We start from the raw sequence: 87,343 nt of genomic DNA on the forward strand, positions 1-87,343 counted from the left end.
TCGCGGGGGGCGCCGATCCTGGGCGATCCGGTCTATGGCTCGGGCGCGCCAGCGGCGTCCGTGCGCGCCGCCGTCGCCGAATCCGGCTTGGCCCGCCAGGCCCTGCATGCCGCCGTCCTGGGCTTCGTCCACCCCGTCACCGGCGAGGCGCTGCGGTTCGAAAGCCCCCTGCCGCCCGACCTCGCCCGGCTGGAAGCGTTGCTGGAGGCGCTGTGAGATTCGCCGTGGTGGCCGCGGCGGCGATCCTGCTGGCGGCATGCGGGCCGGGCCCCATGCCTGAGCCTGCCCAGCCACCCGCCGCCGGCCTCGTGGCGTTGCCGTGCGATGGCCGGGGTGCGCTCCGCCCGGTCCACCGAACCTACTGCGCCCGCCATCGGCACTATGTGACCGGAACGGTGGCGGCCGTGCTTCGCGAGGCGGCCGAACGCCTGAACCGCCGTCACCCGGACGCCGCGATCCTCTACATGGAGGCCTCGTGGCCGCGGGGTGAAAAGCCCATGCCGCCCCACGTGAGCCACGGTGACGGCCGCCAGATCGATCTCGCGCTCTTCTACGAAACCCTCGACGGGCGGCCTCTGGCCAGACCCCCCACGGCGTCCGGCTACGGGGCCTTCGAGCCGCCGCGGCGCGAGTCCGAGCGCGTCTGCGTCCCGGACGGGGGCCATCACGACCGGCCGGACCCGCCCGCGGACCGGACCTGGCGGCTGGACGACGAACGCACGGCGGAACTCATCCGGTCGCTTTCGGCCGATCCGCGCGTCCGGCGCATCTTCGTGGAGCCGCACCTGAAGCAGCGCCTGGGGTTCGCGGCCGATCCCAAGGTCCGCTTCGCCGGCTGTGCGGTCGCCCGGCATGACGACCATCTCCACATCGACTTCCACTGAACTCCACGCCGCCGGCTCACGGCGCCCGGCTATGGCCACCGTGGTGTCAGCATTGCAGCGCATCTATCGAACGTATGAGAAACGGCGCCTTGTTGTCGCCATGGGCCAGGCGTAAAGTCCCACCATAGCAGTCGGACTTTTCGGGCCGCCGTCCTCCCCGCGGCCTACCGCAACCGCAGCCGGATACCTATCTGAAGCCTGCGGGGGCTGGAGAGGCCGCTCTTGCGCCGGTTCCGCAACGATCCGGGCGCATCGGCGGGCCGGATCGTCCCGGAGAGTAGAACCAGGGTTTCGAGGGGATAGTCCATGGCCGCGAACGCGATCGCCGTGATGTCGCCGGAAGGCGGTCTGAGCCGGTATCTGTCTGAGATTCGTAAGTTTCCCATGCTGGCCAAGGACCAGGAGTTCATGCTGGCCAAGCGCTGGCAGGAGCATCAGGACCCCGAGGCCGCCCATCAGCTCGTCACCAGTCACCTGCGCCTCGTGGCGAAGATCGCCATGGGCTACCGCGGCTACGGGCTGCCGATCGGCGAGGTGATCTCCGAGGGCAACGTGGGCCTTATGCAGGCGGTGAAGAAGTTCGACCCCGACAAGGGTTTCCGCCTGGCGACCTACGCGATGTGGTGGATCCGCGCCTCGATCCAGGAATACATCCTGCGGTCCTGGTCGCTCGTGAAGATGGGCACCACGGCGGCGCAGAAGAAGCTGTTCTTCAACCTGAGGAAGGCCAAGAGCGAGATCGCCGCCCTCCAGGAAGGCGATCTGCGGCCCGACCAGGTCAGCCAGATCGCCACCAAGCTGGGCGTTCTGGACGAGGAGGTGGTCAGCATGAACCGCCGCCTCGCAGGCGGCGACGCCAGCCTGAATGCGCCTCTGCGCGTCGATGGCGAGGCCGAGTGGCAGGACTGGCTGGTGGACGACCAGACCCCCAGCCAGGAGAGCGTGGTCGCCGACAATCAGGAGATGAACCTGCGCATGAGCCTCCTCGAGGAGGCCATGACCGAGCTCACCGACCGCGAGCGTCACATCCTGACCGAGCGGCGCCTGAAGGACGAGCCGACCACCCTCGAGGAGCTCGCCGCCGAATACGGCGTCAGCCGCGAGCGCGTGCGCCAGATCGAGGTCCGAGCGTTCGAGAAGCTCCAGAAGTCGATGCGCGCCGCCGCGACGGAGCGGAACCTGGTCGAGGCCTGAGACTCCTACCTCCCCCGTCGCTGCCGCGACGGGGGAGGTAAGGCGGTCCCCCTTCCCATGGCATGGGAAGGGTCGCTACTCCGTCGCGAAGCGGGCCAGGTCGGCGGCGGTGTCGCGGCTGAGGTCGGGGCAGGCGATGGAGAAGATCTCGGTCCCGTGGATCGTGCCCATCGCCTGGCGGCACCGCGCCGCCACGCCCGCCCGCACCAGCAGCCGGTAGAAGTTCACGCCCTCGTCGCGCAGCGGGTCGCACTCGTTCACGTGGATCACGGTGGGCGGGAAGCCGGCCACATCGGCCTCCACCGCGAAGGCGGGCCACGCCAGCGGATTCCGGGCCTCCAGCTCGCCGATCCCGTACGCCATCGCCCCGCGGTTGTTGTGCAGGTTGAGGAGGATGCCGTTGTTCTCGACCGACGAAGGGCAGTCGGGCGCGGGCCAGGCGCCGGCGATGTAGGGGCACATCGCATAGAGGCCCTTCACCAGGCCGATGTCGCCCTCGCGATTGAGCTTCAGGGTGGTGGCGATGGCCAGGTTGCCGCCGCCGCTCTCGCCCGCCACGACGATGCGCGCCGGGTCGATGCGGAGGGCCGCCGCGTTGGCCGCCGTCCACTTCAGCCCCGAGACGCAGTCGTTCAGCCCGGCGGGGAAGGGGGCGACCTCGGGCGCGGACGACGGCCTCAACGCATTGCGGAAGTCCACCATCACCACCGCCACGCCCCGCGCCGCGATGATCCGGCCCCAGGCGGTGTAGAGGCCGTTGAAGCACGACATGGTCTGCATGCCGCCGCCGTGGATGTAGTAGACGCACGGCAGCACGGCCTCGCTGTCGGGCCGGATGACCTGCAGCCGGATCGCATTGCCGTCGGGCTGGGATGTGATCGTCTCGGTCCAGGTCCTGAGGCCGGCCGAGGGTGCAGTCTGCTCGTTGTCGCAGGCCTGGAACAGGGCCGCCAGCGCCTGCTCGGCCGCCAGCGCCTGGGGCGTGTTGGCCGCCGCGATGAGGGCCTCGCGACTCTCGATGTCGCCCAGGGGCGCGGCGTCGGGGAGGCCGAATATGGCCTTGATCCGCGGGTCGATCCGCGGGTCGGCGACAAGCTTCGAGGTCATGGCGGATCGTCCCTGTTGCAGCGCGTCTTCGCCTGCGATCCACGGCCGGCGCCGGAGCGGAAGTCAAGGCGGCCTCTTTGCTGTGAGGCGCGACCCTGGCGTCCCCCTTCCTTCGGGCGGGGCGTTCAACCGCGGAGATCGCAGAGATACGCGGAGGATGCCGAGGCCGCGCGAGCTCTCTGCGCATCCCTGCGATCTCCGCGGTTCATGAATGGCGGCGGCTCCGCCGCCTATCAGGCCATAGGCGATCACCCCGCCCGCAAAGGGGAGGGGCGCGTGGCTCGATCACTGTGAGAGACGCCCCAGGGCGCCTGCGTCAGAATCGGACGTACTCCCCGGCGCGGGCGTTTCGCTCATCCATGATGTTCCCTATATGTTCCGAATGCCCTACGATCCCGCCCGCGCACCCTGGCTGAAGCTCGAGGTCCTCGACCGGCATCGGGCCGGCGAGACGCTGAAGGCGATCTGCGCCGACGGCCACATGCCCTGCACGCGGCTGGTCGGGGTGTGGCAGAGGCAGGACCCGTGGTTCCGGGACGAGATGGCCAGCGCCAAGATCGTCTGCCGCCACCGCCGGCGATGGATGTTCGAGCCGGCGGTCGCGAAGGAATACGTCGACAGGCTGAGCGCGGGCGAGACCGTGGCGAGCCTGCGCCGCGACCCGCGCATGCCGAGCCGGGCAAGGCTGCGTGTCTGGCGGTCGGCCGACCCTGATTTCGCTGCGGCGGTCTGGCGGGTGGTGGAGGCCCGGGCGGGCGACCGCGACGTGCGGCTGCGGCATCGCCGCCGCGACTTCGACCGCCGCATCGCCGACCGCATCCTGGTGGGCCTGCATCGCGGCCAGCGGCTCGGTGACATCCTGGCCTCGGATGCGGAGGCGCCCTGCTATGCGATCCTGCGGCGCTGGCGCCGCCAGAATCCCGAGTTCGACCGCAGCGTGCGCGGCCTCGTCCGGGCCTGGAGCCGCCTGCGCCCGGCCGAGCGGGAGCGCAGGCGCATGCTGGCGGCCGCCGGGGAGGTCGGCCTCCGCATGGCCGCCCACGGGCTCTCGCTGGCGCAGGTCGCCGCCCAGCCGGATACGCCGGGCCGAAGCTCCCTCTACCGCTGGATCGACCGCCATCCCGAGTTCGCGGACGCCGTCTGGCGAGGATGCCTGGATCGCGACGACTGGCACATGGACCGGATGCTGGCCCTGGCCGAGACGGCGGTCCCGGGCGCCGTGACAGAGGTTCGCCGGCGCATGGCCCCGCACGAGGCCGCCGTCAACCGCGCCGTCAGGAACCGCCCCGGCAAGCGCGCGCTCGCCGCCGCCGACAGCCCCGCCGCCCGCGCCCTGAAGGCCCGCAGCGCTTAGCTTCCTCTCCCGCGCCGTGGGAGAGCTGTCTCTGGAACCGCGAACGGACGTGAAAGGCATGTGCGGCGCGCCAGCGCCCCGAAGACCACCGCCAAGACGCCAAGAGCGCTAAGGCGTCGGCGCCGACCCCGCGGGGCCTCTTGGCGGCCTTGGCGTCTTGGCGGTGGTCTTCCGCGCCTGCGGCGCGCCTCTTCGCGTTCGTTCGCGTCCGTTCGATGGGCGCGCACGGCGCCGTCTGCGCGCGCCCGGCGGTTGACAAACTTTGCCAACGGCCGATCGCTGCCTGATTGGGCTATACGGGAGCGCGGGGATATCGGCCCCCCGGTGAGGCTTCACCCTTACAGGGCGCATATAGGGCGCATCTGATCGTCTACGAGATCGATGAGGGCGATGTGGTCGTCCTCCGCGTTCGGCACGGCCGCGGGGATTGGCAGAGTTCTCCGAGAGGCTTGGGGTGACGTCGCCATTCCCAAGGCCATGCCTGACAAAACGTCATCTCTGCGCCGCCCCGACGCGGCGTCAGCCTCCGCCGTCGGTTGCGACGCACAACATCGCGTGCTAGTAGGCGCGCGGCTTTGGATCGGGGGTTCTTTCGAGCCCCGAGCCTGTGTGCTTTTTTCAAGCGCTTTCAAGCCTTTAGTCGCAGCGGGGCGCCTCGCTTGCGGCGTTACGCAACGCGACCCGGGCGGATTATAGTGGCGGACGACTCTTCTCTGTCGAATGTGGGCTCCAGATACGCGCAGGCCCTGTTCGATCTGGCGACCGAACAGAATCAGGTATCGGCCGTCGAGGGCGACCTGAAATCCCTGAAGGCCGCGATCGCGGATTCCAAGGATCTGCGGACGCTTCTGGCCTCGCCGGCCTTCGGTTCCGAGGACAAGGCCAAGGGCCTCGTCGGCATCGGCGCCAAGGCCAAGTTCAGCATGACGACGCTGAAGTTCCTGGGCCTCCTGGCCTCGAACGGCCGCGGCTCGGCCCTGCCGGCCGTGATCGCCGCCTACGAGAAGCTGTCGGCCGAGGCCCGCGGCGCCGTGTCGGCCGAGGTGACCACCGCCGTTCCGCTCTCGGCCGCCCAGGCCAAGGGCGTGGCCGCCGCCCTGCGCCAGGCGCTGGGCAAGGACCCCGAAATCTCGACCCGCGTCGATCCGGCCCTGTTGGGCGGGATCAAGGTGAAGGTCGGCTCCCGCCTCTTCGACGCTTCGCTGAAGTCGAAGCTCGACTCCCTGAAATTCGCCCTCAAGAGAGCGTAAGACCCATGGACATCCGCGCCGCCGAAATCTCGGCCATCCTCAAGTCCCAGATCGCCAACTTCGGCGAGGAAGCCGACGTCTCGGACGTGGGCTCGGTGCTGAGCGTGGGCGACGGCATCGCCCGCGTGTACGGCCTCGACAACGTCCAGGCCGGTGAAATGGTCGAGTTCCCGGCCGCCGGCGTGAAGGGCATGGCCCTGAACCTCGAACGCGACAACGTCGGCGTCGTGATCTTCGGCGAGGACCGCGCCATCAAGGAAGGCGACGAGGTCCGCCGCCTGAGCGAGATCGTGGACGTGCCGGTGGGCAAGGGCCTGCTGGGCCGCGTCGTCAATCCGCTGGGCGAGCCGATCGATGGCAAGGGCCCGATCCAGAACGTGGCCGAACGCCGCCGCGTGGACGTGAAGGCGCCGGGCATCATCCCGCGCAAGTCGGTGCATGAGCCGGTGCAGACGGGCCTCAAGGCCATCGACACCCTGATCCCGATCGGCCGCGGCCAGCGCGAACTGGTCATCGGCGACCGCCAGACCGGCAAGACCGCCGTGGCGATCGACACCATCCTGAACCAGAAGGCGATCAACGCCGGCGACGACGAGAGCGCCAAGCTCTACTGCATCTACGTCGCCATCGGCCAGAAGCGCTCGACCGTGGCCCAGATCGTCAAGACGCTCGAGGAGCGCGGCGCCCTGGACTACACCATCGTGGTCTCGGCCACGGCGTCGGAGCCGGCCCCGCTGCAGTTCCTGGCCCCCTTCGCTGGCTGCGCCATGGGCGAGTGGTTCCGCGACAACGGCATGCACGCCGTGATCATCTACGACGACCTCTCCAAGCAGGCCGTCGCCTACCGCCAGATGTCGCTGCTGCTGCGCCGCCCGCCGGGCCGCGAAGCCTATCCGGGCGACGTGTTCTACCTGCACTCCCGCCTGCTGGAGCGCGCGGCGAAGCTGAACGAGGACAACGGCGCGGGTTCGCTGACTGCGCTGCCGGTCATCGAGACCCAGGCCAACGACGTGTCGGCCTACATCCCGACCAACGTGATCTCGATCACCGACGGCCAGATCTTCCTCGAGACCGACCTGTTCTTCCAGGGCATCCGCCCCGCCGTGAACGTGGGTATTTCGGTGAGCCGCGTGGGCTCGTCGGCGCAGATCAAGGCGATGAAGGCCGCGTCCGGCCCGATCAAGGGCGAGCTGGCCCAGTATCGGGAAATGGCCGCCTTCGCGAAGTTCGGTTCGGACCTGGACGCCGCCACCCAGCGCATGCTGGCGCGCGGCGAGCGCCTGACCGAGCTGCTGAAGCAGCCCCAGTACGCGCCGCTGGCCGTCGAGGAGCAGGTGGCGGTGGTCTATGCCGGCACCCGCGGCTACCTCGACAAGGTCCCGACCGCCCAGGTCGGCCGCTTCGAGCGCGAGCTGCTGGCGCACCTGCACGCCAAGCACCAGGGCCTGCTGGACGAGATCCGCACCAAGAAGGACCTGGGGCCGGTTGAGGATCGCCTCAAGTCGGCCTTGGCCGCCTTCGCGGACACCTTCGCCTAGGGACGATCGGTGGCCGACTCCTCCAACCCCAAGGCGCTGGGAGCCTGGTCAGGCGACTTCGGCGATCGGTACACGGAGCGCAACGCCGCTTCGGCCGACGCCGTTCGCGGCCGTGCGCGCGTCTGGGGCGAGGTGTTCCGCTCGATCGTCGGCGACATGCCGACGAGCGCCATCGAGGTCGGCCCCAACGTGGGCCTGAACCTGCGGGGCATCCGCGCGCTCGCCGACATGGAGCTGTGGGGCATCGAGCCGAACCCGGCCGCCCGCGAGCGCCTGGTGGCCGACGGCGTCCTGCCGGCCGATCGCGTCATCGAGGGCTTCGGCCACGAGATCCCGCTGGCCGACGGCGCGGTCGAGATGGCCTTCACGGCCGGTGTCCTGATCCACGTCGATCCCAGCCTGCTGGAGAGGACGATGCGCGAGATTCATCGCGTCTCGTCCAAGTACGTGTTCTGCGCCGAGTATTTCTCGCCGAAGCCCGAGACGATCACCTATCGTGGCGAAACGGACCTTCTGTTCAAGAACGACTTCGGTTCGCTCTATCTCGACAATTTTCCCGACCTGAAGCTGGTCGATTACGGGTTCTTCTGGAGACGGACGACCGTAATGGACGACAGCACCTGGTGGTTATTTAGGAAGGCCTGAGAGGCGTATGGCCAGCGTCAAGGAGATGCGCAATCGGATCTCTGCGGTGAAATCCACCCAGAAGATCACGAAGGCGATGCAGATGGTGGCGGCGGCCAAGTTGCGCCGCGCGCAGAACGCCGCGCAGGATTCGCGCCCGTACGCCCAGCGCATGGCGTCGGTGATCGCCAACCTCGCCGCCGGCGTCAGCGGCGACGGCGCGCCCAAGCTTCTGGTCGGCACGGGATCCGACCAGCGGCAGCTGGTGATCATCGCCACATCGGACCGGGGTCTGGCGGGGGGCTTCAACACCTCGATCGTCCGGGCGGCGCGCCAGCACGTCGACGGTCTGCTGGCCGCCGGCAAGGACGTGAAGATCATCGCCGCCGGCCGCAAGGCCCGCGACCAGCTCCGCCGGCTGCACGCCCAGCGGCTGGTCGAGACCTATGAGGTGGGCGCGAACCCTTCGCTGACCGTCGCCGAAGAGATTTCGCAGAAGGTCCAGGCCCTGTTCGAGGCCGGCGAGATCGACGTGGTCACGCTGTTCTTCAGCGAGTTCAAGTCGGTGGTCACCCAGACGCCTACCGCGCGCCAGCTCATCCCGGCCGAAGTGGCCGTCGGGGCGCCGCCCATCGATCTGAAGGGCGCGGCCTACGAATACGAACCGGACGAGGCCGCGATCCTGTCGGACCTGCTGCCACGCAACATCACGACCCAGATCTTCTCCGCCATGCTGGAGAACCAGGCCGGCTTCTTCGCCGCCCAGATGACGGCGATGGACAACGCCACCCGCAACGCCGGCGACATGATCGCCAGCCTCACCCTGCAGATGAACCGTGCACGCCAGGCGCAGATCACCAAGGAGCTGATCGAGATCATCTCCGGCGCCGAAGCGATCTAGCCTTACGAGAGAGTTGGACATGGCCACCACCACCGCGAAGAAGCCCGCCGCCAAGGCCCCCGCGAAGGCTCCCGCCAAGCGCGCGCCCGCCAAGGCCGCCGCCGCGCCCAAGGCGACCGTCACCACCGGCGCCGCCACCGGCAAGCTGGTTCAGATCATCGGCGCCGTCGTCGACGTCGAGTTCGAAGGCCACCTGCCCGCGATCCTGAGCGCGCTGGAGACCACCAACACCGACCAGCGGACGGGCGAGACCTTCCGTCTCGTGCTGGAAGTGGCCCAGCACCTGGGCGAGAACACCGTCCGCGCCATCGCCATGGACACCACCGAGGGCCTGACCCGCGGCCAGCCGGTGGTCGACACCGGCAAGCCGATCACCGTGCCGGTCGGCCCGGCCTGCCTGGGTCGGATCATGAACGTTGTGGGCGACCCCATCGACGAAGCCGGCCCGATCGCGCTGACGCACACGAGCGCCATCCACCGCGAAGCGCCCAGCTTCGCCGAGCAGTCGACCTCGGCCGAAGTGCTCGTCACCGGCATCAAGGTCATCGACCTGCTCTGCCCCTACACCAAGGGCGGCAAGATCGGCCTGTTCGGCGGCGCCGGCGTGGGCAAGACGGTGACCATGCAGGAGCTGATCAACAACATCGCCAAGGCCTACGGCGGTTACTCCGTGCTGGCCGGCGTGGGTGAGCGGACCCGCGAAGGGAACGACCTCTACCACGAGATGATCGAGTCCAAGGTGAACGTGGACCCGAAGGAGAACAACGGCTCGACCGAAGGCTCGAAGTGCGCCCTGGTCTACGGCCAGATGAACGAACCCCCGGGCGCCCGCGCCCGCGTGGCCCTGACCGGCCTGGCCCAGGCGGAGTACTTCCGCGACCAGGAAGGCAAGGACGTGCTGCTGTTCATCGACAACATCTTCCGCTTCACCCAGGCGGGTTCGGAAGTGTCGGCGCTGCTCGGCCGCATCCCCTCGGCCGTGGGCTATCAGCCCACCCTGGCCACCGAGATGGGCAACCTGCAGGAACGCATCACCTCGACCTCGAAGGGCTCGATCACCTCGGTGCAGGCCATCTACGTGCCCGCCGACGACCTGACCGACCCGGCGCCGGCCACGTCGTTCGCCCACCTGGACGCGACCACCGTGCTGAGCCGCGACATCGCCGCCCAGGCCATCTTCCCGGCCGTGGACCCGCTGGACTCCACCTCGCGGATCATGGACCCGCTGGTGATCGGCGAGGAGCACTACAACGTCGCCCGCCGCGTGCAGGAGACCCTGCAGCAGTACAAGGCGCTGAAGGACATCATCGCCATCCTGGGCATGGACGAGCTGTCGGAAGAGGACAAGCTGATCGTGGCCCGCGCCCGGAAGATCCAGCGCTTCCTGTCGCAGCCCTTCCACGTGGCCGAACAGTTCACCAACACGCCCGGCGTGCTGGTGAGCCTCGAAGACACCATCCGCTCGTTCAAGGCGCTGGTGGACGGCGAGTACGATCACCTGCCCGAGCCGGCCTTCTACAACGTCGGCAACATCGAAGACGCGGTCCGCAAGGCCGAGCAGCTCGCCGCGGAAGCCTGAGGCGATGGCCGGGAAACTCAACTTCTCCCTCGTGTCGCCGGAACGCGAGCTCTTCAACGGGCTCGTGGACCAGGTGGACGCACCGGGCTCCGAGGGCGACTTCGGGGTCCTGGCGGGCCACGCGCCGTTCATGACGGCGCTGAAGGAGGGACCGGTCCGCGTCTACAACGGCGGTGCGGTGACCACCTACGACGTGCGCGGCGGCTTCGCCGACGTGACCCCGGAGGGCCTGACCATCCTCGCGGAGCATGCCGTGGAAGCCATCTGACGGGCCAACTAACAGGCACGTGAATTCACCGCCGTAATTTGGCCGCCCGGAGGCCTTGCCTCCGGCGCCTCGGTCAAGTTTCATGCCGGCCGAAAGTCGCCAGGGGATCGAAGTTGATGCGTCTTGCTCTCTCCAGTCTGATCGTCGCCGCGGGTCTTGCGACTGCGGCGCAGGCACAGGATCCCGTCGAGCAGCCCGCGCCGCCTCCGGCCGCCGAGCCGGCTCCCGCCGCCGCCCCGGAACCGGCGCCGCAACCCGCCCCGGAGCCGGCCCCGGCGCCGGAGCCGCCGCCGCCCCTGCCGACCAGCGGCTACGGCTTCGAGGCGATCCAGGTGGTGGAGAAGATCTGCCGGCCCGCCGTCCGCGGCCAGTCCCTGGAAGATCTGGCCAAGTCGCAGGGTTTCAAGCTGAACCGGCGCGAGCAGACCTGGGCCAAGCCGTTCGGCGGCGAGGGCCGGAACTATCAGGTGATCCTGTATCCTTCCGGCTCGAACAAGTCGGTGTGCATGGCCGACTTCCGCTTCCCGACCGGGAAGGAAGAGGAAATCGCCAAGGCGTTCAACGTCTGGGCCTTCGTCCAGGAACCGCCCCTGGACCCGACCGCCAACTACACCCAGCCCCAGGACCCCGACGGCCTGAAGCGCGTGCGTCGCTCCTGGGAGTACCTGACGGCCACTCAGTCTATCGGCCTGAATTTCTCGACGGTCCGCAACCCGGACGACTCCCAGGTCAACAAGAACTACGACCTGGCCACGGTCCAGTACCAGGAACGTTCGTTCTGACGTCCTGACCGACGCTGTGGTCGCCCTGACGAAAGCCGGGGCGACCTTCATCCGCGAGGCCACGTCCTCGCCGCGTACATCCGACGCGCTTCAAGTCCGGGACGGCCCGGCCCTTTCGAGAGGAGGGCCGGATGGCCTGGGTCATGCTTTTCATCGCCGGATTGCTGGAAGTGGTCTGGGCCTACTTCATGAAGCAGTCCGAGGGCTTCACGCGCCCCGGTGCGTCCGCGATCACGCTGGTGGCGATGATCGCCAGCTTCGGCCTGCTGGCGGCGGCGATGCGGAGCCTGCCGCTCGGGGTCGCCTACATGATCTGGACCGGGATCGGCGCCGTGGGCGCCTTCATCGTCGGCGTGATGGTGCTGGGCGAGCAGGCGGGTGCGATGCGGATGGCGGCGGCGGCCCTGATCGTGGGCGGCCTGGTCCTCATGAAGCTGTCGACGCCGAACTGACCCGCACCTGATCCAGCCAGTCCAGGGCGATGGCGGCCACGTCCTCCCAGCCCTCTTCGCCGATCAGCCAGTGACTCATGCCGGGCATGACGCGGAAGGTCGCGCCGATGCGCGTGGCGGTCTGGCGGACGGTGAGGGCGGGATGGACGACGTCCCGGTCCCCGGCGATCGCCAGCGATGGCATGGGCAGGGGGCCGACGCCGACGCTGGTGGTCATGAAGGGATCGAGCCACCAGTTCAGCACCTCGCGCACCGCGCGACCGCTTTCGGGGCGCAGGCGTGCGAGGATGGCGTCGCGCCGCGCCTTGGGCGTGCGGTCCAGGCTGTGGTGCCGCATCAGGTGGCGATCCGGCGAAACGCTCCCGGCCCAGAACGGATCGGCCAGATGCACGCCGAAGGCGGTGATCGCTTCCTCGAGGGTCGATCCCGTGATTCCCCAGGGCGGCGACGGGGCGAGCAGGACCAGGGCGCGGGCGGCCACGCGCCGCGCCGCGAGCTGGGTCACCAGTCCGCCCATCGAGTGACCCAGGAGCACCGGAGGCTCGGGGAGTTCCGCGACCAGGCGGGCGAGGTCGCGCGCATAGTCCGACATCGAGAGGCCCGCCACCGATCCGCCTTCGGCGTGACCCGGGAGGTCGGGACTCAGCACCGTCCAGCCGCGCGCCTCGAACGGCTCCCGGAAGGCGTCGAAGGCCCATCCGCCGCAGAAGGCGCCATGCGTCATGACGATGGTCGACATCGAAAGCTCCCGCGGCCCCTGGAGCTCCCCCTGGCCCCAGGGGTCATCTTACCGCGATCGGCTGCGCGTCGATGCAGGATTCAACCCTTGGGCGGTTTGGCCGCAAAGGCCGCGAACGCCTCGGCCACCGCGGCGTAGGCCTGACGTTTGAAGGGAACGATGAGGCCTGGCGCTTCGGCGAGATAGGCCCAGCGCCAGGCCTCGAACTCGGGCTCACCGTGCGCCTCGAGGTCGAAGTCGGCCTCGACGCCGTCGAACCGGAAGGCGAACCACACCTGCTTCTGGCCCCTGAACCCGCGCGCGGATTTCGAACTCGCGTAGTCCTGCGGGAAGTCATACAGGATCCACCCGTCGGTCCGGCCCAGATAGGTCGCTCGGTCGACCCCCGTCTCCTCGGCGAGTTCGCGTCGGGCGGCCGTTTCCAGGTCCTCGCCCGGATCGACTCCGCCTTGCGGGAACTGCCAGTTGTGAGGCGGCGGCGTCGCCTTCCGCCGGCCCAGCCAGACGCGGCCGTCGGGGTGGAACAGGACGATGCCGACATTCGGCCTGTAGCCGGGCGCATCCATCATCTGCGGGTCGTCAGCGCAGACGCGGGTGCGAGCTGGTAGCCGCGCTGCTCGACTTCGGCCGCCCAGGTCGCCACCTTCTCCAGGGTGACGGGATAGGCGAAACCGGCTCCCAGGGCCTGGCCGCGCTGCAGGGCGCCGGCTTCGAGCGCGAGGAGTTGCTGGTCGATGGCCGCCGGCGAGAGCTTGTCGTCGATCACCCGTTCGGCGCTGGCGCGCGGCATGCCGCCGCCGCGCCGGGCGGCCGATCCGTCGTCGATGAAGGCCAGCCCCCGGCCGCGCACCGAGTTGGCGAAGGCGTCGTAGGCCGGCTCGCTCGCCAGGAAGCGCGAGCCCAGGTAGTTGGTCAGGCCGAAGTAGCCGGTGGCGCGCGACAGGATCCACTCCAGGCGCTTGACGGTCTCGGGGGGCTGGGCGTCGGCCATCAGCGTATAGGGGCCGGGATCGTTGTCGGGATAGTCCACCGGCTCCATCGGCGTCTCGATCAGCACCTCGTGGCCACGGGCGCGGGCCATGTCGATCCAGCCCTGAAGGCCCTCGGCGTAGACCACGAACGAGAGCGTGATTTCGGGACGCAAGGTCTCGATGGCCTGGCGGGTGGCGCGCGCGTTCAGGCCCAGGCCGCCGATCACCAGCGACACCTTGGGCCGGCCATTGGGGGCGAACGGCCGCGCATAGGCCTGGGCGGGCGTGCGGCCGTCCTGGGCGATGATCGGGAGCCGCCCGGCGGGGCCGGGCGCGAAGAAGCCGGCGATCGGCGCGGCCGGAAGCGCCGTTCCGGCGTGCGACGGGGCGGCGGCCTCTCCCGTAGGCTCGCTCCAGCCGGCCGCGGAGTCGGGCGCCAGCGGGCGCTCGGACAGCCTCACCACGTCCTTGGCGATCAGGGGGACCGCCGGGGCGGTCTTCAGGGTTTCACGCCAGCCTGCGGGGGCGGCGCTCAGGGCGGGGGCCAGCGGAATGCGCACCGAGACGCCGTCGTCCCCCGGGGCCGCCAGCAGATGGACGACGGCCGCCAGGGCGCCCGCGAACACCACCGCCGCCGCGCCCAGGCCCGCGACGGGACTCTTCGCCAGGGCGGCGAGATCCGGCCGGGGGAGCTTGGGTGTCTTCAATCGTGGCAGGGCGATCGTGGCCAAGGGGGAAGTCTCCTCGCCGCCGAGCCTGGGCCAACAGGGTTAACGCGGGCTTTCGGACAGGCTGACGTGGCGCCCGGATGCCGGGTCCCCTCGCCAGGTGCGATCGCGCATCGCCAGGAGGCATGCCCTCCGCCGAGGCCGGCTGGCGTTTCCCCGACAGGCCGGCCGGGTTTGAGCCCGGCCATCGACATGCCCTGTTCGGCGAACGCGTTACACCAAGTCGGCGGATACTGGGGCCGCGATCGCCGGGCGCCTATTTCGGCGCGACGACCGGCGCAGGAGGCTTGGCTTCGGCGACGCGGGACTTGTTGACGATCTCGGCCATCCGCGCCGTGGGCTTGGGCAGCTTGGGCGTGGCCGCGACCGAACCGTGCTTCAGCACATCCATGGCCCGGGCGACCTGGAAGTCCTTCTTCTCGTCGAAGTCCTCGGGCGGCGCCTCGGCCGGCTCGTGCGCCCCACGGCGGACCTTGCCCTCGTCGGCGTTCAGCGCGTTGCGGAACGAGGCCTCGGAGAACTGGTAGGCGCGGTTGGCGATGAGCTGGGCCTCCTCGCGGGTCAGGGCCACTTCGAGGTCGGGCTCGATTCCGGTCTTCTGGATGGAGCGTCCCGACGGCGTGTAGTAGCGCGCCGTGGTCAGCTTCAGCGCCCCGTCGATGCCGCCGCGCAGCGGGATCACGGTCTGCACCGATCCCTTGCCGAAGCTGGTGGTGCCGACGACCTCGGCGCGTTTGCGGTCCTGCAACGCGCCGGCGACGATCTCGGAGGCGGAGGCCGAGCCCGAGTTGATCAGCACCACGATCGGCAGGCCGCCGGTGATATCGCCCGTGCGGGCGTTGTAGCGCTCGATGTCGCGCGGGTCGCGACCGCGCTGGCTGACGATCTCGCCGTTCTCCAGGAACAGGTCGGAGACGCCCACGGCCTGGTCCAGGAGGCCGCCGGGATTGTTCCGCAGGTCGAGGATCAGCCCCTTCATGTTGGGGTTCTGGGCCTTGAGCTCGGCGAAGGCCTTCTCGGTCTCGTCGGTGGTCTTCTCGTTGAAGCTGCCGACGCGCAGGACGCCGTAGTCGCCTTCCAGCCGGGCGGTGGCGGACTTGGGCTTGATGACCTCGCGGACCAGCTTCACGTCGAACGGGTCGGATTTCTCGCGCGCGATGGTCAGGGTGACGGGCTCGCCCGGGCGGCCGCGCATCTGCTTCACCGCCTCGGTGACGGTGAGGCCCAGCACGCTCTGGCCGTTGACGGACGTGATGTAGTCGCCGGCCTTGATCCCCGCGCGGAAGGCGGGCGTGCCGTCCATCGGCGAGATCACCTTGACCACGCCGTCCTCGCTGGTGACCTCGATGCCCAGGCCGCCGTATTCGCCGCGCGTCTGGTCGCGCATGTCGTCGAAGTCCTCGGGCTTGAGGTAGCCCGAGTGCGGGTCGAGCGAGGTCAGCATGCCGTCGATCGCCGACTGGATCAGCTTGGTGTCGTCCACCTCGGTCACGTACTGGTTCTCGACCGTGTTCAGCACGTCGCCGAACAGGCCCAGCATCCGGTAGGTCTTGGCGCGCGGCTGGGACGAGGCGATCGCCTGCTGGCTGACGTAGGCCATGGATCCGGCGCCGAGCACGAACGCCGACGCACCGATCAGAAGGTACTTCTTCATAGCCTGGCTCAAACTCCCTGACGCGGCCTGGGACCGCCCTTGGAGCAGACTGAGTGGACGGTTTTGAGGCCGTTTTCAGCCCACACGCTTACGCATCCATTTCATCGGATCGACAGGCGACCCCTGCTCGCGGACCTCGAGGTAGATCTCGGCGGCCGATTGTCGGCCATCCGGGGCCCAGCCGACAGGTTGACCTTCCGCGACGGATTGTCCGACCTGAACCGACGTTCGCTCGAGACCAGCAAGCACCAAATGGTATCCCCCGGCTAGTCTTAATATCAGGATGACGCCCCAGCCTTTTACCGGGCCGGCGTATTGGACGACGCCGGTGGCGGGGCTGACCGTCCGGGCGCCCGGTTCTGCGGCGAAGGTGAGGCCGTTGGCCCGCCCGCCCCCGGCGATCGGCTCGCCGAAGCGGCGCTGGACCGCCCCGTCCACGGGCGGCGCCAACCGGGCCGGGGGGACGAGGACGACCGTGTCGTTCGCCATCCTTCCGCGCAGGGCCAGCCCGGCGTCGTCGCGCGCCTCGGGCAGCGCTTCGGCGGCCAGGCTGTCGGCCTCGAACAGCGCGGCGCTCTGGACGGCGGCCAGACGGCGCTGGCGCATCACCTCCCCGGCGTCGCGGGCGTAGCCGCGGGCGCGGGCCTCCAGTTCGGGGGTGATGGCCTTCACGAGGATGGCGGCGCGCACGGCCGACTTGGCGTCGTCGGGCGAGACGACCAGGGCCGGCGGCGGGTCGCGCTTGAGCTGCTCCAGCACCGACAGCAGGCGCGAGAGCCGGTGCATGTTGACCCCCTGGTCGACCGACAGCGCCGTTTCCTCGGCGTGCAGCCGCTCGAGCCGCGGCGGGGTGGTGGCGTAGGCGCCCCCGCCCGCGAAGAACGCGCCTGCCAGGAGCGCGCCCCCCGCGACCACGCCCCCCGAGATCAGGCCACCCGCGATCAGGCCCAACGTCCCGCCGAAGATCAGAAAACGCCGCATCAATCCCGATGATACGGTGATCCGCCCAGAATGGAGACAGCGCGGTAGATCTGTTCCGCGAGCATCGCGCGGGCCAGCGCGTGCGGCCAGGTCTGGGGCCCGAAGGCCATGACCCCGCCCGCGCGCGCGACCAGGCCGGGGTCCAGCCCGTCGGCCCCGCCGATCAGGAACACCAGCCGCCGCACGCCGCGGTCGCGCAGGCCTTCGATCTCGGCGGCGAAGGCGCGGCTGGCGCGTGGCTTCCCGCGTTCGTCGCAGGCGATCACATGGCTGTCGACCAGGTGGGCCGAGAGCGCCTCGGCCTCGGCCGCCTTGCCGGGCTTCTTCGCCTCGACCTCCACCACCTCCACCGGTCCCAGGGCCAGCGCCCGGCCCGCGACCGTGGCCCGTTCGGCATAGAGCTTCACGAGTTCGGTCTCGGGCGAGCGGGCCAGGCGGCCGATGGCGACGATGGCGATCTTCACACCCCTCCTCTACGCCACCAGGAGCTGTTCGGCGATCTGCACCGCATTCAGCGCCGCGCCCTTCAGGAGCTGGTCGCCGGCCAGCAGCAGGGCCACCGAGCGCCCCGACGGGTCGCCCAGGTCGCGCCGGATGCGGCCGACCAGCACGTCGCCCTGGCCCTGCGCCTCGACGGGCATGGGGAAGTGGTTGGTCTCCCGGTTGTCGACGACGCGGACGCCCGGCGCCGCCTCCAGGCATTCGCGCACCGCGCCGGGCGGCACGGGGGCGTCCAGCTCGGCGGTGACGGCGAGGGTGTGGGCGCGCAGCACGGGCACGCGGACGCAGGTGACGCCGATCGGCAGGTTGCCGGTGCTCAGGATGCGGCGGGTCTCGGCGATGACCTTCAGCTCTTCGCCGTTGTAGCCGCTGGCGAGGTCGACGGTGTCGTTGTGGCTGAAGACGTTGAAGGCGTAGGGATGCGGCAGGACCTGGGGCTGGAAGGGCCGGCCTTCCAGATAGGCCCGGGTCGAGGCTACCAGCTCGTCCATGGCCGGCTGGCCGGCGCCCGAGGCGGCCTGGTAGGTCGCCACCTGTAGCCGGCGGAGGCCGAAGCGGCGCTGGAGCGGGGCGGCCGCCATGCAGAGGATGATCGCCGTGCAGTTGGGGTTGGCGATCACGCCGCGGTGCCCGGCCAGCGTCTCCAGGTTCACCTCGGGGACCACCAGCGGACAGTCCAGGTCCATGCGGAAGGCCGAGGAGTTGTCGACCACCACGGCGCCGGCGGCCTGGGCGACAGGCGCGTAGGTGCGCGAGGTCTCCGAGTCGGCGGCGAACAGGGCGAGCTGGACGCCGGCGAAGCTCTCGGGGCCGACTTCCTGGACGGTCAGGTCCTGGCCACGGTAGGTCAGCGTCCGTCCGGCCGAGCGCGCCGAGGCCAGCAGCCGCAGTCCCGAGGCCGGGAAGTCGCGGTCCTCGAGGCAGCGGATCAGTTCGGCGCCCACGGCGCCGGTCGCCCCGACCACGGCGACCGTGGGGTTTCGCAGGGATCGGTAGGAAGGTTGGGTCAACATCTGGGTCCTCTTTTCGATGAGGCCCGAAGTGCGGTTTGCCGGCTTGAAGAGCGCGCCCCGCACATCGGGCGGAGCGCTTTCGCGGAAGGTGCGGTTCTACCCGCGCGCAGCCGCAAACGCCCCGCCGGAGCGGGTCATTTTGCGGGTAATTTTTTGCGTGGCCGCGAACATCGGCCCGGCGTGTAGCGGCGGCGGGCGCGAAAGTAAAGCGCCGCGGGACCCGCAAGGGGCGCCGGCGTCCGGTCGGCCGCCGCCCGATCGGCTCAGTAGCCGGGCGGGGGACGGTAGCCGCCGAACTCGCGCTCCAGGTGGCCGGCGAAGGCGATGGCGGTGCGGTCTTCGAGGTAGGGGCCGACCACCTGGAGGGCGACGGGCAGCCCCTCGGGCGAGACGTCGACCGGAACCACGGTCGCCGGCAGGTTCGGAAGCAGGGCCAGGGCCGGCCAGGCGAGCTGGTCGAAATAGCCCGTGTCCCGGCCATCGATGCGCAGGACTCGCTTGCTGTTGTCGGGCTCGTCGACGTGCCGGAATGCGACCGTGCCGAACGCCGGCGTCAGCACGACGTCGAAGGCCTCGAACACGCCGTCCCACTGCCGGCGATAGGCGAGCTGGGCGTCCTGGAGGTTCATCCAGTCGTGGGCGTTCAGCGTGGTGCCGGCGGGCGAGCCGCGCGACATGGCCGCGTTGAGCAGGCCCGTGTAGACCCTGTGCTGTGCGGCGAGATCGGGCAGGCGGTCGCTGGATCGCGCCACCTGTGCGCCCTGGGCCTCCAGCCGCGCGGCGACGCGGTCGATCGCCTGGCGGATGGCGTCGTCGGTGGCGGCCGAGGGGTGGTGGTCGAGCACCAGCACGCGATGGTCGGCGAGCGCGGTGTGGCGGGGCGGGGGCAGGCGCAGCGACCAGCCCCGGGCCTCCTCGGGTTCCGGACCGGCCAGTACGCCCAGGCCCAGGTCGAGGTCGGCCGCCGTGCGGGCCATCGGGCCGACGACCGCCAGGGCGATCGGTCCGCCGTCCAGGCCGGGCGGAGAATGGCCGCGAAGGGGAACGATGCCGTACGACGGCTTGTGGCCGAACACCCCGCAGAAGGCGGCAGGCACGCGGATCGATCCGCCGATGTCCGAGCCCACCTCCAGGGGGGTCATCCGCGCCGCCAACGCCGCGGCGCTGCCGCCCGAGCTGCCGCCGGGCGTGCGGGAGAGGTCCCAGGGATTGCAGGTGCGGCCATACACAGGGTTGGTCGACTGCCAGTCGGCCAGGAACGGCGGCACGTTGGTCTTGCCCAGGATGATCGCCCCGGCCGCCTTGAGGCGCTGGACGGCGACGGCGTCCTTCGACGCCGTCCAGCCGTTGAAGGCGGGGCTGCCCCAGGTGGACGGCAGGCCGTCGACCTCGTGGCTCTCCTTGACCGTCATCGGCAGGCCCAGCAGGGGCCGGCGGTCGCCGCGCGCCAGGGCCTGGTCTGCGGCGCGGGCGGCTGTCCTCGCGCGCTCGAAGTCGCGGACGACGACGGCGTTCAGCGGGCCGTCGCGCGCCTCGATGCGGGCGATCGCCGCGTCGGCCAGCTCGGCGGCGCTGGCGCGTCCGGCGGCCAGGGCTGCGACGATCTCGCCGGCGCTCAGGTCCAGCAGGTCGCCGGTCAGGGTCTCGGACATCGGATTTCCTCCAGGGCGCGCCGGCGTGATCCCGGCCCGGCGCCTTGCGCGCCCTTGCCGCCCGCGGCGACGATGCGCCCCGCCGGCGGCGGAAGTCCAGCGGCCTTGCCGTGCGCCGGGCGCGGGGAGGGAGCCTGAAGGAACCTTGGCCCTGCCGCCGCGCTTGGACTAGCGTCCGGCCGCGCCGGAGCAGACGAGGGAGAGGCCCAGGACATGAAGATCGCCGTCGGAATGATCGCACTGGCGACGGTGGCCGTCGCCGGAACCGCCCATGCGCAGCGACCGCCGCAGGGCAGCTACCTCGACCAGTGCCGCAACGTCAGCGTCCAGGGGCAGTTCCTGCATGCCCAATGCCGCGACGCGCGCGGGCGCTGGGCCAATTCTTCGATCAACCTGGCGAGCTGCCGGAGCGACATCGGCGTGGGGCCGGACGGCGGGCTGGCATGCTTCGGGCCGGGCGCCGGCGTCGGACCTGGGCGCCCACCCGGCGGATACCCTCCGCCCGGCGTCAGGCCGCCGGGCCAGGACCGCTACGCCGTCACCATCTACGATCGCTTCGGCTTCCGCGGGCGGGCGATGCAGATTCACGGCGCGACGCCGAATCTGGACGGCACCCGCTTCAACGACCGCGTCGCCTCGATCCAGCTTCCGCGGCGCTCTGGCCCGTGGCTGGTCTGCGAGAACGCCAACTACCGCGGCCGGTGCGTGACCGTGCGCGACGACGTGCGCGACGTGAGCCGCATCGGGATGCTGAACCGCATCTCGTCGCTGCGGCCGCTGTAGGGATTCGACCACGAACCCACACGAAAAACACGAACGGGTTAGAGGTCGTCGGCGTCGATCTGAAAGGCCGCGAAGCGGCGATCCTCCGATTTCGAGGTCCACGGACGCACACGGATGATGGTCGCCGAGCCATCCGTGTGCATCCGTGGACAAAAGACGGAGCCTCCGCTCACGCGGAGTCTCGGAGACGGCCGGCCCGTTCGTGTTCTTCGTGTGGGTTCGTAGCTCGAAACAACGGTGTCGGGCTTCGTCCCGGCCGTCAGATCGCCGCGCGGTGACCGCCGGTCTCGACCGACCAGATCTTCTCGATGTTGTAGAAGCTGCGGACCTCGGGCCGGAACAGGTGGACGATCACGTCTCCGGCGTCGATCAGCACCCAGTCGGCGTTGGGCATCCCTTCGACCCGGCACTTGCCGTAGCCCGCTTCCTTGAGCGCGCGCAGCAGGTGGTCGGCCATGGCGCCGACGTGCCGCTGCGAGCGGCCGGACGCCACGATCAGCCCGTCGGCGACGGGGCTCTTGCCTTTGAGGTCGATGAAGACGACGTCCTGGGCCTTGTCGTCGTCCAGCCGGCCGAGGATCAGGTCCTCGATGCCGGTCAGGCGATCCGGCGACGTGATGCGACCGGGGTGGTCGAGCCCCGGACCTGGGGGGGAGGTCGCGGCGTCGGCCGGGGCCTCGTGCGCCGGCTTCGGCGCGGGGTTACGGTTCAGCGGGGTTGCTCCTCTGATGCCTCGCTACGTCCATCCTAGCACATGCCGGGGCGCGGGTCAGGCGCCCTTCCTTCGGACTCAAGAGGCCGTCCGCCGCATCCGTTCCCGCAGGAGCGTCGATGACTGGAAGTTCAGCGGACCGCGCAGGAATACCCAGCCCGGCGGGGGCCGGTTCAGCAGGGTGGACGCCTGGGCCGACGAGACACGGGCGCCGGCGAAGCGCCGCGCTGCGGGCGAGAACCGGCTCCGGAGCGAAATCCACGGCCGCGAGACCACCGCCACGGGGACCTCGCGCATGATCTGGGTCCAGCCACGCCAGCGGTGGAAGGACGCCAGGCTGTCGGCGCCCATGATCCAGACGAAGCGCACCCCCGGATAACGCGCCTTCAGCCAGCGGATCGTGTCGACGGTGTAGGCCGAGCCCAGCTTCGTCTCCAGATCGGAAACCCGCATCGCCGGACCGTGGGCCAGTCGCCGCGCGCCGGCCATGCGGGCGGCGAGGCTGGCGGTCTCGTGGCTCGACTTGAGCGGGTTCTGCGGCGAGACCAGCCAGATGACACGGTCCAGGCCCAGGCGCCGGCGGGCCGTCTCGGCGACGTGGGCGTGTCCTTCGTGCGCCGGATTGAACGAGCCGCCGAACAGGCCGACCCGCATGCCGGGCTCCAGGCTGAAGCCGGGGCGGAGCGCCTGCGGACGGCCTGCGAGGGGCGCGCGGCGCGCCGGTCCTGCGAACCACATCCCCGGAAGCTACCCGGCGCGGGGCGGTGTCGGCGCGCCGGCGCGGTCCAGATGGACGTCGGCCTGGGTGACGCGCGTGCGAACGGTGAAGACGCCGTCGCCGGCGAGCACGCCGCCGCGGGCGAACAGGCGGCCGTTCTCCCAGTTGGACAGGCCCAGTTCGGGCCGGTTCAGGGCGTACTGGCCATCGACCCAGCGGGTGAAGCCGTCGCCCACGAACGGCGCGTCGATGGTGGCGAAGAACCGCGCCTGGGCGGCCGCATCCTGCGAGATCAGCGCGGCGGCGAAGCGGGGGCTGAGCGCGTTGAACAGGGCGACGGCCTGGCCCACGTCGGCCACGACCTTCAGGCTGACTTCGGGAGTCTCTTCCCACTCCCATTCGTGGCCGAGTTCGGCGTCGGCGATGGGTTCGACCAGGGGTTCCTCCACAGGGCCTTCGGCGCGGACGACGGTGGTCCGCGCGGAGCGCCAGCTTTCGGGAAGGCGGGGGAGGTCGGCCTCGGCCACGTGCAGCTTGCAGCCTTTGCGGCGCGCACCGGCGCGCTCCAGCGCTTCGAGGAAAACGGGCAACAGGTCGTCGGCGCGGCTCTCCACGATGCAGCAGGTGTTGAGCGTGTTGCACACCTTGCGATCCAGCGAGTGGTACACGGCGGCGAAGAAGCGGTCGGCATCCGCCGCCTCGTCGGCCACGATCCAGGCGCCGCCCGTGCCGTGCAGGCTGACCGGCGTGCCGGCCTGCCGGGCGATGGCGCCCAGCTGGGCGACCGCCGGGCCCGACCCACGCGCCACCGCCAGCGCCAGCTTCGGGTCGGCGAACATGGCCCAGCCGGCGGCGTGGGCGGCGGAGTCCACCAGCACGGCGGCGCCTTCCGGCAGGCCCGCCTCGGCGAGGGCGGGGTCCAGCGCCTCGGCCACGATCGCCCGCGCCGTGCCCAGCGCGTCCGAGCCGATGCGGAAGACCACGGTGTTGCCCGCGCGGATCACGCCGGTGGCGTCGGCGAAGACGTTGGGCCGACCCTCGAACACGAAACCCACCACCCCCAGCGGCGCCATGAGCTGATCGACCGTCCAGCCTTCATGCGTCACGCGTTCCAGCCGGCGGCCGCGCGGGGGCTCGGCGTCGCGCCAGGCGCGCAGTCCGGCGGCCATGTCCCGGCGCATCGCGTCCGAGACGGCGAGCCGGGTGGTGGAACGGCCCCGGGCGCGGGCGCGCTCGACGTCGGCGGCGTTGGCCTGCGCGATCCGGCTCCAGGCGCCGTCGTCCTCCAGCCGGCGGGCGAAAGCCTCGAAGAAGGCGGTGATGGCCGCGTCGGTCACCTCGCCCATGCGGGTGAAGGCCGCGGCGGCGCGCGCGACCGCGCTCGAGGCGGCGTCATGCTCGGTGGCGGGGATATGCAGCAGGTCGCCGGTGTCCTGCACCACCACCAGGCGGTCGCCGGGCCGGAACGCGGCCGACAGCTCGGGCGTCACATAGGCCACACGGTCGCCGCCGAACGGAATCGCCTGGCCCGGCGCCAGCGCCTCCAGCCGCCCCGCGTCCCTCGTTCCGCCGCCGTCGTCCACCCTTCCGGACCCCATATGCTCAGGTTGAGCCTTACCTAGTCTCCCGAACGCGCCAGGGGAACGGTTTTCGGGCGGCCGGTCCAGGCGCGGACGAAAGACAAGTCTACCGCCGAAGATTTTCCGGCATAGTTTGGACGGCCGTCCGCCCCTCGACCGGGAGCCTGCGCGATGGCCGCTGAAGACGTCTCCGATCCCCTGCTCAGTGGCGCCTTCGCGCCGTTGCGCGCCGAATACGACCTGGCCGACGTCCCTGTGGAGGGCGACCTGCCGCCTGCCCTTTCGGGGACGCTCTACCGCATCGGCCCCAATCCGCGCTTCCCGCCGCTCGGCCCCTACAACCCGCTGCAGGGCGAGGGAATGATCCACGCCTTCCGGATCGGCGGCGGGCGCGTGGCCTATCGCAACCGTTGGGTCCGCACGCGGCGATGGCGGCTGGAGGATGCGGCCGGCCGCGCGCTGTTCGCCACCGGCGACCCGCGCCTCGGCGACGCCTCCGTCGCCGGCGTGGATGGGCAGGGGGCGGCCAACACCCAGATGGTCTTCCACGCCGGCCGCCTGCTGGCGCTGGAGGAGGGCCATCCGCCGTTCGAGGTGGCGCCCGGCACGCTGGACCCCATCGGACCCTACGACTTCGGCGGCGCTCTCGAGGGGCCGATGACCGCCCATCCCAAGCTCGACCCTCGAACCGGCGAGATGGTGTTCTTCGGCAACTTCCCCGACCGGCGTTTCGACGGCGCCCTGGCGCTGCACATGGCGGATGCGGCCGGCCGGCTGGTCCGAAGCGCCCGGATCGCAGGGCCCTATCCCGCGCTGGTCCACGACTTCGCGATCACCGCGCGGTGGGTCGTGTTCGTGGTCTGCCCGCTGACGCTCTCGCTGGAACGCCTGCGGGCCGGCCGGCCGCCCGTGGCGTGGGAGCCCGGTCGCGGAAGCTGGCTGGGCCTGATCCCCCGCGCAGGCGGCGAGGCGTCCTGGCGGCCGGCGCCGCCCGGCATGGCCTGGCACACCCTGAACGCCTTCGAGGCGGACGGGGCGATCCACCTGGACCTCTGCCTGCAGGCGGCGCCGGCGTTCCCCCTGGCGGATTCCGGGGCGGATTCGGGGGCGGGTTCGTGGGCGGATGGCGCGACGACGCCCGAGGCCGACCTTCGGCAGCGGCTGTACCGGTGGTCGTTCGCGCCCGAGGGTGGCGAGGTCGCGACGCGCCGGCTCTCCGACGAGGTCTGCGAGTATCCCCGCATCGACGAGCGGTTCCTGGGCTGGCCCTGCCGCTATGGTTTCCTGGGCGCCGGCGGTGGGCCGGGGACCGGCGACCTGCTGCATCGTGCGATCGGCGTCTTCGACCACGCCGAGGGACGAATGGCCCTATGGCGCGCCGGGCCGGGCCAGTCGGTCTCGGAGCCGGTGTTCGCGGCGCGGCCCGGATCCGACCGGGAAGGCGACGGCTGGCTGCTGTCGGTGGTCTACGAGGCCGCGGAGGACCGGAGCTGGCTGGGCGTCTTCGACGCGGGCGCGGCGGAGGCCGGCCCGATCGCCCGAGCCGACCTGCCCCACCGCGTGCCTGCGGGCTTCCACGGGATCTTCGTGGCGTCCCGGGTCGGCGGCAGGTGAAGCTGCGATTTCATTTTCCACGGGTTGTGGGTGACGGAGCCTCCGCGCGCGAGGGCTCGGGGTATGATCCCGCCCGTTCGTATTCTTCGTGTGGCTTCACGGTCCCGATCGCCCGCCCGCAGCGCGTCGACCGGGCCTAGGCGGGCGCGTGGGCCGAGAGCGCCAGGTCGTCGGCGTGGATCAGGGGGCCGGACGTGTAGCCCAGCTCGGCCTCGATGGCGTCCGACTTCAGGCCGCAGATGCGCGATGCGTGACCGGACTCGTAGCGCACCAGGCCGCGGGCGACCTCCGCGCCTTCGGGGTTCAGCACGCGCACGCAGTCGCCCTTGTCGAAGCGGCCGGCGACGGCGCGGACGCCCGCGGCCAGCAGGCTCTTGCCCCTGCGCACCGCCGCGGCGGCGCCCGCGTCCACCGTGAGCGCGCCCGCGGGCGAGAGCGAGCCGCCGATCCAGGCCTTGTAGGCGGCGCGCGGCGTGGTGGCGGGCTCGATCACCGTGGCCGGGGCGCCGGCCTCCACCGCCGCGAGGGGGCCCGCGCGCGTGCCCAGCGTGATGAGGGTGGCGCAGCCGGCCTGGCTGGCGATGCGCGCGGCTTCCAGCTTGGTGGCCATGCCGCCCGTGCCGACGCCGGCCTGGGCGTTGGCGCCGCCGGCCACGGCCTCGATCTCGGGCGTCAGGCGCGCGACGCGGGGGATGTGGACGGCGGCGGGATCGCGTCGCGGATCGGCGGTGTAGAGGCCGTCCACGTCCGACAGCAGCACCAGGGCCTCGGCGCCCACGAGCTGCGCCACGCGGGCCGAGAGGCGGTCGTTGTCGCCGACCCGGATCTCCTCGGTGACCACGGTGTCGTTCTCGTTGATGACGGGGATCACGCCCAGGCCCAGCAACGTCTCGACCGTGGCCCGCGCGTTCAGCCAGCGGCGGCGCACCTCGGTGTCGTCGCGGGTCAGCAGCACCTGGGCGCAGGTGAGGCCGAGCGGCCCCAGGGCCTCCTCCCAGGCGCGCATCAGGGCCGACTGGCCGGCGGCGGCGGCGGCCTGTTTCTCGGGCAGGCTCAGCGCCCGGCGGCCCAGGCCAAGGCGGCGGCGGCCCAGCGCCACGGCGCCGGACGAGACCACCAGCACCTGCTGGCCGCGGCTGCGCAGCCGGGCGACATCGGCGGCGAAGTCGGCCAGCCAGGCGGAATGGGCGGCGCCGTCGGGACCGACCAGCAGCGCCGAGCCCACTTTCACGACGACACGGCGGGCCGCGGAAAGCTCGCTCAAGGCCGCCATTCCTCGGCGCCGCTCTCTTCGGCGGCGGCCGCCTGCTTGCGTTCGCGGACCAGGGCGTAGGCCTCGCGCAGCAGCTCGGTGACGCCCTGGCCGGCGAAACCGGATACGCGGCGCACGGCGCCGCCCGAGGCCGCTTCCAGCGCGGCGGCCTTCCCGGCCACGGCCGCCTCGTCGAGGGCGTCGATCTTGTTGAGGGCGAGCAGCTCGGGCTTGTCCTCGAGGCCCTCGCCATAGGCCTCCAGTTCGTGGCGGACGGTGCGCCAGGCCTGGACGACGTCGTCCTGCGTGCCGTCGACCAGGTGGATCAGCACGGCGGTGCGTTCGATGTGGCCCAGGAAGCGCGTGCCGATGCCCGCGCCCTCGTGCGCGCCTTCGATCAGGCCGGGGATGTCGGCGAGGATGAAGCGTTCGCCGACCGACAGGTCGACCATGCCCAGGTTGGGCGCGAGGGTGGTGAAGGGGTAGTCGGCGATCTTGGGGCGGGCGGCGCTGGCGGCGGCGAGGAAGGTGCTCTTTCCCGCGTTGGGGAGGCCCACGAGGCCGACGTCGGCGATCAGTTTGAGCCGCAGCCAGATCGCCAGCTCGACCCCTTCGAGGCCGGGGTTGGCGTGGCGCGGCGCCTGGTTGACCGGACCCTTGAAGTGGGTGTTGCCGAAGCCGCCGTTGCCGCCCTTCGCCAGCAGCACGCGCTTGCCGGCGCGGTCCAGGTCGACGATGAGGTCCTTGTTCTCGTCGAGGACCTCGGTCCCGACGGGCGCCTTCAGGACGACGTCCTCGCCGGCGGCGCCGTGGCGGTTCCGGCCCATGCCGTGGACGCCCGTGCCGGCCTTGAAATGCTGCTGGTAGCGGTAGTCGATCAGGGTGTTCAGCCCCTCCACCGCCTCGATCCACACATCGCCGCCGCGGCCGCCGTCGCCGCCGTCGGGGCCGCCGTACTCGATGTACTTCTCGCGCCGGAACGAGACGGCCCCGCCGCCGCCGTTCCCCGAGCGGACGTACACCTTGACCTGATCGAGGAACTTCATCGGGACACCAGCCGGACGGTGAGGGCGGCGGCCAGCGACTTGACGGCGGCGCCGGGCAGCAGGGGCAGGATCGCGCTCTGGAAGGCGGGGCCGGGGCTCATGAAGCCGGCCAGGCCCGCCCAGCCCGCCACCAGCACGATCGCGTGGCCGCCGAGGAAGACCAGCGTCAGCGGCAGCCAGCCCGACACGCGCCGCGCCCCTTCGCCGCAGACCCAGGCCGCCGCGGCCATGCCGGCCAGGAAGCCCGCGGTGTGGCCCGTCACCGCCTTCCAGCCGCCCGCGCCGTTCGCCAGCACCGGCGCGCCGAGCGCGGCCGCGACCAGCCAGGCCAGCACGATGGCCAGCCCCAGCCGCCCGCCGAACAGGCCCGCCAGCACGCAGACGGCGAAGGTCTGGAGCGTGATGGGCACGGGGCCGATGGGGATCGAGACGAACGAGGCGCCCCACATGGCCACCACGCCGGCGACCACGATCGCCGCCTGGACGGGCGGGGCGTGGGCGGCGGCGGACTTGCGCGAGGCGGCGGCGGTCATGGGCGAGGCGATAGCACAGTTGGCGCGGGGCGCGTGTGGATTGGGGGGCACGACAGGCCTGAAAATGGGCCTGAAAATGGGGCCGAGACGGTTGCGCCGCCAGCGCGCGTCTGCAGCGGTCAGCCGAAGGGTCAATTTGGTCCCGCTCCTGAGGACACCTATTGGCGAGCCCTCGGAAGCCACTAGGGTCCGATCGATGGCAGCCAACAGACCCTATGCGCAACTCGGCATCGTCGACCTTGAAAGGCTCGTTCAGGAGAAGGCTGGCTATCGCCCGGTGATCGAAGGCGTTCTGGCGGAACTCAAGCATCGGAAAGTGGCGCGGGCACAGGCCCTCCAGCGCATCGTCGAACGACATCTCGCGGCGCTGCCACCGTCCGAAACCAAACCAGCGTCGCTGGGTGGCTTGCCGAGCGCTCGACCCACGCAGGTCCCGCCTCCGCACCGCCGCCCCGCGCCGCTTCCCGGGCGAGCCTCGGTCACCAATGCGCCGCAGGACATCCTCAGCGCCTGGACGGTGCTGGAGGTGCTGTCGCCGGCGACCTTCCGGAGGCCGGCCGATCTGGCCGGTGGCGACCTGCGGCGGGTGGCGCGGTTCGAGCGTGGTCTGCCCTGGGCGCAGGGGGACGCGAAGGGCCCGCCCGGCGCGCGACTCTATTTCCAGGTGGTGCTCGGCTCGATCGAAATGCGGCCGGCGATCGATCAACTGCTCGAGCGCTTCTCGGACGCTCGTCCCGAACGGCCGCAGGCGCGGGGCGAGACGCCGCTCGCGGTCATCATCGTCGACCGCGACGGCCGGCCGGTCCCCGAGGAGTGCGCGGTGGTGTCCAGCTTCGGCTGGGGACTTCCGCTGGCGCTCGCCGATGATCCCGCACTGCTCAGCCAATGGCAGGACGAAGAGAACCGTATCGAGGGGGCGCTCCACGACCGCCTCTGTCGCGAGGGCCGGGATGGCAGGGTCGTTCCGCTCGACGAGGCGGCGATCCTGTCGGCCTACGACTGGCTAGTCGCCGAGTTCGGCCTGGACCGCGCGATGCTGAAGCCGCCGTCCTTCGCCGTCCGCAGCACGGTCCCCTTCAAGTCGACCGCGCCGCCCGAACCGTTGCTGCTCAACAGCTTCTTCCTGAAGGACCTCGCGAAGGCGCGGAGGCTGTTCAAGGATCACGCGGCGCCGGACACCCTGCGGCGGTTCCTCGGCGACATGCCGCCAAGGTCGCGGCGGGACCTGCTGCACGACGAGGCGGCGGTCGAGGCCGTGGTCGCGCCGGCGCTGTTCCCGGCCGGTCGCTGGCCGGGTCCGGATCGCCACCCGCTCGTTCTCATGCAACAGGCGGCCGTCAATCTCGCGACCGCCCAGGCGCCGGGCGAGATCCTCGCCGTCAATGGACCGCCCGGCACCGGCAAGACGACCCTTCTGCGCGACGTCGTGGCGGCCCTGGTGACGGAGCGCGCCAGCGCGATGGCGGCGTTCGACGACCCGGAGACGGCCTTCTCGGTATCCGGCGAGAAGCTCAAGCCCGGCGGCGCGTGGGTGCACCTCTACCGGCTCGATCCACGCCTCAAGGGTTTCGAGATGCTCGTCGCATCTTCGAACAACAAGGCCGTCGAGAATGTCAGTGGCGAGCTGCCGGCGCTGAATGCGGTCGCCAAGGACGCAACGCGGCTGCGATATTTCAAGCCGCTGGCCGACGGGTTGCTGGATCAGGAGAACTGGGGGGCCATCGCCGGCGTGCTCGGCAACGCCAGCAACCGCGCCGCCTTCAAGGACCGGTTCTGGTGGACGCCCGACACCGGCCTCTTCAGCTATCTGAAGGCCGTCGATGGCCGCAAGCCTGAGATCGATCTGCCCGGCGGCGGCAAGCGCCCGCCGCGCATCGTCGCCGAACTCGACCCGCCGGTGGAGCGGCGCGAAGCGCTGGGACGCTGGCGAGCGGCGCGCGCGGCCTATCTGACGCTCGAAGACCAGGTCGCGGAGACCCGCGCGCGCGTCGAGCTGTTCCGCCTGCGTTGCCGGCATCTGCCGCCGCTGGCGCGCGCTTTCGAGAACGTTCGCGCGCATGGCGCCGAGCGGCCGGGGCTCATCCAGCGGATGTTCCATCTCAGCCGATACCGCAGCTGGAAAGCCAAGCATCAGCCGTTGTCGGCCGCGCTGGCCGCCGCCGGTCTCCAAGCGACGGAAGCCAAGCTGCTGCCCGCGTCCCTTGCTCGCTGGGTCGCCCGATCACCGTGGCTGGGGTTCGGAGCGGAAGGTCGCGGCGCCGCGGTCGAAGCCGCGCTTCAGTCGTTGCTCAGCGAACTCCAGCGTGACCGCGAACAACGAACCGGGACGGTCGTCGACGACGACTTCTTCGCCAGCGGTCGGGAACGCATTCAGCCCGCAGCCCCGTGGTTCGCACCGGAAGAACACCGGCAACGCGACGACCTGTTTCAGGCCGCGCTCGATCTGCACCGGGCGTTCATCGACGCCGCCGCCAAGCCGCTGCGGCAAAATCTCGGCGCAGCGCTGCAGGTTCTGGACGGCAAGGGGTTCAGCGAGCCGTCCAAGGATGCGCTGATCCCCGATCTCTGGTCGAGCCTGTTCCTCGTCGTGCCGGTGCTATCGACCACGTTCGCGTCGGTCGGGACCATGCTCGGCCGCTTGCCGCCGGCCTCACTCGGCTGGCTGCTGGTCGACGAGGCCGGACAGGCCGCCCCCCAGCAGGCGGTCGGCGCACTCCTGCGGGCGAGCCGCGCCATCGTGGTCGGCGATCCGATCCAGGTGCCGCCGGTGGTCTTGCTGCCGGACAGGCTGACGGCGGCGGTCTGCCGGACCTTCGGTGTCGAGGCCGACCGCTTCGCCGCCCCGGCGGCGTCGGTGCAGACCCTGGCCGACGACGCCACCGCGTGGTTCGCCGAATTCCCGGCGCGCCTCGGCAGCCGCACGGTCGGCGTGCCGCTCCTCGTCCACCGCCGCTGCTCCGAACCGATGTTCGGGATCGCCAATCGCGTGGCCTATGAAAACCTGATGGTGCAGGCCAAGGCGCCGCGAACCTCGGCGATCCGCGATCTCCTGGGGCCGTCCCGCTGGATCGACATCGCGGGGGCGGGCTCGGACAAATGGTGCGCTGCTGAAGGCCGCGAAGCGCTCGGCATGATCGAACAGATCGTCGCGGCGGGCCTGACGCCGGACCTCTATGTGGTGACCCCGTTCGTGCAGGTCGCCGATGGCCTGCGGACCATGATCCGCGAGAGCGCCACCCTCGCGGCCGCCATACCGGCGTTGGACCGCTGGGCCTATGAGCGGGTGGGTACGATCCACACCGTCCAGGGCCGCGAAGCCGAGGCCGTGATCTTCGTTCTCGGTGCGCCCAACGCCGACCAGACCGGCGCCCGGGGGTGGGCGGGCAAGGAACCCAACCTCCTGAACGTCGCGATGACGCGCGCCAAGGAGGTGGTCTATGTTGTGGGCAATCGCACCCTGTGGCGATCCGCAGGCGTCTTCGGCGATCTCGACAGTCTGCTGCCGCCGAGCCTGACGGGTCGGCGATGACACGCATGAACGCCCGGAGCCACGCTCCTCAGGCGCGCGTCAGCCCCTTCGTCCCATGGTCTCAACAGACTCAGCCATAGCTGAGCGCACACATCCGACCGAACATTACGCCAGCCAGACCATCATGCGGGTGGCGACCGGTTCGCCGCGGGCGGCGCTGGGGCGCCATTCGACGTCGCCGGTGTAGAGGAAGCCGGCCTTGACCAGGACCTGGCCCGAGGCGCGGTTGTCGGCGAAGTGGCCGGCCCACACCACGTTGCGGCGCCAGTCGGCCCGCGCCCAGCGCAGGGCTGCGGTCAGGGCTTCGGTGGCGTAGCCGCGGCCCCAGAAGGGGCGGCCCAGCCAGTAGCCGACCTCGGTCTTGCCGGGCGCCATCTCGTCGAAGGCCAGCACGCCGATGAGGCCGAACTGGCGGTGCTCGACGGCGAAGCTGGCCTCGACGCGCGGATCGGCGCGGCGGGCGCGGTCGATGAACCCCTCGGCGTCCGCCGGGGCGTACGGGTGAGGCATCTGCGAGGTCATGCCGACCACGCCCGGATCGTCGGCCAGTTCGGCCAGCACGGGCGCGTCGGCGCGGGCCAGGCCCCGCAGGATCAGGCGATCGGTCCCTATCGCGGGCCTCACGTCCAGAGCGCACATCTTCTTCTACCTCCCGGCCTCTCGCGATCGCGCGGGGCCCAAAACGACTGCGGGGAGCCCGGCTGACCGGACTCCCCGCGAAGGTCGTCTTGTCCGGTTCGCCTTGTTCGACAGGGCGGAACCGGTTGGGAGAGGGTTCCGCCTATTCGGCTGCGATCGCCTTCTCGTTGGCCGGCACCACGGTGGCGTAGGTGCGGTTCTTGGCTTTGGTGACGAATTTCACCGCGCCGGTGACGAGGGCGAAGAGGGTATGGTCCTTGCCCATACCCACGTTCTCGCCCGGCCAGAACTTGGTGCCGCGCTGGCGTACGATGATGCTGCCGGCGTTGATCGCCTCGCCGCCGAACTTCTTCACGCCGAGACGGCGGCCCGCGGAGTCGCGACCGTTGCGCGAGGAGCCGCCGGATTTCTTGTGAGCCATGGTGTGCTCCTGTCCTTACCTGTTCGCCGCCCGATTACTCGGCGGCGTCGTCCTTGGTGGCGGCCGCCTTCTTGGCGGCGGGCTTCTTGGCGGGCTTGGCCTCGGCGTCCGCCTTGGGGGCGGCTTCCGGAGCGTCGGCCTTGGCGGCGGCCTTCTTCGGCGCGGCCTTGGCCTTCGGCGCCGGCGCGGCTTCCGCCGCGGCCTCGGCCTTGGGGGCCTTCTTCGGCTTGTTCAGGGTGGCGAAGTCCAGGCCACGGGCGCGGGCGTCCAGCTCGGCCTTGGTGGTCAGGTCGACCTTGCCGTCCCACTTGGTCTCCTTGCCGTCGGCGGTGATGCCGATGACGCGCAGGACCGTCTCGTGCTGGCGATGGCCCCGGGTGCGGCGATAGCCCTGGCGGCGGATCTTCTTGAAGATCTTCACCTTGTCGCCCTTGCGGGTCTCGATCAGGGTCGCGGCCACGCTGGCGCCGGCCACCGTGGGGGCGCCGACCGTGACGGCCTCGCCGTCGCCCAGCATCAGGACTTCGCCGAACGCGACGTCCGCGCCGGGTTCGCCATCGAGCTTTTCGACCACCAGCAGGTCGCCGGGCTGGACCCGGTACTGCTTGCCGCCGGTCTTGATCACCGCGTACATCGTTCGCGCCTTTGTATTTCTTCTTGATTGAAAGCGTGTTCGCGCCCCCGAGGCGGGCCCGGGGACGAGGAGGCGCGGTTATACAGAGGGCCGGGGCAGAGTCAACGGCGGGGGTAGGGTGGCTGGGGTCGGGCCGGCTGACGTGAGGAGCCTAAGGGTAAGGTGCGGTCTACGGCGGGCAAGGGGGAGAAACCGATGACGGAACCGGTGGTCCCGGCGGTGGTCGATGTCCTGGCGGATGTCAGCGCCCGTGCCTTCGGCCGGGCGCTCGTCAGCAACCATCTGCGTTCCATGGTGGTGGAGACGATCCTGGCGTTGTCGCTCCCCGCTGGATGGGCCTGCTGCGGAGAGGACTGGGCTGGCTGGGACCTCGCGCACGAGGACGGAACCCGGCTGGAGGTGAAGCAGTCTGCGGCGCGGCAGACCTGGCCCGCCCCGAGGCGTCCCGCGCCGCCGACATTCGACATCCGTGAACGCACCGGTTGGTGGGAAGGGGCGACGTGGTTTCCGGGTGTCGGCCGGCACGCGCATATCTACGCTTTTGCGTATCACCCGGCGAAAGACGACACCGCAGATCACCGGGACCCCAGGCAATGGCGGTTCTTCGTCTTGCGCACGAGCGACCTGCCGACCGGGAAGAACCTGTCGCTGACGCGGCTCCAGGCGCTTGCGCCGCCGCTCGATCTCGCAGGGGCCGTGGCCGCCATCGAGGCGCTGAGGGTGGAGCGGCGATAGCGCGCGCGTCCAGGGCGCAAGTTGCGAAGGCGACGTGTCTGGATCGCTGACGCGAGGTCGGGCGGTGACGAGAGGGGATGGTCGATGTTCGGAGCGGACGACGCCTTGGCGCGGGCAGACTGGCCGTTTCTGAAGGACGGCCCGGTCACGCTGTTCTGGCGACCTGCGCTGTTCGACGCGGCCAAGGCCGATCTGCGGGCGTTGGGATACCTGCTCCCGGAGATAACCTGTCGGTCCGAAGAACAGTTCATCCTGGCGCTTTCGGAGGCGCTCGGGTGGAAGGCGCTTTTCGGATACGAGCCTTGGACGGGAAACCTCAATGCGCTGGACGATGCGTTCTGGAGCTGGGGGTTCGGAGAAGCCCGCGACGTGGCGCTTTGTCTTGGCGATTTTCACGTCCTGGCCCGCGAGGGGCGCGGCGAGTTCGCGGGCTGCTTGCTCGACATCATCGCCCGCGCGCACCGTAGATATCTGCTCCGGGGCCGGCGATTGCTTGCGCTCGTGCAGACCAACGACGCGACCTATTCCTGCGATGGGCTGGGTGCAACGGATGCACATTGGAACGATAGGGAGTGGCTGAACGTGCGGCGAGGTCCTCAGTAGGCGGCGGCTTTAGGAGTCGTCCTCGCGCGCTCTCCCTCGTCCCGCAGGATGATCGGCCATGAACGGCAGAAATGCGTCGGCCTCAGGATTTTGAACCGCGGAGGACGCAGAGATTCGAAGTCGGCGCGGCCTCTCTGCGATCTCCGCGCCCTCTGCGGTTTCTCTCTTCCCGCGCCGACTTCCGGCGACGAGGTCGAGAAGCTCGGCCGCGCCCTGTCGGGTGGCGGGAAGGCGCGCCTGGTCATGGCCGAAATGCTGTTCGACCCGCTGAACCTGTTGGTGCTCGGCGGGTAGGCCAACCACGTCGACATGGTGATCAGGGAGATGCTGGTCGCCGTCCTCGCGGACTCCGAGGGCGCGAGGCTGTTCGTCTCGCACGACCGCCACGTCCTTGGGGTGCTGTCGAACCGCGTGCTCGAGTTGATGCCGGCGGGGCGGTATGGCGGCGGCTGCACGGAGGAAGGCGCCCGTACAGGCCGGGAAGCGCTTGGCCTGCACCCGCGTGGGTCGCGGGGGGCCGTGCGCAGAGTCAGCTTCCAGGCCCGGCTTCGACGCCGGCCGCGCGCGCGGCGGAGGTCGCGGCCTTGCCGACGAACTTCATGACCTGGCCGCCGCCGGTCTCATAGAGATGCTGGCCCGCGGTGTCCGATATCCGGTCGAACAGGGCCGCGACGTTCTCGGGCGTGTTGTCGGCCGGGGCCAGGAAGACGCCCTCGGTCTCGTGCAGATAGGTGCGCGAGACGCCGCCGGCGGTGGCGTTGAGGATGGTGCGGCGCGGGGCCTCTTCCGAAACCAGGAACAGGGCGGTGGGCGTGACGGACTCCGGCGTCATCAGCTTGAGGATGTCAGGCGTGATGAGGGCCTCAGTCATGCGGGTTGCGGCGCCTGGGCCGAGCGTGTTGACGCGGATGCCGTTCTTCTCGCCCTCGATCTGCAGCACGTTCATGAGGCCGACCAGGGCGGTCTTGGCCGCGCCGTAGTTCGCCTGGCCGAAGTTGCCGTAGAGCCCGCTGGACGAGGTGGTCATCAGGATGCGGCCGTAGTTCGCGGCGCGCATGTGCGGCCAGACGGCGTGGGTGCAGGCGACCGAGCCCATCAGGTGGACTTCCACCACCTTGCGGAAGTCGGCGAGGCTCATCTTGGCGAAGCTGGCGTCGCGCAGGATGCCGGCGTTGTTGATCAGGATGTCGACCTGGCCCCAGGTCTCCATGGCCCGGGCGACCATGTCGGCGACCTGGTCCGGATTGGTGACGTCGGCGCCGTGGGCGATCGCCTGGCCGCCCGCCGCGCGGATTTCGGCGGCCACGCGCCCGGCCGGCTCGGACGAGGCGCCGGCGCCGCTCACGTCGCCGCCGAAGTCGTTGACGACCACCTTGGCGCCACGGGCGGCGAGCCCCAGCGCGTGGCTGCGGCCCAGGCCGGCGCCGGCGCCGGTGACGATGGCCACGCGGCCGTCGAAGCGGATGCTCATCTGATGGTTCCTGCCTGTCCTCGAGGTTCGGTTCGGCGGCCGAGCGCGGCCAGTTCATGGAGGTCGAGCGGCCGGCCCACGCTCTCGCGCCCGTCGGCGGCGACGCGCAGGGCGTCCGGCGCGCCGGGGCGGTGACGCGGCCAGGCGAGCGGGCCGTCGTCGGGCGCCTCGCCGCGCAGGAAGCCCAGCAGCCGTCGCCGAAGCGATGCGGCCACCGCCAGGTCCTGCGGCGTCGGTTCGGCGTTCAGCGTCGCATAGGTCGGGTCCCGCGTCCCCAGCGTGTCGAACATGGCCGCGCCATGCGGCGAGCCGCGCAGGTGCGGGCGGGCCGCAGCCAGGACGAAGCCGTAGTCCAGCACATAGGTCTCGATCCCCGCGCCCGCGGCGGCGTCGGCGACGTCCAGCGCCGGCTGGCGGAAGACGAGGTGGTCGTAGAGGGCGTGTCCGTCGCGCGCCGCCGGATCGTCCGCCGCCAGCGCCGCGCCGGGCGCAAGGGCGGCCGCCATAGCGTCGGCCGGCAGGCCCATGAGGTCGAGGATGATCGCCTCGAAGGTGGAGAAGGCGACGATCAGCCGCCGGGCATGCGCGCCGCCCGCCGCCAGCACCCGGGTCGGAAACCCGGGAATCCGTGCGCCGTCGACCACGGGCATCTCGCCCGCGCCGGCGGAGAAGGCGGAGGCGTGCACGGGCGGGTCACCGGCGCTGGCCGGGGGCAGGGGCGGGTGGTCGCCGGACGTGAAGAGCGTGTCTCCACCGCCCGAGATGCTGACCGCCTGGCTGAACAGCCCGGCGGCGGCCGGCGCGATGTTGAGGGCGTTGACGCTCACGCCGCCCGCCGACATCCCCAGCACCGTGACCCGATCCGGCGCGCCGCCGAACGCGGCGATGTTGTCGCGCACCCACCGGAGCGCGGCGATCTGGTCCAGCAGCCAGTTCGAGCCGCCGGCGAAGCCCAGGACGCCGAGGCGATAGTTGAAGGTGACCACCACGATCCCGGCCGAGGCGAGGGTCTCGCCGTCGAAGATGGGGTGCGCACCCGACATGAGCTGGAAGCCGCCGCCGTGGACCACCACCAGAACCGGCGCGCCGTCCGCGCCCGCGGGCGCCCAGACGTTGAGATAGAGGCAGTCCTCGTCCATCCGCGCCGCGCGCGACTGGCCCCAGCCCTCGAACGGCGGCTGCGGCGAATCCGGGCCGAAGGCCAGCGCCGGCCGCCGGCCGGTCCAGGGCGACGGCGGCTGGGGCGCCGCCCAGCGGCGCTCGCCCACGGGCGGTGCGGCGAAGGGGACGCCGAAGTAGCGATCCACGCCGTCGGCCCTGCGGCCGACGAGGAGGCCTTGCGCGACCCGGGTCTCGACCTCAGTCACCGCGGAACTCCGGCGTCCTGCGCCGCAGGAAGGCGTCGCGGCCTTCGGCGAAGTCGCGGGTGCGGCTGGTCACCAGATACTGGTCGCGGTCCATGTAGCTGGTGGCGGCCGACAGCGCGTGGGCGGTGGCGTTGACCTGCTCCTTGGTCATTCGCACGGGGAGCGGCGGCAGGCCCGCGATCCGGTCGGCCCAGGCGTGCGCGGTCGACAGCGCCTGGCCGTCGTCCACCACCTCGTCGGCGAGGCCCCAGTCGAGGCAGGTGGCGGCGTCGGTGCGGTCGCCGAAGATCACGAAGCGCTTGGCGCGGGCGGGGCCGACCAGGGCGGTGACGCGCGGCACCGTGCGCCAGCTCATGTTCACGCCCAGCGCCACCTCGGGCAGGCGCAGGAAGGCTCCGGCCCCCAGGATCCGGAAGTCGCAGGCCAGCGCCAGCGCGCAGGCGCCGCCGACGCAGTAGCCCTCCACGGCGACGATCGTGACGGCCTCGATCTCCTCCCAGGCGCGGCAGAGGTCGGGCCCGGCCATGACGACTTCGCGCGTCTCGAGCAGGGTCGGCGCCCTGATGCGGTTCTCGAAGTCCGCCACGTCGGCGCCGGCGGAGAAGATGTCGGGTCCGCCGGTCAGGACCACGGCGGCGATGCCGCTGCGCAGACGCAGCCCGCGGGCGACCTCGGTCAGCTCACGGATGGTGACGGCCTGCAGGGCGTTGCGGGCCGCGGGCCGGGCGAGGGCGACCTCGATCACGCGGCCCGCGCGGCGCACCGCGATGTGCTCGAACGTGTGGTCCTCGACGGGGATCAATGGAAGATCTCGACCAGTCCGGCGGCGCCCATCCCCGAGCCGACGCACATGGTGACGACGCCGTACTTCGCCTTGCGCCGGCGGCCTTCCAGCAGGACGTGGCCCACGCACCGCGCGCCGGTCATGCCATAGGGGTGGCCGACCGCGATGGCGCCGCCGTTGACGTTGTACTTCGCCGGGTCGATGCCCAGGCGGTCGCGGGAATAGAGGCACTGCGAGGCGAAGGCCTCGTTCAGCTCCCACAGGTCGATGTCGTCGACGGTCAGGCCGTGGCGCTCCAGCAGGCGCGGGACGGCGAAGACCGGGCCGATGCCCATCTCGTCGGGCTCGCACCCGGCGACCGCGAAGCCGCGGAAGGCGCCCAGCGGCGCGAGGCCCCGGCGTTCGGCCTCCTTCGCGTCCATGAGGATCAGCGCGGCGGCGCCGTCGGCCTGCTGCGAGGCGTTGCCGGCGGTGACGGTGCGGCCCTCGGCGAACCGCTGGCCGTTCTTCAGCACGGGCTTGAGCGACGCCAGGGCCTCGGCGGTGGTGTCGGGCCGGTTGCACTCGTCGGCGTCGAGGACGGCGTCCACGAGGCTGGTCGCGCCGGTGGCCTTGTCCACGACCGCGCGTCGGACGGCCAGGGGCACGATCTCGTCGGCGAAGCGGCCGGCGGCCTGGGCCGCGGCGGTCCGGCGCTGGGACTCGAGCGCGTAGGCGTCCTGATACTCGCGGCTGACGCCATAGCGGTCGGCGACCACCTCGGCGGTCTCGATCATCGACATCCAGAGTTCGGGCTTCACCTTGGCGAGGTCCGGCTCCTGCAGGTGGAAGGTGTTCATGTGGCCGCCCAACTGGACCAGCGAGATGCTCTCCACGCCGCCGGCGGCGACGATCGGCACATCCTCGGTGCGGATGCGGGCCGCGGCGGCGGCGACCGCCTGCAGGCCCGAGGAGCAGAAGCGGTTCATCGTGACGCCCGACGTCGTGACGGGGCAGCCGGCCTTCAGGGCCGCGGTGCGGGCGATGTCGTAGCCTGTAGCGCCTTCCGGGTGGCCCGAGCCCAGCACCACGTCCTCGACCTCGGCCGGGTCGATCCCGGCGCGCGCGATCGCGTGCTGCAGCGCGTGGCCGGCATAGGTGATCGGATGCGTGGCGTTGAGGCTGCCGCGCAGCGATTTGGCCAGCCCGGTCCGGGCTGTGGAGACGATGACGGCTTCGCGCATGCTCTGAGTTCCCTTGTTGGACTGAACAATAGTTCAGTGATGCGCTGGGGTGCAAGAGGGAGCCTGCGGCGCGATGCTCGGTTTTGCGCCCACGCTGAACAGATTTTCCAAACAGGCTCGAAAATCCTGGATTCGGACTGAACGCTTCGCCAAGGTTTGACGTGGTCGACGGGAGAGCGTGTGTGAGTCAGGCGCAGAAGGACAGTCCGGACGGGCGCGAACGGCTGGTGCGGACCGCATTCGTCCTGTTCGCCGAGAAGGGCTTCGACAGCGTGACGGTCCGCGACCTGGCGAGCGCATCGAACGTCAGCGTCGGGCTGATCAATCACCACTTCGGATCGAAGGACGGTCTGCGCGAGGCGGTGGACGAATTCTTCATCGCCCAGTTCGAGGATGCGATCACCGGGGCGGCGCCGCAGCAGACGCCATCGACTCCGGAAGACTACGCGACCGTGATCGACGCCTGGATCGCGCGCCACGAGGCCGACTGGCCGACCATCGTCGCCTACTTCCGGCGCGCGCTGCTCGAGGAAAGCGACTGGGGCTTCTCGCTGTTCCAGCGGTTCTACGGCTTCGTGCAGGCGACGGTGAACCGGATGGACGCCTCCGGCCAGCTCGGGCCCGACGTCGACCGGCTGTGGCTGCCGTTCCTGATGATGTACCTCGAACTCGGCACGATGGTGTTCGACCCCTACATCAAGCGCGTCCTGGGTCGCTCGGGCTACGATCGCGAGCTGTGGCAGCGCCGCCACCGCGCCTACATGGCCCTGATCCGCCGCGGCGCGTCGCCCAGCCGCGAGGGGCTCTAGCTGTCCGCCTCCGCCACGATCGGCCGCTCAAGAGAGATCCGCCGACGCGAGGGCGTCCGACCGTAGCGCCAGCTTGTCGACCTTGCCGTTGGGCAGGCGCGGCAGCTCGGCGGTCAGGGTGAAGCTCTTGGGGATCTTGTAGTTGGCGATCCGGCTGCGCAGGAACACCCGAAGTTCGCCGTCGGTCAGCGCCTCGCCCGGCGCCACCTCGACAAAGGCGTGGCCGACCTCCTGGTATGTCGGATGCGGGGTCGCCACCACGGCGGCCAGGGCCGCGGCCGGGTGCTCGCAGATCGCCTGCTCCACTTCGACCGGATAGACATTGTAGCCCCCGGACTTGAACATCTCCTTCAGGCGCCCGCCGAACACCACGTTGCCGTCCTCGCGCAGCACCCCGAGGTCGCCGGTGCGCAGGAAGCCGTCGGGCGTGAACGCCGCCGCCGTCGCCTCCGGATTGCGGAAGTAGCCGCTCATCACGTAGGGGCCGCGCACCTGGATCTCGCCCAACTCGCCGATCGCCGCGGGGACGTTGGTGGCGGGGTCGACGACGCGCAGTTCGGCGCCGGGCAGGACCTCGCCGATGGTCTCCGACATCACCTTCAGGCTCGCATCCGCACCGGTCCGGGTGATGATCCCGCAGGTCTCGGTCTGGCCGTAGACGTTGGCCAGGCGGAGCCCGGGACGGGCGAACTTCTCCAGCACCGGCTCGGGCGTCACCGCGCCACCGAACACGATCAGGCGGGTCGCGCCGAGGCGCTCGGCCATGCCCTGCGGCTGCTGCAGCATCATGGCGAATCCGGTGGGCGAGGAGACCAGGTAGGTGGGGCGTTCGCGCCGGCTGATCTCGCCGATGGCGGCTACGTCGACGCGCGGGTGGAAGATGATGTGTCCCGCCGCCGCCAGCACCGGCATGCAGAGGTTGTTGATGGCGCCTACGTGATTCACCGGCGCGGCGCAGACCGAGCTCGCGAGCCCCGCTTCACCCATCCACGCCAGATTGGCCCAGGCCGAGGCCGTGATCGTGGCCTGGGACAGCATGGCCCCCTTGGGCTTACCGGTGGTGCCCGAGGTGTAGACGATCAGCGCGACGTCCTCGGGAACGACCCGCGCCCGCGCCTGGGCGAGCGCGTCGTCGGAGACGGCGTCCCCGGCGCGAAGGAAGGTCTCCAGCGCGAGGGCGCCGGCCGAGGGTTCGCCGTGGCAGATCATCGGCAGGCCGGGCGCGATGGCCGCGAGCTCGGCGCAGTAGTCCCGGCCGTCGAAGGGCGACATCACCGCGACCAGGGCTGGATCGGCGTCGGCCAGCACGTGCTCGAAGTCGCGCGCCTGGTAGCGGGGATTGATCCCCAGCCAGGTGGCCCCGATCGAGGTCGCCGCGTGGAACGCCACCCAGAAGTCGATGGACGGCGCGGTGAGCATCGCCAGGCGGTCGCCGCGGCGCAGGCCCTGGGCCAGCAGCGCCTTCGCGTACCGATCCACCTCGGTCGCCAGCTCCGCATAGGTGAGCCGGCGGTCCTCTGAGGACGCCGCCGGCGCGCCGGCCTCTCGCGCCAGCGCGGCGCCCAGCAGATCGGCGATGAGCCGCGGCGCGTTCGAATCGACCATACGTTTGTTCATCCTAACCCTGGGCGACCGCTTGAGCATGCAGCGTTCGGCCGCCCTGATGCCACGATCACGATGCCGCTTGCCATGTGACTGTACAAGTGTTTAGTTTGCGACAACGCAGCGATGCGGCGCTCAAACTTGCGAAGCGCCCTCGTAAAAGGAAACGCAAGCGGCCTCCAAGGAGGCCCGAGGGGAAGTCTAATGATCATGAACGCACGTGCAATGCTGTTGGCCAGCTGCGCAGTCGCGGTGGCGTTTCCCGGCCTCGCTTTCGCGGCCGATGAAGACGGCACGGTCGCCGAACTGGTGGTCACCGCCCAGAAGCGGGCCGAGAGGCTGATCGAGGTGCCGCTCTCGGTGCAGTCGCTGAGCGGCGAGGCGGTAGAGCGCAGCGGCGCGGCCAAGGTCTCCGACCTCACCAAGCTGATCCCCGGCGCCAGCGTGGTGTCGAGCACGACCCCCGGCTTCGAGACCGTCCAGATCCGCGGCGTCAGCAGTGGCACGACCGGCGACGGCCTCGTCGGCTACTATATCGACGACACGCCGTTCGGCGTGCCCAACCTGCAGTTGACCCCGCCCGCGCGCCTGCTCGACCTGGAGCGCGTCGAGGTGATCCGCGGCCCGTCGGGCACCCTGTATGGCCAGGGGTCGATGGGCGGCACGATCAAGCTCATCACCGCCAGGCCCGACCCCACCGGCTTCTCGGGCAAGGCCCAGGCCGAGCTGTCCACGACCGAGGGCGGCGGCACGAACTACAACGTCGACGGCGTGGTCAACATTCCGCTCGTCCGGGACCAGCTCGCGGCGCGCCTGTCGGTCGGCTACGAGCGGCTCAGCGGCTACGCCGAGGCGCCTGAACTCGGCGAGAAGAACGTCAACGACTTCACCGGCAGGAACGCCCGCCTCACGCTGGGCTACACGCCCAATGACGATGTGGAGCTCACCGGCTTCGTCTGGCTGATCCGCAACAAGCAGGACTTCTCCAACAGCCTGACGCCGAAGAACGCCACGACGTCGGCGCTGGCCCCGACGCCGTTCAACCTGCCGGGCATCGTCGGCACGGGCGGCCGCCGCGGCTACACGGACGTCGACGCCAACATCTATTCGGCGACGCTGAACTGGTCGCTGGGGATCGGCGAGCTGACGGTCAACACCTCTTACGTCGACCACGAACTCGATTTCATCACCCCGCTGCTGACCATCCTGGTCAACGAGTCGAACTTCCAGACGAAGTCCTACACGAACGAGGTGCGGCTCTCGTCGAAGGCCGACAGCCCGGTGCGCTGGATCGTCGGCGGCTACACCCGCAACGCCAAGATCCGCTCCGACATCTTCTACTACTCGCAGGCCACGCCGACCGCGGCGAAGGTGGGCATCATCAACACCCTGGGCACCATCGACACCGACTCGTACTCGGTGTTCGGCGAGGTCTCGATGCCGCTGTTCGGCGGGCTGGTGGAGCCTCTGTTCGGCCTCTCCTACTTCAAGGACGACCGGCGTGTGGACGGCGTCGACCGGGCGAATGGCGCGCCGCGGATCGGCCAGCTCAAGTTCGACAGCTTCAACCCGCGCTTCAACCTGAAGATCAAGCCGGCTCCGAACGGCACCGTCTACTTCAACGCCGCCAAGGGCTTCCGCTCCGGCGCGCTCCAGACGCCGGCCCAGGCGACCGCCGCCAACACCACCCTCGGGCTGCCGGCCGGCACGATCCAGACCAGCGTGCAGCCCGACAAGCTGTGGACCTACGAGCTGGGCACCCGCTGGGAACTCGCGGACGGCCAGCTTCTGGCGGAGGCCTCGGTCTATCGCACAGACTGGGACGACGTGCTGGTCCAGTTCGCCACGGCGGCGGTCATCTCGCTGGCCAACGGCGGCGACGCGAAGATCAAGGGCGCCGACTTCGGCCTCGCCTATCGCCCGGCCGGCGTCCCCGGCCTCACGCTGGCGGCCACGGGCAACATCCAGGACGCGCGGTTCAAGAGCGTGGTCGGCAACCTCTCGGTCGGCACCGCCATCCGCAAGGGCGGCAAGGTGCCGAACGTGCCCGACATGAGCCTGACCGTCTCGGCCGACTACAAGCGCGAGATGGCGGCCCTGGGCGGCGTCACCGGCACCTTCTACCTGGGCTACTCGTTCCGCGACGACGTGATCGACGCCACGGTGAAGAACCTGAAGGCCGGCGAGCTCAACGACCTGACCGTCCGCCTCGGCGTCGAGAAGGACAACTGGCGGATCGAGGGCTTCATGCTGAACGGCCTCGACGACAAGGACCCGGTCGCCCTGGGTTCGACCGCCGTGCAGATCCTCTATCCCCGCCGCTATGGCGTGCAGGTGGGCCTGCGGTTCTAGGGCGTCTTCCTCCCCGTCCTAGTCTGACTGACGGCCGCGGCGAACTGGCGTCGCGGCCGTCGCATTCTTCAGCGGCGCGACGCTGTCGCGGCCCGCGATCGAGGTTGCACATGACCCACGGCGCCGGTCCCCTTTCCATCGCGGAGCAGTCCGCGCACTTCCTGACGCGCGAGCACGGCGGCCCGCCCGACGGCGCGGTCCCGGGCGAGGCTGCGTGGTACGGCCGCGACGTCGTGGCGGACGGCTCCTGGGCCGAGGCGCTGACGCCGGACGTGATCGCCGCCTTCGAGCAGGCGCTCGCCGCCGCGGCGTCGGCGGGGGACCCCGACCACCTGACGGCCGCCGACTTTCCGCTCGAAGCGATCGCGCCGACACTCGACCGGTGGCGCCGGACCTTGCTCACGGGCCGCGGCTTCCTCGTCCTGCGCGGCCTGCCTGTCGAGCGATGGTCGCCGGCCATGCAGCAGCTGTTCATGCGCGGCCTGGGACTGCAGTTCGGCCGTCTGGGCCTGCAGAACCCGCAGGGCGACATCATCGGCGAAGTCCGCGACACCGGAGCGGCCAAGCGCGATCCCTACGCGCGCATCTACGCGACGGCGGGCGAGTTCCGGTTCCACTGCGATGCGTCGGACGTGGTCGGCCTGCTCTGTATCCGGCCGGCGGCGCGAGGTGGGGAAAGCCGGATCGCCAGCTCGGTCACCGTCTACAACGAGCTTCTGAAGCGGCGGCCCGACCTCGCCGCACGCCTCTTCGAACCCCTGGCGCTGGACCTGCGCAACGAACAGCAGGCCGGCGCCGCGGCCTATGCGCCCCTCGTCCCGTGCGCCTACGACGGCGCCTTGCTGCGGACCGCCTACCTGTCGGACTATTTCCGCACCGCGGCGCGCCACGTGGCGCTGCCGCCGGCCGACGTCGAGCTCCTGGATCTCTACGACGAGATCGCGGCCGGGCCGGGGATCGGCCTGGCCTTCCACATGCGGCCGGGGGACGTGCAGGTGCTCTACAACCACACCACCCTGCATGCGCGCACCGCCTTCGAGGACGAGCCGGGCCGGGAGCGCCTCCTGCTGCGGTTCCTCGCCTCGGTCGGCGTCTAGCGCATGGCCGGCCAGCCCCTCGACGGCCTGCGCGTGCTGGAGCTCGCCGACGGTCCTTCAGGCGGGTTCTGCGGCCGGCAGTTCGCCGCCTGGGGCGCCGAGGTGGTCATGCTGGAGCCGCCGAACGGTGGCCCGCTGCGCAACGCGGGGCCTCGCTGGGCGACGGACGGCGCGAGCGGATCGGCCGCGTTCGACGTGCTGGCCTGCGGCAAGCGGAGCGTAGACCTCCGCCAGGCCAGCCAGCTCCTGCCCGGCGCCGACGTGCTGGTTTGTGACGGGCCGCCGGGCGCGCTGGCGCGCCGGCTGGGCGCCGACGTGGCCGGCCTGCGCCGCGCCTATCCAGGCCTGGTGGTGGCGACGGTCAGCGCCTTCGGCGATCCGGAAGGCGCGTCGGCGGCGATCGCCGAACTCGAAGCGATCTGCGGTTACCTCAGCCTCAACGGCCCGGCTGGCGAGCCGCCGTTGCCGGCGCCCGGGAACCTCATGGCGCACGCCATCGGGGCCAACGCGTTCCTGGGCGCCATGGGCGCCCTGATCGGCCGCGCGCGCAGCGGCGCCGGCGACCATGTCGCCGTGTCGGGCCTGGAGACCATCGCCAGCTTCGTCATGTGGCTGCGCGAGCAGCATCAGGATGCGCCCACGATCCGCAACGGCGGGACGCCCGAGGGCGCGCGCCTCATTCGCTGCCAGGACGGCCACGTGTCGGTGGCGCCGGCCGTCATCCCGCACCTGCCGGTCTACCGCGAAGTGCTGAGCGTGCCGGACACGGTGGACCTCGAGGCGCTTGCGGAAGGCGGCCGGCTCGAAGCGACCGACCGGGTGGCCGCCGCGCTCGCGCCGTACGCCGCCAGGCTCGGCGTCGAGGAAGTGTTCCTGGGATTGCAGGTGCGCGGCGTCGCCTGCGGCAAGGTGCAGTCGCTGGGCGAGGTGCTGGCCGACCGCCAGTTGGAGGACCGCGCGTTCTTCCAGACGCTGCGCCACGCCGCGGGGGCCATGCCCCTCCCGGGGCGACCGGCGCTGATGACCGGCGCACCGTCGCTGTCGCCGACACCCGCTCCGCCGCCGGCGTCGACGGACGCCTCGGGCCTCGGCTGGACGGCGCGCGCCGGCGCCGGGGCGTCGGACGGGAAGCCGCCGCTGGCCGGCGTTCGCGTTCTGGACCTGACCCAGGCGTGGATCGGGCCGATGGCCGCCATTGCTCTGGCCGACCTGGGCGCCGAAGTCATCAAGGTGGAGGGCGTGACCCGGCCCGACATCTGGCGGTTCCTGGGCCAGGCCGCGGCCGCGCCGGACGCCCCGACGGCGCCCGAGAACCGCAGCTGGTACTTCAACGGCGCCAACCGCAGCAAACGCGGGCTGGGGCTGGACCTGAGCCGGCCCGCCGGCGCCGAGGTCTTCCGCCGCATCGTCGCCGACGCCGACATCGTCCTCGAAAACTTCACGCCGCACGTCATGGCGCGGTTCGGACTGGACTACGAACGCCTGCGCGCGGCGCGCCCGGATGTGATCCTCACCTCCTTCAGCGGCTTCGGCGCCTTCGGCCCGCACGCCGGCTTCAAGGCCAACGGCGCGTCGATCGAGGCGCTGGCCGGATGGGACGCGATGAACCTCGACGCCGGTGGGCGGCCGGTCCTGATGGGCGGCTATCCGGCCGATCCGATCTGCGGGCTGCAGATGGCGGCCTGCACGCTGGTGGCGCTCTACCGGCGCCTGCGGACCGGCGTCGGCGCCCATGTCGACGGCTCGATGATGGAGGCGGCGGCCGGCTACATCGCCGATGCGCTGCTGGCCGAGGCCCTGGCCGGGGCCGGCGCGGACGTCGAGCGCCCGCCGACGCCGATCTCGCCGCCAGACGTGGCCACGACCTGGCAAGCGCTGGCCGATCCGCGCCTCGAGGACTGGTTCATGGCGCTGCCGACGCCGGGTCTGGGGATCTGTCGGCACGGCGGCCGGCTGTGGCGCTTCGCGGACGCCGTGCCGCCGGCGCCGACCCCGCCGCCGCGCCTTGGCCAGCACACCGCGTCTCTGCTGGCCGAATGGCTGGCGCCGGACGAGATCGAGGGCCTGGTCGCCGACGGTGTCGCCGGCGCGCTGGACTGACGCCGGCGCGTCAGTTGCCGGTGAACTTGGGCGGCCGCTTCGCGAAGAAGGCCGAGACCGCCTCCTTGTAGTCCTCGGTCAGGCTGGAGAGCAGCCACTGGTCGGCGTCCATGTGCATCACCGCCCGGTCGAGGGCGCCGGCCACGTGGTTGATGCTCTTCTTGATCATCTGCACCGAGTTCGGGGGCAGGGCGGCGTAGACCTCCGCCATCTCGCGGGCCGCGGCGTCGAGGTCGACCAGCGGAACGACCTGGTCGAGGAACCCCCAGCGCTCCAGCGTGGCGGCGTCGAACAGCTTGCCGGTCATGATCATCTGTTTCGCGCGCGCCGGGCCGACCAGGTGCACGCAGATCGGCACGGCGTGCCACATCAGGTTGATGCCCAGCTTCACCTCGCCGTAGCCGACGCGGGCGTTGTCGGCGCCGACGCGGAAGTCACAGGCCGAGGTGATGCAGCCGCCGGCGCCGGTGGCGATGCCCTGCACCGCGCAGATGGTCGGCTGCGGGATCTCCTGCATCGAGCGCATAAGCTGGGCGCCGAACTCGGCGCCGCGCCGACGCATGAGCATCGAGGCCTCCAGCCGCTGGCTGGGGGAGTTGGAAAGGTCGGCGCCCACCGAGAAGTCCTTTCCTTCCGCGCGCACGATGACCACGCGGGTCTGTTCGTCGTGCAGGAACTCGCGGCTGATCCGCTCCAGGTCCTGCATCATCTCCAGGGTGACGGCGTTGCGCCGCTCGGGACGGTTGATGGTGACGGTGGCCAGGTGGCCGTCGCGGTTCAGCTCGATGAAGGACACGCTCTACCTCTCCCCAATGTCGTTTCGACCCTAGACGCCGCGCCGGGACTGAGCAAATGTTTAGTGTCAGATGTTCAGGGGAAACGGCCATGCAGCGCCTCACCGACCTCGACCGCGCGGCGTATGCGCGCGACGGCTACCTCTGCCTGGAGAGCTGGCTGGCGGCCGACTGGGTCGACCGGTTGTCGGCCGTGGCCGACCGTTTCGTGGAGCGAAGCCGGAGCCTGACCGCGAGCACGCCGGACATCCTGCTCGGGCCGGGCCATACGCCGGACCGGCCGATGCTGCGCCGCATTCCGCAGACGGTGGCGTTCGATCCGCTCTTCGAGGACTTCGGCCTGCGCGGTCCTCTCGTCGACCTGGCCGAGGATCTCCTCGGGCCGGACGTGCGGTTCCATCACTCGAAGCTGAACTTCAAGTCGGCCGGCGGCGGCGAGGAGATCCGCTGGCACCAGGACATCCCGTTCTGGCCCCACTCGAACTACGCGCCGCTGACCATCGGGGTCTATCTCTGCGACGTGGACGCCGACATGGCGCCGATGGGCGTCTTCGCGGGTAGCCATCGCGGGCCGCTGCATACGCTGCGTGACGCTCAAGGTGTCTGGACCGGCGCGCTCTCGGACGACGAGGCGGCGCGGCTGGATGGCGCGCAACTGCGCTGGCTCAGCGGTCCGCGCGGCACGGTCACGGTGCACAACTGCCGCGTCGTCCACGGCTCGCGCGCCAACCTGTCGCCCCGCATGCGTCCGCTGCTGCTGCACACCTACGCGCCGTGCGACGCCATTCCGCTGACGCGGATCATGGACCCCGTGAAGTTCGGGAACGTGATCGTTCGAGGCGGCCCGCCCGCCTACGCGCGCTTCGACGCCGAGCCCTGTCCGATGCCGCCGGACTGGGGCGCGGGCGACTACAGCTCGATCTTCTCAGTCCAGCAGGAGAAGCTGGGTTAGGCCGCGTACTCATAAGTTCAGCCAGCGTCCGGCTTGGGCCGGGACGCTATGACTTCGACCCGTTGCAGACGTTCCATTCACATCCACAAAATTGGAACGTCATCCCCGGGCGCCGTCCCGGGGATCCATGGTTCCGCCGCTGCCACGCCCTGCGGCGGACCGCCCCCTGGCGGTCCGCACCCACCGCCTCGCCGCCGACAAATGGATCCCCGGGACGGGACCCGGGGATGACGAGCAATGTGAGAGAGGGGGAAGCGGATGTCCGCTAGCCACCGATCACCGACGTCCCAAGGCCCACTTGTACGAGCGCCGGCGCGCCGCGGGCTTATGAGTACACAACCTAGCTCGCGTAGCCTGGCGATTCCTCGTCCAGCTTCCGCAGCAGGGCAGGCCAGGTGAAGGCGCCAGCCGAGCCGTCGAAGAGCGAACGGGATTGGTTCGTCACCTTCTGCGGCACGCCCTGGTTGGGCTGCGCCAGCCGCGCGCCGGTCGACTGCGCGCGGACCTGCATCGTGCAGGCGCGCTCCAGGAAATAGATGGCCAGCCAGGCGCCGGCGCAGCTCGGACCGACGGCCAGGGTGCCGTGGTTGCGCAGCAGCATCAGGTTCCGGTCGCCTAGGTCCGCGACCAGCCGCTCGCGCTCGTCGAGGTCGAAGGCGATGCCCTCGTAGTCGTGGTAGGCGACTTCCCCCAGCACCATCATCGCGTGCTGCGACAGCGGCAGGAGCCCGTCGGCCTGGGCCGCCACCGCGACGCCGTCGTCGGTATGCAGGTGGATGACGCAGTGGGCGTTCTCGCGCGCCATGTGCAGGGCGGAGTGGATGACGAAGCCGGCCGGGTTGACCGGATGCGGGCTGGGCTCCACGGGCTGGCCCTCGAGGTCGACCTTCACGAGGTTGGACGCGGTGACTTCGCTGAACCGCAGGCCGAACGGGTTGATCAGGAAGTGGTGCTCCGGTCCCGGCACGCGCGCCGAGATGTGGGTGAAGATCAGGTCGTCCCAGCCCTCCAGGGCGACGAGGCGATAGACGGCGGCCAGGTCGCGCCGGACCTCCGCCTCGGTCTGGAGCGGCGGGTCGTAAGGCATCGGGCGGTCTCCGATCAGGCGACGCGGTCGCGCACCGCGCGGCGCGACGACAGCAGGAAATGCAGGCCCGCCCAGACGAGGGCGACCGTCGACAGCAGCAGCGCGTAGCGCAGGCTCTCGCGACCCAGCGTGGGGGCGAGCGCGTCGCTGGCCGCGCCCACCAGCCAGGGTCCCAGCCCCAGGCCGAGCAGCGACGACAGGAACAGCGTGAGCGAGATCGCGGTGGCCCGGCGATGCGGCTCGGCGAACGACTGGATGGCCGAGAGCGCCACGCCGCCGCCCGAGGCGGCCAGGAAGGTCGCGAACACCTTGATGCCGATGGCCAGCCAGGGCGACGGCGCCAGGAACACCGCCGCATAGAGCGGGGCCGAGCCGCCGTAGGCGATGGCCGGGAGCCACAACTCCCAGCGCGGATCGCGCGGGATCAGGCGCATGGCCAGCCAGCCGCCGAGCATCACGCCCATGATCCCGCCGACGCCGCTGGCCGTGCCCGACCACAGCCCGATCTGGGTCAGGCTCAGGCCGTGGATCCGCATGAAGAACGCCGGCAGCCACTGCGTGAGGCCGTAGGTTCCGAATGCGCCGACCGAGAGCGCCAGCACCAGGTGGCGCAGCGCCGGGCGGCGGAGCAGGGCGCCGATGGCGACGTGCGCCGGCTCGCCCGCCGTCTCGGCCACATGACCCCGCCGCGGCGGTTCCTTGAGCGTGAGGAAGATCAGCAGCGCCAGGGGCACGCCGGCCAGCCCCACGATCCAAAGCGCCGCGCGCCAGCCCAGTTCGTCCGCCAGGAAACCGGTGATCACCAGGCCGGCGCTGAGGCCGGCCAGACCTCCGGCCTGGAAGATCGAGATGCCGAACGCGCGCTGCTCCGGGGGTAGATAGTCCCCGATCAGCGAGTGCGCCGCCGGGACGCAGCCGGCCTCCCCGATCCCCACGCCGACCCGGGCCAGGAACAGGTGGCCGAAGCTGCGGGCCATGCCCGTGAGCGCCGTCATCACGCTCCACAGGGCCAGGCACGCCGCCAGCAGCCGCACCCGCGAGGCCCGGTCGGCGAGGCGCGCGAGCGGGATGCCGAGGGTGGCGTAGAAGGCGGCGAACGCCAGGCCGGACAGCAGGCCGAGCTGGCTGTCCGTCAGCCCGAGCTCCGCCTTGATGGGCTCCAGCAGGACCGCGAGCACCATGCGGTCCATGTAGTTGAAGAACGACACCGCGGTCAGGATGCCGATGGCGTACCAGGTCCCGAGGCTGACGCTCGCCGCGCCCGGCGCGCTGTCGGTGATGGTGGGCGCTGAATCCGCCATGTCGTCTCCCTTCGCCCGCGACTTGCCGCCGCTGAACGTATGGCCACCATATTTCGACGGGCTGGACTAATCAAATGTTCAGTGATTAGGTTCCGTTCGACGCGAGCAGAGGAGAGCGCCGTTGAACGTCGCCGAAGCGATCCCCGTCCGGCGCATGGACTTCGAGTTCCCGGACGACCTGGAGCTCGTGTTCATCGAGGGCGACCCGGCGATGTCGTACTTCTTCGTCGGGGCCTGGATGATGCTGCCCTACCTGGAGCCCTACCTGATCCGCACGATCCAGGCGGCGACGCCACAGATCCGCGATGAGCGGCTGCGCGAGGAGATGAAGCGGTTCTGCGCCCAGGAGGGCCAGCACTTCCGCCAGCACGCCCGGCTGAACGAGGTGGTCCGCCGCATCCATCCCTCGGGTCCGCGCCTGGCCGAGCTCGAAAAGGACGTCGCGGCCGAGTTCGAGAGCTGGTCGCGCGAGCGGCCGCTGAAGTTCAACCTGGCCTACGGCGAGGGCTTCGAGTCCATGACCTGCGCCGGGGCGCGCACCCAGATCGAGACCGGCATGTTCGACTGGATGGCCGAGCCGATCCGCAGCCTGATGTACTGGCACATCCTGGAGGAGATCGAGCACCGCACGGTCTGCTTCGACGTCTATGAAGCCGTGGTCGGGGACTACGTCTACCGCACCCGCATGAGCCTCTGGTTCCAGCGCCACTACTACGCCTGGTGTCGCCGGTTCGCGGCCGAGATGATCGCCGCCGATCCGGCCGCCATCGCCCGCTATGACACCCCCGAGTGGGCCGCCGTGCGCAAGGCCCGCATGCGCGCCTACAAGGCCGACTACCTGCCGCGCCTGCTCGGCACCTTCATGCCCTGGTACCACCCCGCCAAGGTCCGCCTGCCGCGCGGCTTCGAGGCCGCGCGCGCCGACTTCACGGCGCAGGCCGCCAGCGTCCAGTAGCCCTTCCGGAGACCCGAACCATGGACGACGCTTCCGCGCCGGACGCCCGCCTCGCCGCCTTCTTCGCCGACCGCATGGCCCGCCCCGTGGTGCCCGCCGACGGCCTCCTGCCCACCCTGCACCTGGGCGCCGACGACCTGCCCTGGATGGAGGCGGGCAACGCCTCGGCGCTGCAGCTGCTGCACGTGGACCTGACCCAGGGGCTCTGGATCTCCAAGACCCGCCTGCCGCCCGGCCACCAGGTTCCGACGCACTACCACACGGGCCTGGTCTTCGCGGTGACGCTGGAAGGCGCCTGGTACTACCGGGAGACGCCGGACGAGGTGAACCGGCCCGGGTCCTACCTCTTCGAGCCCGCCGGCTCGCGCCACACCCTCTGCACGCCCGCCGACATGGAGGGGCGCATGGTCGCGTGGTTCGCCATCTACGGCGCCAACATCAACCTCGACGACGACGGGGCGATCACCTCGGTCCTCGACGCCCGCGCAGTGCTGGAGATCTACCGCGGCTATTGCGCGGCCCTCGACCTCGACTGCTCGAAGCTGATCGTGGTGGGCGAATGACCATGCGCGCGGCCGTGATGCGGGGCGACCGCTTCGTCGTCGAAGACCGTCCGATCCCGAAGCCGGGGCCGGGCAACGTGCTGGCGAAGGTGCGGGCCTGCGGGATCTGCGGGTCCGACCTGCACTACTTCCATCACGCGCCGCAGATCATCGGCCGGGCGCGCGAGCTGGGCGCGGACACCAGCGACATGGAGCAGGCGCTGCGCGACGGGCCGGTGCTGGGCCATGAGTTCGTCTGCGAGATCGTCGAGTTCGGCCCGGGCACGCAAAGGGCGCTGCCGGCTGGCCAACGCGTGGCCTCGATGCCGTTCGTCATGCGCGACGGCGCGCCGGTGCTCGTGGGCTCGCGGCCGGAGACGCCGGGCGCCTACGCCGAGTACATGGAGCTGACCGAGGCCTTCCTGCTTCTCGTGCCGGATGAGGTGAGCGACGACGCGGCGGCGCTGACCGAGCCGTTCGGGATCGCCGTCCATGCGGTCAACAAGGCCGACCTGCGCGGCGACGAGGCGTGCGTGATCGTGGGCTGCGGCCCCATAGGGCTGGCGGTGACGGCGGTGCTGCGGGCCCGCGGTTTCGAGACGATCGTCGCCGGGGACCTGTCGCCCACGCGTCGCGAACTGGCGACCCGCCTCGGGGCCACCGCCGTGGTGGACGCCCGGACCGGCAGCCTCCTGACCCGCGCCGCCGCGGAGGCTCCCGGCCGGCCCGTGGTGATCTTTGAGAACACCGGCGCGCCCGGCATGCTGCACCGCCTGGTGCTGGAGGCGCCCAAGGACGCGCAGATCCTGGTGACGGGCATCGCGGCGGGCGACGAGAGCTTCGTGCCGATGCTGGCGATCACCAAGGAGTTGAAGCTCCAGTTCGTGATCTACTACACGGCCGAGGAGTTCGCCGAGGCGCTGGAGCTGATCCGGACCGACCGTGTGAACTGGCGTCCGCTGCTCACCGGCTCGGTCGGCCTGGAGGACGTCACCCAGGCCTTCGCCGACCTCAGCGATCCCGAGCGCCACGCCAAGATCCTGGTCCGGCCGTGGGCGACCTGATCCCGGGGGCGGCCCGCCGCGTCCTCACGGTGGGCGAGCTGTCGTTCACCGCCTGGGAGATGGGCGAGGGGCCGCCGGTCCTGCTCGTCCACGGCTTCCCCGACACGCCGGCGACCTGGCGCTGTCTGATGCCGGACCTCGCGGCGGCGGGCTTCCGCGCGGTCGCCGTCACCTGTCGCGGCTATGAGGCCAGCTCGATCCCGGCCGACGGCGACTTCGGCCTCGCCGCGCTCGTGGACGACGTGATCGGCTGGCTCGACGCCCTCGGCGCCGAGCGCGCCCACTTGATCGGCCACGACTGGGGCTCCAGCCTCGTCCAGCTCGCCGCGGCGAAGGCGCCCGACCGGATTGTGTCCCTGACGGTCCTGGCCGTCGCCCACCCCGCCGCCTTCGCCGCACTGCTGCCCTCCGATCTCGAGCAGGTGGAACGCTCCTGGTACATCTTCCTGCTCCAGCGCCCGGACCTCCCGGAACTGCTTATCGCCGAGCATGGGCTTCTGGAGCACTTCTGGCGCCGCTGGTCGCCGGGATGGGAACCGGACCCCCACGCGATCGCGTCGATGCAGCAGGCGTTCGCCGACCCGTCCGTGGCTCGCAGCACGCTCGCCTACTACCGCCGCGCCTTCGATGCGGACGGTCGGCGCTGGGCCGAAGCGGCCACTTTGCTGTCGGCGCCGATCCTGGCGCCGACGCTCGGCCTTGCCGGGGCCCGCGACGGCTGCGTGTCGGCCGAACTGTTCCGGCAGGCGCTGCCCCCCGAAATCTTCCGGGGCGGACGCGAGGTCGACGTCCTGCCTGGCGTCGGCCACTTCCTGCATCTCGAGGCGCCGGGGCGGGCGAACGCACGGATCGGCGCCTGGCTGCTCGCCAACGCCCATTGAGCCCCGTGAAGCGACCGCCATCGCCCGAGCGGCGTGTCGAAGAGGTTGGCCTCCCGTATCGCCGCTGCGCGCTCGCCGCGGGCCCTGCCAGCCACGTAGGCGCCGCCGTTGCCGCCTCCACGGCGTTCGGCGCCATGGGTCTTCTGGCGTTGGTGGCCTTCCTGCGGCGGCCGCTCGTGGGACGGTCCGGCCCGCTCAGTCCCCGGCGCTGACCAGCACGAACGGCGCCCACGAGCCGGGATGAGCCCAGATGGGAGACCAGCCCGGCAGGGGCCGGCCATCGCGCGATCGACCGGTCCGGACGGCGCGCATGGCGGCCTGCAGCGCCTGGGCCTTCGAGAGGCTCGGGTCGGCGCGCTGCAGGGCGATGGTCTGGACGGTCAGGGCCGCGGTGACGTCGTCGCCGACCTGCCAGTGGGAGACCATCAGCGCGCTCGCGCCGGCATAGAGGAACGCCTTGGCCAGTCCGGACAGGCTCTCGGCCCCCGGCGTCCCGTCGGCGGCTGCGGTGTTGCAGGCCGACAGGATGACCCAGTCCGCCGACAGCCGCAGGCGCGCCGCTTCCGACGCCGTGAGCAGGCCGTCGTCCTGGGCGGTCGGCACGGCGGGCGGCGTGAGGACGAGTCCGGGCTCCTCGAGGCCTTCCAGCGTGCGGGGCAGGAGGCCGTGGGTGGCGAAGATCACGACCTGGGCCTGCGCCAGATCGGGGGACGCCTTCACCGCCGCCTCGGTCGCCTGCGGCCCCATGTGGAGCGCCGAGGCGGGCGCGCCCAACGCCCGGGCCATGGCCTGCAGTTCGACGCGCGTGCCCGGCAGGGCGGCCAGCCCCTGGCGCAGGACGGTCGGATCGGCCAGGGCGGCGCCTTCCGCGCTGAGCCCGCGGAACGCCCGCAACGCGCCGCGCGTGGCGCCAGGCGCCTCGTAGCCGGACAGCACCGGGTCGCCGTAGGCCGCGAGCGGGTGGCGACCAGGGTCGGGCCTGGCGGCGCTCAATGCGCGCAGGCTGGAGACGGAGGGCAGGGTGACCAGGGCGTAGCGATCGGCGAGCCAGGGCGCGTCGGCCAGCGCACGCGCACCCCGGGCGCCCGATGGGGGCGGCGCGGTCTGGAGCACACCGAGCGGCAGTCCGCTCAGTGGACCCGTCGAGACCACGTAGAGCGTCCGGACGCCGGCCAGCGCGGCCTCCACCGGCCGCACAAGGTCGCGATAGAGGCCGTAGGCGGCGTGGTGGTCGAAGCCAGGCAGGTCGTCGTCGCCATCCTCCGCGGCGCGCGGCGGCGCCTGGCACGTATCCGGATCGGTCTGGCAGCGCAGCGTCGACACGGCGGCGGCCACGCTCCCGGCGCCGCCCGCCACGCGCCGCCAGGCGACCCTCGACCGGCTCACGGCGAAGACATGCAGGTCCGCGTTCGAGGGGACGACGAGCAGGAGACCTTCGCCGGGGCCGAGCCGCGCCTGCACGGCCTGGATGCCCAAGGCCTCGGGCGAGACCAGTTCGGCGTAGCGTGGAAAGCGCGCGCGGATCTCGGCCTGAAGCTCCAGCAGTTCCTGGGTGGACCGGGCCAGGGCCTGGCGCATCGCGGAGATGTTGGCGGCGTCGTCCTGGCCCAGGGCGGCGAGCAGCCGGGTGTCGTCGCCCCGTACGATGACCGAGAGGTTCTGTCGCCGCCGCACGACGTCGGCGAGCCCCGCCCTGCCGGCGGCCACCCGCGCCGCCGCCTGCGCCAGCGCTTCGCCCGCGGCGGACTGGTCCAGGTCCTGCGCGGCCAGGAAGGCCTTGCCGCGCACGGCGGCAAGGTTGCGCGGGGCGGCTTCCGCCAGGCCGGCGGCGGCCGCCAGGTAGATGCGGAAAGAGGCGCTGTCGCCGACGCGGACGGCGCCTTCGTCGCCCCGGTCGCTCGCCACGCCGCGCTCGCGAAGCCTCAGCCGCCGCGTCGAGGCGGCCGCGCGGGCGGCATAGGGTTCGGCCTGCGCGTAGCGGGCCTGGGCGTTGAGATTGAACGCCAGGTTGGCGTAGCCCACCGCCGTGTCCGGGTGCTCCGCGCCCAGGGCGCCCAGCCGGACGTCCAGCGCCTGCCGGTACAGCGCCTCGGCCTCTTGGAGCCGCCCCTGGCTTTCCAGAACCGCGGCCAGATTGTTGATGCTGGTGGCCGTGTGCGGGTGGCGCGCGCCCAGTTCTGCGGTCCGGATCTCGAGCGCCTGGCGATAGAGCGGCTCGGCCTCGGCATAGCGGCGTTGGGAGTCGAGGTTGTAGGCAAGGTTGTTCAGGCTGGTCGCCGTCAGCGGGTGCCGGTCGCCCAGAGCCTCGCGTCGGCCCGCCAGCGCCTGGCGATAGAGCGATTCGGCCTCGGCAATACGGCCCTGGTCGTCCAGATTCGCGGCCAGACTGTCTTCGCTGGCCGCCGTCAGCGGGTGCGGCTCGCCCAGCGCGGCCCTGCGGATCTGCAGCGCCTTTCGGAACAGCGGCTCGGCCTCGGTGTACCGTCCCTGCGCGTTGAGGACGGCCGCCAGATTGCCGTAGCTGCGCGCGGTTTCCGGATGGTCGTCGCCGAGGGCGGCCTGACGGATCGCGAGCGCCTTGTCGAGCAGCGGCTCGGCTTCGGCGAAGCGCCCCTGGTCCTGGAGGTTCACCGCGACGTTGTTGTAGCTGCTGGCGGTGGTCGGATGCGCTTCGCCCAGCGCCGCCCGCCGGATCTCCAACGCCTTGCGGTAGAACGGCTCGGCTTCCCCGTATCGCCCCTGGGCGTTCAGGTTGACCGCGAGGTTGTTGGCGCCGAAGGCCGTGGTGGGATGTTGCGCGCCGAGCGCGGCCTGAAACACCTCGAGCGCACCGCGCAGCAGGGGCTCGGCCTCGGCGTACCGGCCCTGGGCGTTGAGGTTGGCGGCGAGGTTGTTGCGGCTGGCGGCGGTGTCCGGGTGACGGTCCCCCAACACCGCCACGCGGATCTCGAGGGCCTCGGTGAGCAGCGGCTGGGCTTCGGCGAAGCGTCCCTGGTCGGCGAGATTGAAGGCCAGGTCGTTGAGGCCGGTCGCGACGCCCAGTTCGCGGGGCTCGGGCGCGGCGCGGCGAACCTTCAGGGCCTTGGCGAACAGCGGCTCGGCTTCGGCGTGGCGGCCCTGTGCATTGACGACCGAGGCCAGGTTGGCGAAGGCGGTGGCCGTCTCGGGCGCGTGCTCGCCCTGCGCCGCCAGGCGAACCTCCAGGGCCTTGCGATAGAGGGCCTCGGCCTCGGCGGCCTTGCCCTGGGCGCTCTGGTTGGCCGCCAGATTGTTGTAGTTGGTCGCGGTCGCGGCGTCGTGCTCGCCCAGCGTCGCCCGACTGATTTCCAGTGCGCGCCGGAGCAGGGGCTCGGCCTCGGCGTAGCGTCCCTGGCCGTCCAGCACGTAGGCGAGATTGCTGTAGCTCAGCGCCGTCGAGGCGTCGTGCTCGCCGAGCTTCGCCCGGCGGATCTCCAGCGCGCGGCGCAGCAGCCGTTCAGCCTCATCGTAGCGTCCGGCTTCCCCGACCACGTCGGCGATCAGGCTGAGCGACACGGCCACCCGGGGATCGCTCGCGCCATAGGCCCGCTCCTCGTAGGCCAGCGCCTGGCGCATGGCGCGCTCGGCGTCGTCCCACCGCCCGGCGGCGCGGGCTTCGAGGTAGACCTTCGACAGCGCCTCGACCTGCGCCGGGACGGGCGCCCAGGCGCCGATCAACAGACTGGCCGCGACGACCGCCAGCGCGCGATGCAGAGACGCCGCCCGACCTTGAAGGGAGATGCGCAAACTGTCGCATCCTTTCGGAAGGCCGTCTGGCCAGTCCAGATGACAAAGCCTCGCCAGCAGAAAGCATCCTCCGGACGGCGATGGAGCACGCGCACATCGAAGAGGGCGCCGTCAAGCCGTCCAGCGAACGCTGGATGTCCGATTCCGGACCGACGCCAACGTCCAGTGTCGGCGCAGACCCACGCTCTACATATCGCCTCTCGCCCGCGGGCCGCTATCCGCCGCCCCTTGCGCCCCCTTCCGCCGCGCCGGACGGCGTCCTCCCCTTGATCGGGGGAGGAGGGCCTGTGTCGGCGCGTCTGCGGGGATGCTGGCCCGCCGCCTAGCTCGCCAGGCGGACCGCCGCGGGCGAGGGAGCCTCGGGGGCGAGGCAGATGCGGTCGCGGCCGGCGTGCTTGGCGTCGTAGGTGGCCTGGTCGGCGCGGCGCAGCAGGTCGGAGAGGCTTTCGCCGGGGCGGAGCTGGGCGACGCCGGCGCTGACGGTCATGGCCGGCAGGCCCTCGCCCAGGCCGAGTGCGGTGCGGATGCGGACGGCCTCGGCGGCGAGCCAGGCGGTTCCGGCGGTGGCGCCCTCGATCAGCATGACGAACTCCTCGCCGCCCTGGCGGGCGGTGATGGCGGCGCCGGGGGCGGTGTCGCGCAGGACGGCGGCGAAGCCGGCGATCACCCCGTCGCCCGTGGCGTGGCCGAAGGTGTCGTTGACCCGCTTGAAGCGGTCGAGGTCGAACAGGGCCACCGCCATCGGCAGGCCGGTGCGCCGGGCGCGGGCCAGCGCGGCCTCGGCCCGGCGGTCGAAGCCGCGGCGGTTGGCGAGGCCCGACAGGGGATCGGTCTCGGAGGCGAGCTGGGACTCGGCGATCGCCTTCTGGGCCACGATCAGCAGCAGCAGGAGGCCGGCGGCCACCAGCAGGATGCCCGAGCTGGACTGGGAGATCATGGCGTAGGTGGTCTTGGTGTAGTCGGCGAACGTGCGGCCCGAGCCGAAGGTCATGGCGGCGAAGGGCTTCAGCAGGAAGTGGGCCGAGATCACGAAGAAGACGGCGGCGAGCGCCAGGTGCAGGGGTCCGCGCCGGTCGATGGAGAGGGTGGTGCGGGCGGCCAGGAGCGAGGCCAGGACATAGGCCGACTGATAGGCGAAGCCGTAGGAGGCCGTGTCGCGCTCGTGCTCCCAGATCCAGGCGCGGACGCCCAGGCCGTAGACCAGGATCGCGAGGATGGCGGCCCAGGGCGGGCGGCGGCGGTGGAAGATGGCGAGGCTGGCGGAAATGGACAGCGAGGCCAGCAGGAAGGCCGAGTAGCTGAGCACCTCGCCCAGCTCGGAGGCGCCGAGGACCGGGCCCAGGATGTCGCTGACCGGCGCCAGCATGCCGATCATGTAGCTGAGGGCGAACCACAGCGCCGCGCGCTGGGAGGCGTTGCCGGCGGCGATGATCGCGTAGCCGGCGGCGAAGAGGCTGCCCACCGCGATGTTGACCACCAGCACGACTTCGACGCCGGTCATGGATTTCCCCCTATGCGCGTGTCTATTGGTTTTCACACGCATGGCGACCATGGCGGGGAGGGCGTGAACGGGCCGTAAAAGGCCGGCCGGACCCGGCGCGTCGCGCAGGCGGGATGCGGGGGCGACGGCGGCGGGGTTGTAGGCGGGCGTCGGGCCAGGCTGGCGCCGGCCTGCGTCAGAAGCGGACGTGGACAGCCCCGCCGGCCCCCTGATCGGGGGAGGGCGCCGGCCCCGGGCGGTGATTTCTATGTCCCCGTCAGCATGGGGGCTCGATAGAATGGACATGAGGCGTGTGTGGGCGGCGGTCGCCGCGGCCCTGGCGTTGGCGGCGGCGCAGCCGGCGGCGGCGCAGGCGAATTTCCCGGTGAAGCTGTCGGGCTTCTCGGGCCAGAACCTTCGGGGCGGGCCGGTGGCCGTGCCCAGCTACCAGATCACGTTCTTCACCCAGCAGCAGGGGACGGCCTCGGGCGGCGTGCTGGCCAAGTCGCGCCTGACCACGACCCTGACGGGGATCAGCGCCGAGACGATGCGCGGCCTGGCCGACGAGGCCTATGCCGACCTCGTGACGCAACTCACCGCGGCGGGCGTGCCGGTCGTCCCGGAGGCCGAGACCCGGGCGGCCCTGGCGGCCTCGGGGGCGGACCTCACGCCCGGCAACGCCGAGGTCACCCGGATCGGCGCGGGAATCACCATCGGGGCGGGCGTGAAGAAGGCCTACGCGGCCTATGGCGCGGAACGGGCGCCGATGATCAAGGGGCTGCATGCGCCCGGGAACCCCACGGGCTTCGCGGGCATGGGCGCGCTGGCGGTGCAGGGCCGGCTGGGAACGATGGCCCGGTCGCAACAGTCGATCCTGGTGATGCCCTCGCTGGTGATCGATTTCGCCAGGACCGATGCGGCGGCGGGGCGCGACTTCATGGGCCGCGAGAGCGCGAGCGTGTCGAACAAGCTGCAGTTCGGGCTGATGGGTGTGAGCATGGCCGCCCTGTCGACCAGCATGAACAACGGCCGCGCCTCGACGCCGGGCATGATGCGGATGACCAAGGACCTGACCACGCCGGCGCCGTTCGGAACCCTGGCCACGGGTGAAGGGGCGGTGCGGGCGCTGTCGGTGACCAGCGTCACCAACCCCTACTACATCGAACAGGACACGGCCCGCGGCGACGCGGTGATCGCGGACCCGGCGGCCTGGACCGCGCTGGTCCGGGACGCCTACCGCGCCTTCAACGCTGCCGTCGTCCTCGAGATCCGGAAGGCGCAGGGCCGGTAGGGGGACCCGCGACACGGCCGGCGGGCGGCCCTGCCGGCTGAGCCGCGGCGACGATCCGCAGGACGATGAACTCGGCCGGCCGGACGACGGCGAGGCCCAGGCTGACGACCAGCCGCCCGTCGGCGACGTCAGCGGGGCTCATGGTGTCGGAGCCGCAGCGGACGAAGAAGGCCTTGTCCGGGGAGTCGCCGTGCAGGGCGCCGGCGCGCCAGAGCTCGACGAGGAAGTCCCGGGTCATCGCGGCGACGTTGGTCCACAGCGCGGGCGCGCTGGGCTCGATCGCCGTCCAGGCGAGGTTGCGGGCCAGCGACGCCTCCACATGGGCGACCAGGCGGCGGACGTTGACGTACCTGAACTCGGGGTCGGAACTCAGGGTGCGCGCGCCCCAGATGCGGATGCCGCGGCCGGACAGGCGCCGGATGCAGTTGACTCCCAGCGGGTTCAGCAGGTCCTGCCCGTCGGCGTTCACCTCGGCCTGGAGGCCCGTGACCCCCTTGGCCACGCGGTTGGCCGGCGCGATCCACAGCCCGCGCTCGACATCGGTGGCGGCGTAGGCGCCGCAGACGAATCCCGACGGCGGCAGGGCCAGGCGTCCGGACGGCGCGGCCTGTCCCTGGATCTCGCCCTGTCCCTGGGCTTCCCCGGGGGGCGCGGGGGCGGCGATCTCGACCCACGGATAGTAGAGCGCGGCGCGCCGGCTGTCGTAGGGCGCGCGGAAGGCGCGGACCTGGGCGATCGAGAGGCCGGGCGGCGGGTCGAGGACGGCGAAGCGGTGGCGGCCGGCCGCCTCGACGTGGGCGACCAGGGCGCTGGCGATCCGATGCGGCGTGTCGTCCGGCCCCGCCGCGGCGGCGGGCGCGGCGACCAGTTCGATGTCGGGCTCGGCGTCGAGGCGGGCCAGCGCCGCTTCGCAGGCCTGGGCGGACGTGTCGCCGGGTGCGACGGGCGCCACGTGCAGCACCCCGCCGCCGTTGTCGAAGAAGGCGCGGGCGGCGTGGGCGAGATAGTTGGTGACGGGCCCGTCCGGTCCGGCGAGGTCGGAGGCGTCGCCGTAGTGGCGCTCGAAGTCGGTGAACGACCGCAGCGCCGGCAGGGCCTGGGGATCGTCGGGCGCGGCGAGGGTTGGGCCGACGAAGGCGGTCACGCCGCTGGGCGCGGGCGTGACCGTCCGGGTCCGGAAGGAGGTTTCTTCGACGAAGACGCCGGGGGCGCGGTAGGTCGGCATGACCGGACGATGTTGGGCGGCGGGCGTCGGCGGGGCAAGCCCGACGACGCTCGACTCCCGACGCTTGACTCCCATCGCGTCGGCGGCGCGCCATTCCGGCCAGACAACGCGGAACGAGATGGGGCAGGAGGCGGCGATGACGTTGGGCGGCAAGCGGGTGCTGGTGATCGGCGGCGGATCGGGGATCGGCTACGCCGTGGCCGAGGCGGCCCTGAAGGACGGGGCGCAGGTGACCGTGGCGTCCAGCCATGCGGACAAGGTGCGCGGCGCCGCCGACCGGTTGGGCGGGGGTGCGCAGGCGGCCGTGCTGGACGTGACCGACGAGGCGGCGGTGGCGGCGTTCTTCGCGGGCCGGGCCGAGGCCTTCGACCACATCGCGTTCACGGCGGGCGACTGGGGCGGGCCGCGGCGCGGCCCCCTGGCGGATCTCGACCTCAACGCGGCGGCCGCCCTGTTCCGCGTGCGCTTCTGGGGGGCGCTGGCGGTGGCCAAGCACGCCGCGCCGAGCCTGGCGCCCGGCGGCTCGCTGACCCTGACCGACGGGATGATCGCGCAACGCCCGACCAAGGGCTCGGCGGTCTCGACGGCGATGGCCGGGGCGGTCGAGCATCTGACACGCGGCCTGGCGGTGGAGTTGGCGCCGGTGCGGGTGAACTGCGTCTGCCCCGGACTGATCCGGACGGGCGTCTGGGACCGGATTCCCGAGGGCGAGCGCGCGGCCGAGTTCGCGCGCCTGACCTCGCACCAGCTCCTGCCGCGGATCGGCGAGCCGACCGAAGCGGCCGAGGCCTATCTCTATCTGATGCGCGCCGGCTACACGACGGGGCAGGTGCTCTACGTCGAGGGCGGCAGCGCCCTCGGACGCTGAGGGCGCGAGCCTCTCGGGCGCCGCCGCGGGTCAGTCGCAGCACGCCTCGTCCATGTCGCGCTTGTGGTCGTCGCCTGCGATCTCCACGCCCGCGGCCTCGAAGACCTGCGGCGCCGGGACGTGCAGCGACGGCGGCTGGGCGGCGATGGTGATGATCTCGGCGCCGCGCTCCAGGCTTCGGTGAACGGGACAGCGTTCGGCGATCTCCAGGAGCCGGGCGCGCTGGCCGGCGTCGAGGGGTCCGATCAGGGTGATCTCGCGGGCGAAGCGGTCGCGGCCGTCCAGCCCGCTGCGCGCGTGCAGCACCCGAGCGGTGGCGTTCTCCAGCGGCCAGCCCTTGCGCTCGGCGTAGAGGCGCATGGTCATGACGGTGCAGGCGCCCAGGGCGGAGGCCAGGAGGTCATAGGGATTGGGCCCCGAGCCCAGGCCGCCGACCTCGACCGGCTCGTCGGCGACGAAGGTCGTCCCCGCGGCCCGGATCGCCACCTGGAAGCGACCTGCGCCGGTCTCCGAGACGACGACGGCCTCGGGATCGAGGTCGGTGGCGGACTCGGGGGAATGGGGCATGGATGGCCTCTCGCGCGAGGTGGGACGGCGCCGATCTGGTCCGATTTCGCCGACGATGGCCAGAGGCGGGTTTGCCGGCGGAGTGCTGACGGAAAAACAACCTGAAAGGGAGTGATGTGCGCATTAACCCCATGTGTTGAGTGTCGGTTAGGGGCGCGGCGTCGAGCGTGGGGCATGACCCGCGTTCCGCAGATCGAACGCCCGCTCGAGGGGCCCGCCGCCGCGGCGCGGCTGTCGCGCCTGAACCCCCGGCTTCGCCTCGCCGGCGGCTGGGAGCGCCGCAACCGGCTGGCGCGGGCGGGCAGGGCGTTGCTGACGGCCTATTGGATCGGGTGCCTGGCGGTCATCGGCCTGGGCCTGGACCGACTCTATCCGGGCTGGCGCGCCGGGGCGCAGGCCCTGGTGACGCCGAGCGTGGAGGCGAACCCCAGCGCCGGGATGTCTCTCCAGGGATGGTCGACGCCCCTGCCGGGACGTTGGGCGCGGGTCGGGCCGTTCCCGAACTGCGCGGCGGCCCACGCCGCCGGAATCTACAATATTCCGGCCGGATCGCCGGCCTACAGGCCGCAGCAGGACGGTGATGGCGACGGTTTCGCCTGCGAGCCTCCGCCGCTCGGCCGCCGGGGTTTCTGAGCGGTCCGCAGGTCGAAGAACGCGGCCCCCCGAGTCCAAAAAAAGAGGGCCGCCAGCATGGCTGGCGGCCCAGGCGTGACAGAAGCTCGACAGAGCTGCTGGGAGACTTGTGAGGCCTATTGAGCGGCCAGGGTCGCGCCGCTGTTCGCCTTGGCGACGGCCTTGGCGTTGCAGGCGGCCAGCTTGTCCTCGGCCAGGGCCTTGCGGCCTTCGAAGGACGCGATCACGCCCACCTTGTCGGCGACGGTCTTGCAGGTGGCGGTGGCGAAGGTCTGCGAGGTCGGGGCCGCGGCGACGCAGGTGTCGCCTTCGCAGTTGAACATGGCGCCGCCGGCGATGAACTTGGTCTTCTCGGCGATCGGGGCGGAAAGCTTGGCGGTGATCGCATCGGCGGCGAAGGCCTGGCCGGCGGTCAGGGTGGCGAGGGCGGCGCAGGCCGCAAGGATTTGGAGCTTCATCGAGCCCTCCAGCGTTCGGGGAGATGTCGGCGTCAACGATTTGAGTACCGGCCCCGCCCGCTGCGTCGGATCGCCTCGGGTTATCCCCTCCCTTGGCGCACTGCGAACTGAGCAATGCTAAGATAACGGTGTTAAGATCGAGGGCGCAACCGTAAAATAGCGCATGCCGCTATGCAGAAATGCAGAGCTGTGCGGCAAAGATGGCGTCGACGGCGGGAGTTCGCCGTGTTTCGTCCGGCGAGGGCGTCGGATGCCCCGGTCGTTCATGTCCCGTCAACCCTGTTTGGGGTTCGTTAGGGTTTTGTTATAGGCCGCGCGGGCGGCGGCAGAACGACAGGACCACGGTTCTTCATGGCCAACACGAAGTCGCCCGATGGCGACCGACCCCGGCGCTCGTTCCTGCAGCGCCTCGCCTACTGGACCCTGGTTCTGGGCGTCTGGGGGGTCATCTTCCTCGTCGCGTTCTTTGCCGTGTTCGCGGTCGACCTGCCCGACACCTCGAAGCTGTTCGAGGTGAAGCGCCAGCCCTCGGTCTCGTACCTGGACCGCTCGGGCGCGCTGATCGCGGTGCGCGGGAGCCAGTACGCCCCGCCGGTCGACCTGGACAAGCTGCCCGAGCACGTGCCCGAGGCGTTCGTCGCCATCGAGGACCGCTGGTACTACTGGCACTTCGGCTTCAATCCCTGGGGGATCGTCCGCAGCCAGATCTACAACATGCGCAACCAGGACGACGGCGGCCCCTTGCGCGGCGGCTCGACCATCACCCAGCAGCTCGCGCGCAACCTGTTCCTGACCCCCAACCAGAACTATCGCCGCAAGGCGCAGGAGCTGATCCTGGCCGTCTGGCTGGAGGCCCGGTTCTCGAAGAAGCAGATCCTCGAACTTTATCTGAACCGCGTCTATTTCGGCGCCGGCGCCTACGGCATCGAGGCGGCGTCGCAGCGCTACTTCGGCAAGCCCGCGGCCGAGCTGACCCTGGGCGAGAGCGCCCTCCTGGCCGGATTGATGAAGGGCCCTTCGCGCTACTCGCCCATGGCCTCGACCGACCGCGCCGCCCGCCGTGCGACGCTGGTGCTGGACGCCATGCAGGAGGCCGGCTTCATCACCGCGCAGGAGCGGGCCGAGGCCATCAAGAACAAGGTAAGGGTCAACCCCGTGCTGGCCAACCAGCGCGCGCAGTACTTCGTCGACTGGGTGGACGACGAGGTCCGGTCCCTTGTGGGCGAACCGACCGAGGACCTGGTGGTGGAGACCACGCTGGACCTGCCGCTGCAGGCCGGGGCCGAGCGCGCGCTCCAGGCGGGCGTCGCCGCCGCCAAGGACCAGGGCGTGCAGCAGGGCGCCCTGGTCTCGATCGACGGCGAGGGCCGGGTGCGGGCCTATGTGGGGGGCGTGAACTATCTCCAGAGCCAGTACGACCGGGCGACCATGGCCAAGCGGCAGGCGGGCTCGGCCTTCAAGCCGTTCGTCTACCTGACGGCGATGGAGCTGGGGCGGACGCCGTATACGCCGGTGGTGGACGAGCCCGTGAAGATCGGGACCTGGGAGCCGCGCAACTACACGGGCCAGTACCTGGGGCCGATCACCATCTCGACGGCCCTGGCGCAGTCGGTGAACACCGTGGCCGCGCGGCTGGCCAACGAGGTGGGCACGGCGAACGTGGCGGCGACGGCGCGCCGGCTGGGGATCACCTCTCCGATCCAGCTCGACCCGTCGATGGCGCTGGGCGCGGTGGAGGTGAGCCCGCTGGAGATGGCCCAGGCCTATGCGCCGTTCTCGAACGGCGGCTTCCTGGCCCGCGGCTATGGGATCGAGCGTATCCGCACCGCCAGCGGCCGGATGCTGTACGACCACGGCATGGCGCCGCCGCCCCGGGCGCAGGTCGTCCCGCAGCCGGCGCTGGCCTATACGGTGGACATGATGCGGGGCGTGGTCACCCACGGCACGGGGACGCGGGCGCGGGTGCCGGGCTACGACCTCGCCGGAAAGACCGGCACGACCAGCGACTATCGCGACGCCTGGTTCGTGGGATTCACGGGCGGTTTCGTGACCGCCGTATGGGTCGGCAAGGACGACAACACCCCGATGCGCCGGGTGACGGGCGGCAACGTGCCGGCGGGCGTCTGGCGCGACTACATGACCGCCGCCCTGCCGCGGCTGAAGGTGGCGCCGATCCCCGGCGGCCTGCCGCCGCCGCCGCCCGAGGAGGCGCAAGGGCCCATCGACCAGATCCTGGACGGGGTGACCGACTTCCTGCGGGGCGGTCCGCCGCCCGAACGCACACGGACCCAGGAACCCGTCTACTGATGCCCGCCGGCCGGGAGACCCGGATCGAGGCGCAGACCCCCTTCGGACCCGTCTGGTTCCGGGCGCGCGACACGGGCCGGCCCGTCCTGCTGTTCGTCAGCGGCGCCTTCGCGCCCGTCGACAATGTCGCCAACCTGCAGGACCTGATCCCCGGCGCCGACGTCTGGCGGGCGCACCTGCCGGGGAATCACGCGCCGCCCCTGATCGGCGAGAGCGTCGGACTGTTCGTCGCCGCCTTCGATGCGGCGGTGCGGGCCGCGCTGGGCGACCGCCCCGTGGTGGCTGCCGGGAACTCCACCGGGGCGCTGGTGGCCATGGGGCTGAAGGCCCCCAACATCCGGCGGCTGGTGCTGATCGAGCCGCCGCTGCGCATCACGCCGGGCGGGCCTTTCGAGTCCATGCGCGGCGATCCGCGTTTCAACCAGGGCGCGTTCATCGACAACATCTTCGGCGTCGGCCCCCGGGAGAGTACGCCGCGGGACTACTCCCATCTGTTGGCGGCGCTGGGTCCGCCGGCGCATGTCCTGATCGGGGGGCCGCCGGAACCCGGCGCGGAGACGGGCCCCAGCGTCGTGGACGACCTCACCCGCGCGGACCTCCAGTCTCATCCGCGCGTGCGGTTGTACCTGGTGCGAGGCGCGGGGCATCAGGTGCTGCCGCATGCGCCGGAGACCGTGGCGGAGGTCATGAACCGGGCGTGCCGCGAGGCCTTCGGGTGAGCCCCGCCTTCTGAGAGCCCTTCTTCACTATCGTCCGAACGCGTGGAGGCGGGCGCCTTCGGCGCGGAGCCAGTCGCGGTGGCGGCGTTCATCGCCGACCAGGGCGCGGACGTGGGCCCAGAAACGCGGGCCGTGGTTCAGCTCGAGCAGGTGGGCGCATTCGTGGGCGGCCACATAGTCGGCCACCTCGAACGGCGCGAGCGCGAGGCGCCAGGAATAGCGGATGACGCCAGGCGCGCCCCGCAGGCCGGGGCGGCACGAGCCCCAGCGGCTCTTGGCGTCGGCGACGCTCACCTTCGGCATGGGCGCGCCCAGGCGGGCGGCGTAGTGGGCGGTGCGCGCGCTCAGCACCTCCAGCGCCTTCTTCCGGAGCACGAGGACGACGGCGCGGGCGTAGCCTTCGCCCTCGCCCATGGCGGCGATACGGGGCGTGGAGCCGTCGGCGGGCTCGATCCAGCGCGCCCGGCCGGCGCCGGCCTCCAGCCGGACGGGGCGGCCGAAGACCTCGATGAGCAGGCCCGGCGCGAGCGGCGCGGCGTCGGGCAGTTCGGCCAGCCGCTCGGCGATCCACTGGGCCCGCTGGCGGGCGAAGGCGGCGGCCTCGGGCAGTCGGCGGATCGAGGGGGCGGTGGCCACGATCTCGCGCCGGGTCCTGTCCAGGCGCAGCGAGACGCGGCGCGCGCGGCGGTCCACCTTCAGGCGCACGGACGCGCCGTCCACATCCAGCCGGTCGCCGTCCGTGAGAACGGAACGCCCCAGGAGATTCATCGCACCAGACTCATCGCCGGCGAATCTAGGGGCTGGGCGGCGTTTCGCGAAGGGGAGGCGGGCTCAGGCCTTCCCGCCCTTGGCCCGCATGGGCACGACGTCGGCGGAACGGGGCGTGTCGCGCAGGCGCGGGATGTCGTGCTCCATGCGGCGGACGAAGGCGCGCACCCGGGGATAGATCTCCTCGCGGAACCGCTTGCCGTTGAAGACGCCGTAGTGGCCGACGTGGGGCTGGATGTAGTCCTCCTTCAGCTCGACCGGCAGGCCGAGGCAGAGGCGGTGGGCGGCCTGGGTCTGGCCGATCCCCGAGATGTCGTCGTTCTCGCCCTCGACCGTCAGCAGGCCGATGTCGGTGATCCGCTCGGGGCGCACGCGGCGGCCGTGGTGGACGAGCTCGCCCTTCGGCAGCAGGTAGCGCTGGAACACCACGTCGATGGTCTGGAGGTAGAACTCCTCGGTCAGATCGAGGACCGAGAGGTACTCGTCATAGAACTCCAGGTGCTTCTCGGCGCTGTCGCCGTCGCCGGCCATCAGCTGGGCCAGGTAGCGCCGATGCGCCTCCTGGTGCTTGTCGAGGTTCATCGACATGAAGCTGGCGAGCTGGACGAAGCCCGGATAGACGCGCCGGCCCGCGCCCAGGTAGGGCGGCGGCACGTTGTAGATCATGTTGGTCTCGAACCAGGCGAAGGGGCGGTCCTCGGCCAGCTTGTTGGTGACCGTCGGCGACAGGCGCGCGTCGATCGGCGAGCCCATGAAGGTCATGGAGGCGGGGCGGCACTCCTCCTTGTCCTCGGCCATCAGGGCGGCGGCGGCGAGCACGGGCGGGCCGGGTTGGCAGACCGCGACCACATGCGGGCGCGGGCCGAGCTGGCGCAGCATCTCGCGGATGTGGTCGATGTAGTCGTGGAAGTCGAAGCGACCCTCCACGATCGGGACGTCGCGGGCGTTGGTCCATTCGGTGATGAACACCTCGTGGTCCTGGAGGAAGGCCTCCACCGTGCCGCGCAGCAGGGTGGCGTAGTGGCCGCTGAGCGGCGCGGCGATCAGCACCGCAGGCTCCAGCTCGGTCTTCCCGGCGCGGCGCAGGTCGCTCATGTCGCGCGCGAAGTGGGTGAGCTTGCACCAGGGGGTCGACCAGACCGTCTGGGGCCGGACGCGCACGGCGCGGCCGTTGATGGTCACCTGGTCGACCATCCAGTCGGGCTTGCCGTAGCGGCGCGTCAGGTTCGCGAACAGGTCCGAGGTGGCGTAGAGCCTGCGCCCGAGGTCGCTTTCGGCGGCCGGGTTGAGCGGCGAACTCCAGAAATCGCGCGCGGCGAGCGCGCCCCACCGCATGGGGGAGGCGGCATAGTAGCCGGCTTCATAGAGGGCGTAGAGCATTCGGACCCCGCGTTTGTGCGCCGCAACATAACATGCGGGCAGTTAACGGGCTCCGCAAGACTCCGCTGCGTCAGGCCGCCCGCAGGTCAGCAGCTTTCGGCGCCGGCGCCCTGTTTCATGGCGGCCCTGATCTTCTCGGCCGTCTGTTCGGGCGTCAGCTCGTAGGGAAGCACGCAGACGTAACGGCCGCGCGGGCTCATCAGGTAGCTGTAGGCGGCGTGATTGACCGTGTAGGCGTCGCCTTCGCCGGACTTCTGATAGAAGACCCGATAGGCCTTGGCGGCGGCGGCCACCTGCTCGGGCGAACCGGTGAGGCCCACGACATTCCTCGGGAAGGCGTCGTTCTCCACGTACTGCTTCATCTGCGCGGGGGTGTCGCGCTCGGGATCGACCGAGATCAGGACAGCCTGGAAGTCCTTGGTCGCCGCGCCCAGCATCGGCTCAACCTGGCCCAGCTTGAACATGGTCGTCGGGCAGATGTCGGGACAGTGGGTGAAGCCGAAGAACACCACGCTCCACTTGCCCTTCAGCACATCCTGGTTGACCGTGCGCCCCGAGGTGTCGAGCAGTTCGAAGGGGCCGCCCACGAGCGCGGCCTGGGGTCCTGGCCCCAGAACCCCCCTGCGGACGGCAAGGCCCGTGAGGACCGCGAGTGCGAGCGCCAGGACCGCGATGAGGGCCAGGATGCGCCTGGACATGGAAGCCTTCCCTGCTGGCGGCGGCCGAGCCGCCGGACGAGGCTGAGGGCGTGAGCGACCGCGCCCTCCAGGCCGCGCGTCTCGATAAGGGCGCCGGCGCCGGCGCGCAAGACGTGTGGGACTCGGCCGAGATCCGCCGCGGACACCTGAGGGTGCGGACGCTGGTCACCCTGCGTTGGGTGGTGATCGCCGGCCAGGCGCTGCTGCTGCTGGCGATGGGCTTCGGGCTGCGCCACGAGGCGCCGTACCTGGCCTGCGCCCTGGTCGTGGCGGTGGGGGCGGCCGTGAACGGCCTGACGGCGCTCTCCTCGCCGCTCCAGAGGGTGATGGGCGACCGCGAGGCGATGGCCCATCTCTCGCTCGACATCCTGCAGATGTCGGCGCTGCTGGCCCTGATCGGGGGGACCGCCAACCCGTTCATCCTGATCCTGATCGCGCCGCCCACGCTGGCCGCCGCGACGCTGCCGCTCCGGCCGGTCTGGGCGCTCAGCCTGCTGGCGGCGGCGGCTTCGATCCTGCTCGCCGTGCTGGCGCTACCCTACCCGTCGGCCCAGCCCGAGCCACGGTTGACGCTGGAATTCCGGCTGGTGGCGGGCCTCGCCAACGTGGCCGGGATCGCCCTGGTGGCCAGCTATGTCCGCCAGTCGGTGGCCGAGGCCTCGCGCATGGCCCTGGCCCTGGACGTGACCCAGAAGGTGCTGGCCCGCGAACAGCGGCTGTCGGCCCTGGGGGCGCTGGCGGCGGCGGCGGCGCACGAGCTGGGCACGCCGCTGGCGACCATCTCCATCGTGGCCAAGGAAATGGCGCGCGAGGCGACCACGCCGAACGTCAAGGAGGACGCCGACCTCCTGATCGCCCAGGCCGAGCGGTGCCGCGAGATCCTGCGCCGGCTGGCCGCCACGCCCGACGCGGCGTCCGACGAGGTCCACGAGCGGCTGTCGCTGCGCCAGCTCGTGCAGGAGGTGATCGAGCCGCACGCCAATGCCAGCAAGGAGGTGCGCGTCGAGGCCATCGTCACCGGCGCCAAGGATGTGAAGACGCCGGACATCCGCCGCCTGCCCGAGATCACCCACGCCTTCACCTCGTTCGTGGAGAATGCGGTGGACTTCGCCCGCTCCGAGATCCTGGTGTCGGCGCGCTTCGACGCCGACAGCGTGACCATCGAGGTGCGCGACGACGGGCCGGGCTTCGCGCCCGAGATCCTGGCCAAGCTGGGCGAGCCCTATGTGACCAGTCGTCCCGGCGCCGAGGGATCGCGCACCGGCCACATCGGAATGGGCCTGGGATTCTTCATTTCGAAGACCCTTCTGGAACGAACCGGGGCGGTCGTGACGTTCCACAATGCGAAGCCACGGGGCGCGGTCGTATCGGCGCGTTGGCCTCGCGCTTTGGTTGAGGCTGTTTGAGTTGCCCGCAGCACGGCTTGCAGAAACGGCCTCAGGTGCGACATTCTGCCGCAAGCCAGAGGAAGGGACGCCCGCATGACCGACCTGTCCGCCGAAGTCGCCGCCCTGCCCGACAGGAGCCTCCTGGTGCTGGACGACGACGCGCCGCTCAGGACCCGCCTCGGCCGGGCCCTGGAGCAGCGCGGCTTCGAGCCGACGCTGGTCGGCAGCGTCCAGGAAGCGGTCGCCGCCGTGCGGGCGAAGCCCCCGGCCTACGCCGTGCTGGACATGCGCCTGGAGGACGGCTCGGGGCTGAAGGTGGTGGAGGCGGTGCGCGACGCCCGCCCCGACGCCAAGATCATCATGCTCACCGGCTACGGCAATATCGCGACGGCGGTGCAGGCGGTGAAGGCGGGCGCGGTGGACTACCTGTCCAAGCCCGCCGACGCCGACGACGTGGTCCGGGCCCTCCTGGCCAAGGGCGACGATGCGCCGGCCCCGCCCGAGAATCCCATGAGCGCGGACCGGGTGCGCTGGGAGCACATCCAGCGGGTCTACGAACTCTGCAACCACAATGTCTCGGAGACGGCGCGGCGCCTGAACATGCATCGCCGGACGCTGCAACGCATCCTGGCCAAGCGCGCGCCGCGGTAGCCCGTCGTCCGCGAGGGCAAGGTCGGCTGAAAAGACAGGGCCGGAAAAGGACAGGGCCGGAAAAGACTGGGCCCGGAGAAGATTGGGCCGGCTTCATCTCGGGTCCGGAGTCGGCTAGATCGGCGCATGGCCCTTCCGCGTCGTCCGAAAGCCGTCGTCTTCGACATGGACGGTCTGCTCGTGGACACCGAGACGGTGGTGTTTCGCGCCATGCAGCGGGCCGCGGGCCTGATCGGCGGCGAGATGCCGTTCGCCACCTTCCAGCGCATGGTGGGGCTCCAGCATGCGGCCAGCGACCTGATCCTGGTGGAGCACTTCGGCGCGGGCTTCGACCTGGACGCCTGGTCGCTCACCGTCAGCGGCCACTTCCGCGAGGAGCTGGCCGCCGGCATCGCGCTGAAGGCGGGGGCCGCCGAAATCCTGGACGCCCTGGACGACATCGGCATGCCCCGCGCCATCGCCACCTCGTCCAGCCTGGAGAGCGTGCGCGCGAGCCTCGGGCCTCACAGCCTGGTGGACCGCTTCCACGCGCTGATCACCCGCGACGTCCAGGTGAACGGCAAGCCGCATCCCGAGCCGTTCCTGAAGGCCGCCCACGCCCTGGGCGTCGACCCGGCCGACTGCCTGGCGCTCGAGGACAGCCACAACGGCGTCCGCGCCGCCGCGGCGGCCGGCATGATGACGGTGATGGTCCCCGACATGCTGGACCCGACCGAGGAGATGCACACCCTCTGCGTCCGCATCGCCCGCGACCTGCACGAGGTGCGGGGCTGGCTGGGCTGACGCGCCCTCCCGCCGCGCGGGAGGGACGTCGAAGTTACCGCGACCCGGCCGTCGGCCCGCGCTCGAAGTAGCGGAAGAAGGCGCTGTCGGGCGACAGGACCATCGTCGTCTGGCCGTCCGAGAAGCTCTGCTCGTAGGCCTGCATCGAGCGGAAGAAGGCCGCGAACGACGCATCCTTGCCGAAGCTGTTGGCGAAGATCCGGGTCCGCTGGGCGTCGCCCTCACCGGTGATCTGACCGGATTCCTCGCGGGCGGTGGCCAGGGTGACGGAAACCTCGCGGTCGGCGCCCGCGATGACCTCGCGCTTGCGCTGTTCGCCTTCGGCGCGGATACGGGCCGCTTCCTGCTGACGGGCGGTGGCCATGCGGCGGAAGACACTCTCGCGGGTGGCGTCGGGGTAGTCGGCGCGCTTGATCCGCACATCGATCACCTCGATGCCCAGGCCGGACGACTTGGCGCGACGGGCCATGTCGGCGCGGGCCTGCTGCATGATCTGCCCCCGCCGCTTCGAGACGATGTCGTCCTGCGTCGCCGAACCCAGCACCTCGCGCAGCGAGGAGTTGAGCAGGCGTTCGATGCGGTCGGCTGCGGTCGCCTCGTCGCGGAGGGTCCGGTAGAACTCCAGCGGATCGGTGATCCGGTAGCGCAGGAAGGCGTCCACGACCAGGCGGCCCTGGCCGGCGGTGACGATCTCTTCCTGGTCCGTCTCGATGGCGATGTTTCGCCGATCGAGCCGCCGGACGTCCTCGATCAGGGGGACCTTGACGTGCAGCCCGGCCTGCCGGCCGTTCGCGTTGACCACGCGCACGGGTTCGCCGAGGCGGACCACGATGGCCTGTTCGCGTTGTTCCACCACGTAGAGCGTCTGTGCGAGCATGATGGCCACGACGACGGCGACGACGGCCAGGGCGATCTGGCGGGGCGTCATTGGGCGGCCCTCCCTTGCGCGGGGGCGACGGGTTCGGCCTCGACCCGCGGTTGCGCCGCCGCCGGTTGGGCCCGTGGCCGGAAGACGTCGGGCGGCAGAATGATCGGCGCCGAGGCGCCCTTGGAGTCCACGATCACCTTGTTGGACGACTGCAGGATGCGCTGCATGGTCTCGATGTAGAGCCGGTCGCGGGTGACCCCCGGCGCACGGCGATACTCAGTGTAGATCTGGTCGAACCGGGCGGCCTCACCGGCGGCCTCGCGGACGGCCTGTTCGCGATAGGCCTGGGCGGCCTGGGTGATGCGTGCAGCGTCACCCTTGGCTTCGTTGATGACCCGGTTGCGATACCCGTTGGCCTCGTTCTCCAGGGCTTCGGCGTCCTGGAAGGCTCTCTGAACGTCGCGGAACGCGGCGGCGACGTCGGCGGGCGCCGTGGCCTTGCTGATCTGGACCTCGACGACGCTGACGCCGGTTCCCCAGGCGGTCAGGGTCCGCTGGATCACATCGGCCGTCTGGACCTGCACCTGGCCGCGGCCCTGGGAGATGATGCTCTCCAGTTCACTGCGCCCGACGACCTCGCGCATGGCGCTCTCGGCGACGGCCTTGACCGCATATTCCGGGTCCCGCGTGGCGAAGAGGTAGCGCGCGGGATCGGCGATGCGCCAGGTCACGCTGAAGGCGATATCGACGATCTGCTCGTCGCCGGTGAGCATCAGGCCTTCCGTCTCGGCGCCCGAGCCCGCGCCAACCTCGGTCCGCTTCAGGCTGGTGACCGGCACCTTCTCCACCCGCTCGATCGGCGCGGGCAGGTGGTAGTGCAGGCCGGGGTCCTGGGTGCGGGAGTAGGCGCCGAAGGTCAGCACCACGGCCTTCTCGTTGGGCTGCACGAGATAGAAGCCCGAGGCTGCCCACAGGGCCACCACCACGCCGGCGCCGATGGCGATGACGCGTCGGTTCGGCGGGCCGCCGCCACCACCGCCACCGCCGCCCAGCAGGTCGCGGATGCGGCGGCTGATATCCTCGAAGCCGGCGTTGAAGTCGGGACCGCCCGGCCGGCGGGGTCCGCCGCCGGAAGGTCGTCGCGGTTGCTCCCGCTTGTCGTCTCCGCCCGAGGGCGAACCCCATGGGCCGGGGTTGGCGTTGTCGTTCCAGGGCATCAGGCGATTTTCGCGGTGCTCAAGCAGGACCCTCTGTCCAGTCCATTCCACCCTGTTCCATAAAGCCCCTGGCGGGCTTGTAAACCGGCGCGGTCAGCCGGATATGAGTTTCCACACCCCATAAAGGCAAGACAGAGCGGCATGAGCGACGTCCCCGACCGGACCGCGATCCTCCAGGCGCTGGACGCCATCGTCGATCCCAAATCGGGGCGGGGCCTGACCTCCGCGGGCCTCGTCCGGGGCCTGGTCCTGCGCTCGGGCCGGGCCGCCTTCATGCTCGAGGTCGCGCCCGCCGACATCGACCTCTACCGTCCCGTCCGGGACCGGGCGGAGGAAGTGCTGGCCGAGACCGACGGCGTCGAGGCGGCCCAGGTGGTGCTGACCACCGAGATCCAGGCGCCCTCGGCGCCGCAGCTCAAGGTGACGCCGCGCCGGGCCTCGCCGGCGGCGGGACAGGGCGGGGAGGGCGGAGGACGCGCCCGCGTGGCCGAGGACCCTCAGGCCCGTCTCCAGCCGATGGTCGACGCCCAGCCCCTGCCGCACGTGCGCCGGATCATCGCCGTGGCCAGCGGCAAGGGCGGGGTGGGCAAGTCGACGGTCTCGGTGAACCTGGCCGCCGCCCTGGCGCGGCTGGGCAAGCGCGTGGGCCTGCTGGACGCCGACATCTATGGCCCCTCGGCGCCCACCATGTTCGGCCTGGACGGCGATCCCACCTTCGACGCCGACAAGCGCCTGAATCCGATGGAGGCCTGGGGCGTGAAGGTCATGTCCATCGGCTTCATCGTCGAGCCGGGCACGGCCAACATCTGGCGCGGGCCCATGGCGTCGTCCGCCCTGCGCAGCCTGATGAACTCCAACTGGGGGACGGCGGACGAGCCCCTGGACGTCCTGGTCGTCGACCTGCCGCCCGGCACGGGCGACATCCAGCTCACCCTGGTCCAGAAGCTGAAGATCGACGGCGTGGTCATCGTCTCCACCCCTCAGGAGATCGCCCTGGTGGACGCCCGCCGCGCCGCCACCATGTTCGACAAGACCGGCGCGCCGATCCTGGGCGTGGTCGAGAACATGGCCTGGTTCGCCGACAGCTCGGGCGCGAAGGTGCCGATCTTCGGCTCGGGCGGCGCCCGCGCCGAGGCCGAGCGGCTGAAGGTCCCCCTGCTGGCCGAGATCCCCATCGAGGTCGCGCTGCGCGAGGCCTGCGACGCCGGCCGGCCTCTGGCCGCGACCACCGACGACGGCCCCGCCGTGCAGGCCTTCCTCCAGCTCGCGAAGGCGGTGGGCTGACCTCTCGGCGGCGGAACGGGCGTCAGGCCTGCCGCGGCGGCGGGTGCTCCTCGCCTGTCAGGCTCTCCACGCCCGCGCCGGCCAGCAGCGCCGCTTCGCGCGCCTCGAGCTGGCGCCGGGTCTCGGCGGCGCGGGCGGGCGTCAGGCCGTAGCCCAGCAGGCTGAACGCCCCCAGCGAGACGAACACGATCGGCCCGGCCAGGAACACCAGCATCAGGGCCTGGACCGACTCGGGCGAGTTGCCGGACGCCAGCTTGGGATCGTAGCCGGTCTGGTCCAGCACCAGGAAGGTGAGCCAGATCCCCACCCCGGCGGCGATCTTGTTGGTCAGCGTGGTCAGGGCGTAGAGCAGGCCGCCCCGCTCCTTGCCCTGCCTCAACCGCATCTCGTCGGCGACGTCGGCGGTCATGGCGCGGGTCAGGACGTTGAAGCTGGCGGCCATGAAGCCCGTGAAGAACAGCGTCGGCGCGGCTGCCAGCAGGTTGCCCTTCGGCAGAAAGGGCAGGGTGAGCACGAACAGCGAATAGGCCACCGCCGCCACGATCACCGCCCGGTGCTTGCTGATCCGCGTGGCCAGCCAGGCCAGGCTGGGCGCCCCCACGATGCCGGCCAGGATGTAGAGCAGCAGCAGGATGTTCGCCTGGCCCGAGGTGAAGCCCATGTAGTCGCGCGAATAGAAGAGGTAGAGCGCCGCCATCCACCCCGGGCCCATCCCCAGCGCCAGGTCGGCGACGATGATCCGGAACATGTTCCGGTCGAACACCAGCTCCACGTAGTCGCGCAGGCGGAACCGCGCGCCCGGCGCATCGGGCATCACCGTCTCGGGCGTCCGCCAGACCACGATGGCCACCGCCACGGGCGCGAGCACGATCAGGCTCCAGATCATGGCCCGGACGCCCTCGGCGTCGGTGTAGCCCATCTGCTCCATCACGATGGGGATCAGCAGCACGCCGACCGCGCCCACCACGCCCACGGCCGTCATCACGCCGAACAGCCGCGCCCGGTCGTCGTACGACTTGGCCAGTGTCGAGGCCCAGGCCGCGTGCGAGAGCAGCAGGATCGAGGTGCCCAGGTACATCACCAGCAGCCAGGTCATCAGGCCGCCGATCCCGACGCTCTCGTCGGCCTGCAGCAGCATGAAGAGGCCGATCATCACGAACGGCGCCCCCAGCAGGGTCCAGAACCGGTAGCGGCCCCAGCGGGTGGTGGTGCGGTCCATGGCCAGGCCCAGCGCCGGCTCGATTGGAACGTCGATCATCCGCACGAGGCCGAAGGCCGCGCCCACGACCGCGAGCTCCAGCCCGATCGTCGAGGCGAAGTAGGCCGGCAGGTGGACCGAGACCGCCAGGCCAAGCGCCTGGAGCGGCAGGCTGGTCGCGGCGAACGCCAGCGCGAGGGCGAGGGGCAGACGGGCGTCGCGTCCGGTTCGGGCGTTCAAGCGGTTGGTCCTCCCTGCGGGGACGTCTCTGACGGACGGCCTCCGCATGCCTTCGGATCAGGTCTTCTCCGGGAGCTCCCGGTGGGCGATGTCCGTGCCGGTCAGGGACTCCATGGCCGCGGCCGGGTCGACCAGGGCGGCGTCCTTCTCGTCCAGCAGGCGTCGGATCTCGGCGTGGCGTTCGGCGGTCAGGCGGTAGCCGATGAAGCAGGCGCCGGCGATCATCACGAACACGATCGGGCCTAGGATGTAGGCCAGCTCCAGGCCGAAGATCGCTTCCGCGGTGTTGGCCGCGCCCTCCTGCGCCTGGTAGCCCACGGCCGCCAGCACGTTGAAGGTCAGGAAGATCGCGCCCGCCGTGGCCAGCTTCGAGGTGGCGGTGGTCATGGCGTACATCAGGCCCATCCACTCGCGCCCGCTCTCCAGCCGGATCTCGTCGGCGATGTCGGCGGTGATGGCGCGGATCAGGACGGTGAAGCCCGCGGCCATGGCGCCGAGCAGGAACATGCCGGGGGCGAAGATGAAGAAGTTCCCGGCGGGCAGGAACGGCACCGTGACCAGGCCCAGCGAATAGATGGTGGTCGTCACCATCAGGGCGCGGTGCTTGCTGAGCCTGTTGGCCAGCCAGGCGGCGAACGGGGCGCCCGCGAAGCCCGCGGCGATGTAGATCATCAGCAGCAGGTTGGCCGAGGCGATCGTGAAGCCCCGGCTGTCGGTGAAGTAGAACAGGTACATCGAGGCCATCCAGCCCGGCCCCAGGGTGACGAACAGGTCCGCCGCTAGCAGGCGCAGGATGTTGGGCCGCGTCAGCAGGCTCCAGTAGTCCTTCAGGCGGAAGGTCGTGCCGTGGTCCTTCGCAATGACCTCGGGCGAGGCGAAGACCACCAGCAGCGAGGTGATCGCCGTGGCGCCGATGATGAACCAGATCATGGCCCGCACGCTTTCGGCGTCGGTGGCGCCCGCGTACTCGGTCATGACGACAGGGATCAGCAGCACGCCCATGGCGCCGATGACCCCCAGGCCCGTGATCGCGCCGAACACGCGGTTTCGCTGCTCGTAGGTCGGGGCCAGGCGGCCGGCCCAGGCCAGGTGCGAGAGGTAGACGCCCGAGTAGCCGACGTACATCACCAGCAGCCAGCCGATCAGGTAGCCCTGGCCCACGCCCTCGGGCGAGATCATCAGCATGTACATGGCCAGCATCAGCACCGGCGCGCCGAGGGCCAGCCAGACGCGGTAGCGCCCGAATCGCGTCCGCGTGCGGTCCATCGCCAGGCCAAGGCCGGCGTCCAGCGGGATGTCCACGAATCGTACGAGGGCGAAGGCGCCGCCCACCACCGCCAGCGACAGGCCCAGGTGGCTGGCGAAATAGCGTGGCAGGTGGACCGTGATCGCCAGGACCAGGGCGGCGATGGGGATACTGGCGCTGGCGAAGACCATGACGGCCGGGAGCGACAATTGTCCGGACCCGGACGTCATCTGACCTTGCGACACCGAGCGCTTCTCCTCCGCCTCGCGCCTCTCGTGAGCGCGCCGCGTAGGTTACGCGCGTTCACCAACCCTCGCGCAAGCGGATTCGGGTTACAATTCTGAAAGAGGGCCGTGCGTCGCCGCACGGCCCTCCATATCAGTCACGCCCTGTATCGGTCCCCCGGACGGGACGTCGGCGAGGCGGTTCAGCCGCCCTGGAGCTTGCGGAAGAATTTCGCGGTCTGCTCGCCGCCGTTGACGTAGGCCTTCTGGCCCTCGGGATCGGCGATCTTGGCCCAGTTGTCGCGGACAGCTTCCACGGTGGCGCCCGCACCGATGGCGACGCCCTCGGTCTCGACGATGCGCGCCACGGCGAAGGCGCCTGCGCCGGCGGTCAGGATGGCGCCCGTCGGCGCCTCTTCCGAACACAGGAACACCACGCCCGGCGTGACGAACTCGGGCTTGAGCTGGGCCAGCACCTCGGCGGGCATGCCCAGGTTCTCGGTCATCCGGGTCGCGGCCACCGGGCTGATGGCGTTGACGTGGATGTTGTTCTTCTGGCCCTCGAGCTTCAGCGTGTTCATGAAGCCGATCAGGCCCAGCTTGGCGGCGCCGTAGTTCGACTGGCCGAAGTTGCCGTACAGGCCCGACGACGAGGTCGTCACCACGATGCGCCCGTAGTTCTGGTTGCGCATGATCTCCCAGACGGCCTTGGCGGGCTTCACCGTGCCCATCAGGTGGACGTCGACCACGACCGAGAAGTCCGGAATCTCCATCTTGGCGAAGGTCTTGTCGCGCAGGATGCCGGCGTTGGCGACGAGGATGTCGATGCGGCCCCAGGCGTCCATCGCGTCCTTGACCATCCGGGCCACGCCGGCGTCGTCGGTGACCGACGAGCCGTTGGCGATGGCTTCGCCGCCGGCGGCCTTGATCTCGTCCACGACCTTGTTGGCCGCATCCGAGCCGCCGCCCGAGCCGTCCATCGAACCGCCCAGGTCGTTGACGACCACCTTGGCGCCCCGCCGGGCGAGCTCCAGGGCGTGCTGTCGGCCGAGGCCGCCGCCCGCGCCGGTCACGATCGCCACCTTGCCGTCGAAGCGGATGTCCGCCATCTCGTGTTCCTTCCTCAGAACCTGTCGCAAATTCGGCGGGCGTTGTGCGGCGCACGCGCCTGGGCGTCAAGCTGACGAGGGGCAGGGCGGACGCCGGCGCCGCGACAGGTCGACCACGAAAGAACACGAAAGGGCGTCCGGTCCTGGCGAGGCCGCGAAGCGGCGGCTTCCAAAATCAAGGAACCGCGGAGGGACGCGGAAGGCGACGCTTTCGATTCCGCGCCCTTCCGCGTTTTCCGTGATTTGCGTGACGGAGCCTCCGCTCGCGCGGAGGCTCGGAGCGCGAACCGGCCTTTCGTGTGCTTTCGTGTCTTTCGGGGTTCGACCCCCGGCGCTCAGCTTCCGGGCGTCGCCTCGGGGCCCCGGGCCTGTTGCGGGCGCATGAACTTCACCAGGATGCGCTGGCCGATCAGGAAGGGCGCGCCGGTGGAATCGACCACAACCTCCACCACCCGGTCGTCGGTGCGTTCGGTGGGATCGTCGGACTGCAGCTTGCGGGCGCCGAAGACCGCGGCGCGGCGCAACACCTTGCCGGAATAGACCTTCGAGGGATCGCTCTCGGGCGACATCTGCACGGCCTGGCCGATCGCCACGTGGCTCAGCGAGCCCTCGGCGATCTCGGCCCGCACGATCCGCCCCGCCTGCGGCTCCAGGTCGAACATGTTCGAGACGTTCAGCGTCGAGGCGCCCGCGCCCGGGTTGGCGTAGCGGCGCACGATCCGCCCGTCGGCCGGGGCGCGGATGATCGACAGCTCCTGATCGTAGCGGGCCTCGGCGGCGCGGGCCTCGGCGGTGGCCACGGTGGCCTGCTGGGCCAGGATGCGGGCCTCGGCCTCGCGCACGGCGTCGCGGGCCTGGTCCAGCTTCTGGGCGGCCACGAAGTTGGACGGCGCCAGCCCCTCCAGCCGCCGCTGCTCGCGCTGGGCGGCCGAGAGCTGCACCTGCAGCAGGGCCAGGGCGGCGCGGGCCTGGCGCACCTCGGCCGAGGCCCGGTGGGCGGCCAGCTTCGGCTCGTCGTCCTCCAGCCGGGCCAGGACCTGGCCCCGGGTCACGTCGTCGCCCTCCTGGACCAGAACCTCGGCGATGACGCCGGCGCGCCGGGCGGCCACCTGGATGATCCCGCCTTCCACGTCGGCCTTGCCGTTGGCGATGGCGGCGTAGGGGCTCGGCTTCACCTCGGCGGCCGCCTTGGCGGCGGCCGCTTTCTTCGCCTGGGCCTGGCCGTTCAGGACGACGAAGCCACCGCCCCCCAGCACCAGGACGGCGGCCAGGATCCAGACGAGGCGGTTCTTCAACAGGGCGGGCATCTCAGGCTCCGATGAGCTCAGGGTGTCGAGGGCGGTGGGTCTCGGGCGCGGCCGGAGGCGCCGGCGCCGTGCGCCGGTCGTCCAGGATGCGGCCGTCTTCCAGATGGATGACGCGGTCGGCGAAGGCCTCCAGGCGCGGGTCGTGGGTGACGCAGATCACCGCCGCGCCGTGTGCCTTGGCCGCGCGCTGGATCAGGCGGATCACCACCTGGCCGTTCTCGCCGTCCAGCGCGCTGGTGGGTTCGTCGGCGAACAGCAACTGCGGCGCCTTGGCCAGGGCGCGGGCGATGGCCACGCGCTGCTTCTCGCCGCCCGAGAGCTCGGCCGGGCGCTGGTTCAGCCGCGCGCCCAGGCCCACCTCCTCCAGCGCCGCGGCGGCGCGCTCGCGCGCCTCGCGCTTCGCGACGCCCTGGTACTTCAGGATGATCTCGACCTGCTGGAGGGCGGTGAGCGCGGAGAACAGGTTGAAGCCCTGGAAGATGAAGCCGCAGTGGTCCAGGCGGAACCGGTCGGCGCGGCCGCCGCGCATCGACCAGATGTCCTCGCCCAGCGAGGTGACGGTCCCCTCGTCGGGCTTCAGCAGGCCCGAGAGCGCCGCGACGAGCGTCGACTTGCCCGAGCCCGACGGGCCCATGACCATCGTCACCTCGCCGTGGGCGGCGTCGAAGTCCACCCGCTTCAGCACCTCGATGTGGCTGCGGCCCGTCTTGAACCGCTTGTACAGGCCGTGGGCGACGATCGCCGATTGTCCGCTCTTCATCGCAGCAGGTCCGCGGGCTGGCTCTTCTTCAGGACGCCCAGGGCCAGAAGGCCCGACGCCGCCGAGATCACGAGCAGGAGGATGGCGACGCCGACCACCCACGGGACGGGGAAGCCCATCGGCAGCCCCCCGTTGGTCGCCAGCAGGTAGACGCCGGAGGTGAAGAGCGCGGTCGCGCCCAGGCCCACCAGCCCGACCCACACCGACAGTTCCATGACGATGAGGCGGAGAGAGCCCATGCCCACGCCCAGGGCGCGCAGCGAGGCGAACTCCTTGATCGACGACAGGATGGCGCCGCGCAGGGTCTGGGACGTGATCCCGACCCCGATCAGGAAGCCCAGGAAGACCGAGAAGCCCAGGAGGACGCCGATGATCTGCTCCTTCATCAGCGCGCCCTCGTTGGCCTCGGACAGCTCGGCGCGGGTCCAGGCGCGGTAGGCGCCGTTGGCCGTGGCGTTGAGCTGGTCGCGCACGATGGCCGCCCGGGCGGGGTCGGCCAGGCGGATCATGAGCGGGCCGGTCTTCCCATCCTTGGCGAGCATTCCCATCAGCCGCATCGTGTCGCGCGACATGGTCACCGAGGCGTTGTTCACGTCGGGATAGCCGTCGAGGAGGGCGCGCACCCGCACCGTCTTGCCGTTCAGGGATGCGGAGTCGCCCAGCTTCACGCCCAGCCGGGCAAGCTGGCTGCGGTCGATGGCCACCGCATACGGCTCCATCAGCGCCAGGCGTGTCTGTTCGGAGTAGTCCACGGGCAGCGTGACCGCCCCCGGCCGCGTGTCCACCATGTTGACCTGCACGAAGGTGGTCACGGTCTTGCGGCCGTCGGTGGGCCGGTTGATCCAGCGGGCGCCGGCTCCGCCCATGGCGGCCACCTCGACCACCTCGGGATGCAGGTAGAACTGCGGCTGGAGGCGCTCGGGCAGGGAACCGCCGCCCGAGTTGATCAGGCTCTCCATCCGGGCCGGCAGGATCATGATGTCGGCGCGGCTGCGCTCTATGGTGGCTGTCGCCCCTTTCACGATGCCGGTGAACATGCCCACCTGGGCCAGGATCAGCAGGCCCGAGAAGGCCAGCGCCACGACCGCGGCCGTGTAGCGTCGCCACTCGTAGAACAGTGTCGCCAGCGCCAGAGACATGGGTTCGACAGCCCTCACCTTCGAGCGCGGGTGTCGCCGTCTCCCCGGGACCGGGCCAGTTAAATCCCCGTAAGGCGGGGTGGAGACCGCTGCGACACGACGCGTTCACCCCCAAGGAGCCCCGAGGGACGCGAGGCGGATGCGGCTGGGCCGATTAAACCTTCGTAATGCGGCGCGTCATGAGGCCGGGTCAGGTGGCCTCGGCTTCCACCCGCATCCACTCGATGAAGGCCCGGAGCGCTGGCGAGACCTGGCGGCGGCTGGGATAGTAGAGCCGCCAGCCCGGGAAGGGCGGGCACCAGTCCTCCAGCACCGCGACCAGGGCGCCCGAGGCGAGCTCCGCGGCCACCAGCGGCTCGGCCACGAAGCCCAGGCCCGCGCCCTCCGTCAGCGCGTCCACGAGCAGTTGGGCGTCGTCCACGATGAGCGGGCCGTCCACGGCGACGCGGCGGACGTCGGCGCCCTTCTCCAGCTCCCAGTCGTAGATGACGCCGGACGGGAACCGCGTGCGCAGGCAGGCGTGGCCGGCGAGGTCGTCCGGGGTCGGCGGGACGCCATGCTCGGCGAGGTAGGCGGGCGCGCCCACCACCAGCATCCGCAGCGGCCGGCCCAGGCGCACCGAGACCATGTCCGCCGGCAGGGTCTCGTCGAAGCGCACGCCCGCGTCGAAGCCCTGGGCCACGATGTCCACCAGGGCGTTGTCGCCGACCAGCTCGACGCGGATGTCCGGATAGGCCTTCAGGAAGCCGCCCAGGCGCGGGGCGATGGCCATGCGCGCCACCGACCGCGGCGCGGTGATCCGCAGCCGCCCGGCCGGCCGCGCCCGGAACTCGGCCACCTCCGCCAGCCCGGCGGTGATGTCGGCCAGCGCCGGCCGCAGGCGCGCCAGCAGCCGCTCGCCGGCCTCGGTGGGCGCGACGCTGCGCGTGGAGCGGTTCAGCAGCCGCACGCCCAGGGCCGCCTCCATCCGGCGCAGCCGGTGGCTGAGCGCCGACGCCGAGACCCCCAGCGCCGTTCCCGCGCGGCGGAAGCTGCGCAGCTCGGCCAGCAGGGCGAAGGCCACGAGGTCGGGCAGGTCGCGGCGGGTGAGGGTGGACGGGTCCATTGATGAACTCTGCTCAATGAAGCGTTGAGCCGGCAAGCCATTCTCCACGGCCGCCGCGCGCGCCACCTGTGCTCTGGATCGGATGCGAACAGGTTGGACGTGAACAGGCCAGGCACTGACAGGCCAGACACCGATAGGGAGGTCGCCATGCAGACGCGCAAACTCGGAACCCAAGGCCTCTCGGTCTCGGCCATCGGCTTCGGCTGCATGGGCCTCTCGGGGACCTACGGCCAGGCGGCGGGCGAGGCCGACGCCGTCGCCCTCCTGCGCCGGGCCGTGGACCTGGGCGTCACCTTCTTCGACACGGCCGAGATCTACGGCCTCACCGCCAACGAGGTGCTGGTGGGCAAGGGCCTGGCCCCCGTCCGCGACCGCGTGGCGATCGCCACCAAGTTCGGCTTCGACGTGGAGGCCGCGATCCGCACCCGCCGCCCCTCGGGCGTGAACAGCCGGCCCGAGAACATCCGCGCCGTGGCCGACGCCTCGCTGAAGCGCCTGGGCGTGGAGGTTATCGACCTCTTCTACCAGCACCGCGTGGACCCCGGCGTGCCCATCGAGGACGTGGCCGGGACGGTGGGCGAGCTCGTGAAGGCGGGCAAGGTGCGCTACTTCGGCCTCTCCGAGGCGGGCGTCGAGACGATCCGCCGCGCCCACGCCGTGCATCCGGTGAGCGCGCTGCAGAGCGAATACTCCCTCTGGAGCCGCGATCCCGAGCGCGGGGCGCTGCCGGTCTGCCGCGAGCTCGGGATCGGCTTCGTGCCCTACAGCCCGCTCGGCCGCGGCTTCCTGGCCGGCGGCTATGGGGCCGGCGAGCCCGCCGGGACCGACTTCCGCCGCTTCCAGCCACGGTTCCAGGGCGAGGCCCTGGCGAAGAACCTGGGCCTGGTCGAGGCCTTGACCGCGCTCGCCGGCCGGAAGGGCCGCACCCCCGCCCAGCTCGCCCTCGCCTGGCTGCTGGCCCAGGGCGACGACATCGTCCCGATCCCCGGCACCACCAAGGCGGCCCGCCTGGAGGAGAACGTCGCCGCGGCCGAGGTCGCCCTGACCCCCGAAGACATCGCTGCCATCGAAGCCGCCGTCCCCGAAACGGCCGTGGAAGGGGCCCGCTACGACGAGTTCGGCCTCGCGATGGTGGGCCTCTAGGCGGCTTGGACTGGTCGCGCCGCTGGCGACGAAGGTCTCGGCCACGAACCCACGCGAAAACCACGAACGGGCGGCGTAGGGCTCGGCGACTGGTTCTGCGAGGCCGCGAAGCGGCGCCTCTCGAATTTGAAGGAACCGCGGAAGACGCGGAAAGGCGCGGAAGGCGAAGG

General features: G+C 71.1%; 77 protein-coding genes and 3 pseudogenes. 37 read left to right on the top strand and 43 right to left on the bottom strand.

The annotated features are described in order from the left end of the window. From WG212_RS02665 to rpoH, 3 genes and pseudogenes are all read left to right on the top strand, one after another. Positions 1-216 (top strand): annotated as a pseudogene (locus WG212_RS02665) (RluA family pseudouridine synthase); the annotation flags it as partial. Beyond that, positions 213-884 carry a hypothetical protein gene (locus tag WG212_RS02670; protein WP_337185519.1) on the top strand — a complete coding sequence of 224 codons (672 nt, stop codon included), beginning with the start codon at positions 213-215 and terminating at the stop codon, positions 882-884. The pseudogene WG212_RS02665 and the gene WG212_RS02670, both read left to right, overlap by 4 nt. A gap of 306 nt (positions 885-1,190) precedes the next feature. Beyond that, on the top strand, positions 1,191-2,078 hold the full coding sequence (gene rpoH / locus WG212_RS02675; RefSeq protein ID WP_337185520.1) for an RNA polymerase sigma factor RpoH: 888 nt from the start codon (positions 1,191-1,193) through the stop codon (positions 2,076-2,078). Positions 2,079-2,153: 75 nt separating this feature from the next. Here the strand turns inward: rpoH and WG212_RS02680 are convergent, their stop codons facing one another. Then, the gene (locus WG212_RS02680) at positions 2,154-3,185 is read right to left on the bottom strand and encodes an alpha/beta hydrolase fold domain-containing protein (protein ID WP_337185521.1); all 1,032 of its coding nucleotides are present in this window, start codon (positions 3,183-3,185) and stop codon (positions 2,154-2,156) included. A 382-nt stretch (positions 3,186-3,567) separates the two neighbouring features. On the opposite strand from WG212_RS02680, the gene WG212_RS02685 reads away from it, so the two are divergent. The 9 genes from WG212_RS02685 (at position 3,568) to WG212_RS02725 (ending at position 11,933) form a co-directional block, all read left to right on the top strand. Next, positions 3,568-4,539: a hypothetical protein gene (locus tag WG212_RS02685; protein WP_337185522.1), complete on the top strand. Its 972-nt coding sequence runs from the start codon at positions 3,568-3,570 to the stop codon at positions 4,537-4,539. Positions 4,540-5,234: 695 nt separating this feature from the next. After that, entirely contained in the window at positions 5,235-5,789 is a 555-nt protein-coding gene (locus tag WG212_RS02690) for a F0F1 ATP synthase subunit delta (protein WP_337185523.1), read from the top strand. A 5-nt stretch (positions 5,790-5,794) separates the two neighbouring features. Beyond that, positions 5,795-7,327, top strand: coding sequence for a F0F1 ATP synthase subunit alpha (gene atpA, locus WG212_RS02695; RefSeq protein WP_337185524.1), 1,533 nt, complete (start codon positions 5,795-5,797; stop codon positions 7,325-7,327). A 9-nt stretch (positions 7,328-7,336) separates the two neighbouring features. Next, the gene (locus WG212_RS02700; RefSeq protein WP_337185525.1) at positions 7,337-7,972 is read left to right on the top strand and encodes a pseudaminic acid biosynthesis-associated methylase; all 636 of its coding nucleotides are present in this window, start codon (positions 7,337-7,339) and stop codon (positions 7,970-7,972) included. Between the two features lie 7 nt (positions 7,973-7,979). Then, a complete protein-coding gene (locus WG212_RS02705) occupies positions 7,980-8,852 on the top strand; it encodes a F0F1 ATP synthase subunit gamma (protein WP_337185526.1) in 873 nt (290 codons plus the stop codon). 19 nt (positions 8,853-8,871) lie between these two features. After that, positions 8,872-10,431: a F0F1 ATP synthase subunit beta gene (gene atpD / locus WG212_RS02710; protein WP_337185527.1), complete on the top strand. Its 1,560-nt coding sequence runs from the start codon at positions 8,872-8,874 to the stop codon at positions 10,429-10,431. Between the two features lie 4 nt (positions 10,432-10,435). After that, positions 10,436-10,699 carry an ATP synthase F1 subunit epsilon gene (locus WG212_RS02715; protein WP_337185528.1) on the top strand — a complete coding sequence of 88 codons (264 nt, stop codon included), beginning with the start codon at positions 10,436-10,438 and terminating at the stop codon, positions 10,697-10,699. A 116-nt stretch (positions 10,700-10,815) separates the two neighbouring features. After that, positions 10,816-11,481 carry a hypothetical protein gene (locus tag WG212_RS02720; RefSeq protein ID WP_337185529.1) on the top strand — a complete coding sequence of 222 codons (666 nt, stop codon included), beginning with the start codon at positions 10,816-10,818 and terminating at the stop codon, positions 11,479-11,481. Positions 11,482-11,612: 131 nt separating this feature from the next. Next, positions 11,613-11,933 carry a multidrug efflux SMR transporter gene (locus WG212_RS02725; protein WP_337185530.1) on the top strand — a complete coding sequence of 107 codons (321 nt, stop codon included), beginning with the start codon at positions 11,613-11,615 and terminating at the stop codon, positions 11,931-11,933. Here WG212_RS02725 and WG212_RS02730 read toward each other — a convergent pair. The 8 genes from WG212_RS02730 to WG212_RS02765 all read right to left on the bottom strand — a co-directional run bounded on the left by WG212_RS02730 (position 11,908) and on the right by WG212_RS02765 (position 20,172). Then, on the bottom strand, positions 11,908-12,672 hold the full coding sequence (locus tag WG212_RS02730; RefSeq protein WP_337185531.1) for an alpha/beta hydrolase: 765 nt from the start codon (positions 12,670-12,672) through the stop codon (positions 11,908-11,910). The genes WG212_RS02725 and WG212_RS02730 overlap by 26 nt on opposite strands. 80 nt (positions 12,673-12,752) lie before the next feature. Then, the gene (locus tag WG212_RS02735; RefSeq protein ID WP_337185532.1) at positions 12,753-13,241 is read right to left on the bottom strand and encodes an RNA pyrophosphohydrolase; all 489 of its coding nucleotides are present in this window, start codon (positions 13,239-13,241) and stop codon (positions 12,753-12,755) included. After that, positions 13,238-14,374, bottom strand: a complete 1,137-nt coding sequence (locus WG212_RS02740; protein WP_337185533.1) for a divergent polysaccharide deacetylase family protein — start codon at positions 14,372-14,374, stop codon at positions 13,238-13,240. The genes WG212_RS02735 and WG212_RS02740 overlap by 4 nt, the downstream gene beginning before the upstream one ends. A gap of 253 nt (positions 14,375-14,627) precedes the next feature. Then, positions 14,628-16,025 carry a S41 family peptidase gene (locus WG212_RS02745; protein WP_337185534.1) on the bottom strand — a complete coding sequence of 466 codons (1,398 nt, stop codon included), beginning with the start codon at positions 16,023-16,025 and terminating at the stop codon, positions 14,628-14,630. Positions 16,026-16,100: 75 nt separating this feature from the next. Then, on the bottom strand, positions 16,101-17,006 hold the full coding sequence (locus tag WG212_RS02750) for a peptidoglycan DD-metalloendopeptidase family protein (RefSeq protein ID WP_337185535.1): 906 nt from the start codon (positions 17,004-17,006) through the stop codon (positions 16,101-16,103). Next, positions 17,006-17,470, bottom strand: coding sequence for a 23S rRNA (pseudouridine(1915)-N(3))-methyltransferase RlmH (rlmH, locus tag WG212_RS02755; protein ID WP_337185536.1), 465 nt, complete (start codon positions 17,468-17,470; stop codon positions 17,006-17,008). Before rlmH ends, WG212_RS02750 begins: the two co-directional genes overlap by 1 nt. A gap of 9 nt (positions 17,471-17,479) precedes the next feature. Continuing rightward, on the bottom strand, positions 17,480-18,520 hold the full coding sequence (locus WG212_RS02760; RefSeq protein WP_337185537.1) for an aspartate-semialdehyde dehydrogenase: 1,041 nt from the start codon (positions 18,518-18,520) through the stop codon (positions 17,480-17,482). 263 nt (positions 18,521-18,783) lie between these two features. Next, positions 18,784-20,172, bottom strand: a complete 1,389-nt coding sequence (locus tag WG212_RS02765; RefSeq protein WP_337185538.1) for an amidase family protein — start codon at positions 20,170-20,172, stop codon at positions 18,784-18,786. A gap of 213 nt (positions 20,173-20,385) precedes the next feature. On the opposite strand from WG212_RS02765, the gene WG212_RS02770 reads away from it, so the two are divergent. Next, complete coding sequence (locus WG212_RS02770; RefSeq protein ID WP_337185539.1) at positions 20,386-20,955, top strand: beta/gamma crystallin-related protein; 570 nt, start codon at positions 20,386-20,388, stop codon at positions 20,953-20,955. 259 nt (positions 20,956-21,214) lie between these two features. Here WG212_RS02770 and rsfS read toward each other — a convergent pair whose 3' ends face one another. The 3 genes from rsfS to WG212_RS02785 all read right to left on the bottom strand — a co-directional run bounded on the left by rsfS (position 21,215) and on the right by WG212_RS02785 (position 23,968). Then, positions 21,215-21,667 (bottom strand): ribosome silencing factor, encoded by a 453-nt coding sequence (rsfS, locus tag WG212_RS02775; RefSeq protein ID WP_337185594.1) that lies wholly within the window; start codon positions 21,665-21,667, stop codon positions 21,215-21,217. Between the two features lie 78 nt (positions 21,668-21,745). Then, positions 21,746-22,405, bottom strand: a complete 660-nt coding sequence (locus WG212_RS02780; RefSeq protein WP_337185540.1) for a nicotinate-nucleotide adenylyltransferase — start codon at positions 22,403-22,405, stop codon at positions 21,746-21,748. A 9-nt stretch (positions 22,406-22,414) separates the two neighbouring features. Further along, positions 22,415-23,968 (bottom strand): aldehyde dehydrogenase family protein, encoded by a 1,554-nt coding sequence (locus WG212_RS02785; protein ID WP_337185541.1) that lies wholly within the window; start codon positions 23,966-23,968, stop codon positions 22,415-22,417. A gap of 168 nt (positions 23,969-24,136) precedes the next feature. Here WG212_RS02785 and WG212_RS02790 point away from each other — a divergent pair, with 168 nt between their 5' ends. Continuing rightward, positions 24,137-25,579 carry a carotenoid oxygenase family protein gene (locus tag WG212_RS02790; RefSeq protein WP_337185542.1) on the top strand — a complete coding sequence of 481 codons (1,443 nt, stop codon included), beginning with the start codon at positions 24,137-24,139 and terminating at the stop codon, positions 25,577-25,579. Between the two features lie 136 nt (positions 25,580-25,715). Here WG212_RS02790 and proB read toward each other — a convergent pair whose 3' ends face one another. Genes proB through WG212_RS02805 form a run of 3 tightly spaced genes read right to left on the bottom strand, consistent with a single transcriptional unit; the run spans position 25,716 to position 28,410 of the window. Next, positions 25,716-26,852: a glutamate 5-kinase gene (gene proB, locus WG212_RS02795; RefSeq protein WP_337185543.1), complete on the bottom strand. Its 1,137-nt coding sequence runs from the start codon at positions 26,850-26,852 to the stop codon at positions 25,716-25,718. After that, positions 26,840-27,877, bottom strand: a complete 1,038-nt coding sequence (gene obgE / locus WG212_RS02800) for a GTPase ObgE (protein ID WP_337185544.1) — start codon at positions 27,875-27,877, stop codon at positions 26,840-26,842. The genes proB and obgE overlap by 13 nt, the downstream gene beginning before the upstream one ends. Next, positions 27,874-28,410 carry a biotin transporter BioY gene (locus WG212_RS02805; RefSeq protein WP_337185545.1) on the bottom strand — a complete coding sequence of 179 codons (537 nt, stop codon included), beginning with the start codon at positions 28,408-28,410 and terminating at the stop codon, positions 27,874-27,876. Before WG212_RS02805 ends, obgE begins: the two co-directional genes overlap by 4 nt. Before the next feature lie 196 nt (positions 28,411-28,606). Here WG212_RS02805 and WG212_RS02810 point away from each other — a divergent pair, with 196 nt between their 5' ends. Beyond that, on the top strand, positions 28,607-31,939 hold the full coding sequence (locus tag WG212_RS02810; protein WP_337185546.1) for an ATP-binding protein: 3,333 nt from the start codon (positions 28,607-28,609) through the stop codon (positions 31,937-31,939). Between the two features lie 105 nt (positions 31,940-32,044). Here the strand turns inward: WG212_RS02810 and WG212_RS02815 are convergent, their stop codons facing one another. From WG212_RS02815 to rplU, 3 genes and pseudogenes are all read right to left on the bottom strand, one after another. Beyond that, positions 32,045-32,563 (bottom strand): GNAT family N-acetyltransferase, encoded by a 519-nt coding sequence (locus tag WG212_RS02815; RefSeq protein WP_337185547.1) that lies wholly within the window; start codon positions 32,561-32,563, stop codon positions 32,045-32,047. Between the two features lie 157 nt (positions 32,564-32,720). Then, a complete protein-coding gene (gene rpmA / locus WG212_RS02820) occupies positions 32,721-32,999 on the bottom strand; it encodes a 50S ribosomal protein L27 (RefSeq protein ID WP_293381608.1) in 279 nt (92 codons plus the stop codon). 121 nt (positions 33,000-33,120) lie between these two features. Then, positions 33,121-33,633 (bottom strand): annotated as a pseudogene (rplU, locus tag WG212_RS02825) (50S ribosomal protein L21); the annotation flags it as partial. A gap of 195 nt (positions 33,634-33,828) precedes the next feature. Between rplU and WG212_RS02830 the strand changes: the two are divergent. The 3 genes and pseudogenes from WG212_RS02830 to WG212_RS02840 form a co-directional block, all read left to right on the top strand. Continuing rightward, positions 33,829-34,368: a hypothetical protein gene (locus WG212_RS02830; protein ID WP_337185548.1), complete on the top strand. Its 540-nt coding sequence runs from the start codon at positions 33,829-33,831 to the stop codon at positions 34,366-34,368. A gap of 84 nt (positions 34,369-34,452) precedes the next feature. Next, a complete protein-coding gene (locus WG212_RS02835) occupies positions 34,453-34,971 on the top strand; it encodes a hypothetical protein (RefSeq protein WP_337185549.1) in 519 nt (172 codons plus the stop codon). Positions 34,972-35,151: 180 nt separating this feature from the next. Further along, positions 35,152-35,478, top strand: a pseudogene (locus WG212_RS02840) (ABC transporter ATP-binding protein); the annotation flags it as partial. A gap of 22 nt (positions 35,479-35,500) precedes the next feature. Here the strand turns inward: WG212_RS02840 and WG212_RS02845 are convergent. The 4 genes from WG212_RS02845 to WG212_RS02860 are packed head-to-tail and all read right to left on the bottom strand — an operon-like array spanning position 35,501 to position 39,816. After that, on the bottom strand, positions 35,501-36,442 hold the full coding sequence (locus WG212_RS02845) for an SDR family NAD(P)-dependent oxidoreductase (RefSeq protein WP_337185550.1): 942 nt from the start codon (positions 36,440-36,442) through the stop codon (positions 35,501-35,503). Continuing rightward, a complete protein-coding gene (locus tag WG212_RS02850; protein ID WP_337185551.1) occupies positions 36,439-37,809 on the bottom strand; it encodes a carboxylesterase family protein in 1,371 nt (456 codons plus the stop codon). The genes WG212_RS02845 and WG212_RS02850 overlap by 4 nt, the downstream gene beginning before the upstream one ends. Next, on the bottom strand, positions 37,802-38,611 hold the full coding sequence (locus WG212_RS02855; protein WP_337185552.1) for an enoyl-CoA hydratase/isomerase family protein: 810 nt from the start codon (positions 38,609-38,611) through the stop codon (positions 37,802-37,804). Before WG212_RS02855 ends, WG212_RS02850 begins: the two co-directional genes overlap by 8 nt. Next, on the bottom strand, positions 38,608-39,816 hold the full coding sequence (locus WG212_RS02860) for an acetyl-CoA C-acyltransferase (protein ID WP_337185553.1): 1,209 nt from the start codon (positions 39,814-39,816) through the stop codon (positions 38,608-38,610). The genes WG212_RS02855 and WG212_RS02860 overlap by 4 nt, the downstream gene beginning before the upstream one ends. Positions 39,817-39,998: 182 nt before the next feature. Here WG212_RS02860 and WG212_RS02865 point away from each other — a divergent pair, with 182 nt between their 5' ends. After that, the gene (locus WG212_RS02865) at positions 39,999-40,625 is read left to right on the top strand and encodes a TetR/AcrR family transcriptional regulator (protein WP_337185554.1); all 627 of its coding nucleotides are present in this window, start codon (positions 39,999-40,001) and stop codon (positions 40,623-40,625) included. Between the two features lie 27 nt (positions 40,626-40,652). On the opposite strand, the gene WG212_RS02870 is transcribed toward WG212_RS02865, so the two are convergent. Then, positions 40,653-42,230, bottom strand: a complete 1,578-nt coding sequence (locus WG212_RS02870; protein WP_337185555.1) for a class I adenylate-forming enzyme family protein — start codon at positions 42,228-42,230, stop codon at positions 40,653-40,655. Positions 42,231-42,437: 207 nt separating this feature from the next. On the opposite strand from WG212_RS02870, the gene WG212_RS02875 reads away from it, so the two are divergent. The 3 genes from WG212_RS02875 to WG212_RS02885 all read left to right on the top strand — a co-directional run bounded on the left by WG212_RS02875 (position 42,438) and on the right by WG212_RS02885 (position 47,776). Then, the gene (locus WG212_RS02875; RefSeq protein ID WP_337185556.1) at positions 42,438-44,579 is read left to right on the top strand and encodes a TonB-dependent receptor; all 2,142 of its coding nucleotides are present in this window, start codon (positions 42,438-42,440) and stop codon (positions 44,577-44,579) included. A 110-nt stretch (positions 44,580-44,689) separates the two neighbouring features. Continuing rightward, a complete protein-coding gene (locus WG212_RS02880; RefSeq protein ID WP_337185557.1) occupies positions 44,690-45,676 on the top strand; it encodes a TauD/TfdA family dioxygenase in 987 nt (328 codons plus the stop codon). A gap of 3 nt (positions 45,677-45,679) precedes the next feature. Beyond that, positions 45,680-47,776: a CoA transferase gene (locus WG212_RS02885; RefSeq protein WP_337185558.1), complete on the top strand. Its 2,097-nt coding sequence runs from the start codon at positions 45,680-45,682 to the stop codon at positions 47,774-47,776. 10 nt (positions 47,777-47,786) lie between these two features. Here the strand turns inward: WG212_RS02885 and WG212_RS02890 are convergent, their stop codons facing one another. Continuing rightward, entirely contained in the window at positions 47,787-48,572 is a 786-nt protein-coding gene (locus WG212_RS02890) for an enoyl-CoA hydratase/isomerase family protein (protein ID WP_337185559.1), read from the bottom strand. 89 nt (positions 48,573-48,661) lie between these two features. On the opposite strand from WG212_RS02890, the gene WG212_RS02895 reads away from it, so the two are divergent. After that, entirely contained in the window at positions 48,662-49,522 is an 861-nt protein-coding gene (locus tag WG212_RS02895) for a phytanoyl-CoA dioxygenase family protein (RefSeq protein WP_337185560.1), read from the top strand. Between the two features lie 340 nt (positions 49,523-49,862). On the opposite strand, the gene WG212_RS02900 is transcribed toward WG212_RS02895, so the two are convergent. Both WG212_RS02900 and WG212_RS02905 read right to left on the bottom strand, forming a co-directional pair. Continuing rightward, positions 49,863-50,609 (bottom strand): class II aldolase/adducin family protein, encoded by a 747-nt coding sequence (locus WG212_RS02900; RefSeq protein ID WP_337185561.1) that lies wholly within the window; start codon positions 50,607-50,609, stop codon positions 49,863-49,865. Positions 50,610-50,623: 14 nt separating this feature from the next. Beyond that, complete coding sequence (locus WG212_RS02905) at positions 50,624-51,910, bottom strand: MFS transporter (protein WP_337185562.1); 1,287 nt, start codon at positions 51,908-51,910, stop codon at positions 50,624-50,626. 121 nt (positions 51,911-52,031) lie between these two features. Here WG212_RS02905 and WG212_RS02910 point away from each other — a divergent pair, with 121 nt between their 5' ends. From WG212_RS02910 to WG212_RS02925, 4 genes are read left to right on the top strand one after another with little or no spacing between them, the layout of a single operon-like run. Further along, positions 52,032-52,865 (top strand): metal-dependent hydrolase, encoded by an 834-nt coding sequence (locus WG212_RS02910; protein ID WP_337185563.1) that lies wholly within the window; start codon positions 52,032-52,034, stop codon positions 52,863-52,865. A gap of 20 nt (positions 52,866-52,885) precedes the next feature. Beyond that, the gene (locus WG212_RS02915; RefSeq protein WP_337185564.1) at positions 52,886-53,428 is read left to right on the top strand and encodes a 2,4'-dihydroxyacetophenone dioxygenase family protein; all 543 of its coding nucleotides are present in this window, start codon (positions 52,886-52,888) and stop codon (positions 53,426-53,428) included. Between the two features lie 2 nt (positions 53,429-53,430). Further along, positions 53,431-54,471, top strand: a complete 1,041-nt coding sequence (locus WG212_RS02920) for a zinc-binding dehydrogenase (protein ID WP_337185565.1) — start codon at positions 53,431-53,433, stop codon at positions 54,469-54,471. Further along, positions 54,459-55,352 (top strand): alpha/beta fold hydrolase, encoded by an 894-nt coding sequence (locus WG212_RS02925; RefSeq protein ID WP_337185566.1) that lies wholly within the window; start codon positions 54,459-54,461, stop codon positions 55,350-55,352. The genes WG212_RS02920 and WG212_RS02925 overlap by 13 nt, the downstream gene beginning before the upstream one ends. A gap of 195 nt (positions 55,353-55,547) precedes the next feature. Here WG212_RS02925 and WG212_RS02930 read toward each other — a convergent pair whose 3' ends face one another. Beyond that, positions 55,548-59,117, bottom strand: a complete 3,570-nt coding sequence (locus WG212_RS02930) for a CHAT domain-containing tetratricopeptide repeat protein (protein WP_337185567.1) — start codon at positions 59,115-59,117, stop codon at positions 55,548-55,550. A 322-nt stretch (positions 59,118-59,439) separates the two neighbouring features. Beyond that, positions 59,440-60,618 carry a GGDEF domain-containing protein gene (locus WG212_RS02935; protein ID WP_337185568.1) on the bottom strand — a complete coding sequence of 393 codons (1,179 nt, stop codon included), beginning with the start codon at positions 60,616-60,618 and terminating at the stop codon, positions 59,440-59,442. 277 nt (positions 60,619-60,895) lie between these two features. On the opposite strand from WG212_RS02935, the gene WG212_RS02940 reads away from it, so the two are divergent. After that, complete coding sequence (locus WG212_RS02940; protein WP_337185569.1) at positions 60,896-61,888, top strand: hypothetical protein; 993 nt, start codon at positions 60,896-60,898, stop codon at positions 61,886-61,888. On the opposite strand, the gene WG212_RS02945 is transcribed toward WG212_RS02940, so the two are convergent. Then, a complete protein-coding gene (locus WG212_RS02945) occupies positions 61,842-63,113 on the bottom strand; it encodes a phage tail sheath subtilisin-like domain-containing protein (RefSeq protein ID WP_337185570.1) in 1,272 nt (423 codons plus the stop codon). The genes WG212_RS02940 and WG212_RS02945 overlap by 47 nt on opposite strands. 136 nt (positions 63,114-63,249) lie before the next feature. On the opposite strand from WG212_RS02945, the gene WG212_RS02950 reads away from it, so the two are divergent. After that, entirely contained in the window at positions 63,250-63,981 is a 732-nt protein-coding gene (locus WG212_RS02950; protein WP_337185571.1) for an SDR family oxidoreductase, read from the top strand. A gap of 30 nt (positions 63,982-64,011) precedes the next feature. Here WG212_RS02950 and WG212_RS02955 read toward each other — a convergent pair whose 3' ends face one another. Then, positions 64,012-64,548 (bottom strand): OsmC family protein, encoded by a 537-nt coding sequence (locus tag WG212_RS02955; protein WP_337185572.1) that lies wholly within the window; start codon positions 64,546-64,548, stop codon positions 64,012-64,014. A gap of 174 nt (positions 64,549-64,722) precedes the next feature. Here WG212_RS02955 and WG212_RS02960 point away from each other — a divergent pair, with 174 nt between their 5' ends. Continuing rightward, a complete protein-coding gene (locus WG212_RS02960) occupies positions 64,723-65,181 on the top strand; it encodes an excalibur calcium-binding domain-containing protein (RefSeq protein ID WP_337185573.1) in 459 nt (152 codons plus the stop codon). A gap of 116 nt (positions 65,182-65,297) precedes the next feature. Here the strand turns inward: WG212_RS02960 and WG212_RS02965 are convergent, their stop codons facing one another. Beyond that, positions 65,298-65,639: a hypothetical protein gene (locus tag WG212_RS02965; protein ID WP_337185574.1), complete on the bottom strand. Its 342-nt coding sequence runs from the start codon at positions 65,637-65,639 to the stop codon at positions 65,298-65,300. A gap of 351 nt (positions 65,640-65,990) precedes the next feature. Here WG212_RS02965 and WG212_RS02970 point away from each other — a divergent pair, with 351 nt between their 5' ends. Further along, on the top strand, positions 65,991-67,946 hold the full coding sequence (locus WG212_RS02970; protein WP_337185575.1) for a penicillin-binding protein 1A: 1,956 nt from the start codon (positions 65,991-65,993) through the stop codon (positions 67,944-67,946). Beyond that, complete coding sequence (locus WG212_RS02975) at positions 67,946-68,665, top strand: alpha/beta hydrolase (protein WP_337185576.1); 720 nt, start codon at positions 67,946-67,948, stop codon at positions 68,663-68,665. The genes WG212_RS02970 and WG212_RS02975 overlap by 1 nt, the downstream gene beginning before the upstream one ends. 27 nt (positions 68,666-68,692) lie before the next feature. Here the strand turns inward: WG212_RS02975 and WG212_RS02980 are convergent, their stop codons facing one another. The 3 genes from WG212_RS02980 to WG212_RS02990 form a co-directional block, all read right to left on the bottom strand. After that, complete coding sequence (locus WG212_RS02980) at positions 68,693-69,433, bottom strand: SprT family zinc-dependent metalloprotease (RefSeq protein WP_337185577.1); 741 nt, start codon at positions 69,431-69,433, stop codon at positions 68,693-68,695. A 63-nt stretch (positions 69,434-69,496) separates the two neighbouring features. Beyond that, positions 69,497-70,813, bottom strand: coding sequence for a polyhydroxyalkanoate depolymerase (gene phaZ, locus WG212_RS02985; protein WP_337185578.1), 1,317 nt, complete (start codon positions 70,811-70,813; stop codon positions 69,497-69,499). Positions 70,814-70,899: 86 nt separating this feature from the next. Beyond that, positions 70,900-71,511 carry an SCO family protein gene (locus WG212_RS02990; protein ID WP_337185579.1) on the bottom strand — a complete coding sequence of 204 codons (612 nt, stop codon included), beginning with the start codon at positions 71,509-71,511 and terminating at the stop codon, positions 70,900-70,902. A gap of 50 nt (positions 71,512-71,561) precedes the next feature. On the opposite strand from WG212_RS02990, the gene WG212_RS02995 reads away from it, so the two are divergent. The 3 genes from WG212_RS02995 (at position 71,562) to WG212_RS03005 (ending at position 74,333) form a co-directional block, all read left to right on the top strand. Then, positions 71,562-72,917: an ActS/PrrB/RegB family redox-sensitive histidine kinase gene (locus tag WG212_RS02995; RefSeq protein WP_337185580.1), complete on the top strand. Its 1,356-nt coding sequence runs from the start codon at positions 71,562-71,564 to the stop codon at positions 72,915-72,917. A gap of 75 nt (positions 72,918-72,992) precedes the next feature. Further along, entirely contained in the window at positions 72,993-73,550 is a 558-nt protein-coding gene (locus tag WG212_RS03000) for an ActR/PrrA/RegA family redox response regulator transcription factor (protein ID WP_337185581.1), read from the top strand. A gap of 126 nt (positions 73,551-73,676) precedes the next feature. Continuing rightward, positions 73,677-74,333 (top strand): HAD family phosphatase, encoded by a 657-nt coding sequence (locus tag WG212_RS03005; protein WP_337185582.1) that lies wholly within the window; start codon positions 73,677-73,679, stop codon positions 74,331-74,333. Between the two features lie 34 nt (positions 74,334-74,367). Here the strand turns inward: WG212_RS03005 and WG212_RS03010 are convergent, their stop codons facing one another. Both WG212_RS03010 and hflK read right to left on the bottom strand, forming a co-directional pair. Next, positions 74,368-75,261: a protease modulator HflC gene (locus WG212_RS03010; protein ID WP_337185583.1), complete on the bottom strand. Its 894-nt coding sequence runs from the start codon at positions 75,259-75,261 to the stop codon at positions 74,368-74,370. After that, the gene (gene hflK / locus WG212_RS03015) at positions 75,258-76,418 is read right to left on the bottom strand and encodes an FtsH protease activity modulator HflK (protein WP_337185584.1); all 1,161 of its coding nucleotides are present in this window, start codon (positions 76,416-76,418) and stop codon (positions 75,258-75,260) included. The genes WG212_RS03010 and hflK overlap by 4 nt, the downstream gene beginning before the upstream one ends. Positions 76,419-76,559: 141 nt before the next feature. On the opposite strand from hflK, the gene WG212_RS03020 reads away from it, so the two are divergent. Next, the gene (locus WG212_RS03020) at positions 76,560-77,702 is read left to right on the top strand and encodes an Mrp/NBP35 family ATP-binding protein (RefSeq protein ID WP_337185585.1); all 1,143 of its coding nucleotides are present in this window, start codon (positions 76,560-76,562) and stop codon (positions 77,700-77,702) included. Positions 77,703-77,724: 22 nt separating this feature from the next. On the opposite strand, the gene WG212_RS03025 is transcribed toward WG212_RS03020, so the two are convergent. The 7 genes from WG212_RS03025 to WG212_RS03055 form a co-directional block, all read right to left on the bottom strand. Next, the gene (locus WG212_RS03025; RefSeq protein WP_337185586.1) at positions 77,725-79,140 is read right to left on the bottom strand and encodes an MFS transporter; all 1,416 of its coding nucleotides are present in this window, start codon (positions 79,138-79,140) and stop codon (positions 77,725-77,727) included. Between the two features lie 57 nt (positions 79,141-79,197). After that, positions 79,198-80,631, bottom strand: a complete 1,434-nt coding sequence (locus WG212_RS03030; protein WP_337185587.1) for an MFS transporter — start codon at positions 80,629-80,631, stop codon at positions 79,198-79,200. A gap of 182 nt (positions 80,632-80,813) precedes the next feature. Next, positions 80,814-81,719 carry an SDR family NAD(P)-dependent oxidoreductase gene (locus WG212_RS03035; protein ID WP_337185588.1) on the bottom strand — a complete coding sequence of 302 codons (906 nt, stop codon included), beginning with the start codon at positions 81,717-81,719 and terminating at the stop codon, positions 80,814-80,816. Between the two features lie 335 nt (positions 81,720-82,054). After that, a complete protein-coding gene (locus tag WG212_RS03040; protein ID WP_337185589.1) occupies positions 82,055-83,026 on the bottom strand; it encodes an HlyD family efflux transporter periplasmic adaptor subunit in 972 nt (323 codons plus the stop codon). Position 83,027: 1 nt separating this feature from the next. Beyond that, positions 83,028-83,786: an ABC transporter ATP-binding protein gene (locus WG212_RS03045; protein ID WP_337185590.1), complete on the bottom strand. Its 759-nt coding sequence runs from the start codon at positions 83,784-83,786 to the stop codon at positions 83,028-83,030. Then, the gene (locus tag WG212_RS03050) at positions 83,783-84,925 is read right to left on the bottom strand and encodes an FtsX-like permease family protein (protein ID WP_337185591.1); all 1,143 of its coding nucleotides are present in this window, start codon (positions 84,923-84,925) and stop codon (positions 83,783-83,785) included. Before WG212_RS03050 ends, WG212_RS03045 begins: the two co-directional genes overlap by 4 nt. Positions 84,926-85,115: 190 nt before the next feature. Continuing rightward, positions 85,116-86,030 (bottom strand): LysR family transcriptional regulator, encoded by a 915-nt coding sequence (locus WG212_RS03055; protein WP_337185592.1) that lies wholly within the window; start codon positions 86,028-86,030, stop codon positions 85,116-85,118. A gap of 147 nt (positions 86,031-86,177) precedes the next feature. On the opposite strand from WG212_RS03055, the gene WG212_RS03060 reads away from it, so the two are divergent. Then, complete coding sequence (locus WG212_RS03060) at positions 86,178-87,173, top strand: aldo/keto reductase (RefSeq protein WP_337185593.1); 996 nt, start codon at positions 86,178-86,180, stop codon at positions 87,171-87,173. Positions 87,174-87,343 lie beyond the last annotated feature (170 nt).

The organism is Phenylobacterium sp. (genome assembly GCF_037189685.1).
Classification (GTDB): Bacteria; Pseudomonadota; Alphaproteobacteria; order Caulobacterales; family Caulobacteraceae; genus Phenylobacterium.

Bases quoted from the DNA above. Each gene is read 5' to 3' on its own strand.
- rpoH (WP_337185520.1), top strand. From the start codon at position 1,191: ATGGCCGCGAACGCGATCGCCGTGATGTCGCCGGAAGGCGGTCTGAGC.
- WG212_RS02680 (WP_337185521.1), bottom strand. From the start codon at position 3,185: ATGACCTCGAAGCTTGTCGCCGACCCGCGGATCGACCCGCGGATCAAG.
- WG212_RS02685 (WP_337185522.1), top strand. From the start codon at position 3,568: ATGCCCTACGATCCCGCCCGCGCACCCTGGCTGAAGCTCGAGGTCCTC.
- atpA (WP_337185524.1), top strand. From the start codon at position 5,795: ATGGACATCCGCGCCGCCGAAATCTCGGCCATCCTCAAGTCCCAGATC.
- WG212_RS02705 (WP_337185526.1), top strand. From the start codon at position 7,980: ATGGCCAGCGTCAAGGAGATGCGCAATCGGATCTCTGCGGTGAAATCC.
- atpD (WP_337185527.1), top strand. From the start codon at position 8,872: ATGGCCACCACCACCGCGAAGAAGCCCGCCGCCAAGGCCCCCGCGAAG.
- WG212_RS02715 (WP_337185528.1), top strand. From the start codon at position 10,436: ATGGCCGGGAAACTCAACTTCTCCCTCGTGTCGCCGGAACGCGAGCTC.
- WG212_RS02720 (WP_337185529.1), top strand. From the start codon at position 10,816: ATGCGTCTTGCTCTCTCCAGTCTGATCGTCGCCGCGGGTCTTGCGACT.
- WG212_RS02725 (WP_337185530.1), top strand. From the start codon at position 11,613: ATGGCCTGGGTCATGCTTTTCATCGCCGGATTGCTGGAAGTGGTCTGG.
- WG212_RS02730 (WP_337185531.1), bottom strand. From the start codon at position 12,672: ATGTCGACCATCGTCATGACGCATGGCGCCTTCTGCGGCGGATGGGCC.
- WG212_RS02735 (WP_337185532.1), bottom strand. From the start codon at position 13,241: ATGATGGATGCGCCCGGCTACAGGCCGAATGTCGGCATCGTCCTGTTC.
- WG212_RS02745 (WP_337185534.1), bottom strand. From the start codon at position 16,025: ATGAAGAAGTACCTTCTGATCGGTGCGTCGGCGTTCGTGCTCGGCGCC.
- WG212_RS02750 (WP_337185535.1), bottom strand. From the start codon at position 17,006: ATGCGGCGTTTTCTGATCTTCGGCGGGACGTTGGGCCTGATCGCGGGT.
- WG212_RS02760 (WP_337185537.1), bottom strand. From the start codon at position 18,520: ATGTTGACCCAACCTTCCTACCGATCCCTGCGAAACCCCACGGTCGCC.
- WG212_RS02765 (WP_337185538.1), bottom strand. From the start codon at position 20,172: ATGTCCGAGACCCTGACCGGCGACCTGCTGGACCTGAGCGCCGGCGAG.
- WG212_RS02770 (WP_337185539.1), top strand. From the start codon at position 20,386: ATGAAGATCGCCGTCGGAATGATCGCACTGGCGACGGTGGCCGTCGCC.
- WG212_RS02780 (WP_337185540.1), bottom strand. From the start codon at position 22,405: ATGTGGTTCGCAGGACCGGCGCGCCGCGCGCCCCTCGCAGGCCGTCCG.
- WG212_RS02790 (WP_337185542.1), top strand. From the start codon at position 24,137: ATGGCCGCTGAAGACGTCTCCGATCCCCTGCTCAGTGGCGCCTTCGCG.
- proB (WP_337185543.1), bottom strand. From the start codon at position 26,852: ATGGCGGCCTTGAGCGAGCTTTCCGCGGCCCGCCGTGTCGTCGTGAAA.
- obgE (WP_337185544.1), bottom strand. From the start codon at position 27,877: ATGAAGTTCCTCGATCAGGTCAAGGTGTACGTCCGCTCGGGGAACGGC.
- WG212_RS02805 (WP_337185545.1), bottom strand. From the start codon at position 28,410: ATGACCGCCGCCGCCTCGCGCAAGTCCGCCGCCGCCCACGCCCCGCCC.
- WG212_RS02810 (WP_337185546.1), top strand. From the start codon at position 28,607: ATGGCAGCCAACAGACCCTATGCGCAACTCGGCATCGTCGACCTTGAA.
- rpmA (WP_293381608.1), bottom strand. From the start codon at position 32,999: ATGGCTCACAAGAAATCCGGCGGCTCCTCGCGCAACGGTCGCGACTCC.
- WG212_RS02830 (WP_337185548.1), top strand. From the start codon at position 33,829: ATGACGGAACCGGTGGTCCCGGCGGTGGTCGATGTCCTGGCGGATGTC.
- WG212_RS02835 (WP_337185549.1), top strand. From the start codon at position 34,453: ATGTTCGGAGCGGACGACGCCTTGGCGCGGGCAGACTGGCCGTTTCTG.
- WG212_RS02845 (WP_337185550.1), bottom strand. From the start codon at position 36,442: ATGAGCATCCGCTTCGACGGCCGCGTGGCCATCGTCACCGGCGCCGGC.
- WG212_RS02860 (WP_337185553.1), bottom strand. From the start codon at position 39,816: ATGCGCGAAGCCGTCATCGTCTCCACAGCCCGGACCGGGCTGGCCAAA.
- WG212_RS02870 (WP_337185555.1), bottom strand. From the start codon at position 42,230: ATGGTCGATTCGAACGCGCCGCGGCTCATCGCCGATCTGCTGGGCGCC.
- WG212_RS02875 (WP_337185556.1), top strand. From the start codon at position 42,438: ATGAACGCACGTGCAATGCTGTTGGCCAGCTGCGCAGTCGCGGTGGCG.
- WG212_RS02880 (WP_337185557.1), top strand. From the start codon at position 44,690: ATGACCCACGGCGCCGGTCCCCTTTCCATCGCGGAGCAGTCCGCGCAC.
- WG212_RS02885 (WP_337185558.1), top strand. From the start codon at position 45,680: ATGGCCGGCCAGCCCCTCGACGGCCTGCGCGTGCTGGAGCTCGCCGAC.
- WG212_RS02895 (WP_337185560.1), top strand. From the start codon at position 48,662: ATGCAGCGCCTCACCGACCTCGACCGCGCGGCGTATGCGCGCGACGGC.
- WG212_RS02900 (WP_337185561.1), bottom strand. From the start codon at position 50,609: ATGCCTTACGACCCGCCGCTCCAGACCGAGGCGGAGGTCCGGCGCGAC.
- WG212_RS02905 (WP_337185562.1), bottom strand. From the start codon at position 51,910: ATGGCGGATTCAGCGCCCACCATCACCGACAGCGCGCCGGGCGCGGCG.
- WG212_RS02915 (WP_337185564.1), top strand. From the start codon at position 52,886: ATGGACGACGCTTCCGCGCCGGACGCCCGCCTCGCCGCCTTCTTCGCC.
- WG212_RS02920 (WP_337185565.1), top strand. From the start codon at position 53,431: ATGCGCGCGGCCGTGATGCGGGGCGACCGCTTCGTCGTCGAAGACCGT.
- WG212_RS02935 (WP_337185568.1), bottom strand. From the start codon at position 60,618: ATGACCGGCGTCGAAGTCGTGCTGGTGGTCAACATCGCGGTGGGCAGC.
- WG212_RS02940 (WP_337185569.1), top strand. From the start codon at position 60,896: ATGGACATGAGGCGTGTGTGGGCGGCGGTCGCCGCGGCCCTGGCGTTG.
- WG212_RS02945 (WP_337185570.1), bottom strand. From the start codon at position 63,113: ATGCCGACCTACCGCGCCCCCGGCGTCTTCGTCGAAGAAACCTCCTTC.
- WG212_RS02950 (WP_337185571.1), top strand. From the start codon at position 63,250: ATGACGTTGGGCGGCAAGCGGGTGCTGGTGATCGGCGGCGGATCGGGG.
- WG212_RS02955 (WP_337185572.1), bottom strand. From the start codon at position 64,548: ATGCCCCATTCCCCCGAGTCCGCCACCGACCTCGATCCCGAGGCCGTC.
- WG212_RS02960 (WP_337185573.1), top strand. From the start codon at position 64,723: ATGACCCGCGTTCCGCAGATCGAACGCCCGCTCGAGGGGCCCGCCGCC.
- WG212_RS02965 (WP_337185574.1), bottom strand. From the start codon at position 65,639: ATGAAGCTCCAAATCCTTGCGGCCTGCGCCGCCCTCGCCACCCTGACC.
- WG212_RS02970 (WP_337185575.1), top strand. From the start codon at position 65,991: ATGGCCAACACGAAGTCGCCCGATGGCGACCGACCCCGGCGCTCGTTC.
- WG212_RS02975 (WP_337185576.1), top strand. From the start codon at position 67,946: ATGCCCGCCGGCCGGGAGACCCGGATCGAGGCGCAGACCCCCTTCGGA.
- WG212_RS02980 (WP_337185577.1), bottom strand. From the start codon at position 69,433: ATGAATCTCCTGGGGCGTTCCGTTCTCACGGACGGCGACCGGCTGGAT.
- phaZ (WP_337185578.1), bottom strand. From the start codon at position 70,813: ATGCTCTACGCCCTCTATGAAGCCGGCTACTATGCCGCCTCCCCCATG.
- WG212_RS02990 (WP_337185579.1), bottom strand. From the start codon at position 71,511: ATGTCCAGGCGCATCCTGGCCCTCATCGCGGTCCTGGCGCTCGCACTC.
- WG212_RS03000 (WP_337185581.1), top strand. From the start codon at position 72,993: ATGACCGACCTGTCCGCCGAAGTCGCCGCCCTGCCCGACAGGAGCCTC.
- WG212_RS03005 (WP_337185582.1), top strand. From the start codon at position 73,677: ATGGCCCTTCCGCGTCGTCCGAAAGCCGTCGTCTTCGACATGGACGGT.
- WG212_RS03010 (WP_337185583.1), bottom strand. From the start codon at position 75,261: ATGACGCCCCGCCAGATCGCCCTGGCCGTCGTCGCCGTCGTCGTGGCC.
- hflK (WP_337185584.1), bottom strand. From the start codon at position 76,418: ATGCCCTGGAACGACAACGCCAACCCCGGCCCATGGGGTTCGCCCTCG.
- WG212_RS03020 (WP_337185585.1), top strand. From the start codon at position 76,560: ATGAGCGACGTCCCCGACCGGACCGCGATCCTCCAGGCGCTGGACGCC.
- WG212_RS03035 (WP_337185588.1), bottom strand. From the start codon at position 81,719: ATGGCGGACATCCGCTTCGACGGCAAGGTGGCGATCGTGACCGGCGCG.
- WG212_RS03040 (WP_337185589.1), bottom strand. From the start codon at position 83,026: ATGCCCGCCCTGTTGAAGAACCGCCTCGTCTGGATCCTGGCCGCCGTC.
- WG212_RS03045 (WP_337185590.1), bottom strand. From the start codon at position 83,786: ATGAAGAGCGGACAATCGGCGATCGTCGCCCACGGCCTGTACAAGCGG.
- WG212_RS03050 (WP_337185591.1), bottom strand. From the start codon at position 84,925: ATGTCTCTGGCGCTGGCGACACTGTTCTACGAGTGGCGACGCTACACG.
- WG212_RS03055 (WP_337185592.1), bottom strand. From the start codon at position 86,030: ATGGACCCGTCCACCCTCACCCGCCGCGACCTGCCCGACCTCGTGGCC.
- WG212_RS03060 (WP_337185593.1), top strand. From the start codon at position 86,178: ATGCAGACGCGCAAACTCGGAACCCAAGGCCTCTCGGTCTCGGCCATC.